Annotated in this window: 119 protein-coding genes, 1 pseudogene and 2 riboswitches (2 of these 122 only partly in view); of the genes and pseudogenes, 30 read left to right on the forward strand and 90 right to left on the reverse strand. The window is 42.3% G+C overall.

Annotated elements, in window-relative coordinates; genetic code table 11:
• A protein-coding gene (locus tag MKY54_RS16505) for a serine hydrolase (RefSeq protein ID WP_339187149.1) crosses the window boundary here: on the forward strand, positions 1 to 49 show its 3' end. The gene continues 1,430 nt to the left of window position 1, outside the view; the window shows 49 of its 1,479 coding nt (coding positions 1,431-1,479); the start codon falls outside the window, past its left edge; it ends in the stop codon at positions 47 to 49.
• A gap of 209 nt (positions 50 to 258) precedes the next feature.
• Here MKY54_RS16505 and MKY54_RS16510 read toward each other — a convergent pair whose 3' ends face one another.
• From MKY54_RS16510 to MKY54_RS16525, 4 genes are all read right to left on the reverse strand, one after another.
• Complete coding sequence (locus tag MKY54_RS16510; RefSeq protein ID WP_339187151.1) at positions 259 to 609, reverse strand: DUF2178 domain-containing protein; 351 nt, start codon at positions 607 to 609, stop codon at positions 259 to 261.
• Positions 599 to 838 carry a helix-turn-helix transcriptional regulator gene (locus MKY54_RS16515; RefSeq protein ID WP_036677000.1) on the reverse strand — a complete coding sequence of 80 codons (240 nt, stop codon included), beginning with the start codon at positions 836 to 838 and terminating at the stop codon, positions 599 to 601. Before MKY54_RS16515 ends, MKY54_RS16510 begins: the two co-directional genes overlap by 11 nt.
• A 292-nt stretch (positions 839 to 1,130) precedes the next feature.
• Positions 1,131 to 1,700 (reverse strand): MFS transporter, encoded by a 570-nt coding sequence (locus MKY54_RS16520; protein WP_339187154.1) that lies wholly within the window; start codon positions 1,698 to 1,700, stop codon positions 1,131 to 1,133.
• 134 nt (positions 1,701 to 1,834) lie between these two features.
• A complete protein-coding gene (locus MKY54_RS16525) occupies positions 1,835 to 2,758 on the reverse strand; it encodes a 2-dehydropantoate 2-reductase N-terminal domain-containing protein (RefSeq protein ID WP_339187157.1) in 924 nt (307 codons plus the stop codon).
• A 148-nt stretch (positions 2,759 to 2,906) separates the two neighbouring features.
• Between MKY54_RS16525 and MKY54_RS16530 the strand changes: the two genes are divergently transcribed.
• From MKY54_RS16530 to MKY54_RS16560, 7 genes and pseudogenes are all read left to right on the forward strand, one after another.
• Positions 2,907 to 3,458, forward strand: a complete 552-nt coding sequence (locus MKY54_RS16530; RefSeq protein WP_339187159.1) for a TetR/AcrR family transcriptional regulator — start codon at positions 2,907 to 2,909, stop codon at positions 3,456 to 3,458.
• A 408-nt stretch (positions 3,459 to 3,866) separates the two neighbouring features.
• The gene (locus MKY54_RS16535) at positions 3,867 to 4,100 is read left to right on the forward strand and encodes a transcriptional regulator (protein ID WP_076106729.1); all 234 of its coding nucleotides are present in this window, start codon (positions 3,867 to 3,869) and stop codon (positions 4,098 to 4,100) included.
• Positions 4,101 to 4,372: 272 nt separating this feature from the next.
• Complete coding sequence (locus tag MKY54_RS16540) at positions 4,373 to 5,872, forward strand: dienelactone hydrolase (protein ID WP_339187162.1); 1,500 nt, start codon at positions 4,373 to 4,375, stop codon at positions 5,870 to 5,872.
• Positions 5,873 to 6,396: 524 nt separating this feature from the next.
• Positions 6,397 to 6,975: a TetR/AcrR family transcriptional regulator gene (locus MKY54_RS16545; RefSeq protein WP_076133021.1), complete on the forward strand. Its 579-nt coding sequence runs from the start codon at positions 6,397 to 6,399 to the stop codon at positions 6,973 to 6,975.
• Positions 6,976 to 7,136: 161 nt separating this feature from the next.
• Positions 7,137 to 7,835, forward strand: coding sequence for an SDR family oxidoreductase (locus MKY54_RS16550; RefSeq protein ID WP_339187165.1), 699 nt, complete (start codon positions 7,137 to 7,139; stop codon positions 7,833 to 7,835).
• Between the two features lie 43 nt (positions 7,836 to 7,878).
• Complete coding sequence (locus MKY54_RS16555; RefSeq protein WP_076184865.1) at positions 7,879 to 8,961, forward strand: alkene reductase; 1,083 nt, start codon at positions 7,879 to 7,881, stop codon at positions 8,959 to 8,961.
• Between the two features lie 80 nt (positions 8,962 to 9,041).
• Positions 9,042 to 9,345: pseudogene (locus tag MKY54_RS16560) on the forward strand (alcohol dehydrogenase catalytic domain-containing protein); the annotation flags it as partial.
• A 582-nt stretch (positions 9,346 to 9,927) separates the two neighbouring features.
• On the opposite strand, the gene MKY54_RS16565 reads toward MKY54_RS16560, so the two are convergent.
• The 12 genes from MKY54_RS16565 to MKY54_RS16620 all read right to left on the reverse strand — a co-directional run bounded on the left by MKY54_RS16565 (position 9,928) and on the right by MKY54_RS16620 (position 20,618).
• Positions 9,928 to 10,461 carry a putative immunity protein gene (locus MKY54_RS16565; RefSeq protein ID WP_081387607.1) on the reverse strand — a complete coding sequence of 178 codons (534 nt, stop codon included), beginning with the start codon at positions 10,459 to 10,461 and terminating at the stop codon, positions 9,928 to 9,930.
• Between the two features lie 15 nt (positions 10,462 to 10,476).
• The gene (gene asnB / locus MKY54_RS16570) at positions 10,477 to 12,354 is read right to left on the reverse strand and encodes an asparagine synthase (glutamine-hydrolyzing) (RefSeq protein WP_339191214.1); all 1,878 of its coding nucleotides are present in this window, start codon (positions 12,352 to 12,354) and stop codon (positions 10,477 to 10,479) included.
• A gap of 147 nt (positions 12,355 to 12,501) precedes the next feature.
• Entirely contained in the window at positions 12,502 to 13,440 is a 939-nt protein-coding gene (locus MKY54_RS16575) for an alpha/beta hydrolase (protein ID WP_076218049.1), read from the reverse strand.
• Positions 13,441 to 13,718: 278 nt separating this feature from the next.
• Positions 13,719 to 13,931 (reverse strand): DUF896 domain-containing protein, encoded by a 213-nt coding sequence (locus MKY54_RS16580; RefSeq protein ID WP_036676956.1) that lies wholly within the window; start codon positions 13,929 to 13,931, stop codon positions 13,719 to 13,721.
• A 62-nt stretch (positions 13,932 to 13,993) separates the two neighbouring features.
• On the reverse strand, positions 13,994 to 14,410 hold the full coding sequence (locus MKY54_RS16585; protein WP_248548678.1) for a MarR family transcriptional regulator: 417 nt from the start codon (positions 14,408 to 14,410) through the stop codon (positions 13,994 to 13,996).
• Positions 14,411 to 14,598: 188 nt separating this feature from the next.
• Positions 14,599 to 15,693, reverse strand: coding sequence for a HAMP domain-containing sensor histidine kinase (locus tag MKY54_RS16590; RefSeq protein ID WP_036676951.1), 1,095 nt, complete (start codon positions 15,691 to 15,693; stop codon positions 14,599 to 14,601).
• Positions 15,694 to 15,774: 81 nt separating this feature from the next.
• Positions 15,775 to 16,413 carry an ABC-2 transporter permease gene (locus tag MKY54_RS16595; RefSeq protein ID WP_339187168.1) on the reverse strand — a complete coding sequence of 213 codons (639 nt, stop codon included), beginning with the start codon at positions 16,411 to 16,413 and terminating at the stop codon, positions 15,775 to 15,777.
• Positions 16,414 to 16,430: 17 nt separating this feature from the next.
• Entirely contained in the window at positions 16,431 to 17,066 is a 636-nt protein-coding gene (locus MKY54_RS16600) for an ABC-2 transporter permease (RefSeq protein WP_076280407.1), read from the reverse strand.
• A complete protein-coding gene (locus MKY54_RS16605; protein WP_076126629.1) occupies positions 17,059 to 17,928 on the reverse strand; it encodes an ABC transporter ATP-binding protein in 870 nt (289 codons plus the stop codon). The genes MKY54_RS16600 and MKY54_RS16605 overlap by 8 nt, the downstream gene beginning before the upstream one ends.
• Positions 17,925 to 18,305, reverse strand: a complete 381-nt coding sequence (locus MKY54_RS16610) for a GntR family transcriptional regulator (RefSeq protein WP_076126630.1) — start codon at positions 18,303 to 18,305, stop codon at positions 17,925 to 17,927. Before MKY54_RS16610 ends, MKY54_RS16605 begins: the two co-directional genes overlap by 4 nt.
• Positions 18,306 to 18,461: 156 nt before the next feature.
• Entirely contained in the window at positions 18,462 to 19,139 is a 678-nt protein-coding gene (locus MKY54_RS16615) for a succinylglutamate desuccinylase/aspartoacylase family protein (RefSeq protein ID WP_339187171.1), read from the reverse strand.
• 180 nt (positions 19,140 to 19,319) lie between these two features.
• The gene (locus MKY54_RS16620) at positions 19,320 to 20,618 is read right to left on the reverse strand and encodes an alpha-glucosidase/alpha-galactosidase (RefSeq protein ID WP_076132990.1); all 1,299 of its coding nucleotides are present in this window, start codon (positions 20,616 to 20,618) and stop codon (positions 19,320 to 19,322) included.
• A 257-nt stretch (positions 20,619 to 20,875) separates the two neighbouring features.
• On the opposite strand from MKY54_RS16620, the gene MKY54_RS16625 reads away from it, so the two are divergent.
• The gene (locus tag MKY54_RS16625) at positions 20,876 to 21,739 is read left to right on the forward strand and encodes an AraC family transcriptional regulator (RefSeq protein WP_076126635.1); all 864 of its coding nucleotides are present in this window, start codon (positions 20,876 to 20,878) and stop codon (positions 21,737 to 21,739) included.
• 10 nt (positions 21,740 to 21,749) lie between these two features.
• Here the strand turns inward: MKY54_RS16625 and MKY54_RS16630 are convergent, their stop codons facing one another.
• Entirely contained in the window at positions 21,750 to 22,274 is a 525-nt protein-coding gene (locus tag MKY54_RS16630) for a GrpB family protein (RefSeq protein ID WP_339191215.1), read from the reverse strand.
• Positions 22,275 to 22,319: 45 nt separating this feature from the next.
• Entirely contained in the window at positions 22,320 to 23,540 is a 1,221-nt protein-coding gene (locus tag MKY54_RS16635; RefSeq protein WP_339187174.1) for an MFS transporter, read from the reverse strand.
• A gap of 281 nt (positions 23,541 to 23,821) precedes the next feature.
• Here MKY54_RS16635 and MKY54_RS16640 point away from each other — a divergent pair, with 281 nt between their 5' ends.
• Together MKY54_RS16640 and MKY54_RS16645 are read left to right on the forward strand one after the other, a co-directional pair.
• Entirely contained in the window at positions 23,822 to 24,508 is a 687-nt protein-coding gene (locus MKY54_RS16640; protein WP_175620034.1) for a GNAT family N-acetyltransferase, read from the forward strand.
• Positions 24,509 to 24,532: 24 nt separating this feature from the next.
• Positions 24,533 to 24,841 (forward strand): DUF4190 domain-containing protein, encoded by a 309-nt coding sequence (locus tag MKY54_RS16645; RefSeq protein WP_076218054.1) that lies wholly within the window; start codon positions 24,533 to 24,535, stop codon positions 24,839 to 24,841.
• A 77-nt stretch (positions 24,842 to 24,918) separates the two neighbouring features.
• On the opposite strand, the gene MKY54_RS16650 is transcribed toward MKY54_RS16645, so the two are convergent.
• The 8 genes from MKY54_RS16650 to MKY54_RS16685 form a co-directional block, all read right to left on the reverse strand.
• Positions 24,919 to 26,109, reverse strand: a complete 1,191-nt coding sequence (locus tag MKY54_RS16650) for a Ger(x)C family spore germination protein (protein ID WP_339187177.1) — start codon at positions 26,107 to 26,109, stop codon at positions 24,919 to 24,921.
• Positions 26,102 to 27,205, reverse strand: coding sequence for a GerAB/ArcD/ProY family transporter (locus tag MKY54_RS16655; protein WP_076307885.1), 1,104 nt, complete (start codon positions 27,203 to 27,205; stop codon positions 26,102 to 26,104). The genes MKY54_RS16650 and MKY54_RS16655 overlap by 8 nt, the downstream gene beginning before the upstream one ends.
• 37 nt (positions 27,206 to 27,242) lie before the next feature.
• Positions 27,243 to 28,913, reverse strand: a complete 1,671-nt coding sequence (locus tag MKY54_RS16660; RefSeq protein ID WP_076307896.1) for a spore germination protein — start codon at positions 28,911 to 28,913, stop codon at positions 27,243 to 27,245.
• Between the two features lie 172 nt (positions 28,914 to 29,085).
• Positions 29,086 to 31,284 (reverse strand): DEAD/DEAH box helicase, encoded by a 2,199-nt coding sequence (locus MKY54_RS16665; protein ID WP_076307886.1) that lies wholly within the window; start codon positions 31,282 to 31,284, stop codon positions 29,086 to 29,088.
• Positions 31,281 to 32,600 carry an ATP-binding protein gene (locus tag MKY54_RS16670; RefSeq protein WP_339187180.1) on the reverse strand — a complete coding sequence of 440 codons (1,320 nt, stop codon included), beginning with the start codon at positions 32,598 to 32,600 and terminating at the stop codon, positions 31,281 to 31,283. The genes MKY54_RS16665 and MKY54_RS16670 overlap by 4 nt, the downstream gene beginning before the upstream one ends.
• A 15-nt stretch (positions 32,601 to 32,615) precedes the next feature.
• Positions 32,616 to 34,172, reverse strand: a complete 1,557-nt coding sequence (locus MKY54_RS16675) for a TerB N-terminal domain-containing protein (RefSeq protein ID WP_339187183.1) — start codon at positions 34,170 to 34,172, stop codon at positions 32,616 to 32,618.
• Between the two features lie 184 nt (positions 34,173 to 34,356).
• On the reverse strand, positions 34,357 to 35,568 hold the full coding sequence (locus tag MKY54_RS16680) for an MFS transporter (protein WP_094900681.1): 1,212 nt from the start codon (positions 35,566 to 35,568) through the stop codon (positions 34,357 to 34,359).
• 81 nt (positions 35,569 to 35,649) lie between these two features.
• Positions 35,650 to 36,417, reverse strand: coding sequence for a DUF1836 domain-containing protein (locus tag MKY54_RS16685; RefSeq protein ID WP_036676915.1), 768 nt, complete (start codon positions 36,415 to 36,417; stop codon positions 35,650 to 35,652).
• Positions 36,418 to 36,531: 114 nt separating this feature from the next.
• Between MKY54_RS16685 and MKY54_RS16690 the strand changes: the two genes are divergently transcribed.
• A complete protein-coding gene (locus MKY54_RS16690) occupies positions 36,532 to 37,842 on the forward strand; it encodes a hemolysin family protein (RefSeq protein ID WP_076126650.1) in 1,311 nt (436 codons plus the stop codon).
• A 50-nt stretch (positions 37,843 to 37,892) separates the two neighbouring features.
• Here the strand turns inward: MKY54_RS16690 and MKY54_RS16695 are convergent, their stop codons facing one another.
• Genes MKY54_RS16695 through MKY54_RS16705 form a run of 3 tightly spaced genes read right to left on the reverse strand, consistent with a single transcriptional unit; the run spans position 37,893 to position 39,258 of the window.
• Complete coding sequence (locus tag MKY54_RS16695; RefSeq protein WP_076126651.1) at positions 37,893 to 38,426, reverse strand: GNAT family N-acetyltransferase; 534 nt, start codon at positions 38,424 to 38,426, stop codon at positions 37,893 to 37,895.
• 24 nt (positions 38,427 to 38,450) lie between these two features.
• Positions 38,451 to 38,879 (reverse strand): GNAT family N-acetyltransferase, encoded by a 429-nt coding sequence (locus MKY54_RS16700; protein ID WP_076184843.1) that lies wholly within the window; start codon positions 38,877 to 38,879, stop codon positions 38,451 to 38,453.
• 25 nt (positions 38,880 to 38,904) lie between these two features.
• Positions 38,905 to 39,258 carry a VOC family protein gene (locus tag MKY54_RS16705; RefSeq protein WP_036677380.1) on the reverse strand — a complete coding sequence of 118 codons (354 nt, stop codon included), beginning with the start codon at positions 39,256 to 39,258 and terminating at the stop codon, positions 38,905 to 38,907.
• 191 nt (positions 39,259 to 39,449) lie between these two features.
• Between MKY54_RS16705 and MKY54_RS16710 the strand changes: the two genes are divergently transcribed.
• Positions 39,450 to 40,766 carry a TrkH family potassium uptake protein gene (locus MKY54_RS16710; protein ID WP_076126802.1) on the forward strand — a complete coding sequence of 439 codons (1,317 nt, stop codon included), beginning with the start codon at positions 39,450 to 39,452 and terminating at the stop codon, positions 40,764 to 40,766.
• 52 nt (positions 40,767 to 40,818) lie between these two features.
• Here the strand turns inward: MKY54_RS16710 and MKY54_RS16715 are convergent, their stop codons facing one another.
• Positions 40,819 to 41,097 (reverse strand): hypothetical protein, encoded by a 279-nt coding sequence (locus tag MKY54_RS16715; protein ID WP_076126655.1) that lies wholly within the window; start codon positions 41,095 to 41,097, stop codon positions 40,819 to 40,821.
• Between the two features lie 178 nt (positions 41,098 to 41,275).
• On the opposite strand from MKY54_RS16715, the gene MKY54_RS16720 reads away from it, so the two are divergent.
• The 3 genes from MKY54_RS16720 (at position 41,276) to MKY54_RS16730 (ending at position 44,192) form a co-directional block, all read left to right on the forward strand.
• Positions 41,276 to 42,508, forward strand: a complete 1,233-nt coding sequence (locus tag MKY54_RS16720) for an aminopeptidase (protein ID WP_038571402.1) — start codon at positions 41,276 to 41,278, stop codon at positions 42,506 to 42,508.
• Between the two features lie 44 nt (positions 42,509 to 42,552).
• Positions 42,553 to 43,782, forward strand: a complete 1,230-nt coding sequence (locus tag MKY54_RS16725) for an aminopeptidase (protein ID WP_076126659.1) — start codon at positions 42,553 to 42,555, stop codon at positions 43,780 to 43,782.
• A gap of 227 nt (positions 43,783 to 44,009) precedes the next feature.
• Entirely contained in the window at positions 44,010 to 44,192 is a 183-nt protein-coding gene (locus MKY54_RS16730; RefSeq protein WP_076126661.1) for a hypothetical protein, read from the forward strand.
• A gap of 73 nt (positions 44,193 to 44,265) precedes the next feature.
• Here the strand turns inward: MKY54_RS16730 and MKY54_RS16735 are convergent, their stop codons facing one another.
• From MKY54_RS16735 to MKY54_RS16780, 10 genes are all read right to left on the reverse strand, one after another.
• Positions 44,266 to 44,958: a hypothetical protein gene (locus MKY54_RS16735; protein ID WP_076190238.1), complete on the reverse strand. Its 693-nt coding sequence runs from the start codon at positions 44,956 to 44,958 to the stop codon at positions 44,266 to 44,268.
• A gap of 25 nt (positions 44,959 to 44,983) precedes the next feature.
• Positions 44,984 to 45,556 carry a TetR/AcrR family transcriptional regulator gene (locus MKY54_RS16740; protein ID WP_076218060.1) on the reverse strand — a complete coding sequence of 191 codons (573 nt, stop codon included), beginning with the start codon at positions 45,554 to 45,556 and terminating at the stop codon, positions 44,984 to 44,986.
• Positions 45,557 to 46,273: an MBL fold metallo-hydrolase gene (locus tag MKY54_RS16745; protein ID WP_076277593.1), complete on the reverse strand. Its 717-nt coding sequence runs from the start codon at positions 46,271 to 46,273 to the stop codon at positions 45,557 to 45,559.
• A gap of 90 nt (positions 46,274 to 46,363) precedes the next feature.
• Entirely contained in the window at positions 46,364 to 46,822 is a 459-nt protein-coding gene (locus MKY54_RS16750; RefSeq protein ID WP_076280399.1) for a DUF6773 family protein, read from the reverse strand.
• A 2-nt stretch (positions 46,823 to 46,824) separates the two neighbouring features.
• The gene (locus MKY54_RS16755; RefSeq protein ID WP_036676881.1) at positions 46,825 to 47,028 is read right to left on the reverse strand and encodes a helix-turn-helix transcriptional regulator; all 204 of its coding nucleotides are present in this window, start codon (positions 47,026 to 47,028) and stop codon (positions 46,825 to 46,827) included.
• 1,265 nt (positions 47,029 to 48,293) lie between these two features.
• Entirely contained in the window at positions 48,294 to 48,896 is a 603-nt protein-coding gene (locus MKY54_RS16760; RefSeq protein WP_076099095.1) for a nitroreductase, read from the reverse strand.
• A gap of 223 nt (positions 48,897 to 49,119) precedes the next feature.
• Entirely contained in the window at positions 49,120 to 49,896 is a 777-nt protein-coding gene (pstB, locus tag MKY54_RS16765) for a phosphate ABC transporter ATP-binding protein PstB (RefSeq protein ID WP_036687516.1), read from the reverse strand.
• A 38-nt stretch (positions 49,897 to 49,934) separates the two neighbouring features.
• Positions 49,935 to 50,831, reverse strand: a complete 897-nt coding sequence (gene pstA, locus MKY54_RS16770; protein WP_036687518.1) for a phosphate ABC transporter permease PstA — start codon at positions 50,829 to 50,831, stop codon at positions 49,935 to 49,937.
• Positions 50,828 to 51,730: a phosphate ABC transporter permease subunit PstC gene (pstC, locus tag MKY54_RS16775; RefSeq protein ID WP_036687519.1), complete on the reverse strand. Its 903-nt coding sequence runs from the start codon at positions 51,728 to 51,730 to the stop codon at positions 50,828 to 50,830. Before pstC ends, pstA begins: the two co-directional genes overlap by 4 nt.
• Positions 51,731 to 51,820: 90 nt before the next feature.
• On the reverse strand, positions 51,821 to 52,756 hold the full coding sequence (locus MKY54_RS16780) for a phosphate ABC transporter substrate-binding protein PstS family protein (RefSeq protein WP_076126671.1): 936 nt from the start codon (positions 52,754 to 52,756) through the stop codon (positions 51,821 to 51,823).
• Positions 52,757 to 53,084: 328 nt separating this feature from the next.
• On the opposite strand from MKY54_RS16780, the gene MKY54_RS16785 reads away from it, so the two are divergent.
• Complete coding sequence (locus tag MKY54_RS16785) at positions 53,085 to 53,975, forward strand: LysR family transcriptional regulator (RefSeq protein WP_339187189.1); 891 nt, start codon at positions 53,085 to 53,087, stop codon at positions 53,973 to 53,975.
• Positions 53,976 to 54,029: 54 nt separating this feature from the next.
• Here the strand turns inward: MKY54_RS16785 and MKY54_RS16790 are convergent, their stop codons facing one another.
• From MKY54_RS16790 to queF, 15 genes are all read right to left on the reverse strand, one after another.
• On the reverse strand, positions 54,030 to 55,019 hold the full coding sequence (locus tag MKY54_RS16790; RefSeq protein ID WP_076217760.1) for a substrate-binding domain-containing protein: 990 nt from the start codon (positions 55,017 to 55,019) through the stop codon (positions 54,030 to 54,032).
• Complete coding sequence (locus tag MKY54_RS16795; protein WP_339187192.1) at positions 55,016 to 56,800, reverse strand: sensor histidine kinase; 1,785 nt, start codon at positions 56,798 to 56,800, stop codon at positions 55,016 to 55,018. The genes MKY54_RS16790 and MKY54_RS16795 overlap by 4 nt, the downstream gene beginning before the upstream one ends.
• On the reverse strand, positions 56,797 to 58,407 hold the full coding sequence (locus MKY54_RS16800; RefSeq protein WP_339187194.1) for a response regulator: 1,611 nt from the start codon (positions 58,405 to 58,407) through the stop codon (positions 56,797 to 56,799). Before MKY54_RS16800 ends, MKY54_RS16795 begins: the two co-directional genes overlap by 4 nt.
• Before the next feature lie 80 nt (positions 58,408 to 58,487).
• Entirely contained in the window at positions 58,488 to 59,468 is a 981-nt protein-coding gene (locus MKY54_RS16805) for an ABC transporter substrate-binding protein (RefSeq protein WP_076277598.1), read from the reverse strand.
• Between the two features lie 60 nt (positions 59,469 to 59,528).
• The gene (locus tag MKY54_RS16810; RefSeq protein ID WP_036687770.1) at positions 59,529 to 60,482 is read right to left on the reverse strand and encodes an ABC transporter permease; all 954 of its coding nucleotides are present in this window, start codon (positions 60,480 to 60,482) and stop codon (positions 59,529 to 59,531) included.
• Positions 60,483 to 60,553: 71 nt separating this feature from the next.
• A complete protein-coding gene (locus tag MKY54_RS16815; protein WP_339187196.1) occupies positions 60,554 to 62,053 on the reverse strand; it encodes a sugar ABC transporter ATP-binding protein in 1,500 nt (499 codons plus the stop codon).
• A 225-nt stretch (positions 62,054 to 62,278) separates the two neighbouring features.
• Positions 62,279 to 63,124: a class I SAM-dependent methyltransferase gene (locus MKY54_RS16820; RefSeq protein WP_339187199.1), complete on the reverse strand. Its 846-nt coding sequence runs from the start codon at positions 63,122 to 63,124 to the stop codon at positions 62,279 to 62,281.
• 32 nt (positions 63,125 to 63,156) lie between these two features.
• Positions 63,157 to 64,071, reverse strand: coding sequence for a DMT family transporter (locus MKY54_RS16825; RefSeq protein ID WP_175618917.1), 915 nt, complete (start codon positions 64,069 to 64,071; stop codon positions 63,157 to 63,159).
• A gap of 142 nt (positions 64,072 to 64,213) precedes the next feature.
• Positions 64,214 to 65,350, reverse strand: coding sequence for a zinc-dependent alcohol dehydrogenase (locus MKY54_RS16830; RefSeq protein WP_076274581.1), 1,137 nt, complete (start codon positions 65,348 to 65,350; stop codon positions 64,214 to 64,216).
• Positions 65,351 to 65,431: 81 nt separating this feature from the next.
• Positions 65,432 to 66,250: a VanW family protein gene (locus MKY54_RS16835; protein WP_076184375.1), complete on the reverse strand. Its 819-nt coding sequence runs from the start codon at positions 66,248 to 66,250 to the stop codon at positions 65,432 to 65,434.
• On the reverse strand, positions 66,251 to 66,772 hold the full coding sequence (locus MKY54_RS16840; RefSeq protein WP_076190233.1) for a cysteine hydrolase family protein: 522 nt from the start codon (positions 66,770 to 66,772) through the stop codon (positions 66,251 to 66,253). It abuts the gene before it with no gap.
• A 135-nt stretch (positions 66,773 to 66,907) separates the two neighbouring features.
• A complete protein-coding gene (queE, locus tag MKY54_RS16845; protein WP_339187202.1) occupies positions 66,908 to 67,630 on the reverse strand; it encodes a 7-carboxy-7-deazaguanine synthase QueE in 723 nt (240 codons plus the stop codon).
• Positions 67,623 to 68,105 carry a 6-carboxytetrahydropterin synthase gene (locus MKY54_RS16850; protein WP_036687544.1) on the reverse strand — a complete coding sequence of 161 codons (483 nt, stop codon included), beginning with the start codon at positions 68,103 to 68,105 and terminating at the stop codon, positions 67,623 to 67,625. Before MKY54_RS16850 ends, queE begins: the two co-directional genes overlap by 8 nt.
• On the reverse strand, positions 68,105 to 68,767 hold the full coding sequence (gene queC / locus MKY54_RS16855; RefSeq protein ID WP_339187204.1) for a 7-cyano-7-deazaguanine synthase QueC: 663 nt from the start codon (positions 68,765 to 68,767) through the stop codon (positions 68,105 to 68,107). The genes MKY54_RS16850 and queC overlap by 1 nt, the downstream gene beginning before the upstream one ends.
• A gap of 29 nt (positions 68,768 to 68,796) precedes the next feature.
• Positions 68,797 to 69,270: a preQ(1) synthase gene (gene queF, locus MKY54_RS16860; protein ID WP_036687775.1), complete on the reverse strand. Its 474-nt coding sequence runs from the start codon at positions 69,268 to 69,270 to the stop codon at positions 68,797 to 68,799.
• 163 nt (positions 69,271 to 69,433) lie between these two features.
• Positions 69,434 to 69,477, reverse strand: a riboswitch (PreQ1 riboswitch).
• A gap of 312 nt (positions 69,478 to 69,789) precedes the next feature.
• Here queF and MKY54_RS16865 point away from each other — a divergent pair.
• The gene (locus MKY54_RS16865) at positions 69,790 to 70,125 is read left to right on the forward strand and encodes a hypothetical protein (RefSeq protein ID WP_339187206.1); all 336 of its coding nucleotides are present in this window, start codon (positions 69,790 to 69,792) and stop codon (positions 70,123 to 70,125) included.
• A 64-nt stretch (positions 70,126 to 70,189) separates the two neighbouring features.
• Here MKY54_RS16865 and murB read toward each other — a convergent pair whose 3' ends face one another.
• The 15 genes from murB to MKY54_RS16940 all read right to left on the reverse strand — a co-directional run bounded on the left by murB (position 70,190) and on the right by MKY54_RS16940 (position 86,410).
• Positions 70,190 to 71,101, reverse strand: coding sequence for a UDP-N-acetylmuramate dehydrogenase (gene murB / locus MKY54_RS16870; protein ID WP_076106777.1), 912 nt, complete (start codon positions 71,099 to 71,101; stop codon positions 70,190 to 70,192).
• Between the two features lie 150 nt (positions 71,102 to 71,251).
• Positions 71,252 to 72,052, reverse strand: a complete 801-nt coding sequence (locus tag MKY54_RS16875; RefSeq protein ID WP_036687549.1) for an ABC transporter ATP-binding protein — start codon at positions 72,050 to 72,052, stop codon at positions 71,252 to 71,254.
• A gap of 55 nt (positions 72,053 to 72,107) precedes the next feature.
• Complete coding sequence (locus tag MKY54_RS16880; RefSeq protein ID WP_076126695.1) at positions 72,108 to 73,142, reverse strand: iron ABC transporter permease; 1,035 nt, start codon at positions 73,140 to 73,142, stop codon at positions 72,108 to 72,110.
• Complete coding sequence (locus MKY54_RS16885) at positions 73,142 to 74,197, reverse strand: iron ABC transporter permease (RefSeq protein WP_076217749.1); 1,056 nt, start codon at positions 74,195 to 74,197, stop codon at positions 73,142 to 73,144. Before MKY54_RS16885 ends, MKY54_RS16880 begins: the two co-directional genes overlap by 1 nt.
• A 220-nt stretch (positions 74,198 to 74,417) precedes the next feature.
• Positions 74,418 to 75,425: an iron-hydroxamate ABC transporter substrate-binding protein gene (locus MKY54_RS16890; RefSeq protein ID WP_339187210.1), complete on the reverse strand. Its 1,008-nt coding sequence runs from the start codon at positions 75,423 to 75,425 to the stop codon at positions 74,418 to 74,420.
• Positions 75,426 to 75,628: 203 nt separating this feature from the next.
• Positions 75,629 to 77,446, reverse strand: a complete 1,818-nt coding sequence (locus MKY54_RS16895; protein WP_076126699.1) for an APC family permease — start codon at positions 77,444 to 77,446, stop codon at positions 75,629 to 75,631.
• Positions 77,447 to 77,570: 124 nt separating this feature from the next.
• Positions 77,571 to 77,730, reverse strand: a riboswitch (cyclic di-AMP (ydaO/yuaA leader).
• A 194-nt stretch (positions 77,731 to 77,924) separates the two neighbouring features.
• Positions 77,925 to 78,389 (reverse strand): disulfide oxidoreductase, encoded by a 465-nt coding sequence (locus MKY54_RS16900; RefSeq protein ID WP_339187213.1) that lies wholly within the window; start codon positions 78,387 to 78,389, stop codon positions 77,925 to 77,927.
• The gene (locus MKY54_RS16905) at positions 78,386 to 79,102 is read right to left on the reverse strand and encodes a DsbA family protein (protein ID WP_076126808.1); all 717 of its coding nucleotides are present in this window, start codon (positions 79,100 to 79,102) and stop codon (positions 78,386 to 78,388) included. Before MKY54_RS16905 ends, MKY54_RS16900 begins: the two co-directional genes overlap by 4 nt.
• Before the next feature lie 197 nt (positions 79,103 to 79,299).
• On the reverse strand, positions 79,300 to 80,616 hold the full coding sequence (locus MKY54_RS16910) for a hemolysin family protein (RefSeq protein ID WP_036687555.1): 1,317 nt from the start codon (positions 80,614 to 80,616) through the stop codon (positions 79,300 to 79,302).
• A 314-nt stretch (positions 80,617 to 80,930) separates the two neighbouring features.
• A complete protein-coding gene (gene gerQ, locus MKY54_RS16915) occupies positions 80,931 to 81,395 on the reverse strand; it encodes a spore coat protein GerQ (RefSeq protein WP_036687556.1) in 465 nt (154 codons plus the stop codon).
• A 144-nt stretch (positions 81,396 to 81,539) separates the two neighbouring features.
• Positions 81,540 to 81,971 (reverse strand): cell wall hydrolase, encoded by a 432-nt coding sequence (locus MKY54_RS16920; RefSeq protein WP_076126705.1) that lies wholly within the window; start codon positions 81,969 to 81,971, stop codon positions 81,540 to 81,542.
• A gap of 749 nt (positions 81,972 to 82,720) precedes the next feature.
• On the reverse strand, positions 82,721 to 83,113 hold the full coding sequence (locus MKY54_RS16925) for a DUF2500 domain-containing protein (RefSeq protein WP_076190442.1): 393 nt from the start codon (positions 83,111 to 83,113) through the stop codon (positions 82,721 to 82,723).
• Between the two features lie 194 nt (positions 83,114 to 83,307).
• Positions 83,308 to 83,484, reverse strand: coding sequence for a hypothetical protein (locus tag MKY54_RS16930; protein ID WP_169744776.1), 177 nt, complete (start codon positions 83,482 to 83,484; stop codon positions 83,308 to 83,310).
• Positions 83,485 to 83,707: 223 nt separating this feature from the next.
• A complete protein-coding gene (locus MKY54_RS16935; RefSeq protein WP_081387523.1) occupies positions 83,708 to 84,997 on the reverse strand; it encodes a hypothetical protein in 1,290 nt (429 codons plus the stop codon).
• A gap of 30 nt (positions 84,998 to 85,027) precedes the next feature.
• Positions 85,028 to 86,410 (reverse strand): amino acid permease, encoded by a 1,383-nt coding sequence (locus tag MKY54_RS16940; RefSeq protein WP_076302576.1) that lies wholly within the window; start codon positions 86,408 to 86,410, stop codon positions 85,028 to 85,030.
• Between the two features lie 172 nt (positions 86,411 to 86,582).
• On the opposite strand from MKY54_RS16940, the gene MKY54_RS16945 reads away from it, so the two are divergent.
• Positions 86,583 to 87,506, forward strand: coding sequence for an L-lactate dehydrogenase (locus tag MKY54_RS16945; protein WP_036687562.1), 924 nt, complete (start codon positions 86,583 to 86,585; stop codon positions 87,504 to 87,506).
• Between the two features lie 191 nt (positions 87,507 to 87,697).
• Here the strand turns inward: MKY54_RS16945 and MKY54_RS16950 are convergent, their stop codons facing one another.
• The 3 genes from MKY54_RS16950 to MKY54_RS16960 form a co-directional block, all read right to left on the reverse strand.
• On the reverse strand, positions 87,698 to 88,669 hold the full coding sequence (locus MKY54_RS16950) for a glycosyl hydrolase family 53 (protein WP_339187217.1): 972 nt from the start codon (positions 88,667 to 88,669) through the stop codon (positions 87,698 to 87,700).
• Between the two features lie 112 nt (positions 88,670 to 88,781).
• Positions 88,782 to 89,687, reverse strand: coding sequence for a tyrosine-type recombinase/integrase (locus tag MKY54_RS16955; RefSeq protein ID WP_076106781.1), 906 nt, complete (start codon positions 89,685 to 89,687; stop codon positions 88,782 to 88,784).
• A gap of 28 nt (positions 89,688 to 89,715) precedes the next feature.
• Positions 89,716 to 90,618, reverse strand: a complete 903-nt coding sequence (locus tag MKY54_RS16960; RefSeq protein WP_339187220.1) for a LysR family transcriptional regulator — start codon at positions 90,616 to 90,618, stop codon at positions 89,716 to 89,718.
• Positions 90,619 to 90,746: 128 nt separating this feature from the next.
• Between MKY54_RS16960 and MKY54_RS16965 the strand changes: the two genes are divergently transcribed.
• From MKY54_RS16965 to MKY54_RS16975, 3 genes are all read left to right on the forward strand, one after another.
• Positions 90,747 to 92,069, forward strand: a complete 1,323-nt coding sequence (locus MKY54_RS16965) for an amino acid permease (RefSeq protein WP_076184385.1) — start codon at positions 90,747 to 90,749, stop codon at positions 92,067 to 92,069.
• Positions 92,070 to 92,267: 198 nt separating this feature from the next.
• Entirely contained in the window at positions 92,268 to 93,224 is a 957-nt protein-coding gene (locus MKY54_RS16970; protein WP_076308313.1) for an alpha/beta hydrolase, read from the forward strand.
• A gap of 189 nt (positions 93,225 to 93,413) precedes the next feature.
• On the forward strand, positions 93,414 to 94,727 hold the full coding sequence (locus tag MKY54_RS16975; RefSeq protein ID WP_339187225.1) for a PQQ-binding-like beta-propeller repeat protein: 1,314 nt from the start codon (positions 93,414 to 93,416) through the stop codon (positions 94,725 to 94,727).
• A 6-nt stretch (positions 94,728 to 94,733) separates the two neighbouring features.
• On the opposite strand, the gene MKY54_RS16980 is transcribed toward MKY54_RS16975, so the two are convergent.
• The 5 genes from MKY54_RS16980 to MKY54_RS17000 are packed head-to-tail and all read right to left on the reverse strand — an operon-like array spanning position 94,734 to position 96,397.
• Positions 94,734 to 95,117 (reverse strand): spore germination protein GerPE, encoded by a 384-nt coding sequence (locus MKY54_RS16980; RefSeq protein WP_076308315.1) that lies wholly within the window; start codon positions 95,115 to 95,117, stop codon positions 94,734 to 94,736.
• Between the two features lie 3 nt (positions 95,118 to 95,120).
• Positions 95,121 to 95,297 (reverse strand): spore gernimation protein GerPD, encoded by a 177-nt coding sequence (locus tag MKY54_RS16985; protein WP_143765011.1) that lies wholly within the window; start codon positions 95,295 to 95,297, stop codon positions 95,121 to 95,123.
• A complete protein-coding gene (gene gerPC / locus MKY54_RS16990) occupies positions 95,275 to 95,889 on the reverse strand; it encodes a spore germination protein GerPC (RefSeq protein WP_076126719.1) in 615 nt (204 codons plus the stop codon). The genes MKY54_RS16985 and gerPC overlap by 23 nt, the downstream gene beginning before the upstream one ends.
• A gap of 42 nt (positions 95,890 to 95,931) precedes the next feature.
• Positions 95,932 to 96,159 (reverse strand): spore germination protein GerPB, encoded by a 228-nt coding sequence (locus MKY54_RS16995; protein WP_076308316.1) that lies wholly within the window; start codon positions 96,157 to 96,159, stop codon positions 95,932 to 95,934.
• A gap of 13 nt (positions 96,160 to 96,172) precedes the next feature.
• The gene (locus MKY54_RS17000; protein ID WP_036687577.1) at positions 96,173 to 96,397 is read right to left on the reverse strand and encodes a spore germination protein; all 225 of its coding nucleotides are present in this window, start codon (positions 96,395 to 96,397) and stop codon (positions 96,173 to 96,175) included.
• A gap of 114 nt (positions 96,398 to 96,511) precedes the next feature.
• On the opposite strand from MKY54_RS17000, the gene MKY54_RS17005 reads away from it, so the two are divergent.
• Positions 96,512 to 96,970 carry an Hsp20/alpha crystallin family protein gene (locus MKY54_RS17005; protein ID WP_076126722.1) on the forward strand — a complete coding sequence of 153 codons (459 nt, stop codon included), beginning with the start codon at positions 96,512 to 96,514 and terminating at the stop codon, positions 96,968 to 96,970.
• Between the two features lie 220 nt (positions 96,971 to 97,190).
• Positions 97,191 to 97,358 carry a hypothetical protein gene (locus tag MKY54_RS17010; RefSeq protein WP_169744777.1) on the forward strand — a complete coding sequence of 56 codons (168 nt, stop codon included), beginning with the start codon at positions 97,191 to 97,193 and terminating at the stop codon, positions 97,356 to 97,358.
• 121 nt (positions 97,359 to 97,479) lie between these two features.
• Here the strand turns inward: MKY54_RS17010 and MKY54_RS17015 are convergent, their stop codons facing one another.
• The gene (locus tag MKY54_RS17015; RefSeq protein WP_339191217.1) at positions 97,480 to 98,352 is read right to left on the reverse strand and encodes a GNAT family N-acetyltransferase; all 873 of its coding nucleotides are present in this window, start codon (positions 98,350 to 98,352) and stop codon (positions 97,480 to 97,482) included.
• 186 nt (positions 98,353 to 98,538) lie between these two features.
• Between MKY54_RS17015 and MKY54_RS17020 the strand changes: the two genes are divergently transcribed.
• Complete coding sequence (locus tag MKY54_RS17020) at positions 98,539 to 98,931, forward strand: hypothetical protein (protein WP_339187231.1); 393 nt, start codon at positions 98,539 to 98,541, stop codon at positions 98,929 to 98,931.
• 112 nt (positions 98,932 to 99,043) lie between these two features.
• On the opposite strand, the gene MKY54_RS17025 is transcribed toward MKY54_RS17020, so the two are convergent.
• The gene (locus MKY54_RS17025) at positions 99,044 to 99,724 is read right to left on the reverse strand and encodes an SDR family NAD(P)-dependent oxidoreductase (protein ID WP_076306019.1); all 681 of its coding nucleotides are present in this window, start codon (positions 99,722 to 99,724) and stop codon (positions 99,044 to 99,046) included.
• A 153-nt stretch (positions 99,725 to 99,877) separates the two neighbouring features.
• Between MKY54_RS17025 and MKY54_RS17030 the strand changes: the two genes are divergently transcribed.
• Positions 99,878 to 100,438, forward strand: a complete 561-nt coding sequence (locus MKY54_RS17030) for a TetR/AcrR family transcriptional regulator (RefSeq protein WP_339168062.1) — start codon at positions 99,878 to 99,880, stop codon at positions 100,436 to 100,438.
• A 128-nt stretch (positions 100,439 to 100,566) separates the two neighbouring features.
• Here MKY54_RS17030 and MKY54_RS17035 read toward each other — a convergent pair whose 3' ends face one another.
• The 3 genes from MKY54_RS17035 to MKY54_RS17045 form a co-directional block, all read right to left on the reverse strand.
• Positions 100,567 to 100,980, reverse strand: coding sequence for a VOC family protein (locus MKY54_RS17035; RefSeq protein ID WP_076126726.1), 414 nt, complete (start codon positions 100,978 to 100,980; stop codon positions 100,567 to 100,569).
• A gap of 34 nt (positions 100,981 to 101,014) precedes the next feature.
• Entirely contained in the window at positions 101,015 to 101,938 is a 924-nt protein-coding gene (locus tag MKY54_RS17040) for a ketopantoate reductase family protein (RefSeq protein ID WP_339187236.1), read from the reverse strand.
• Positions 101,939 to 102,193: 255 nt separating this feature from the next.
• Entirely contained in the window at positions 102,194 to 103,966 is a 1,773-nt protein-coding gene (locus tag MKY54_RS17045; protein WP_248548704.1) for an ABC transporter substrate-binding protein, read from the reverse strand.
• A gap of 143 nt (positions 103,967 to 104,109) precedes the next feature.
• On the opposite strand from MKY54_RS17045, the gene MKY54_RS17050 reads away from it, so the two are divergent.
• On the forward strand, positions 104,110 to 105,354 hold the full coding sequence (locus MKY54_RS17050; RefSeq protein WP_076126732.1) for an MFS transporter: 1,245 nt from the start codon (positions 104,110 to 104,112) through the stop codon (positions 105,352 to 105,354).
• Positions 105,355 to 105,517: 163 nt separating this feature from the next.
• On the opposite strand, the gene MKY54_RS17055 is transcribed toward MKY54_RS17050, so the two are convergent.
• Positions 105,518 to 106,474 (reverse strand): WYL domain-containing protein, encoded by a 957-nt coding sequence (locus MKY54_RS17055; RefSeq protein WP_339187239.1) that lies wholly within the window; start codon positions 106,472 to 106,474, stop codon positions 105,518 to 105,520.
• Positions 106,475 to 106,585: 111 nt separating this feature from the next.
• Here MKY54_RS17055 and MKY54_RS17060 point away from each other — a divergent pair, with 111 nt between their 5' ends.
• Complete coding sequence (locus tag MKY54_RS17060; RefSeq protein WP_076279340.1) at positions 106,586 to 107,521, forward strand: Gfo/Idh/MocA family oxidoreductase; 936 nt, start codon at positions 106,586 to 106,588, stop codon at positions 107,519 to 107,521.
• Between the two features lie 355 nt (positions 107,522 to 107,876).
• Here the strand turns inward: MKY54_RS17060 and MKY54_RS17065 are convergent, their stop codons facing one another.
• The 4 genes from MKY54_RS17065 to MKY54_RS17080 form a co-directional block, all read right to left on the reverse strand.
• Positions 107,877 to 108,347 (reverse strand): DUF3889 domain-containing protein, encoded by a 471-nt coding sequence (locus MKY54_RS17065; RefSeq protein ID WP_256715986.1) that lies wholly within the window; start codon positions 108,345 to 108,347, stop codon positions 107,877 to 107,879.
• Positions 108,348 to 108,544: 197 nt separating this feature from the next.
• Positions 108,545 to 109,171, reverse strand: a complete 627-nt coding sequence (locus MKY54_RS17070) for a type 1 glutamine amidotransferase family protein (RefSeq protein ID WP_339168073.1) — start codon at positions 109,169 to 109,171, stop codon at positions 108,545 to 108,547.
• A 109-nt stretch (positions 109,172 to 109,280) separates the two neighbouring features.
• Positions 109,281 to 110,243: a YafY family protein gene (locus tag MKY54_RS17075; protein ID WP_076302585.1), complete on the reverse strand. Its 963-nt coding sequence runs from the start codon at positions 110,241 to 110,243 to the stop codon at positions 109,281 to 109,283.
• A 538-nt stretch (positions 110,244 to 110,781) separates the two neighbouring features.
• Positions 110,782 to 111,594, reverse strand: coding sequence for a hypothetical protein (locus MKY54_RS17080; protein WP_076302586.1), 813 nt, complete (start codon positions 111,592 to 111,594; stop codon positions 110,782 to 110,784).
• Positions 111,595 to 112,013: 419 nt separating this feature from the next.
• On the opposite strand from MKY54_RS17080, the gene MKY54_RS17085 reads away from it, so the two are divergent.
• Together MKY54_RS17085 and map are read left to right on the forward strand one after the other, a co-directional pair.
• A complete protein-coding gene (locus MKY54_RS17085; protein ID WP_339187243.1) occupies positions 112,014 to 112,718 on the forward strand; it encodes a TetR/AcrR family transcriptional regulator in 705 nt (234 codons plus the stop codon).
• Between the two features lie 7 nt (positions 112,719 to 112,725).
• Positions 112,726 to 113,472 (forward strand): type I methionyl aminopeptidase, encoded by a 747-nt coding sequence (gene map, locus MKY54_RS17090; RefSeq protein ID WP_076302587.1) that lies wholly within the window; start codon positions 112,726 to 112,728, stop codon positions 113,470 to 113,472.
• Positions 113,473 to 113,665: 193 nt separating this feature from the next.
• Here the strand turns inward: map and MKY54_RS17095 are convergent, their stop codons facing one another.
• The gene (locus tag MKY54_RS17095; protein ID WP_339187246.1) at positions 113,666 to 114,520 is read right to left on the reverse strand and encodes a GNAT family N-acetyltransferase; all 855 of its coding nucleotides are present in this window, start codon (positions 114,518 to 114,520) and stop codon (positions 113,666 to 113,668) included.
• 288 nt (positions 114,521 to 114,808) lie between these two features.
• On the reverse strand, positions 114,809 to 115,343 hold the 3' portion of the coding sequence (locus MKY54_RS17100) for a class I SAM-dependent methyltransferase (protein ID WP_081392544.1). It continues 206 nt past the right edge of the window; 535 of the gene's 741 nt are visible here — the last part of the coding sequence; its start codon lies beyond the right edge, outside the window; it ends in the stop codon at positions 114,809 to 114,811.

A 115,343-nucleotide genomic window follows, 5' to 3' on the forward strand; every position in this document is an offset into this window, starting at 1 on the left:
TAATAGTCTCATAAGAGGCGGGGCAGAGCGCGGTTTTTTTGATTTATAAATACATGTTCTTGTCGCGATCAAAGGACAAGAACATGTAACCATTGCCGCTAGAAGCAGAGGGGGGAAGGAACATAAAAGGATATTTTTGATTTTAGCAATTTATTTTACAACCCGATTGCACCTATTGAACTTCCATACCACTTAGTTAGCATATTTATCAACATTGTCTAATCCCCATCCTTAGCTGGTCCTCGCTCTGACCCTTCCTTACGACAAATCCTTTTTATACTGGATGGCCATGTAAATTCCACCAGCTAAAAACGCTAGCGTATATTTGAACAAGAAAAAGATGTTCCACATATACTCTTTAGGAAAAATCATGTCACATAGAATAATTGTCAACAGCATAAAGTAACTGCTTTTCAAAAAGATTTTATTTGTCCGTTCATCGTCTTGCCCAATCTTCTTATAAAATACATAGGTAAAAATCGCACTACCCATGAGCAGTAAAAAACCTACTCCAATGAGAATATTCCAATTTCCCGTAGATTGCTCAGCCCAGGACTTTAAAGGGTGAAAAATTGCGTTATGGATATCAGAAATAGACTTAATTTTCATTTTGATCATTTCCTTTCAAATAAGTAAAAACATCGTTTACATCAACATTAAAAAAATCGGCAATTCGAAAAGCCAATAGCAGAGTCGGCACATAATTTCCTTTTTCCATTACGAAAATGGTTTGTTTGGAAACCCCGACTTTCTCTGCTAATTCTTGCTGAGACATTCTGGCAAGTACACGATATTCATAAACCTTATTGGATATCGAATCACCGAAATCTTTCTTCATGACCATCACCTCTTGAATCAAATTATAAACTGATTTTTAACAAATGTAAAGTATACTTATACTTCGTTACATAATCCATTTATTTTTACCTGGACTACTTTTATTTAACAAAAGCCAGAATGCAGAAAAAACCTGACGAAATTCATGATTCCGCCTGGTTCACATATCGATCTAATGTAATTTATGGTTTTTGGTGGTGCATTTTATGATTTTCAGTGGTGCAAATCGATGAATGATTGCCACGATCGTGCAAGAACAATTCACAGTCAATAGCAGACGGATGGCAATCGGATTACTTAACGGATCTGGGATGGACGAAATCCATGCCTTTTAGCACACCAGGCAACAAACAGAGCAAGAAGGTATTGATAGGCAGCACGATATCCACACCTTGCTTCCCCGCAGCCTGAGCAAGTGCTGTCTGCAACAATGTTGCCGCACCACCGAATGTCAGCCCCCACAGCGCAACAGAAATGAAGATAATAGTACCATGCTCACTCCAAAGTCCTAGTACAAGAGATATCAGAGCAAATCCGGTAAGACTGATGAGAACCAACGGACGCAACCAACGATCAATGAAAATCCCAATCACCCAGATTCCCACCAGTGCCATAATTCCAAAACCAAGCAGAACCTGTCCGAGATAGGGTTCAAGCCCCATATCATCCAGGAAAGGAGAGATATAGGTATACAAAATATTATGAGCCAGCATCCAGGCAAGAACCACAACCAAGATAGGAATCACCCCAGGTGTGAGTAAAACTTTGAATACTGAAATGCGTTTATCAGCCGACTGTCCCGGATAATAAAGCAGCGACAGTCCAAGACTTGATAAATAAAGTCTTGGACTGCCGCTGTTCAATTATCATTTCCCGGTAGTTTATTCAAGGATGCTACGAAAAAACTATATATTTAGATTTTCATATTCAGATTAATGCCTGATTGAAGGATTTAATGAAAATAAATTAAAAAATACCATACTATTTTAACAAAAAATTACGGAACATGTATTTCCGATTTGATATCATGTTGACTTAAAAATTTCATTAAATCATTACTCAGCTGTACAATCTCATTGTTAGCATTATTCGCATAATCCGGCAACATCATATCCCTAACCATCTTAGTTCGTAGCCATGTCATAAAGAAGAGATCCAAAAATAAGTTTGGAAATTTAAGCACCATTTTAAGTATTGGAGGATCAATTAAAACGCCCGCTTTTTGTATTTCCCTAAGATACGCTTTTAAAGTGACTGTTATTTTGCGTGCCGTCTTTCTGGTTCTGGCTGTTTTTTTGTCAATAATCTTATTCTCAGAATGCAAAAAACTCAACATGGCAATATCTGATACGGAATGTGTGATTAGATACGCTTGCATATCTTTTTTAATAACGTAGGGAAGCTTTGCTGTTTTAAATAGTTTTGCGAGGTTTTCTATGCGTTCTGTCGCTACACCATTAATTTCTCCAAATGCAGTTGCCGCTATAAACTTTGGTAGAAATCGCGCATGTAATACTCCATCTTTAATCTGTCCGCCGAAGCCGGGAAAAGCTGGTATAAGTCTATCCCCTACGATATCCAGCCACGAAGAAAATCCAATTGAATTACTAATCATCGTAACTATATTTTTGCTTTGATTATCTTTTAGCGCTAACAATGCTGATTCGGACCGATCATAACGAACAGTAACGAAAATAAAATCGTATACATCGTCATTTTCGAGCGTATCCATGACATTCACTTGTATCGATCTAACTGTACCTTTTTCTATATACTGCAGGCCATTTTCTCTTAATGATGTATATCTATTCGAATGTGCAAACAGGCTAACGTCAAACCCTGCTTCAATAAGCTTAATTGCGTACATGCTCCCGATGACACCTGCACCAAAAATTAAAATTCTATCTTGTTTTGCTGACATATAAACCACCCCAACTTATTAATATTCCCTTTGGATTATCCGACAACGTGTTGTATGATGTGATTATAAATCTTCATTATTCCTTGATCAACCATCAGTTTTTTATGATTTGTCGGATGGTATTCTTATTCACCAGTAGGAGGGAAACATGAAAAAGCAACCCCAAATAACGGAGAAAACAAAACAAAAGTTTGTAGAAGTTTTTTGTGAGTTATATAGCCAAAAGCCGATTGAGAAAATTTCGATTCAGGAAATTTCGAATAAGTCAGGATATAACCGCAGCACCTTTTATCAATACTTTACTGACATTTACGAATTGTTAGACTCTGTTGAAAATGACCTATTGAATGAAATGAAAAAAGAATTGGCAAATAAAGAGCTATCGTTGGATACGGTTCAAGACACGCTCTATTGTCTGGATAAAAAAGAACATCTCCTGGTTCTTAATGCCCTTTTGGGTGATTATGGAAGTGTCCGTTTTTTAAAACGCTTAAAAAAAGAAATCGCTTTGAATCAATTAGAATTAAACGTTCCGCAAAACCAATCACTAACGCCATACTTCATTGAGTTTTACCTGACAACTGCTCTTTCTTTGTTTCGTCTTTGGCTCCAGCGTCAAAAGGATTTATCGTCAGAAGAATTTTTCAAGTTAGTGGAGAACCTATATTCAAGAGGGTTTACGCCCTATATTAAAGAATGAGTCTGTCATTCAAACCAAATCCATATGTTCTATAACAATAAAAAAGCGCGCATAAGCTTGTTTACACAATATACTCCATAAAAACTGACCTAACTTACTCTTAAGGTGGACGATGTTATAGACCACGAGATGGGGCGTTATTGCTTATATATGCACGGAGTGAGAGATATGAACATCATTAATCAATATAGCAATGAGGATTTAGCAGATTTTCTACACAGTGCTATTATGCATCATTAATCTCAATTGTGAACAGGAAAATTGGGCTGAAAATAGGAAAACCTCAGATTGAACTAACAGGAAACATGGGGAACTTCATCGTTATAGGACCCTTTATGAAGTATATTCATGCTGGCAATGGACAACGCTTAAGGTTAAGTATTATCTTATGCGGGAGGTCATCACTTCTTGAAATTTGAACTAGGACGTTGCTTACTGAATGAACGATTGATGGAATCCGGGAAGTCAGCGGAATGGCTGGCAAAAGACTTGCTTTTTAAACCGGAACGAGTTTACGACTTTATTGAAAACAAAAGAGTGATGCCACTCAAAATTGCCATATCGATCGCCGATTCCATCGGTTGTGATGTTCGTGCCTTGTATGAATTAATTCCGAATGATAATGAAGTAAAGGGAGATTAATGGAATAAGTGGTAGGTTGCATTAAGACTACGAATGTGATCCATTAAGCTAAGATAATGGGAAACGATAACTCTATCAAAATAAGAAGGCAGCCGGTCAAAAGATCGGCTGCCTTTTTATTAAGCTAATAAGCAGTTTACAGAAACGAAACTGATACATTTTGGATTCAGAAACCGTCTTTATACTGAAGCAGCAAAAGGAGGGGGGTTAGGCTAGCTAGGCAGGAATGATTGGAACAAATGAAAATGAATTTTTTTTAAAGGAGACTTGAGATGAGATTGTTTGAATTATTGCTATATTTGTCAAACATCAGTTTATTTGTATTAACAGTTGTATTAAAAAAAGGTCAGCGTATTATTCCAGTATTCGTTGCAAGCGGGATCGCCGCAGTTTTGCTGGTCATTCATTGGACGGTAGAAGGATACAGAGTGCAGCTGTTTTTCCCATATTGCATAACGGTCTTTTTTTTAGCCATTTCAGGTTATAGTTATTTTAAAAAAACCAGTTTTCAAAAAATCCCTCGATTCCTGTTGGGTTCAGCTTATACCGCTATAGCGATCATGCTGGTCGGAACAGCTGTTCTCATGTATGCTTTTCCTGTATTTAAACTCCCTGAACTGACAGGGGAATTTAAGGTAGGAACGCAAACGTTTCATTTTGTGGATACCAATAGAGAAGAGATTTTTGATAAAGCAAGAGAGGGTAAAAGAGAATTGATGGTTCAGGTATGGTATCCGACTCAAGCTGGTAGTGGCAAGCGAACTGCTTTTATTCCCGATACGCGGATTTTAAGTTATATGGCCGCAAACTATGGTCTTCCCGGGTTTACTTTTCAACACCTGAAGTACGTATCCAGTTATGCATATTCGGAGGCGGAAATCTCTACGGCACAGACTTCATACCCACTGATCCTTGGGAATCCCGGCAACGGCTCTTCTAGATTCCTCCACACTTCGCAAGCCGAATATCTCGCGAGTCACGGATATATCGTGGCAATGATCGACCACACCTACAACACATTTGCAACCGAGTTTCCGGACGGTCGAATCACGACCAGCACAACCAACGACTTATTCTCGCCTGACCATAATTATCGGACGGAAAGCAGAAATCGCGACAAGTTAGGGAAAGTTTTAACCGAAGATGTGGTGTTTGTGCTGGACCAATTCGAGCTTATCCAATCGGGGCAGATTCCAAGTCATCTAAAAGGCTGGATTGATCTCGACCATGTCGGGGTGTTCGGTCATTCTATCGGCGGAGCAACGGCTTATGACGCTTCTTACGATCCGCGAATCGCGGTTGGCATAGATCTGGATGGAGGGCTTTATCGTCTGCGTGAAAGAGAGAGACTGCGAAAGCCGTTTTTGTTCCTCAACTCGGAAAGCTATTTCGAAAAATTAAAAATGGTGATGGATAACCGGGTCTACACGGATGCAGAAATTAACCGTATGGGCTCAACCATAGAGTGGGAGGATCAAGTAACGGAAGATAAAAAGTTGGAGCTTGAACGGATGCGCAAAGCGGTCGACGAAGGGGGACAAGTCCTCTATATCGAAAATACGGAGCATTTGAATTTTACCGACGTACAGTTCATTTCTCCGATTTTCAAAATGCTGGGCATTACAGGAAAGATTGAGCCCGATAGAGCGGACTCTGTTACCAATACCTATATGCTGAATTTCTTCGATATGTATCTGAAAAATCAAGACGGAATCTTAATGAAAGGACCAGATAGCCGCTTTCCGGAGGTGAAGTTCGTAACCTCGCTATAAATTACGGAGCAGGTTAATAAGATTGCAGTTATTTTTGACTGAAGCAACATCATTACGCTTATGGGGAACGATCAATCCATACACGATCGCAGCCGTCTAGATGATCGGCTGTCTTTTTATTAAGCTAACGGCCACCCGTTAACTTTACCCTTTTAAGTACCGTAGCCGAAGTAGACAATCTTCTTGTCCACCGACATGTATATAACGAACTGTCCAAAGACACAAAAGTGCCAACATAAGCTACTCGACAAAAGCTTGTTAAATCAGGCTTTTCTTTTTTTTATGTAGGTACATTTGTGTCAAAAAAATGCACAAATGTATCTACATTGTGGTTTATTGACTTAAAGTTACCTACATAGTCGCGCTATGATGGGGAAGGGATCCGTTCGGAGGTAAGTCACCACAGACCAGTCGGAAGGAGTGAAGAAGAAAGCTAAGAGAGCACATCGTCAACAGTGATTAGAAAATCTATTCTTTACCGATCGTTCTTAATATGTTACATTTACTATTAGGGAGGGAATCGAATGGCAAGAAGCAAAGAATTCGAAGAGAACGAAGTATTAGATAAGGCGATGAAGCTTTTTTGGGAACAGGGTTACGAGAAGACATCTTTGACAGATCTTGTAGAGCATATGGGAGTTCATCGAAGAAGTTTATATGACACATTTGGCGACAAGCATACGCTGTTTTTGAAAGCCATGGACCGTTTTCGCGATAAAGTGAATGCTGAGCTTTCAAGAGAAGTTAAACGTTCCAAGACTGCAACTGAGGCACTTCAGCTTATCTTTAGTTTCATAATAAATGGTGAAGAAGATTCGCCCTCAGGCTGTTTGATGGTGAATTCAGCGGTGGAATTAGCAATGCGCGATGCCAATGTGGATTTGAAGTCCATTGAATCGTTCACATTATCAGAGAAGCTGCTCAAAGATATTATTCTGTGGGGCCAGCAGGATGAAGAATTTAGCTTGGATTTCAATGCCGACGATCTAGCGGAACATCTGCATTCTGTTTTTGTGGGATTAAGGGTAATGACTAGGACCTCAGTGCCTAAAGAAAAATTACATCGAATAGCCGATTTATCAATTAAACTTTTATATAAGTAATTATTATTTAAATATAATTGCTTATGCATATTCTAGAATGATTGTTCTCATAACTGAGTCTTGTCTCGTTTAAAGATCTCTTTAAACGATCCTTCTTATATGTTTTTTAGAATGATCATTCCCATATAGTGAATAAACGATGAATAAAAGGAGTAACAAAAATGATAATTTCTGAACAAGTAGCATTTGTCACTGGAGCAAATCGAGGTTTTGGCCGCCATCTCACGCTGGAGCTTTTATCCAGAGGGGCTAAGGTTTATGGTGGTGCAAGAAATCCGGAAACCATTAACATTCCAGGCGTTATACCAGTAAAGCTTGATATTACCAACACTCAAGAAGTTGAAGCAGCTGTTATCCTCGCTAAGGACGTGACGCTTTTAATCAACAATGCAGGCTCAGCTACTGGCGCCACTTTGCTGGACGATGAGGTAGAAAAAATACATTTGGAGTTTGATACGCATTTCTTCGGTACGCTGTCCATGGTTCGTGCTTTTGCACCAATAATTGAAAAAAATGGGGGAGGATCTATTTTAAATGTTCTTTCCGCATTATCTTGGTTTAGTTCAGGAACTGTAGGTGCTTATTCAGCTGCAAAGGCTGCAGAGTGGGCATTGACGAACGATTTACGTTTAAATCTATATCCTCATAATATAAGAGTATCAGGATTACATGTGAGCTTTATGGATACAGACATGACAACCAGCTTAGAAGTCCCCAAAGCAAGCCCTGCAGATATCGCAAAAATAGCTATTAATGGCATAGAATCTGGCAGCTTTGAAATTATTGCTGATGATAACAGCCGAATGATACAAGGTGGACTTGCAGGTGGCGTTCCTGCACTGTACCCTCATCTTTCTTAATAACAATTTCATTTCTAATTTAATTCATAAAGGGGAATAATAAATGAACAAATTGTGGAGTAATACGAAAATTGGAAATATGGAATTACCTCATCGTTTAGCAATGGCACCTATGACACGTAGTAGAGCACAGAAGGACGGCACACCTGGAGAACTAAGCTCTCTTTACTATGCTCAGAGAGCATCAATGGGATTAATTATTAGTGAAGGTACACAACCATCTGATGATGGTCAAGGTTATTTAAATTCACCTGGCATCTATACTGAAAAGCAAATAGAAGGTTGGAAAAAGGTTACGGATGCGTTGCATGAAGCAGGTGGCTTTATGTATATACAATTAATGCATGTGGGCCGTATATCGCACCCCGACAATACTCCGCATCATCGACAAGCAGTTGCACCTTCTGCGATCGCACCTGGTGTAGAAATGTTTACTGCTAAAGGCATGCAGGAAATACCCGTCCCACGAGAGCTAAGTGAAGAAGATATTCAAAATACTATTGCAGACTTCCGAAGAGCAGCTGCAGCAGCTATTAAAGCAGGTGCTGATGGGGTTGAAATTCATGGAGCCAACGGTTATCTAATTAATCAATTTATTAGTGAAAATTCTAATAAACGAATCGATAAATACGGTGGATCTGTGGAGAACCGTGCTCGGTTTGCAATTGAAGTAACAAGAGCAGTCGTTGAAGAAATTGGAGCAGAAAGAACCGGTTTCCGTATTTCACCAGGAACACCTCTTGGTGGGATTGTTGAAGGCGCACAAGGACCAGAGGTTTATCGCCATCTTGTAAAAGAATTAGCTAATTATAATTTAGCATACCTCCATGTGATGCATTTAGGGAATGAAATACTGCTCCATGAAATTCGTTCAATTTGGACAAATCCATTATTGGTCAATCGAGTAGGGCGGGCACTTGAAGATATTAGTGTAGATATTGATAGTGGTACTGCTGATGTCGTACCAGTCGGTATCTGGTCTTTAGCTAATCCGGATTTTGTGGAACGACTAAAAAAAGGAACACCTTTAAATGAAGTTGATCCTAAAACATTATACTCTGGTAACGGAAGCTCAGGTTATACAGACTACCCTAGAATGGAAGAATTAAAAACTCAACATCAATAAGAATATGTGGAATCACAACTGGCGTACAACTGAAAATTGTACGCCATAAAATTTTCAAATGGAGAGGAAGCTGGCAGAACATGAGAGCTGCTCAAATACAATACTCAAAAGAAATTCATTTGGAAATAAACAATGTTAAGATACCGGAAATCGATAATCGTGAGGTACTCATTAATTTTAAATGGCAGTATCCGAATGATTACTGATTATGATTTCCCATTAACATTAGGTAATGAACTATCTGGTGTTATAGAAGCATGTGGTAAAGATGTTGTTAATTTTCAGGTTGGTAACCGAGTTTATACGAGGTTGCCGGTGAATAAAATAGGAGTTTTCGCTGAATATGTGGCGGTCAAAGATGAAGCTATATTTAAAATGCCTAAATATCGGATTAACTCGAACTTGTATCTCGAATATAAATTGACTGAATTAGAACAACATAAAAAATCCGTAGGCTATTACCTAATAGATATAGTATTTTTAATTGAAGAATTTTTTTGAAGATAGATTTTTTGTTATCATTATAGGGAGGATGACATCTATATTTATGTAGGCAACTTTGTGTCATTGTACACTTAAAAGAATCAGTTCAGATAAGGGATAATATCAAACCTTAGACATATGTACAAAATACGGGTTTTGTGAGGAAGTAGTGTATAAATTAAAGGAACCAACCAATTTGATCCAAATTATTGCCAATTTACTGTCTATTAATGATTATCTAATCAATGTTCAAACCTGTTCAAAATAGCTGCCCTTTCCTAAGCAATTGATTCTTATTTAGTAATCGTATTATCTAAAACGAGTATTAAGCTTTAAAGCTCATCAAGTCTCGCATAAAACTTTAAGTACTAATAATGTTTTATTGTTTGCATTAGATTACATAACTCTCGATTATATAAAAAGTTAACTTTTCCCATTATTTAACTTTTAGAATCATCCTCATACATGTTCATCTTTAAACCTTCAATTACAAAGTAACTCTTCAGCTATCCTTAATTGTCTTTCCCGTTCTTTAGTAGCTGCCTCTGCAACTGAAGAATGATCTGATATGTAATTCACCAGTTTTACTGCATAGTCACTGCAAACCATAGCGTGTCCTCGCATATGTCCAGTTGCAATGGCTTGTGCAAAAGAACGGGCAGCATACTTACTAGCCTCGGTTGTGGACTCTTTGGCTAATTCATTGACAATAAATCCAACTTTTCTTAAGTCAAAGGCTCTAATCTCACCAGTTATACGCTTTTCTAGCGTTTCTATACCTAAATCAATCCGCGGGTCATTTACAAGCTGCTGGACCAGATGATCCAGGTGCTCAACTGCTACTTTCAAAGCCCATTTGGCCAGAAACTTCTGCGGCAGCTCTTCAAGCGTTTCTTCAAGCCGATTTCTTAATTCATGGTTATCTACAATCTTTATCTTTGGACTAGTATAAGTAAACATGTTAGTTTCTCTTAATTGCTGTTCATGTTTATTCCATGCATATTCCTCAATATTCAACGAATCACTCCCCCATTACAACACGGCACTATTTAATTGCTTCAGATCTTCTTTTATAAAAAGAGTGTACCATACTGAAAAAATGTAAATTATCCATATTCTACGCGAATAGTCGCCTTTATTACTCCGATGCTGGGCAAACATCTCTTCGATGATATTCATATTGAATATTTCTTCAATGCCACTATAGCGTATTTGTTCAAACATTATATCTGAAATTGGAGTTTTGAGCCAATCACGAATGGGCACGGGAAATCCTAGTTTCGGGCGATTCACAATAGCTTCCGGAACGATTCCTTCCATAGCTTTACGCAAAGCAAGTTTTGTTGTTTTTTGCCCAATCCGATTGGACACAGGTATTTTACTAGCCGTTTCAAAAACCTCTTTATCTAAAAACGGGACTCTTAATTCTAATGAATGTGCCATGGACAGCTTATCTGCTTTTGATAAAATGTCTCCAGGTAACCAAAAATTCAGATCAATAAACTGCATTCTTGTCGTAGGGTCTAGGTGAGCTGTCTTATCATAAAAAGGCTTAACGATATCCATGGGATGTAAAAAGCTATTCTGAGCGTGTACCGATTCGTGAAGCAAGTTCATTTTACCGCTTTTGTTAAAAATATTAGCATTACCGAAAAAACGCTCTTCTAAAGGTGTCAGACCCCGAAGTAAATAATTTTTGCCATAAAAATGATAGGGATATACAGATAATGATTTTCGTAACGAATCCTTTATGAAGTTAGGCATCCAGGTTATCGGTCTTAATGCATTTGGCTCTCTATAGATTCTATACCCTCCGAATAATTCGTCAGCGCCTTCCCCTGATAGGACAACCGTTACATGTTCTTTGGCAAGCTGGTTTAGATGATAGAGTGCAATAGCGGAAGGGTCTGCAACAGGCTCATCTAGATGCCAGACCGTTTTCGGGATACTTTCAAAAAAGTCTTTTTGCGATAAAATGTGAAAATAATGATCTGTCCCCAGTTTGGCTGCCGTTTGATTTGCAATGATTGTTTCATTGTTCAGCCCTTCAAATCCAATCGAAAAGGTTTTTGTTGATTCTTCTGCTCTCATCATTGCAGCTATTGCGGTGGAGTCAATTCCACTGGATAAAAAACATCCTCTATCCACATCACTTTGTAAATGAAGATTTACAGACTCTTTCAATTTCCACTGAATTTCTTCGGCATAGTCTGCTAAAGATCGTTCTACCGGTTGAAAATGGGGTTCCCAATATTTCTCGATCTTCATTTCACCATCCGAGTTAACAAATAATCGCTCCGCAGGTCCTAATTTATGAATGTGTTCAAACATCGTATCAGGATGCGGGACATACTGAAAAGTTAAGTAGCTGAATAAACTTTGATATTGAAGCTTTCTGGGTACCCCTTGCACTGCAAGTATGCTTTTAATTTCCGAAGCAAATAAAAGATTATTTTCGTCTTTGTAATAATAAAAAGGTTTGATCCCGAAATGATCTCTAGCAGCAAAAAGAGATTGTTCCTTAAGATCCCAAATCGCAAAACTAAACATTCCACGTAAATGATGGACACAGTCCTTGCCGTATTCCTCAAATAAATGCACAATGACCTCTGTATCTGATTGCGTCTGAAAGTGATGTCCTTTTAGCTTTAACTGATCTCGTAGTGTTTTATAATTATAGATTTCACCATTAAAAACAATCCAAAGGGTACGATCTTCATTCGTCATCGGTTGATTACCATCACGTAAATCAATTACAGACAATCTGCGAAAACCAAGTCCAATGTGAGAATCGAGCCATACTCCCTCATGATTGGGGCCTCGGTGATTCATAACCCCTGTCATTTGTTTTAAGGTTTCTTCCTGTGGTGGCTGTCCATTATATTTTAATATTCCTGCTATTCCGCACATACTATGGTAGTCCTTCCTATAATAAAGATTAGGATATAGAGTGCCCATAATTGCTTTGATAAATTTATCATTTTTTTCTAAAGGATTCACTTATTTGAAAATACAAAAAAAGAAAAGCCTGTATTAGCAGGCTTTTCTCATCCATTCTTACTTTATCTCTCCCATAAAGCTTCTAAAGTTCTCGACAATGTCTTTAGATCGGGTATGGTGCAAATAATGCTCCCCATCAAGCAACATCAATTTCCCGTGTAAGGAGTCTTTAATCTGTTCTTTATGCAGGGATTCCCAGCCTGGAACATCCGTATTTTCTTTCACTAGGAAGAAAATAACAGGAAGATCTTTAGGGAAATTTAATGTTTCCGTGGCTTTGAAATTACTTTTAAAATGCTCTGCTTCGCTGATGATATTTGGATTCATCATGTTTTTAAGTGAAATCATTCTATTTTGTTCTTTAGTTTCCTCATCATCACTTGGTGTAACGATTTGGGCTGGATTAAGCTTTACCAGCAATCTCATAAATCCTGAGTTTTTAAGCAGCTTATAGGTTCCTGATGGAAATTCTTCATCGTTGCCCCCTTGTGTGGGTACGCTGCTGTCTATGCCTACGAATGCACTAACCTCGTTTTCGTATTTGTTCACATAGTCCAGTCCGTAAATTCCCGCTATAGAATGTCCCATCAGAATATAACGATCTATCTTTAATTCTTGTAAAGCTTCATGAAGCTCACTCACGATATTGTCGACCGTTCGTTCTTTTGTGGTGACATCGCTTAGTCCATAACCAAACGGCTCAACTACTACAACTTTATAGAAAGGAGTCAGTTCATCTACAAGTGGTTTGAAATCAATTACGGGTGATGCGGTTCCAAACCCTGGGAGTAACACGACTGTTTCCTTGCCTTGCCCTTGTATGGTAACATTCATCTTTTTCCCGTCGACAGGTACAAGCTGACCATAGGGTTCTATTTTTCCTTTCTCCACTTTATTGCTGATCACATTGACTGTAAAAACGATGACCAGAAAAAGTGCTATGAGTATGACTATAGCGACTATTACTTTAAGTAAAATTAATAATGTTTTTTTCATACTTTCATTTCCTTCCTTGGTGTTTCTTTTAGTTTCTCCAACTTCTGCACCCCTTCATGTTATCCCTTATCTTTTGTCTATTTCATTCTAACAATCCAGTCTTAGATCCTGTGTAACGCAAGTTTAATTGATTCTTAACTTTCAACAGCTCCTAATGATAACGAATTAAGCTTCTGTTAAGATTTATATAACAAAAAACACCTCTAGATATCCGTCGATCAGCCATAGGCTAATCTAACGTTATCTAAAGGTGTAGTTTCCACTTATTAGTTCATTGATTATTTACGCGCTGCACGAAGCTTCTCAGGGGTTACGTCATTTCCATCCGGATCTAAAATTGTCACTCCAGAAAGACTGTTACGAACTTGTCCACGAATTTCACGTAGATAGTCTTCACGCAATGCGATCTGTTCAACCCATTCGCCTTGTGTCAAGCCTACTTCACGTTCTTTCTTAGCTAATTCATTGATGCGAGTCAAACTTGTAATCATCTATGTTCCTCTTTTCTTAGTTTTAATTAGCTTACTAACGGTTATGGCGATTAGTTCCAGATTCAAGCTAAATTATCGGCCATTTGTTTCATAAGTCTTCTTAATAATAAACGTTCTTCAGGTATAATTCCGGCTAGTAATTTATCCAGCTGTTTGTTCCAGATCTGTTCCACAGGTTCGCAGAGATTACGTCCGGCTGGGGTTAGATACACTCGGCTAACTCTGCCATCTTCAGAATCTCTTTTTCGAACAACAAACCCATGATTTTCAAGAGATTTCACCATATTTGTTATGGTTGGAGGCTCACAATTCAAGCGTTCACTTAGCTGTATTTGTGTCATTCCATCTGTTCTCCATAACCGGCATAATAACTGTTCTTGACCCACATGAAGATTAAGTTCTCTAAGCAGTTCTGCATAATCTCTACGCATTTCCGCTGATATTCTATCCAGTAGTTCCCTTATCTCATCTTCTATCACAGATATTTCCTCCGTACTGCCTTACAAATTACTTAGCAAGCTAATAATATCACGATTTATTAAAAATTTCAAATAAATGTCCGTAACATTCATCCTGTTTGCTGACCAAACCATTAAAAAAGGAGTAAAACCACAAGATCACATAGATCTCGGTTTTACTCCTGCTTAGTCGACACTTGACTTCGTTCTCAATTATTTTGTGGAAGCCGTACTTCAAACATCGTCCGCACTACACTGCTTTGTGCAGAAACTGTTCCAGCATGTTGTTCCACAATGTTTTTAGTGATAAATAAGCCCAGTCCCGTACTCCCTGTGGGATGCGTTCGCGCTCGATCCCCGGTGTAGAACATATCAAAAATACGCGGGAGCTCTTCCGGATCAATACAATCTCCATAGTTAATGATCTCAATAACGACTTCATTTTCCTCTAAATACCCATGAATATCAATAAATTGACCGTCGCTTCCATATCGCGCTGCGTTGGTGAGGAGATTCTCAAATACACGCGCCAGCAGCTCACCGTCACCCTCTATCTTCAGAGGTTGGGTTACATCCAAGCGGGAAGTAAGACCATTTTTCTCAAAAACGGGATATAACTCTTCATTTAACTGCAAAAGAAGCTCACTCAGGTCGATCGAGGTTTTTTCAAGCGTAAGCTTACCATAGTTCATTCTTGTGATTTCAAATAGCTCATCAATTAATTTTTCCAAACGTTGAGATTTAGTATAAGCGATCGTTGTATAATGTCTGGTCTGTTCTGGCGTTAATTCATTGTCCTTCAGGATAAAATCCAAATAACCTATAACGGAGGTAAGTGGTGTACGCAGATCATGTGCCAGATTTAATACAAGTTGATCTTTACTGCTCTCCGCAAAGTCGCCCCGCTCGATAGCTTCCTGTAGATGATCAATAGCCAGATTGATATCATGGCCAATAAGGCCGAACTCATCTTTAGAAGGGATATCCACCCGCTCCGAGAAATCACCCGACGCCAGCTGATGGATCCCTTTCGAGATTTCCTTGAAATAATTTGCATATGGTTTAGTAAATATAAAAAAGAATAAGATGGCCAAAGGAATGAAGATAATCAAAAACGCATTAACATCACCGATATCCCGCATCAAGTAACGAACTTTAGTCAATGGATTTTCTAATAAGACCTCTGATCGATAATATCTCTGCAGAATTTTATAGATTGAAAAGGTAATTCCACCGGATACAAGCATACTGGCCATCAGCAGCATAATCATTTTTGTGCGAAAGCTATAGATCATTTTAGGCATTGGTTGTATACCCTTCCCCTACTATTTATCTTTGTAGTGACAATGGTATATGAATTCATTCAAAATCTCAAATCCTTCGAATCAAAGATCTTTCCGCAAAAAAATCCGCAGAGAAATGATATATGAACAGCTAAGCAAGAATACATAAGCCAGCCCTAGGATTATAAAGGGAATGACTGTACCTTTCACTCCAAAACTCAGCCATCTGTTCACATCAGGTATCCACTGGATCAAAAAGCTAAACACGTTCGGTCCAAACATTACAATCATCATAAAAACAAGATTAACCACTTGCGCTCCCTTTGCCCCTAACCAGTAATGAATCGGTAAATAAAGCATCGCAAGGAGAGGGAAAATGGATAACGTAATACCAACCTCTTGCCAAAAATGAGGGGTTACGGCTTTACCTGTTACAATAATCAGGAGATAAGTAAAGGACGTGGCTGCCAGCCCAACAAGCGCATACGGAAGGATCGAAAAATATTTGGCACGGACAAGCTCTTGTCTCCTTACAGGGAGATTAACGAGAAACCGTTGCGTCATCTGCTGAGTATCCATTGAGCAGGAGCTTATCAATAACAGCATGGGTGGCATTACCGTAAATAAACTGAAGCTATGATAGTTCGAGTAAGCTATCCAAATAAAAAAAGGGATTAGCAGCATCAGAAATTTACGCAGAAGAATGAAGTCTTTTTGAATTAAAAAAAATGATTTATACACTTTACGTCCTCCTTAGCTTATAACTCTTCCTTGCTAAACAATCGTAGTGAAATCCTATAAGAGCAGTACAATATGGAGAGATAAACAATCCCTATCAAACCAATCGACAACAGATGATCCTGCAGCTTTATGTCGGTAATTGTTAAGAAAAAGGATGAATTTGAAAGTGAAGATCCAGTGTTCAGGGTGGTAATCGTTATTACTACATTAAAAAGGATATTGAAGTAATAGTTTTTGGAACCAAGCCAATAATGAATCGGCAGATAAATAGACGCAGCCAAAGGAATCATAAGTAACGTTAAAGATACCCCTATCCAATAAAACGGGCTAATGGAATATCCAAATGAAAAGGAAATTAGTAACAAAGCTAAAGAGCAAACCAAACCGATGAAACAATAAGGAATAAGTGATAAGTATTTAGCCAAGATAATCTCTTGCCGTCTTACTGGTAACCCTATCACAAACTTTGTGTTGTTATTCTGTGCATCCATAGAACAGGAGTATACGAGCAACAGTAAAGATTGAAAAGTAGCAAACATGCTGGAGTTATCCAGTTGAACATATGCGATGAACAAGATACTCAAGAGAAATATAGGGATAAAATTCCGCAGGAGAATAAAATCTTTTCGAATCAGCAACAAGAGATTAAACATACAAAGCGTTTCCCTTTACCGTAAAATACATGATTTCTTCCAGAGTAGGCGTTTCGCATATGGCATGACCTCTAAAGAAGTGTTCCCCCTCAGAGCGATTGTTCAGAAGACCCTCGAAACCAACTTCCGTCTCTCTAAGCCCGATGAACCATTTTCGTACATCCCGATCAAGCAACTCTTTATTGCCTTTTACCAGCATATATTTGTTGGCTAGAGATTCTTTCATTTCATTAAATACTAGGTGCCCTTCGTTCACAAAAACAATATAGTCCGCGATCCGGTCCAAATCAGTCGTATTATGCGTTGAAAAAAGAATAGACTTCTTCTCATCCTGGATATGCTCACTAAGCAAATCAAGCAACTCTCTTCGGAATATAGGATCAAGTCCTGCAGTAGGTTCATCCATAATAAGCAGATCTGCACCATGTGATAAGGCAATGGCGAGCGAATACTTCATTTTCATTCCTTTGGAGAGCTCCTTAATCTTTTTCCGCGGGGAAAGCTTGAACATCTCTATGTATTTCCTATACGTTTCTTGATCCCAACGACTATAAAAAGGAGCAATAATCTTACTCATCTGATCGATGGTTAATTGATCGTAAAAGTAATTTTCATCGGAGACATAGCCAATCCGATCCTTATTCTCTGCTTCATGGATAGACATCTCTTGGTCAAAAATCTTGACGCTGCCATGATCAGGAAACACCATCCCCATCATCATTTTTATTAATGTTGTTTTCCCTGCCCCATTCGGTCCAATTAGCCCCGTGATATACCCTTCTTTAATACCGAACGTAAGTTCGCATAGGCTAAAATGGCCATATTTTTTAGATATTTGGTCCAATTGAATGACTTCTTTCATTCTGTCTCCTCCTCATAAAGCAATTTCAACATCTCACTAAACTCAGCAAAATTAATCCCCAGCATTTTACTCTCGTCGATAATCTCCTTCATTTTGTTCTCCATAATCCGTAGCCGTTGTTCCCGAATAAACTCCTGATCTGCACCAGAAACAAAGGAACCTTTCCCCACAATTGAATTGATAAGCCCTTCTCTCTCCAGTTCTTCATAGGCTCGTTTCGTTGTAATTACGCTAATCTGCAGCTCTTTGGCTAATAGCCGGATAGAAGGTAATGGGGTGCCAGACACTAACTCTCCTTGCAGAATCATCTGGCGGATCTGGCTGACAATCTGTGCATAGATGGGTTCACCGGAAGTGTTGGATATCAATATGTTCATGTAATCGTGCCCTCACTCCTAGTTTATGTGTTATCAATGTATATATGTAATATATACACTATACCCATTGTTGTCAATTACCTTTCTTGTATCGGCAAAAAAGCTGATTCCTAGGATCTAAGAACCAGCTTACACAGTTATCAGATATTTTCTCTATCACAATAATCCCGCACTTTTTAAAAAACGGCTAACAATATCTATCTGATAGCGAATCCGTAGCTCACGATCAAGGCTCCAGCAGGTTTCCACAGTAAATGCTTTAGCCCCTAATATACGGGTAACGGTTGCCCTTGAGGAGCCGGGGCGCTCCCGTAAACGGATATTAAAATGATAAGCGGTTTTGGGAATCGTTCGATTAATGCCTTTGATGACACGTTTTGCTGTACCTGTTCCTCGGCTTCCCGGAGTGACGATGATCGACTGGCCAAGTCGCTTCGGATTTTTTTGTGACAACCCATTTGCTTCATGAAGATCCAGAAACCAGGTGGGACGATATCTTAGTACTAGCTGTAGCAAAGCTGAAGCTAATGGATGTTTTGCCGCTGTTTTGCTAGAACGTGGAAAGGTGCGATTTAAATCGGGTACACCTCTGATCCGTTTGCGGTAAGCTTTTTGATTCATTAGAGGTACTACAATGATCGTGCCCCGGTGTATATACAACCTTCTCTGGTTAAAATGTTCTACAATGATCTGTGCGGCACGAATACTTCCTGTCTCATTCCCATGTATCCCCGACACCACCATAAAGACAGGACCAGGAAGCTCACCTCTAATCACATAATAAGGAGTAGCATAAGCTGTGGACGATGCTAAGGTATAGCTTTCAACGATCATAAAGGATCACCTCCACATTTAGATAATCCATATATGTGTATTCCGATGTCCCCCAGTTGTCCTAGACAGATAAGCAAGAAGAAACGACGTGGTCTTTTTTAAAGATAGCATTCGGTTTTCGTAGAAATACAATCAAAAAAAGCCTGATTTCTCAGGCTTCCTTAGTCCTAACTAGTTAATTTATTTATACGCCGGGAGCCAGTCTCCATGGGCTGTGATCAGCTCGTCGCACATATTTGTAATGTCATCCATCGACAATTCAGCTGCTGTATGTGGATCGAGCATTGCGGCGTGATAGATATGCTCTTTCTTATGGGTAATCGCTGCTTCGATCGTTAACAACTGTGTATTAATGTTTGTACGATTCAGTGCGGCGCACTGTGGAGGCAGATCTCCCACGTAGGTCGGAGTTACTCCGCTTCTATCTACTAAACAAGGGACCTCTACACATGCTTCTTTTGGCAAATTAGTGATAAGACCTGTATTCATAACATTGCCACCTATTTTGAAAGGCACATTAGTTTCGATAGCTTCCATAATATAAGACGCATATTCATGCGAACGTTCATGTTTAAGTTCTTTGTTATTAACCAATTCTTCACGCATTTGTTGCCAACGTTCAATTTGATCTACACAGCGGCGTGGATACTCGTCGAGTGGAATTTGAAACCGTTCGATAAGCTCTGGGTAATTACGTTTGATAAAATAAGGATGATACTCTGCGTTATGTTCCGAAGATTCCGTAATGTAGTAACCGAATTTAAGCATCATTTCATAACGGACCATGTCTCCGTGATGTTCTTGTTGCTTCTCAGCGGCACGGCGTTTAATTTCCGGATACAAATCCTCGCCGTCTTTAGTAACCTCCAATAACCAAGCCATATGGTTAATCCCAGCGATCTTAGCCTGAACACCTGTCTGATCCATACCCAGATGCTCGAACAAGCCCGGAATACAATGCTGCACACTATGACATAATCCCACCGTCTTTACACCGCCATAGGTATTCATCACATTGGTCAGAACTGCCATAGGATTCGTATAGTTCATAAAGAGTGCGTCCGGACAAACCTCCCGTACATCCGCAGCAAAGTCCAGCATCACTGGAATAGTACGCAGGTTACGGAAAATCCCACCTATGCCAACTGTGTCCGCAATCGTTTGCCGCAAGCCATATTTCTTCGGAATTTCAAAATCTGTGATGGTGCAAGGATCGTAACCTCCCACTTGGATTGCATTAATAACATATTTAGCTCCACGCAAAGCTTCTTTACGATCCGTATAGGATTTCACAACACAAGTGCTGCCGCTGCTCTCTTTTATATTATTTAGCATATTCTCGGAATCTTTCAGGCGTTGTAGATCAATATCATACAGGGCAAGTTCAAACCCTTGCAGGGCTGGCGTTCTCATACAATCTCCCAACACGTTTTTGGCAAATACGGTGCTACCCGCTCCGATAAATGTAATTTTAGACATGTGAAATATTCCTCCTTATAGGTGAGGTGAACGGTGTTAACATCGCAGTTTTATGGAATAGAGTAAACTATAATTCCCTTATAAACACTAGGATGTCAGATCATAACCGTCTGCTCTCTTCACTAATCACTATAAATGAGAGCGGTCCCAATGAGTATGGAGAAATACAAGAGATATATGGACGTTTGTTGCATTTGTATATTCAATCCTATAATCTAAATGTATTATAAAAGCAATCTTGGGGAGGTTCTAAGTAAATGGCTTCAGAGCATTATCATTTTACAGCAGGGTTTAATCTGGCTCCCGATGATCATGACCTATCTGTATTATTCAGCGGAGAAGGCAAGCCCGTTCCTGGCCATAAAATGGGCCCCTCTGTTCATGATTACTATCTCATTCACACAGTAATTGACGGTGAAGGTGTTTTTCAAAGTGGCAGTAATTCGCAGGGATGTAGTAAGGGGGATACCTTTGTTATTTTTCCGGGGGCGTTATTTAGCTATCAGGCAGACATGGATCGTCCGTGGACATATGTATGGGTGGCCTTACAAGGGGAAGCGGTTGAACAGCTACTACACGAAGTGGGAATTACAAGGGACAAGCCAATAATCCACTTAGATAACCTAATAGAGATACATAAAGTATATGAACATATTCGTTTATCCTTTCAGCAATCTGCTTATCCTCGACTGGAGAGCTTAGAAGCTTCGGGTTGGCTGCGGCTGCTAGTGCACAAATTCGGTGTTGCGAACATAAGTTCGCTTCCCTCTCAATCGATAGAATTACCGGATGTTATCGACCGTCAGATCGATCAAGCGATCCGTTGGATTTCTCTACAGTTTCATCAACAGATCAGTATCGACCATATGGCATCGTCTCTAGGCTATCATAGGGCGCACCTCTCTAAAGTCTTTAAACAAAAGATCGGCATGTCTCCCAAACAATATTTATTAAAGGTTCGTATGGATAAAGCAAAAAAACTGCTAGGAGGCACGCTGACCATCGACCAGATCTCTTCCTCGGTCGGTTTCAATGACGCGTTATACTTCTCCAAGCAGTTCCGTAAGTGGAGCGGCATGTCTCCCAGTGAATTTCGAAATCATCTTCGAACGGGCAAGTGATTGATGTATCTTACGTTTCTTTCATGGCTTTAGATAAAATTGAGCTAACAAACGTTGTCTTTCCTTCACAATAAGCATCAATGTCATAACGATGTTGTTCTGCCAAGCGTTGTTTGACCTCTGCATACGCTTGACGCGCTGCTGTATTCGATCGCAGATAGTCTCTGAAAGCGATATGCTCCAAGTAGCCTTTTCCATCCTTAGGACATACATACAGATGATATTTCATAAATCCATCATCCTGAAGTCTTTGAAACGCTTCTCTTCCCTCTATTCCCAAGTTCCCTTGGTGTTCATATCCATGCTGTTGTAAACGTTCTATGATTTGTGGGAGTACATCGTAGCTGTCCATCACAAGATCAAGGTCGATGATAGGTTTAGCAGATAGCCCTTCAATCGAAGTACTGCCCACATGCTCGATAGAAATAATAAGATCTCCGACATAAGATAAGAGCTGTTCTTTTAATCTATTGAATTCTGCCTTCCACTCTGGGTTATACGGGACAACCTCTATAACTTTCGTCTTCTCAGCGATGATCAAACACCTCCCGGGTATAATAAAAGGTACTGTAATACGTTTCTAGCTAGTCTCTGGTATATCCTCTTTCTCGATCACTCTATAGACGATACATATGCATAAAGCGGCTACAACTAGCGTTCCCCCCATTAAGCAGACACCACTCCAGCCCCAATGCTGCCATGCAAAACTTCCCAGCGTGGATCCAATCGCTCCCCCTGTAAAAGTGCTGACCATAAAAACAGTATTAATACGACTGCGAGCCGCTGGTTCAAGTGCATATATGCGTGTTTGGTTACTGACCTGTGATCCCTGTACCCCAAGATCCAGAATTATAACTCCTGCAATCAAACTCCAGATCGTAAATCCGGCTAAACCAAAAAATCCGTAAGCAATTAATGTAATTAACAGTAGGATTCCTACAATCTTTTTGGGAGCAATTCTGTCTGCTAACCTCCCGATAAATGGAGCACCAGCAGCACCTGCTACACCAATAAGACCAAACAATCCTGTAATAGAGCTACTGTAGTGATAAGGTTCTCCTTCCAGAAAGAAAGCTAGAGAAGTCCAGAACACACTAAAGCCGCCAAACATGCAAGCCCCAATTAAAGATGACTCACGAAGCGTCGAATATCTGCGAATCAGTTGTCCCATTGATTTCAGCAGATCGGAGTACGAGGAATTATTGTCTGGTTTCGTTGCCGGGATTAGCCGATAAAGAATAAGGGATAACAATAACATGACTACTGCGGCAATCCAGTACATCGCTCTCCAGCCGAACATATCCCCTATAATTCCGGATATTGTTCTTGCTAGCAAAATACCAAAAAACAATCCGCTCATTACTGTGCCTATAACCTTCCCCCGCTCCTCCGGTAAAGCTAACTCAGCCGAGAGAGGAATGATGACCTGCGGCACCACCGTAGTTATGCCGATAGCAAAGCTGGCGATATACATCCAAGTGAGGTTTTGTGCGGTAGCGAAACCAATTAGTGACAGTGATACAGCAATAAGAAGTCCTGATATCAGTGTTCTGCGTTCACGAATGTCACCTAGTGGAACAAAAAATAACATTCCCAGCGCGTAGCCGATTTGAGTAAGCATCGATACATATCCCACTGCGTTAGAGGAAGCATTAAATGTGCGTCCTATCTCAGCTAGGAGCGGCTGATTATAATACATATTTGCCACGCTTAGTCCTGATGCAATGGCTAGAATTAGGATGAATTGCTTAGATAGACCTTCTCCTACACGAACAGCAGCGCCTGTGATAGATTGTGTCATGAAATTATGTGCCTCCGTTCACGTATGCTGCTTCAAACAGCGAGCTTTATTTTCCCTAATATATTATAACAGTCAATGTCAACCTTCCTTCTTCAATAGATTAATGATTAGTAAAGGGAAAAATATAAATATCTGCATAAGTACTATTTATAGTAAAATATATAAATCTGAGCTAGGAGTGGATGGACGTGCACCAGAACGAACGAATCATAAACAAATTACAAACGAATCCCTTAAAGAATGTAAGCTTGTTAAAAATGTTAAACTCCTTCCACGAAGTCATGGAAACACATCTAGTTGAGCATGGTGATCAGTGGGGTATTGTATTACTTCTTCCAGCCACAGCATACGCATATGATCATAGGGTATATCCTCAAGCGGATTACATCGTATTTTTGGATTACAGCTGCCCCGATATATTTCCAGCTTTACTACCACTGCTCCCAGCACAGGCGAAGCTTGTTTTTAAACTACAGGATGTGAAGTACCAAGAGGCACTGTCTGCGCATTTTTCTTTAGAAAAAACTCGGGGGTTTTTCTCTTACAGCACAACTGAGGGGTTAAGGTATAGTAAGGACAAAGAGGTGTCAATCAATCATTCATTTGACGACAGACTACTTCCACTTTGGGCTGCTAACCATTACAATAAGGAAGAAATTGAGGAATATTTCCAAAAAGGAGCGTTTTCCGTTTCAATCTTTCAGGGCGACAATCCGGTTAGTACCTGCCTAGCGTTCCGAAATGAAGAGCAGATTTGGGAAATCGGCGCTGTTCATACTTTAGAAGCATTTCAAAGATACGGATACGCGAAAATGGTAGTTCGCACAGCCATACAAGAAACGTTAGAACGAGGCTTTATTCCACGCTATCACGTCCTTGAAAGAAATCAAGCGTCCATTCGTCTAGCTGAATCTATTGGGCTTGTCCCTTGTGTGCAGCTAGAGCACTGGATTAACTACATTCAATAACAATTTCTATTGGAGGTGATTTTAATGAGCTATCCAACAAACGACAATTTGAACTATTATCAGCCTCCACCCCCTCCGGCACCGACGAATGGTAAATCAATCGCTGGTTTTGTCTTGGGAATCCTCTCTATTGTTGTGCCTTATATTGGTTTTCTGTTAGGTATTATTGCGATTATTCTATCCGCCTTATCGCTGAAGGAAATCCGTAATCGTTATGAACAAGGCAAAGGCCTAGCGATTGCAGGCCTGGTATGTGGAATTGTGGGCACGCTGATGTACGCAATTATTATATTATTCGTCGTTGTGTTTGTTTTTGCAGCTTCTACTTACTAACCACGAAAAGGATCTCAATAGCCATCATCGGCTGCTGAGATCCTTTTTGTGTTAACACGTTTATCCAAGTGAACTCTTCATTCAGTCGTGGAACCAAAATCGGTGATTTTAAGCTTTACATCAAAGGTCAATGGCATCCGAATAAATTCCTCGTCCCAATGATCCTTGATCTTTTTCCAAACCTGCGGTTTTTCTATGCTGAACCAATTTCCGAACCCTGCTATATCCACTTTGTAGGTAGAATGCATTTTGTGAATAAGAGCATTGATTTTTTCGGTTAATTTTTCCTCGAATATCTTCTCCAATTCTTTGAAATAGGCAACTTCTGCGGAATGCTCATTATCATCCCAATTCTCAATAAGACGTCCATCAGACTCAATGGCTACATGAATAGAGAACTTCTCATCCGCAGTCTCCTTCAGCGTAATTTTGCTCTTAACTGATTTAATTTCATAAGTAATCGCTTCATTCAACTGATTATAGGCTTTAATGCTCCCACCTTTTATGTCCCCTTTGATCCAGGCAATACTCTCCACATCCTGTTGATCAATATTGCCAATCCACTGTCCTGTGTCTCCCTTGATAATACCTGCTCCGGAAAATTCCACCTCACCTTGTGCCTCCACAACGTTCTGTAAAACAAAGCTTTGCCTGGAGTACATAAGTGCATCTAGATTAGACAACGTTATGCCCTTCATAACTTTACTGGTTCTGAAGTGGTTATGAATCATGTCTGCCAGACGAAAAGAAGGAATCTCCTCCGAGGTTGTTTTAAGTGTGTCGGATGCAGGCCCTTGGCTAAGAAATATAAGACAGCTAGGGCGGATATCATTATCTCGCAGTAAAAAGTCCATTAGCCGTCTGATCTTCTCCTGTTGCACCAGTTTCTCAGATATGACAACAACCTTGAGGTGATGACCTATAATCGGACGGTTCTTACGTATTGAGATTTGGCGGAATATCTCAAGCAGAGAATCCCCTGTCTCAGAAATATTGTGATAATGAGTTTGTGGTGTTGCGCCATCTTTGCCAGAGTTTCCGAGTATTTTTTCAGGCACAATTTGTACCGTAGCCGTCAATTTATTTTTCTTTGAATAGCTTCCTCCAAGTTCCTCGAATTCCCGTTCGACTCCTTTCGGCTCCCCCTTGTCAAGCGCCAATCCCGTATAAACACTCAAGTCTTCAATCTCCTTACTGCTCCAGCAGCCAGACTGCGTAAGCAGAATCACGAATACCAATAGTAAGCGAATAACCCGCAGTCTAAACATTCTGCTTGAGTCCTTTCTTCCTAATGATTAATACAATCGACAATAACAGTGGCAGCAATATAAAGATTAGCAAACCCATATAGCCAATCGCATCACCAAGACTGAAGACATCATTAATGCGTTGAGGGATCATCGTACAGATGAAGATGATGGGCATTAAAGCGAACATAACCGGATGGATCTTTAGGTGGAATACCTGGGAGATGCCAAGTGATGCATTAAAGAAAAAGCTGCAAAAATTACAGAACATCTGCATCAGCCAAATGACGAGCAACGGAAATTCAAATCGTTCAAAAAAGAACCCTGATATTTCAAAGCTCCGTACCAAATCTATCGTAGGCCAGGTGCTTGTGATTACAGAATTGATAGATAGACCGCCGATAACCATCACAACAGTAACCAAATATAATACAAATGGTATACTTAAACCAACCAACATTCCCTTGACCGCTTGCTGCGGATGCTCCATAAAGGCAGTCATTGTCATCACAACCTCACAACCGGTAAAAATCAGGATGCTCGACTTCATGCCTCGGATCACCGGCATCATGCCTTCACTCAGAAAAGGACGCAAATGCTGGATATCAAATATTCTGGTACTTAAGATATAACAAATAATCAGAATAAAAATACTGATCGGAAATACAATCTGAAACACGCGGGCCATGGAATTAATCCCGCCATACACCAAATAAGTGCCCACCCAGATGAACGGCATCACAATCGCCCAGATCGGTGTCCCTTCCAGAAGAAAAAACAACGTTACTTCCGCCAAAACGCGGATTTCGAAACCCGCAATCACAATAAAGTAAAGAATCAATATTGTACTCATTACACTGCCTGGAAGATTCCCAACAATTCTTTTAGAATACTGAAAGACAGTCTTCCCTGGAAATTGCTGGCTAAGCTTCACCATAACCAATATGACCAAAGATACGACGATACCTCCCAGCACTACTGAAATCCAGGCATCGGGAGTCTGCACAGCCTTAACAACATTTCTGGGCAAAGTCAAAATTCCCGCACCTAGCATTGAATTGGTCAAGATTATAGAAGCCTGCGAGGTTGTGATCTTGTCATCAGTTCGTTTAAACACTGTGGTCTCCCCTCTGCTTCTGCTAAGAATACATTCTCTAGGACCTGCGCTTTTTCTTCTGGGTCTTCAGCATCTCCGGTCTTCGCTTCATGATCGATAACGGTGCACGAACGAACAAATCCTTCCAGTCACTTAACCGGAAAGGGGAAATAGGGGTGACGTAAGGAACTCCAAAGCTTGAAAGCCGAGTCAGATGACTGCAAATAAGCAGGAAGAAAAGGATGGTTCCGAACATGCCCAGGACCGCCGCAAATAACATGCCTGCGAATCGTAAGATCCGGAGAGTAATTCCCGCACTGTACATCGGTATGGAAAACGAAGAGATCGCTGTCACGGCTACAACAATTACCAGAAACGGACTCACAATACCAGCCTGTACCGCGGCATCTCCAATGATCAGACCTCCGACAATCCCCATTGCCGGACCTATGGGCTTCGGCAGCCGGATCCCAGCTTCACGCAAGATTTCAATGGAAATTTCCAGAATCAACACTTCAATTAATGCAGGAAAGGGTACACCTTGGCGTGTTTCGATAATGGAGATCGCCAGTTGTGTAGGAATCAGCCCCGGATGAAAAGAGATAAAGGAAATATACAGCGCCGGAGCCAACAGAGCCAGAAATGATGCGCAAAACCGGAGTATCCGCAAAAGTGTACCCGGAATCCAGCGCTCATAATAATCCTCAGGAGACTGCAAAAGCATACTGAACGTCACTGGAACAACGAGTGCAAACGGTGTGCCATCCAGCAAAATAGCGACTCTTCCCTCTAACAAGGAAGCAATTACCCGATCGGGTCTTTCCGTATTCTGTGTCTGCTGAAACGGGCTTAAATAATCATCCTCGATCAACTGTTCCACATAGCCGGATTCCAGAATAAAGTCCATATCAATTTTGGAGATACGTTCCTTCACTTCCTGGAGCAAATCAGGATTCACAATGTTTTTCATATAAGCGATAACCAGGTTCTTCTTGATTTCGCTGCCTACTTCAACCATTTTCATTTCCAGATTCTTATTAAGCCCTTGGCGCCGCAGCATAGAGGTATTCTCACTAAGCACCTCGGTAAAGCCAATCCGAGGCCCACGCAGTAAAGCCTCCGAGGTCGGCTCAGTAATCGAGCGCACGGATCCATGCGGAGAACCCACCAACAACATCTCACGCATGCCTTCGACAATCAGCGCAGTGTATCCGAATAGGACAAACTCCTGCAGTTGGTCCAAATCCTTGGCTTCACTAAGCTGAGCTAAGGGGAGCATATTCTGTTTCAAGTAATTGTATATTCCTTCTGAAGCCTGCGTTTCGCCGGCATACATCAGATTCTGCAGCACCTGCTGATTGATTAGCTCCTCGTGCTGCATCCCCTCTACATAGACCAATGTGGCACGTGCCTGTATACCTTTAACTGAGAATTCACGAAAATGTACATCACTGTTCTCCCCCAATGCCGTTTTTATCGCTGTCAGATCGGCATCATAGTCCTGGGTAAAAGCAGTAGACACAGGAGGCTGCGGATTTACTTCCCGATTGTCATTCTTCTTCAGTTCCGCATCCTGTGATTTGGCCTCTGTTTCCTTAGAGCGTCCGCTTCCAACATAAAAATACAAATGCCTGTAAAGATAAAAAATCCCTACGGGAAAGAGCAGCGTAATCGCCGCCTGCATAAAAATTGTCCAGTCCGGAATATAAGAGACTATTTTAGGCCACATCGCAATCATCCTCTATAGGAATCTGTTAGTACTATTCTCCTTCCACCCTATTCTTATGCAACATTTGAAACTTAAGGAAAGTTCATATATCAGCATTGGTCCGGACATAACAAAACGCCCGCATAAGCGGACGTCTGCAATTTAGAGTATTTTCAATGGGTACTGCTTAAGGTTAATTAGGTTGCTGCCACTGCTTTAAAACTTCAATCAGACCCGGAACATCTAATCCATCCAAGGAAAAAGCTTTGCGCAGCAGCTCATGCGGGATGAACTCATCGTATTTTCCGAGATAGGGTGCTTCATCTGGGGATAACAATGATAATGGATCTGTGGCAGCCATACTTTCGGCAATGATCTCTGCTTCCAGCGTTTCTGCATCTGTTTTACCAGCAACGACCATATAATAAGGTTCCATGGGAACGATAGAACGCAGTCCCAGAGGGCTCTTCAGATTGTTCTTCAGAAGGCGCTCCAGCGTGCGGAATTGCCGACTGCCCGCCCAGGGCAGAATGAACATGGAATCTCCACCTGCCGGCATAACGGACCGCACAAGCATTCCGCTTTCCTTCGCTAAACGACGGGCTCGTTCGAGCCGCGCAGCCGCACTCGGAGCTAAATACGGATACAATGAAGTGGCTCCTAAGATTTCACGGATTTTGGTCATGATGCGTGTATGTACATCCCCACCCGCACCAAGCCACAACGTATCTACTTTGCCGCGTGAGGTTTTCACATAAACGGCTTTATGGCGATTATCCACCTCTTCTACCTTCCAAAGCTTACCTGCCAGAGTAAAACAGTAGCCTGGTGGTGGAACCGTTGTGATCGATCCAATTTCCTCAGTTCCGTTATAGACCACATGCTCTTCATCATCTTTGAAGACCGCGTAGAAGCGGAAGTTATTCACGATCTTCTCTCCCGCCATCCCGATGATCAAGCTGCCTTCGTCCATCTTCTCAATTTGTCCCATGCCTAACAAATAGGTCATGAAAATATCATAATCAGTAGGATCTATGGTTTTAAACGAAGGCAAACTCAGAACCGCTTCTTTTAAATCATCCGGTTCGGCCTCACCCATACTTTTCAAAATGCTCATCGTCTGATGGTACAGCAGTCCAACTGGCAGCTGACGCACGACCAGGGGCTCCACCCATTTCTCGCGCACATATAGCTCAATAACCGCTATCGCTCGAAGCAGTGTCCACGGCATCCGCGCCGGAAGCTGAGCTTCCTCGTCCTCTTCCTCGGGCGTGACAAAGATCATCTCGGATGCAGCGTCTCCACGCCTGCCCGAGCGGCCTAACCGCTGCACAAAGCTTGCGCAGCTATAGGGAGCGCCGACCTGTAGCACTCGCTCCAGCTCGCCCAGATCAATGCCCAGCTCCAGCGTCAACGTCGCTGCGGCAACAGCCGGTCCGGTGCCTTGCCGCAGCGCGGCTTCCGTCTCTTCACGCAGCATCGCGGAGATGCTGCCATGGTGAACGTGAAATACATCCCGTTCACCACGCTTCGCGGCCGTCCTCCGCATCTCTAGGGTCGCCGTCTCCGCATCTGAGCGGCTGTTGGTGAAGATCAACGCCTTCTTCAGATGCGTATGATCATAAATAAAATCGTAATAAGACTGCTTCGCACGTTCTAAATGCTCCGCCTGCACCTCATCCCGTGCATCCGGGAAAGAGAAATGCTCCACACTTAAACGGAGCTTACGCCCGCCTTGTGGAGCGGACACTTCAACGCTCTCCCGTGTGCCCGCCGCCAGCCACTCTGTGACAGAAGCGTAGTCACTCAGCGTAGCTGATAGACCGATTCTGCGAGGATGACATCCCGCCATTCGTGAGATTCTCGCCAGCTGGCTTAACACCTGGATCCCCCGGTCAGCTCCCATAAAGGCATGCACCTCGTCAATGACAATAAAACGTAGATCATGGAACAACGCTGGAATAGCATTCGGGCGGTTCATTAATAATCCCTCAAGCGATTCCGGGGTGATTTGCAGCACGCCTGAAGGATTCTGCACCAGTTTTGTTTTATCGGCTTGAGGTACATCTCCATGCCAGTGCCACACCGGAATATTGCCTTCACGAAGCAAATCATTCAAACGTGTAAATTGATCGTTGATCAAAGCTTTCAGAGGGGCGATATACAAAATGCCAACCGAACCGGAAGGACGTTCATACAGCTCAGTAAGCGCTGGGAAAAATGCTGCCTCTGTCTTACCTGAAGCGGTACCTGAGGCAATCAGCAGATGATGCGGGGTATCAAAAAGCACCCGGCAGGCATCCACCTGTGCCTCACGCAAAGTCTCCCAGCGGTTCTTATAAATAAACTCTTTAATGAAGGGAGCCAGCCTATAGAACGGATTATCACTCATAATTCAAACTCCGCCAGGAATCCATCCAGTTCATTTTGCTCAGTCTCAGCTGGCTTAGCCGTTTTTTCGCCCACTAGCTGTTCAAAAGTAATCTCCGGATGATGGTGGAGCGTATGCAGCAGATCCATGAAATCACGAACTACCTCCCGTGGAGTCAAGAGTTCTTCAGCCCCTAATCTTCCAACCGCTTCCTCCATAAAATGAACCAATTGTTCCTGTGATAAACGCGCTTCATAACCATAATGTAGGGCGTGAATCTCTTTAAGCTTTTGCAGCAGTACCAGAATTTCCTCGTGTGATAACATGTCCAGTGCAATGATAGGTCCAGTATAATTGTTCAGACCCGCCGCCCCGTACCGGCCAGCAACCAATCGCGATCGCAGTGCCTCATAACTAAATAATCCACGCCGTCCATCTTCCACAAATTGCGGTGTTCCCCCTATAAAAATCCCAAGGTTCTCTGCCTTCCCCTGCATCGTATCATTGAACATGGTAAGCAGCTTTTCATAGTTGCTCTGGCGGGAAATACTGTTCGTAATTTTATAGAGATTGACACCTTCATCAATAAACAGCAGCAGACCTTTATAGCCTATAGCCGCAGTAAATTCCGCCCAAAGCTTCATATAGTCATACCAATTATCATCATCAATAATTACGCCAACTCCAAGCGCTTTGCGGGCTTCTGTCCGAGTTGCAAATTCTCCTCGCAACCAGCGAAGCGAATCCTGTTTCTGGTCATCATCGGCCAGCTTGTGTGCATTCCAATAAGAGGCGAGTACTTTGGCAAAATCAAAACCATGTACCAAACCACGCATTTCAGAGGCTACAGCGTAAATTCGCTTCTCTACTTCTTCACCAAGCTGAGGGTGATCAGGCCCATATTCCTTCTCCTGCATCACGGACTGCTGTAGCGTAATAATCCATTTCTGCAGGATGATCTCCAACGCTCCACCATCTGGACGTGTGCGGGTCGATAAATGGCTCATTAGCTCCCGGTAAGTCGCTAGGCCTTGTCCTTTAGTTCCTACTAACCTACGCTCAGGGGACAGGTCAGCATCTGCTACTACAAAATCCCGATCCATCGCGTAATTACGGATCATCTGAAGCAGAAAGCTTTTGCCGCTGCCGAATTTGCCTGTAATCAGCTTAAAAGCTGCCCCACCCTCTGCAATGTTCTCCATATCTCTTAATATGGCTTCAATCTCCGGCCGACGGCCAACGGCTATGTGCTCTAGTCCGATACGCGGAACAACACCTGCCGTCAACGAATTGACTAGCGCAGTTGTCATTCGTTTAGGTATTTTTAATTCACTCATCCAAAGTTCACCTCATTAAATATTGCGCAGCATAGAGATATATTCCTCAACAATGTCTTCCCCCTCAATGATCAGATCACCAAGAATGTCCATTGCGATCTCATTAATCTCATCAATTAGAAGCTCTGACATCGTGCCATTAGCAGCAGCCAGCTTCAGTAAAGCTTGACTTCCATCCTCATCCAAAAGAGCAAGCAGTGCTTCCCGTTGTAGTGGACTTAAAGCATTGGCAAACTGTTCTGCCTCCGATCCTATGCTAACCGCTTGAGCTTCTTCAATCACCTCTACAGGCAACAATTCTTCCTTACTATCTTGTATTGGATCGATTTCACCGATAGTTGCTTCGAGCTCGCTAGCCTCGTAATCTTGCTCGTCCATATTCTCAACCGTAAGCATTGTCCGTACAATTTCAGAATCACTTTGCAGGCGTTCTAGCTTCTCAGGATCTATGACGACTGTCGGCCCTTTGTCTTCCTGCGTCTCTTTAAGGTACTCACGCTTTAGAAAACGAGTGATCAAATCGTCCATATCGGCCTCTACATTAATACCTTTAAGTCGTCCGCGGTAGCCCATCAGTTCCCGGAGTTTATTCTCAGTCAGACGAAATAGCCTTGTAATCAGACTGCGAAGTGGTGGAGATTTACTAATACGTACAACCGGTATAAGAACAGAATAGCCATATAATGAAATATCATATACGGCACTTCGGAATAAATAACGCTCCCGCATCACCGCTGGTCCAGGCGGAAACATTTCAACTAGATTGGAGCCGTGTTTCCGGGTGACATAAGCATTAATTAACGCCACGACCTGCGGAATGTATTGTTCAAGAGCCTCATTGCCTTCTCCGATGTAGAACTTGGATTTACTAATATCATAGTCCGACATTGCCGTTAATACTGCGAAGGTTAGCTGCTCAGGAGCAGTCGTCAGTCCTCTCATTAATTCAAGCTCCGCCAGATCCCCAGCAAGACCACGTGAACGAGCCACAATGATAGAAAGCGGGACATCCAAATGATGTACAAAAGAGAAGTCCGCGATCCAGCCGCCAAGATATTGATCCAAACGTTTATAACTTTCCCGGTAAGCTTCCCAGATCAGATTTAGCTGCCTATAGCCATCATTAGGGTCAGTCCACCCCACGCCATTAATAAGCTCATATACATGCAGAAAAATATAAGAAAGATCTGTTTTCAGATATCTGCCTTGTCTAACTTCATTCCGCCAATAAAAATACCATCTGCTTTGCGTGCCTGTCATATGGCCATATGTAGGCCAGTAACTCTTAAAAGGAACAAAAAGCGCTGAGTCCTCAGTTCTTTCAACTAATTCCTTCGCTCTTGTTACGAACTGCCCTTCGGTGGTAGTCACAGGCTCCGGCGTTTCCATCTCTGTATCCCAAAGCTGCAGCTGTAATGAAGGTTCAGGGGTTGAATTTGTTTTGCCATTATTCTTAGAAGATGACTTAGGCAGCGCAGGTTCAGGGGAATTTCGCGGCGGAATCGGTACATTTTGTTCCGTACTTTCCCAGACTAATTCTGTGAAATGCGGTTGCTTCCTATCATTACTCATGTGCGATCGCTCCGTCCTTATAAATAAGGATTAATGTAAAAAAACGGTCCTGTTCACAACTGTGAAGGAACCGTTTTGTTCTTACGTGAATAGTGGTCATCCATAAGGACGACAACATCGTTTCTTCTTGATATTTTAGCATTGTTGATAGATTAACATCAAGTATGTAATGCAGAATCACACTTTAGAGAAGCTCGGTTCCCTTTGTTTCTTTGCCAAGAAACAATACCGCTAATGCACCGATAATAATCGTTACAAAAAATAGCATAAAGATCGAGCCAATCGCCATAGATTTACCTACTAGAACCCCTACCAGCAATGGTGCGATAATGCCCCCAATCCGGCCAAAGGAAGTTGCTAAACCAGCGCCTGTGGAACGAATAGCCGTTGGGTACAGCTCTGGCGTATAAGCATACATGCCACCCCAAGCGCCAAGATTGAAGAAGGATAAACAAATTCCGGCAGCCATCAGCATGCCTTCAGTAGTCGCATTTCCGAACCATGCAGCGCTAACCGCAGTGAACAGCATATAGATGACTAGGACAAATTTGCGTCCGAACTTTTCAATAAAGTAAGCGGCAGTAAAATATCCAGGCAACTGAGCGAGCGTCATAATAAGCACATACTCGAAACTTTTGACCAAGCTGAAGCCTTTAAGTACCATAACTGTAGGCAGCCATAGAAACATGCCATAATACGAGAACACCACCGTAAACCATAAAATCCACAACATAATTGTAGAACGGCGATATTCTGGCGACCATACGGTAGCGATTCGTTTCTTTAAGGAAACGGGTGCCTTTTTAATCTCAGCAAATTTCGGTGAATCATCAATCGCCCGTCTTAGATATAAAGCGTAGAGTGCAGGTACAGCCCCAATTCCGAAAGCTATACGCCAGCCATAATCAGGGATAATGAAGAACGCGATTAATGCCGAAGCAATCCAACCGACTGCCCAAAAGCTCTCCAAAAGCACAACCGCACGGCCTCTCTCCTGAGCAGGCATGCTCTCTGAGACCAAGGTAGAAGCGACAGGCAGCTCTCCGCCAAGACCAAACCCAGCAATAAAACGAAGCACACAGAGGATCGCAAAGCCTGTTGCAAATGCAGATAATCCGCTTGCCGCCGAGAAAATAAGGAGTGTCCACAGCAATACCGGTTTACGGCCAAAGCGGTCTGCTAATATCCCTGCCGCTGCAGCACCTACTGCCATACCGACGGAATTAATACTAGTCAATATACCGATCTGCTCCGGTCCCAGATTCCAATCCTTAGCTAAAGCTGCTACAACAAAAGAAATCATTCCGACGTCCATCGCATCGAACATCCAGCTCAAGCCAGCGCTGAAGAGTAATTTCCTTTGTTTCGGATTCCGCAGCAGTGTCATTTGATTCACTTCGAAGCCCCCTTATTTCAACCTGTTAACCAATAAACTTACTTTTGATTGTTTCACTTATACATTTTAAAATTGAAGTGCTCAAAAATCAAGAAATAAAGCAGCATTAAAGTATTGCCTAGCCAGCGATTGAAAATAACAGGTCTGCACAGAAATTGTGGCGATAAGCAGCATATTACGAACGGATTCTCTCTGCGCTCTCGACAAATGTGTCAGCCGGTTAATTACACGATCAATAGAGCTTTTTAACGAGGTATCTTCTTTCCAAGAGAACTCCTTGTGCAACACTTGATCTACTTTACATTGCGTCTGAATCGATGGATTGCTTTTGATCTCCTCAAAAAGCCCTGCATAGGCGTAATACAGCTTGGCCGGTTCAATTAGATCATCATCATCGCGATCCGGCTTTAGGAACATTAGCTGGAACAGTTGGCGGATACTTTCAAAGTTAAGAGCAGATTTGAGATCATCGATAATAAACAAAAGCGCCGCCTGATTAACCGAATATTTCTTTCCTTCTTTAGGCGAACCGAGATATTCCTTGAAGTCGCGCTTGACCCAATTTTGCATAGCTGTGACGGTCAATGTGGAATACTCTATAAGATGGCCCAATGAAGCAATTTCACCAAGTGAAAAGCCTTTTACATGGCCGCCTTTAATGATCTTTTGTAATATGGGTGGAACATTGGTTGATAAAAAAGCGGGCAACGAAGTCCCCTTTTGTAATTCTTCACGGTGAAACTTTGCCCATGCCTCTTGGAGGATATTCAGCGGTTTCCGGTCTGACAATCCGGTCAATGAGAGCAGTAGACTGGACATCTCCACACGAGTCAATGCAAATGATTCCATATCTGTTTCCCTCCACCATTTGATATTTTACTGAAAAGTTCGTAGAATAGTTCATAAGAACTCATAATAATGAGTATAACCTATTTTAGGAACGAAAGGGATGGTAAAGATTATATGGGTATAGGACTTAGTTTGACGTTGGTGGTTATTTTGATTATTTTAACCGCTTTTTTTGTAGCAACAGAATTTGCATTGGTGAGACTTAGAGGTAGCCAGATCAGTCAAATGGTGCTTGACGGAAAGAAGAATGCCTTGGCAGTACAGAAGGTATCCGCTAATCTCGATGGCTATTTATCCGCTTGTCAGCTCGGGATTACCATCACTGCGCTGGGTATTGGTGCACTGGCAGAGCCTGCATTCGAACAGTTATTGCTTCCTATTTTCGACTGGGCCAATATCAGTTCTAGTGTGAGTCACCCTCTTGCGTTTTTACTCGCATTCATCATTGCAACATTCTTGCACGTCGTTGTCGGAGAACTTGCTCCGAAGACGGCAGCTATAAACATTCCGGAAAAAATCGGTCAAATTACTTCACCGCTGATTATTTGGTTCTACAGAATTTTGTACCCTCTCATTTGGTTCATGAACGGTTCCGCTAATATGCTTGTTCGTCTTTTTGGGATGAAACCAGCTAGTGAGCATGGAGACGCGCATAGTGAAGATGAGATTCGTTTGATCCTGTCCGAGAGTTACGAAAGCGGGAAAATCAATAAAGCCGAATATGGCTATGTTAACCGAATCTTTACTTTTGATGAGATGCTCGCCAAAGAAATCATGGTTCCGCGAACCGATATGGTATGTCTTTTCACCAATCATTCGTTGAAAGAAAATTTCGAAATTATCCGCAAGGAGCAATATACTCGTTTCCCTGTGGCACAAGGCAGCAAGGATAATATTATCGGAATGATCAACACGAAACAGCTCTATTTGCAGTATGATAACAATCCTGATTTTGATTTTCATAGCTTAATTCAACCCGTACTGACAGTATCTGAGGTGACACCGGTCAAGAATCTTCTAACTCGTATGCAGTTGGAGCGTGTGCATATTGCCTTGCTGCTTGATGAATATGGTGGAACATCCGGTCTCATCACGATTGAAGATATTTTGGAAGAAATCGTTGGTGAAATCCGTGACGAGTTTGACGGTGATGAACGCAGAGAAGTCGAAAAAATAAGCGATACTAACTATCTGTTCGACGGTAAGGTATCTCTGTTAGAGGTCAAGGATCTTACAGGGCTTGATTTCGAAGATGAAGAAGTGACCACAGTTGGAGGCTGGGTATACAGTCATATCGCAGATCCAGCCATTGGCAAAAGTATTGTTCGTGACCATGTAACATTGACCATCCGCGAGATGAACAGATACCGTGTCCGCAAGGTTGAAGTTGTTATCGAACAATCAAGCAACACTGAATCATCATAAATCACGAAATCATAACCTTTATTCATAAAAAAAAGGATAGGGTCATCAGATTAAATCTGACACTCTATCCTTTTTTCTTTTTGGAGAATTTTGCTCATATAATACTCATCCACCCACTCACCATCGACAATAAGAGATTTCCGCTTCGTCCCTTCGATTTCAAACCCGCTCTTGGTATACAGCCCCAAAGCAGCTTGATTATGGGTCATGACGGATAACTCAAGACGAACAATCCCATTGTTCATAGCCCAGATGTCCATCTCACGGAACAGGCCAGCCCCAATCCCATTCCCCTGATATTGTTTCTGAATCCCAATCACTATGTACGCGCTATGTCTATTGCGTCTAACACTTCCACCTCTAACAGACAAGTAACCTGCCAAATGATCGTCAACCTCTGCCCCTATAAGAATTGAAGTTTCTGCTGCCAGAAAGCTTTCGAGCATTTCTTTGACCTGACAAAGACTAGCTTGTCTTTCATCCGGTTCCAATAACATAAATTTGGACTCTTGGTCTAACTGATGCTGAAGTCGAAGCAATTCACCTGCATCCTCCGGCACCAGTTCTCTAAGTGTAACCATCATATCATCACTTCCAATCGTAAATAACTATAAGTACTTCTTGAATACCTTACTGGAGCTGCTATCATAACCAAGAATTTCGTAGAAACGATGCGCTTCTTCTCTCTTTGCAGCACTTGATAACATAATCTTAAGGGCTCCCTTGGAGATTGCTACATTCTCGGCATGTCTCATTAGCATTGCGCCATACCCTTTTCCTCGTACTTTTTCAGCCACAATGACTCTTTCTATGACAGCAAAGGGCCTATCGTCACACAAAGCATCCATACAAAAATGAAGATGTAACGACCCGACAATTGTTTCTTGTTCTTCGCACACATATAGAAAACTCTCCGGATGATCTGCTATCTGCTTCAGCCGCTCAGGAGATACATGAATAGCTGGATGCTCAGGCAGCAAAATCCGATAAAGTTCTTCAATGAAGGTAGCGTCTTCGGGCACTGCTTCTCTTATCATTCGTCTACTCCCTTCTATACAACGATTAACAACGACAGACCATGATCACATTTCCATCGGGATCTTTAAAATTAAACCAATGATCATGCTCAATATCCGTGAGAATCTCTCCTCCGTTGGCCTTTACATAATCATAAGCAGCATCAATATCCTCGGTGTTAAGATGAAACGAAGGGATGTTTAGAACAGATTCAGCGGTGTAAATCTTACTGTCCAAAACGATGCCCGGTCCCTGCATAGGGACTACATATAAATGACCGAATAATACCTCTCCATCTAATGGGAGTCCAAGCAATTGGCAATACCATTGTTTTGATTTCTCAATATCCTTTACCGGAATAAAAACAGCACCAATCTGATTCAGAATCGGACTTATCATCATTAAGAAAGCCTCCTCTTTTAAGTTGACGGATAGGGTGTTATTCTAGAATAATTCGATAAAATATGTCAATTACCTCCCTCCATTTAGGGAAGGGCTGGTAAGTTGTGTTATAATTCTGTGAGCATTACTCCAATATCACGTACGTCAGGAGAATTACATTGGCTAACCTGAACTTCGGTGGTTTTAAAATGACCCCGCCCAAAGTTTTATCACTAGGATTCTTAATCCTTATCACTGCCGGGACTTTTCTGCTTAGTCTCCCGGTCTCCTCAACATCCGGACAAATATCCTTTATCGATGCCTTGTTTATGGCGACTTCAGCCACTTGTGTAACAGGCCTTGCGGTCATTGATACGGGAACTCAGCTAACTACCTTCGGACAAGTTGTTCTACTCATTTTATTTCAAATCGGAGGATTAGGCTTTGTAACGATGGCTACTTTGATTACCTTGGTCCTTAATAAACGGATATCCTTGAAAGAGCGAATCCTTTTGCAAGAATCCATGAACCAAAATTCGATGCAGGGAATTGTACTCTTAATCCGTAGAGTCCTGATCTATTCTCTTGTTATTCAGCTGTCGGGGGCCGTGTTGTTTGCTGGAAGGTTTATGATGGATATGCCCTTTGGGAAAGCAGCATATTATGGGATTTTCCACAGTATATCTATCTTTAATAATGCAGGCTTTGATCTCTTCGGTGATATTCATGGGCCGTTTAGCGGACTTACTCGTTTTGTAAATGATCCCATTGTTAACTTTACCTCAATGAGTCTCATATTTCTTGGAGGGATTGGTTTTATCGTTCTGTCTGATCTTATGGACTTTCCTAAACGCAGAAGACTCACTCTTCATTCAAAGGTTGTTCTTTGGACTTCTCTTATATTGATTGTTATTGGTGCGGGGCTGTTTTTTTTACTGGAGTTTAATTCTTCGCTGAAGCCCTTGAGTGCAAGCGGAAAGTTTTGGGCGACCTTTTTACAAGCGGTAACTCCGCGATCTGGTGGTGTCACCACCATTGAAGTTCCACTTTTACGGCAATCCACGCAATTTCTAATGATTCTATTGATGTTTATCGGAGCTGCACCTGGGTCGACGGGTGGAGGTATCAAGATCACTACATTCGCCGTACTGGTTACTGCAGTAGCTGCGCGATTACGGGGGAAAGAAGATATTGTAATGTTCCGCCACCGGATCGCTAAAGAAAATGTATATAGAGCCCTTACTATCACATTAATGTCTCTTATGCTGCTTGTCATCGCTACGATGTTATTATCCTTAACCGAGAGCGCTGAATTTCTAACTGTACTTTTTGAAGCTGTATCTGCTTTTGGAACCTCAGGCTTATCTATGGGCCTTACTCCGGAACTGACTACGGCAGGAAAGGTTCTAGTGATTATCCTGATGTTTATGGGCCGGACCGGACCACTTACACTTGCTTATGCTTTGAAACCAAAAGGTAGTAAAGAACTGTACCGTTACCCAGAAGGTAAGATAACGATTGGATAATCATGATATGGCCAGCGGCTACCATAATGCCGCTGGCGTCATATCAATAATATTATTGTTCTTCCACGATTTCTTGTTGATCAAGTGCAGCATCCAGCAACTGGTTGTACACATCATCGTTATTCTCCAGCAATGCATCCGTTTCTAAGAACTGTTCCTCGCTCCCAGGCTCACCCGCAAAGCTTAGACTGTAATCCCATTCCGTTCCTCTTGTACTGAAGAAAGTAATTTCATATGGAGCCTTATGATTTTCGAGAGTGAATACAGTCCTCCCTACATAACTTTTATCTTCTTTACGGCTCATTTCAGCACTTACGATCTCTAAATTCATCCACTTATCTTCCTTCCTATCATCAAATCAGCTACCCTTTCAGTATATCATTGAAATGAATGTAATTCCTTCTCTTTGCACTGTAAATTCCACGTAATTGACTTTTTTCATCCGGCGGTTAATAATTTAGTACAATGCTTGTAAAGTACTAAACTATTAGTAAATGGAGGAAATTACAATGACTGATTTTCAGGCTAAGCTTAGTAAATATGCAGATTTAGCTGTACAAATAGGTGTTAATGTTCAACCCGGGCAAATTCTAGTGGTGAATGCACCGATTCTTGCCGCTGATTTCGTACGTCTAATTACCGCTAAGGCATATGCTATCGGAGCAAGTTTAGTTAAGGTGAACTGGAGTGATGCAAGCATTACACGCCAACAGTTTGAACACGCTGCACCAGAGGTATTCACTCAGCCTCCTACTTGGTACGCAGGTGAAATGACTGAATTCGCCGAAAAAGGTGCGGCTATCCTTAACGTGATCGCTGAAGATCCTGATGCACTTAAAGGTATTGATCCAGTACGTATCTCCAATTTTCAAAAAGTACGAGGAGCTGCCCTCACCAAATATCGTGAAATGCAAATGTCCGACAAAGTGAGCTGGAGTATTGTAGCTGTTCCTTGTCAAGCTTGGGCGGATAAAGTATTCCCTGAGGTTCCAGCCGAAGAACGTGTAGATAAACTCTGGGAAGCCATTTTCCACACCGTGCGTCTTGACCGTGAAGATCCAGTAGCTGCATGGCAGGAGCATCTTGACACCTTGGAGCAAAAAGCGAATGTACTCAATGCAAAAAAATATAAAAAGCTGCATTACATAGCACCTGGCACTGACCTTAGCATCGAGCTTCCTGAAGGCCATATCTGGGCACAAGGAGACAGCATTAATGCAAAAGGTCATTCTTTTGTAGCCAATATGCCTACCGAAGAAGTCTTCACTGCACCACTAAAGACTGGTGTTAATGGCACTGTAAGAAGCACTAAGCCACTTAGTCATGGCGGCAACATCATCGATGGCTTCTCTATTAGCTTTGAGAACGGCCGTATTGTAAGTGTTACTGCTGAGCAAGGTCAAGAAGCGCTAGAGCACCTCATTAGCATGGATGAAGGAGCGAAATACTTAGGGGAGGTTGCCTTGGTTCCTCATAAATCCCCTATTTCTGAATCCAACATTCTTTATTACAACACATTGTTTGACGAAAATGCTTCTAATCACCTTGCTATAGGTATGGCTTATGCCTTCTGTTTAGAAGGCGGTAAAGACATGAATCCAGAGCAGTTAATTGAGCATGGTCTCAACAATAGTGTAACCCATGTGGATTTCATGATCGGGTCAGCTGAGATGAACATTTACGGGATAACTGCTGATGGAACTGAAGAACCTGTCTTCCTGAATGGAAACTGGGCGTTCTAATTTAAGCACACAAGAGATACAGGATATTGGGAGGAATAGAAACTATGTTGGATTTCAAGCAAAAGCTGGAGAATTACGCATTGCTGGCCGTGAAGATTGGCGTTAATATTCAACCGGGTCAGACACTCGTTGTGAATGCAGATATTGTATCCGCAGAGCTTGTGCGACTTGTGGTTCGTAAAGCCTATGAAGCCGGCGCGAGACTTGTAAAGGTAAATTATAGTGATGAAGTTGTATTACGTACACGTTATGATCTTGCTCCATCCGATTCCTTCCTGGAGCCGCCGCAGTGGCAAGCCGATGAATTAGAGGATCTTGCTAAAAAGGGAGCCGCATTTCTAACCATTATCTCCGCTGACCCAGATCTTTTAAAAGGCGTTGAACCTGGAAGAATTGCCGATAATCAACGTATCTCTGGGCAGACCCTAGCACCTTATCGTGAGTACTTAATGGGGAATCATGCGAGCTGGAGCGGCCTTGCCTTCCCATCAGCCTCTTGGGCAGCAAAAGTGTTCCCTGACGCTCCATCAGAGCAGCAGGTTGAACTATTATGGGACGCCATCTTTAAAGCCACACGTGCGGATCAGGAAGATCCTATTGAAGCATGGAGCCGCCATTTAGATGGACTCAAAACTCGTTGCGCTTCCTTGAATGAAAGTAAGTTTCGCAAGCTGCACTATACAGCACCTGGTACAGATTTAACTATTGAGTTGCCGGAAGGACACATCTGGTGTCAGGCTGGAGCTGTGAACGGTAAGGGCGTCCCTTTCTTAGCCAATATTCCTACGGAAGAAGTGTTTACTGCCCCTCTGAAGTCTGGTATTAATGGTAAAGTGAGCAGCACTAAGCCACTTAGCTACGGCGGCAATCTAATCAATAACTTCACGCTGACCTTTGAGAACGGTAAAGTGATTGATTTTACTGCTGAAGAAGGCGCAGAAACTTTGGCATCACTAATCGCACTGGATGAAGGCTCTTCCTATCTTGGTGAAGTTGCTTTGGTGCCTTTCCACTCTCCGATTTCTGAGAGCGGTATTCTTTATTACACTACATTGTATGATGAGAATGCCTCCTGTCATTTGGCTTTAGGTGCAGCTTATGCCTTCACAATTCAAGAAGGAATTACGATGACTAAAGAACAGCTGTTGGAAAAAGGAATGAATCAAAGCCATACCCATGTTGACTTTATGATGGGCTCACCTGAAATGAATATTGACGGAATTAACGATGATGGAACAACAGTACCTATCTTCCGTAATGGGGATTGGGCTTAAGGTATAAACAACACCCGTTAGATCCTAGATAGAACCAACTTCAAACAACCCGCTTAGCTCTCTAATTAGAGAGTAAGCGGGTTGTTTTTGTTTTAACAGCAACATTTCAGGTGGTAAAATGCCCAAATTTGAATAAAAGTTCAATATTTGTTCACACTATTGTTGATTTCCGTTCACAAATATGTCACAATACAGTTAAGGATTGAATTTCCAAGGAGGGGATTATCATGTTGAGAGACCCAGTATCCAAAGAAGTTGACAGCCTCGAAGAAGAACAGCTAGAAATTCAACCACCGGTAGATTCAAGAATTGTTGCATCTAATGCTATTAAATACACTGCCTATGTTATGCTGCTTTTTGGATTCTTGTATTTCCTGATTGCTTACTTGGCGCCTATGTTGGAACCTTAATGTGATGGATAAAATTTTATTGGAAAACGCTTACGGTTAATCACTCTCTATGGAGCAGTGATTAACCGTTTTATTAATTCCATGAGAATGCTTTGTTTGTCCAAGCTATTGCTGTTGGCGACCATACCCCGTTCATCTTCGTTTGTATCCAAGCTCTGGCCTCTTCTCTATCCCCTTCAAAAGCGGATAGACCGTTATCTGACATCCAGTGACTGACCGTCTCGAACGAGGTGCTGCTCCAGCCATTTACTTCACCTTCATCATTCAGGCGTTGCTTGATGCCTGAGATCACCATATCTAACGATCCTTGAAGCTCAGTAACCGCGTTATCGAAGGCTGTTTTCTTTTCTTTTGCCTTCATATCAGCCTCTGCCCGAAGTTTACGTGTATCAATGCCTTCATGTTCACGAACAATCTGCAGTAAGGTCACAGCTTCTTTACTAGCCAACCCATCCTTATACCGCTCTTCAATAGATTTGGTACTGCCTACTGCTGCTACAAATGCCGGAAACCACTCCCTTGAGACCAAAATAGCCTTTTTTTTAATAAACTTTCCGTATCCTGCAAGACCCTCACCTGGAAACTGCGCACGCCATGACCACGGATCTAAATCTGTTCCAGTATGCCAATTCTCGGGCTTAGTTAAGCCGTTTAAAGACGGGTGCCCGGGAATCAGCGCAGCAAGCGGTAAAATCCCCAATTTCGCAATAATCTCTGCTGTTTCCCCATAAGTGGTGACACTACCTTGTTCGTATTCCTGACCCATTTGTTCATCATCTCCTAGATCTAATTTAATCTGATTTCATATTTCCAATTCCGGTTATAAAAGTGCTAATCAAGCGGGTTAGACTCTCGTTAGTATCGAGCGCCATACCAAATCCACCCTTTTGATCCAATGAGGCGAATCCATGTAGAATACTCCGTAATCCCCTTACGGCATGAAGTTCTCCTTCTTCACCTAATTGATAACTCTTCATCACCTGAATTATAAACTGCAAAATATGCTCACCAGCCGCTTCAAGCTCCGTGTTCTCCTGTTCAGGCGCTCGTAGTGTAGTCTCATACAAACCTGGTCTACTTCTAGCAAAATCCACATATGCTCGGCCCATCGCGTGTACAGCAGCATCTCCATTTAATCCCTCAGCTGCGTTCGACATGCATGTAAATAATAACTCTAAACCGTAAATGGCGAGCCCGGTCCGCAAATCCTGCAGGCCATTTATATGGTTATATAGTGACGGGGAACGAACACCTAGTTTAGCTGCTAGTGCAGCCAAGGTAACAGCTTCTATACCTTCAGCATCGGCAATTTCTGCTGCTCTAATCACTAGCGTGTGACGATCTAATCCTGCTCTAGGTGACATTTAATTACTCCTATCCTGAATCATTTGTGCCTTACGTATGGCTTTCTCCATCTCTTGCTTCGGCGCTTTAAGTAAGTTGCCGTGACCCACAGCAAGTAAAGCTGGAGATAACTCTAGAAGCTTAATCGCACTATTCAGAGCTTGAGCTTTATTCCATGTAGCCATTGCTGGAAAAGGAAACAGGGGGATGATGGTTCCAGCCACCGCAGTTCCCCGGAAGGTCTGAAGAGCATCCCCCACGATTACAGCACCGCTGCGTGAATCAAGGAAAGACATAGAGCCGGGGGTATGTCCTGGAGTGTGAATCGCTGATAATGAGCCAATGGTATCCCCTTCGTGGAGAAGGACATCTGGCTTGGTAGCTATCTTCTTCGGCACGCCTCCCTTAATAGGGGTTTGAGGTTCTCCTTCCCGAAGTGAACGATCTCCACGTAGTAATGCCGAATCTCGCTCAGAGATGTACACCTGAGCCTCTGGACGTTGCTTTTTCAGTCCATCCAGTGCCCCAATATGATCATCATGCGCATGCGTTAAGATTATGCGTGTAAGCTTCTTATTTAGCTTCGCTTCAGTCTCCATAATTCCTTTTAGACTAAATGGCATAGCCGCATCTATTAAAGTCAATCCATCATTTTCCTCAATAATGTAACAATTCACTGGAAAAAAATTGGGCATCCAAGTCAACTGCAATAAATGACCTTCACGTGTTACTCTCATCCTTACCCCTCCGATAAACTAATGGTATTAGCTTAAATATAAACTAATGACATTAGTTTTTCAAGAGGTAGTTATCTTTAATATTAATATTTAATTCTCAATGTTCTTGTCAGCATTTTTGTTGGATTTATTAATTATGTACCACATCGCCCAAGTGACCCCTATGAAAAAAACAACCGACCCCACGAGAGTACTCGATATATTTTTTCTAATATCCGCTTCTCTAAAATCAAGCAAAAATGTTAGCGTGGCCCAAATAATCGTGCTGATAACTCCCGATATTAAATGAATCTTCTTAAACCGTTTGAGTTCTCCTTCCTTACTTGGCAGCAGGTATATCCCATCTTTGACACAACGAACGGTAACATACAAACAACCTAACAGCATAATCACAAAAGTATCTATCCAATATTTGATGTCCCACTCCAGGATAAATACTTTTACCAAAAGGCTGATCATAAATCCAACTAACACAATCAACAATCCGTGCGTACTAAACTTCTGAATTTCTGTGATAATTCGTTCGTCTTTAATTTTTGGCCCTTTCACAACTAATCCTCCCAAAAAATATCGTTTAATGACGTATCCAACGCCTTGCAGATGGCTATGCACAGCTTAATCGTCGGGTTATAGTTACCAGCTTCAATCAGGCCGATCGTCTGCCGTGTAACCCCTACAACTTCCGCTAACTGTTCTTGGGAAAGATTCTTTTGGATCCTAGCCAGCTTTAACTTGATGTTTTTGTTCTCTCCCACACCATAACCCCCCTTTAATGTTTGTGATGCATTCCATTTTCCACCATTGTAATCTATATCGGTCATTATGTACATTATATATTGCATTTAATTGGTGGGACAACGTTTTACTTTAGGATCGACGTGTCATATTAGGATCGACGTTTCTTATTAAGATCAACGTTTCATATTAGGATCCAGACTTCATTTTCCATTCCCTGTCCGTCAGGAAATACTTTTCTCCCCACCGTTGGATCAAATGGTGAAGAGTGATTGTAACTGAGTACATAGCCAGTCAGCTGCGATGCCTAACTCGCCGCCTTTGCTAGTATGTAAGCACACTTTTGCCAATGGTTCGGACTCAGATGACCTTATTTCTCCAATTCGCACTTTTTAGGCGAGCTATCGGACCCAATTGCAGCTATTTACTCATAACCAAACAGATTCTGCGCCTCTACAAGGTAATAAGAGCTATGCGGTCCGATACATCTGCAAAATGACTCAAAAAGCTCAAATAGCTGCTATACAGTCCGTAACATTTTGAGGGTCTTTAGTTAGTTTGGGTAGTTTAGGTTAGTTTGGAGTTAGTTCACTTATTCGCCGTTGCATCGGACTGAGGAGTCCTTATTTCGTAGATTTGCAGCTAATTGACGTGCTATCGGACCCAGTTGCAGCTATTTACTCATAACCACACCAATTCTGCACAGTTACATGGTAATAAGAGCTATGCGGTCCGATAGATCGGCAAAATGACTCAAAAAGCTCAAATAGCTGCAATACAGTCCGTAACATACTGAGGGTCTTTAGTTAGTTTGGGTAGTTTGGAGTTAGTTCACATATTCGCCGTTGCATCGGACTGAGGAGTCCTTATTTCGTAGATTTGCAGCTAATTGACGTGCTATCGGACCCAGTTGCAGCTATTTACTCATAACCACACCAATTCTGCACAGTTACATGGTAATAAGAGCTATGCGGTCCGATAGATCGGCAAAATGACTCAAAAAGCTCAAATAGCTGCAATACAGTCCGATACGGAGATCAGTAGGAAGCCCGCAGGAGGTCAGTAGGAGATCATTAGGAAGTAAGTAGAAGGTTGAGCCACATCAGCAGAGGAACCAGCAACGAAACGTGATCAGCACCCAGTAGCCCTCCCCCCCACCCGACTACGGCTAGTCAAAGCAACAAAAAAAGCATCCCTAAGGATACTTTTGATCTTTCGATGCTTATGATCTTTCGATCTTTTTGATCTTTCGCCGCTTTTAATATACGAATGCCTTCGACTTTCCTTATTCCACTACGCCATTCTCTGGATAGAAGTCTACGATCTTCAGCAGCTCCGAAGCGTCTGTGCGTGGACGGCTGTCAGGTACAGTCTCCGGATATCCGGCATGAATCATGGCTACAATTTTTTCGCCGGGCTTCACACCAATTTTAGTGCGGAATTCAGGGTTGTTGATGTATGGATCAGTCTTCCAAATTGTCCCTACACCTTGCTCCCAAGCTGCGAGCTGGAAGTTCTGTACAAGTGCGGACGCTGCTGCAAAATCCTCGTCCCACTCTCTCTGCCGAGGATCTTCAGGCATCACTACGATTACTGTTAATGGAATATTCGAGATATATTCTTTACGTTTAGCAGCCACTTCTGGATCAGCTATAGCACGTTTTACAAAAGCAAATGCAGATTCAGCTAGGAATTTCGAACCTTCCCCTTGAAAGGCAATAAATCTCCACGGCTCACGCACACCATGATTCGGTGCCCATACCGCTACATTTAATAATTCCTCTAAAAGGCCTTGTGGAAGTGGATCTTTTTTAAAAAGCTTAATCGAGCGTCGTTCTTTTATTATTTCGGCCACACTATTCTGTTGAGTCTGTTGAGATTGCGTCATAAGATCCACTCCCTAATATATTAATAATGATAATCATTATCACAAATGATACAGCATCTTTCTACCTTTTGCAAATAACAGGTAACCATTCGAATCACAGTTAATTTCATATAAAAACAACCGATATACTTCGCAGAAACTTTCGGATGTTATTGTTTCTCTGCATATTAACTTTTGAATTCACAAAAAAAACACCGTTCCTGAAGGAACGATGTTCACAGCTTCAGCCGAATCGGCCCATGATATATTCTTGCGTCATTTGATTCTCTGGATTAGTAAAGACTTTATCCGTCTTATCATATTCGACAAGGGAGCCTAGATAAAAGTATGCGGTATAATCAGAGATCCGAGCTGCCTGCTGCATATTATGTGTCACAATAACGATGCGAAGCTCTTCTTTTAACTCCTTGATTAGCTCCTCTACTTTACCTGTGGAGACCGGGTCTAGAGCTGATGCTGGTTCGTCCAAGAGCAGAATTTGCGGGTTAACCGACAACGCTCTAGCAATACAAAGACGCTGCTGTTGTCCACCGGAAAGTGCAAGCGCTGAATCTTTTAAACGATCCTTTACCTCATCCCACAATGCTGCTTTGCGAAGACTGCTCTCAACAATCTCATCAAGAGCCTTTTTACCTTTAATGCCATGATACTTAGGTCCAAAAGCGATGTTATCGTAAATCGATTTATAGAACGGATTTGGCTTTTGCCATACCATCCCGATCTTCTGACGCAGCTTAATCACATCCGTACCCGGAGCATTAATATCCACTCCATCAATCCAGATGCTTCCTTTTGTTTTTGAGCCAGAAATTTCGTCATTCATCCGGTTCAAAGAACGAAGAAAAGTTGATTTACCGCAGCCGGAGGGGCCGATCAGTGCAGTAACCGTATTTTCAGCAAATGGAAGGCTTATCCCCTTTACTGCCTCATATGTTCCGTAAAAAATACTCAGGTCTTCGGTTTGAAAAGATTCACGCACTGCTGTTGCCGACGTTCCCATCGATTACTCCTCCTACATCTCTACTTTAATTTGTATGATTAGTTCATTCTTTTTGAAGCTGTAAGCTTACGATAAATAAATCTTCCGAAATAACGTGCTGCCAGATTGAAGATTAACACCATAATTACAAGCACCGCCGAAGCTCCCGCAGCAATTTGTGCAGCGTCTGGAGCTAGACCTTCACTGTTGACCTTCCAAATGTGGACAGCCAGCGTTTCCGCTGGACGGAAGGGATTCAGTGGTGAATTCGCACTAAGTGGATTCCAGTTGGTGAAATCCAATCTTGGACTACTCATCCCTGCTGTGAACATCAACGCAGCTGCTTCCCCAAAGACACGGCCAGCGGACAAGATAGTACCTGTAATAATTGTAGGTAATGCTACCGGAAACAACACCGAGGTAACAATTTTCCACTTGGACAATCCTAGTGCAAAACCAGCCTCTTTTTGTTGTTTTGGAACACTACGGAAAGCTTGCTCTGTAATCCGCACCATCAGCGGTAGATTAAAGACCGTCAATGCCAGCGCACCGGAGATTAAGGAGAAGCCCAGATTGAAATAGTTAACAATCAGCAATAGACCAAACAAGCCGACTACGATGGAAGGGAAAGATGACAACACTTCAACAATCAAGCGAATAAAGCCGGTAATCTTACCGGGACGAGCATATTCCGCCATATAAATACCGGCACCCAGTCCAAGCGGAACTGTAATAATAAGTGTCAGTACTAACAGGAATAAGGAGTTAAATAGCTGCGGTCCGATCCCTCCACCTGCTCGAATTTTTTGCGGTGCGGAGAAAAGAAAATCCCAACTGATATGGCTTAAGCCTCTAAAGAGGATATATCCCAAAAGTCCAAGTAGAATGGCAACGATGAGCATCGCGAAAAATACAATAAGACTGGTGGCAATTTTATTTACGGTTCTCGGCTTCAAATTTTATTTCTCCTTTCAAGCATTCTCACAAAGAAGACAAATACGAAAGTCATCAGCATGAGAACCAGTGCCATACTCCACAGTGCATTATTGTGAGGTGAGCCCATGGTCGTGTTCCCCATACCGAGTGTGATCACACTGGTCAAGGTAGAAGCTGACTCAAAGAGTGATTTTGGTACGAATGGCGCGTTCCCGATAACCATTTGTACAGCGAGTGCTTCACCGAAAGCACGAGCCATTCCCAATACAATCCCTGTCATTATGGCAGGAAAGGTTGTTGGAATAATCACCCGCGAAATCGTCTGCCACCGGGTGGCACCAAGCGCATAGGAAGATTCTTTTAAGTTTTGCGGCAATGAAGCCAGCGCGTCTGCAGCCACGCTTGTAATCGTCGGAAGAATCATTACCGAGAGCACAAGCGCGCCTGCAGCTACCCCGATGCCTTGGCCCGGCAGGTTGTTGCGTAGAAACGGTACAATTACACTTAATCCGATGAAACCATATACTACCGAAGGAATCCCTGCCAAAAGCTCAATAACAGGTTGAAGTAATTTTTTGCCCCACCCTGGAACAATCTCAGTCATAAATAACGCAGCGCATAAGCTAAGTGGACTAGCAATCAATGCGGCAAGCAAAGTAACCAGGAAGGAACCCGAGATAAATGGAAAAGCTCCGAAGGAAGGCGTATCCGCTTCAGGCGACCACTTTGTACCGAAGAGAAATTCAGAAACTGTAGCATTGCCACTTGTGAAGGTTGAAATTCCTTTAGACGCTACAAAATATACCATCGATACAATGATTGTTATCAACAGTAATACACAGAAGGACATATAAGTACGTCCAACAAAATCTTCAATATGATGTTTTTCGAATCGTGAGTTCTTTAGTTTCACCCTCAATTGCTCCCTCTTTCTAAAGTGAAAAGAGAGGCAGATGTATCCGCCTCTAATCACTTGAGATTCTAATCAATAACATTGCCTAGAATTAAATTACTTAGCGGTAACAGTTCCTGCAACGTCGCGAACAACTTGCATTTTAACAGCTGGGATGTATCCAAGTTCAACAACTTCACCTGTTTGCACTTCGTCAGTTAAGAAAAAGTCCAGGAATGCTTTTACTGTTGCATTAGGTTCACCATTTGTGTACATATGCTCGTAAGCCCATACTGGGTATTTACCAGAAACAACATTGTCAACAGATGCTTCTACACCGTCAAGACTAAGTGTTTTAATGGAATCATCCAGGTAAGAAAGAGCAAGGTATCCGATTGCCCCTGGAGTTTCACCGATCATTTTCTTAACCGTACCGGAGGAATCTTCTTGAATCGAACCTGGGATATCTTCTGTTTTGGTTCCAAGTGCAAAGCTTTCAAAGGTTGCACGAGTACCGGAGCTGCCTGGACGGTTGATGATTTGGATTTTTTGATCCGCTCCGCCGACTTCAGACCAGTTAGTGATTTTACCAGTGAAAATGTCCACCAGTTGTTGTTTAGTCAAGCTATCCACACCAGCATCAGGATGAGATACTGCTGCGATCGCTACTACTGCTACTTGATGATCTACGAGTGCTGCTGCTTTTTCCGCATCTGCATCTTTTAATTTTTCTTCTGCGAATACGTCAGAGTTTCCGATATCTACTTGTTTCTCAGCTACTTGAGTAAGACCAGTACCACTGCCACCGCCTTGAACTTGAATGTCCACGCCAGTGTTTTTATCCATGAAATTCTCTGCTACCAGCTCAACCAAGGGTTGTAATGCTGTTGAACCTGAAGCCAGAATCGAACCACTTATTTCAGCGCCGCCGCTTCCTTCGTTAGTTGCTGCAGCGTTTCCTCCTGTGTTGTTAGCCCCGCCGTTACCGCAAGCCGATAGTGCCAGTACGCTTGTTAAAGCCAAAGTCATGATCCATGATTTTTTGAATTGCATTGTTTTGTCTCCTCCTAAATGGTTTGTTAGCATGGCTCCCTGATCAGTTCATACCAAACTGGCTTCGAAAGCTTTAACATGGTGTTGTGGAGCTTGGCCCCCATATGCATGGTTACTGTAAAAGTTCATCAAACGCATATGTTATATGTTGTCCGGGACTTCTTGGCCCCTCTGACTCTTCTTATTCTAGAGCTCGTTCGTTAGAGAAACTTCTTATCTTTGTAAAGCGAACGAAAAAAATACCAATATAAAGTGTATATCTGTATAGATATAATCTATAATGGAGATATAATTTATAATCCAACTTAGTATTATGTGGAGGAAAGTCATGAATATTATGAAATTGAACATCGTAGTTCTAATTGAAAAATATAAAAAAGTAACCGATGTAGCCGCAGAATTAGGCCTTAAACAGCCAACTGTTTCTTTTCATATGAAGAATCTGGAGGCTGAGCTCGGAACCCCTCTATTTCTTTACCGAAGCGGAAGAGTGCTGCTTACGGATGCTGGACGAGCCCTTTATCAATACGCCCTCAAAATCGTCTCTCTCACAGCAGAAGCTGAGCGCACAGTTAAACAATTTTCTTCCCCCTCAAAAGGAATATTAGAGCTGGAAGCCAGTTTTATTCCTGCAACTTATATTTTACCTAATGTGTTAATCCAATTCATGAAACTCTATCCGGGGATTAATAACTCTTTGACTGTTCAAAGCGATGCTTTGTTACGTGAGCGTCTCCGTAGTCGGGATATTCAGATGGCCATTTTACATACTGCGGATTGGCAGGACGAATCTTTTGATTTTCAGCTTATTGTCCGTGATGAACCTGTCCTAATTTTTGCACCTGGTCATCCATTTGAAGGCCTAGAGAAATTAACACCTGAACAAATTGCCAATGAGCCGTGGATTCAGCATGAGCAAGGATCTTGTTTACGAGGGTATGCCGATCAATGGGCACAATTCAATCAAATCCGTTTATGGAACCGATCCGAGTTGAATTCTCCAGAAGTGATTAAGCAGTTAGTTAGCGGGAGTGATTGTGTTGGTATATGTTCTAAAGCGGCGGTTAAAGCTGAGATTGAGCTAGGCAAGCTTAGCTATGCTAACCTGCCAGGGATTCTGCCTGAAAGCGGCGGGTTTGTGCTCGGCTGGCGTAAAGATCATATTTTAACGCCGTTGCAGCAATCCTTTGTTGATATAGTAACGACTCTTAATCTTTAAAAAAGCAAGGTAGCTTCTAAAGCCGCAAACGGTTTTAGAAGCTACCTTGTTCATTTATTCTATAAAAGGAAACATTAATTTCTCATTTTCACTTAAATACATATTCTCCTTCGTGATGATCACGGAGCCTGTATCTATTATCCGTTCCACTTTCTCACCCTCAACAGCTTCAATCGCCGTCTTCACAGCTAAGTACCCCATATTAAAAGGCTTCTGCATAACCGTGCCAAGCAAGATCCCTTTTTCGAGGAGCTTCACCTCATTGCTAGAATTGTCGAACCCAAATAATTTCACTTTGTCTTGAAATCCCATATCCATAATCGCCTGCCCAGCACCTAGTGTAGAAGGTTCATTAAGACCTATTATCCCTTTTAGATTTGGCTCGTCCTTTAGTAAATCAACAGTTAACTGGTACGCTTTTCGCACGGAACCATCACTGAATAATGTAGGCTGCACATCATGAACTCCATTCTCTAAAAGGGCATCACGAGCCCCTCTTTCCCTCTCAATTGCGGTGGCAGAGCCTTGTACAAAGTTAACGATAGCGACTTTATCCTCCGGATCAATATATTTTCTTAACTCCTGCCCTGCCTTACGTCCTGCTTCATAATTGTCTGTAGCAATAAAGCTCTCTGATACACCACCGCTTAAGCCCGAATCTACAGTAATAAGCGTAATGCCAACTGATTTGATCTTTTCTGCGATTGGAATGAGGCGATAATAATCTGTAGCTGATAAAATAATGGCGTCAGGCTTCTCCTTAATTGCTTGCTCCAGCAGTTCTATCTGTTGATCTACATCAAGCTCTGTATCCGTTCCAACCGTGCGAACCTCTGCGCCGAACTCCTTAGCCGCTGTTGCCACACCTTGTTTCATCACTTCCCAGAATTCAATACTGCTATCGATAGTCTTGGGCACATAAATAATGGTCCTAACCTTTGCGTCAAGCTCATTTGTAAACATACGATAGGCTAATGAACCCAAAGTAACAATGAAGAGCAGCAGCAGAGTATACAGGCCAATTTTTGACCGTAAAGCGCTCATTGACTCTCCTCCTCATAAATCACAGGTATTCGTAAAGTGGCCGTCGTTCCTTCCTCCATCTCGCTTGCAAAAGACAAACCGTATTTCACACCGAAATACAGCTGGATACGATGGTTCACATTCGCGACACCTACACCGCTGCCAGTCTTGAAATCTGATTTTTGCAGCAGTACCTTACCCATTTGCTCTTCATCCATCCCAATACCGTCATCAATGACCTGTACGATAATATCGTTCTGTTCTTGTCTTGCTCGGATCAGAATGTGCCCTTGCTCAGGATTATGTTTTATGCCGTGATAGATCGCATTTTCAACCAAAGGCTGAAGTACCATTTTTAAAATGCTGCAGGTTAGGATATCTTCTTGTACCTCTATGGAATAAGTGAATTTATTACGATAACGCATGTTCTGAATCGTTAAATAGTGCCGAATATGCTCTAATTCTTTGGCCAGCGGAATCAATTCCTCACCCTCACCAATTGTTGAACGAAGCAGCTTGGATAGAGATGAAGTCATCTCAACCACTTCCTCCATCTTTCCTGTCTCTGCCATCCAAATAATCGAATCAAGTGTATTGTACAAAAAGTGAGGTTTAATCTGCGCTTGCAGTGCCTTCAGTTCACTCACACGTTTCATCTCTTGCTCCAGAACGATCTGTCCCATTAACTCTTTAATCTTCATAATCATAAGATTAAACGTACGAGCAAGCTTGCCGATTTCATTCGTGCTCTCAATCTCCACGCGTATGTCGAACTCTCCACGTTCCGCTTTTTTCATATTCAGCTCCAAATTCTTCAGCGGTTTGGTCAGTGCGTAAGAGAGAAATATCGATATAGCCATAGCAAAAATCAAGCTAATTGCTCCCCATAAGGCGGCGGTTCCTTGCATACGTTGCTTGTTCGCGACCAAATCATCCGGATAAGTGACTCCAACTATTTTCCAGCCAAAGCTGGTAGTGTCCACAGTGTACAGTTTCTGATCATTCCCCGTATTAACCGTAACAGATCCACTCTTGATCCCAAGGACCGTCTCTAATTGTTCGAACTTGAGCTGGGAGTAGATCAACTGCTGTTGTGGATGATAGACAAGGCTACCTGCGGGATCGACGATAAAAACATAACCTCGTTTTCCCAGTTCGATTTGTTTACATAGATTATTAATTACACTGTAATTGAGATCTACGAGCAGTACACCTTGTTGATCCGCTTCCGTCATAGCATTCGCATTCGAGAGTTTTCGGCTGATCGAGACTACCCACCGGTATTCATCTTGAAAGATGTGCTGCACATGAGAGGAAGAAACTGCAACGTCTAATTGATTCATAGCTTTTTGATACCAATCTTGAGCTATTAGTTCAGGAAGCGGTTTCAAAACAGCATGCTGTCGATCCGAAACGGTCATGCCATCTGAGCCTGCATATAATATAGAGGAAATATCCGAGCGGGACTGAACGACTGACCGGAGATAATGACTGGCAAGCAGTTTATTCTTAAGCGCCTCTTCTTCATCTAATTTCGAGCCTTTTATATATTTCTCTAGATCACTGCTAGTTAACACCAGAGCAGCTATGCTCTCCATATTACCAATGTAATTCTCGATATTTAGTTTTACTTGTTCTATTAATTGTGAAGTATAGGCTACAGAATTGCCCTTGACCGCGGCTGAGGACAGGCGATAGGAAGTATAACTCAGGACAATAGTTGTGCAGAGGATAAGAAGTGAAAAGGAGATTGCAATATTAGTATGAATACTTCGGCTGCGGAAAAAGCGCTGTGATCTCATAGAGAGAGATTCTCCTTCTGCCGGTGTCGATATTCCTTCGGTGTGCTTCCTACATTACGTTTGAAAATAACACTAAAATACTGTGGATCAGCATAACCAACTCTGGCAGCGATATCATATGTCTTCAACTGTGTGACCGTAAGGAGTTCTTTTGCTTTTTCCAAACGGAGTCGAGTCAGATACTCTATAAATGTTTCACCGGTGTGCTGTTTAAAAGTTGCACTGAAATAACTGATGCTCATAAAAATATGGCTGCACAGCTCATTGAGTGAAAAGCTGTCATTACAATAATTCTCGCGAATATAAGCTTCTGCGGCTTGCATCTGAGAAGTCCGAACCGTTGTTCTCTGTTCCGATAGTTTAAGTATCAGCTCATGGCAAGTCCTCTCCAGATAATGCCTTGCTTCATCTAAAGTCTTAAGCGCAGCAACCTCTGCAAACATATTATGCGAAACAACTACTGTATTTGGGAAGCCGATGTCGACTACATAGTTCATCAAAGAAACCAGCAGCTGATAGATGCTGCTACGGCAGCCTTCTATAGAGGAGGTATTACTTTTAAGCTCCTGAAACCACTTCAACAGAATTTCCGATACAGCAGAAGCTTTACCTGTCTTTAAAGCGGATATAAATTGCTTTTCCCATGAGGTGAAATGCGCCTGATCCAATCCCTTCCCAAACTCAAGATCCTGTATGGAGATAACTTTATCTATGCCTAAAAGGTAACGATATTCTATGGAGGAGATCGCTTCTTGGAAGGATTGTGGAATTTGTTGCAAAGTATTATATTTTCTACCGATGCCTATGGTGGATGACAGCTTCAAATATTTATTTAAGCTACCCTGGACTTGCTCTGCAAGATGCTGCGTTGCTACTTCTACCGTCTCTGAATTGCCGGATAATATCGCAGCGATTTTTCCATCTCTCGTCTGGAATACCACTCCGTCTTGCTCTTTCTCCAGCTGCTCTTGAACAATGTTAAAGGCGCCGAAACACAGTAGCTCTGCATCAAAAGCTAGGTCCTGGCTTCGTTTCTCCAGTTCTATATCTATAACGAGCGCAAGGTACACTTGACCCTGCAACGGAATATGAAAATAACTCAATTTATTCTCGATTTCTTCGCTTTTCATTCGAGTAGTTACCAGCTGCTCCAAGAATCGTTCCCGCAGCAATGGAAGACTCTGATTAAGTTGCATACGAAGCTTAACTAAATTCGCTTTTTGTAGATGATCTTCATCTAAATCCTGCTTCATCTTACTTAGAAATTCAGCAAACTCACGTGCATTAATCGGTTTTAATAAGTACTCAGTCACCTTCAGTGTTATGGCCTGCTTCGCATATTCGAAGTCTTCATATCCAGTGACGATAATGACCTTCATATCCCGGTACCTATCCATCACAGCTCTGGCCAATCCTAGTCCATCCATAAAAGGCATACAAATATCAGTAATAATTACGTCAGGACGATGCTGCTCGATTGCTTCCAGTGCATCTCTGCCATTATCGAAATCACCAACCAGCTCAAACCCATATTTACTCCATGTAATCTTCTGTTTGATCCCTTCACGAACCTCATCTTCATCATCAACCAGAATTATTTTATACATCCAACACCTCCACAACTTTGAACTTATCAGCATAAGCATAATAGAGGCCGCCTGCGTGAGGCAACCTCTATTATTAAACTCTATTCGTATAGTAGAGGTTTGATCTCATCGGAATCCATATTGTTTTTATCATACCAGTGGAACCCCGTGTCGATGTTCTTTTCAACCGCTTCCCCTTTAATCGCTTGCACAGCTGCCTTCACAGCTTGATAGCCAATACCAATGGGGTCTTGTGTAACAGCACCAGCCACAACACCACTGCGGATAGCATCCATCAACTGCTTGCCAGAATCAAAGCCGACGACTACGATCTTACCATTCATTTGCAATTCATTAACTGCATTAGCCACACCTACAGCAGAGCCTTCATTAGAGCCATAGATTCCTTTCAGATCCGGATTTGCCTGCATCATCGCTTTCGCAAGGTCTGTGGACTTTAACTGATCTCCACCCCCATATTGCGGCTCTAACACTTGAATATCCGGATATTTTGCTTTCATTTGTTCCAAGAAGCCATCGCGACGCTGTTGCCCTGTGCTGCTCGTTTGGTCATGTATGACAAGACCCACTTTACCTTTCTTGCCAATCAGTTCAGCCATTTTATCTGCGGCCAAAGCAGCTGCTGCTTTATTGTTAGTCGCTGCTGTTGCTACAGGGATATCACTGTCTACACCAGAGTCAAAGCCGATGACCGGAATCTTATTTTCCTTTGCCTTTTCTAGATAAGGAATCGCAGCTTTGCTGTCCAGTGCGGCTAGCGCAATTGCTGCTGGCTTCTTGTCGAGAGCGGTTTGCAGCATCTCAATTTGTTTATCCACCTGACTCTCATTTTCTGGACCTTCGAAGGTAATCTCAACATCAAATTCCTTAGCAGCTTTCTCCGCTCCTTGCTTCACCGCTTGCCAGAATTGATGCTGGAACCCTTTTGATATGACTGGAATGTATGGTTTGTCTGAACCGGATGCACTCTTGTTACTATCATTGTTGTTACATGCACTCAGCAATGTAGTGACTAATAATAGACAGGCAAGCATGATAAACCCTCTACGACGCAGTTTCATTTGAATCTTCCCCCTCGTCATTTGCTTTGTATATCACTCCGGATGGAGATCATACCAAGTTTATTGCTTACGGCGGCGTAGAATATCAGCGTAAACCGCAATGATGATTACAACACCGACAATGACCGTCCGCCATTCCTGAGCCACGGACATAATCTGTAAGCCATTCGTCAGCACACTCATAATCAGTGCGCCAATAATCGTGCCTAGAATAGAACCTACACCTCCACTTAAGGAAGTCCCGCCAATGACCACTGCCGCAATAGCCTCTAGTTCATAACCGGTGCCCAGTGATGGCTGTGCTGAATTCAGACGTGATGCCATCAGGATACCTGCGATTCCACTAAAAATCCCTGTAATGGAATAGATAATAATCTTCCATTTGACTGTGTTCACACCTGATAAGCGAGTAGCTTCTTCATTACTGCCAAGCGCGAAGTTGTAACGCCCAATAATCGTCTTAGACAAGATTATGCTTGCGATCATACCGAGTAATAAGAAGATAACGATGGTGTTGGGTATACCGGGGATCATTTTACCCATGGCGATCTTGGCGAAGATCGGATCATCGTTGAAATATATAGGTTTGGCTCCGGTGATGACAAGCGACAAGCCTTTGGTGACCATCATAATCGCCAGAGTGGCGATGAAGGGTGGAATGTTCATCTTCGCCACCATCAAACCGCTGATGAAGCCGCACAATGCTCCAGCCAGAATCCCACCTACAATGCCTAACGGGACGGGCAGACCCCAGAAGGTAATAATGACTCCAACCATAACAGATGAGAATGTCATTACAGTACCCAGAGCAAGGTCGATGCCGCCCGTAATAATAACAAAGGTAGCTCCAAGCGCTAATACTCCGATTACAGCTGTAGAAACTAGAATTCCGACAAGATTTGAGAATTGAAAAAAGTTGCTGGAGGATAAAGAGAATACGATGACCAATATAATCAGACTGGCAAATGCCAATAATTTTTGTTTGAATCCGGATTGCCCTCCCGTTTGCTTCATACCCGCTGGCTGACTAATCTCTTTATCCGCGATCTTCATAGTCCTGACACCTCCGGTTAACTCTTGAACAGTTATGAACGTTTCGTCGCATATTTCATAATCGCCTCCTGCGATGCTTCTTCTGCGGGGAGTTCTCCTGTTATACGCCCTTCACACATAATGATAATCCGGTGGCTCATTCTTAGAATCTCAGGAAGATCTGAAGAAATGATAATGATCGCCTTCCCTTGACTCGCAAGCTGATCCAGCAGCTTATAAATTTCACTTTTCGCGCCTACATCAATACCTCGTGTAGGCTCATCGAAGATGAGTACATCACAGTCTCTAGTCAACCACTTGCCGATGACCACTTTCTGCTGATTACCTCCGGACAGAAACTTAACCTTTTGATCTACACTTGGAGTTTTGGTGGCTAGCGCTTCAACATGCTGCTCCGCTGAGCTTCGCATCTCCCGCTCCTTCATCCAGCCAAATGAATTACGGAATTTATAAAAGGAGGCAATCGCATTATTCATGCTGATATCCATATCCACAAGCAATCCGAAACGTTTGCGGTCTTCGGACAAATACCCAATACCATGCTGTACCGCTTGATGTGGCTGACGTATCCGAACCGATTTTCCATGGAGCATAATTTCACCCTCATCGATGGGATCGGCACCAAATACGGCACGTACAACCTCGGTACGTCCAGCTCCCATTAAACCAGCGAAGCCCAAAATCTCACCTTTATACAGATGAAAGCTAATATCCTTGAACGCATGCCCTCTAGAAAGCTTCCGAACTTCTAAGACAACTTGCTGAGTCTGTTTCGCAATCGTTGGTTTCGACGTTTGATATAATTCACGTCCAACCATCATGCTGATGATCTGATCAATCGTTATTGAATCGGTACGAACGGTATCTACATAACAACCATCACGCATAACTGTAATGCGGTCTGTAATTCGCTTCAATTCATCCATGCGGTGAGAGATATAAATAATTCCCACACCTTTATCTCGTAGCTGCTCAATCATTCGAAATAACTCGTTAATTTCTGTATCTGTTAACGCGGCGGTTGGTTCATCCATGATCAATACCTCGGCTTGGAAAGACAAAGCTTTAGCGATTTCAACCATTTGCTGATTAGCAACGGTCAGGTCTGATACCAAAACTCTGGGATCCAGCTTCAGATTCATTTGATCAAACAGTACCTGAACTTTTCGGTTCATCTCCACATCATCAACGAACCATTTCAGAGCTTTACGCGGCTCTCGTCCAATGTAAATGTTCTGGGCGACCGTAAGATGAGGCATTAAATTCAATTCCTGATGGATGATACTAATTCCAAGCTCCTGTGCTTCACGGGTATTAACAATCTCCACTTCATTTCCCTTGTACCACATTTGACCAGCATCCTTGGAATAGACACCTGTCGCAATCTTCATAAGGGTAGACTTGCCAGCGCCATTTTCTCCTACTAACGCATGAACTTCCCCACGCTTCAGCTCAAATTGACATTCATTCAAAGCATGAACACCTGGGAAAAACTTGTTGATTCCCTCCATACGAAGCAACACTTCGTTCATTTTGATATCCACCTCAAATTCTTTGAGAATGCCTTAACCCTTAAAGTAATCGCTTTCAATCCGGAATGTAAAATCATTGTATTCCCTATAAGTTGCCATTGTAATGGAATAATCTCCGTAAAAAAGTTTAAAATTTTATGTTTTACATACAAAAAAAGCTGAACCGAGAGCACCTCAGTTCAGCACAAATGTTATACCCTAAAAATCACATGTCAGCGAACCCTCCTAAAGGCTTGCGCCATTTCCAGCCACCAATGTGAAGGTCTTAGGAATTCCCTTATCATACACGTCGGAAGATAGATTAGGTTCTTCTACTAATTGGCGGATCACTAGTCCGCTATTAGCTGCTGCGGTTACAATTTCTCCGAGTGTCCAGCGGCGCCAATACACAACACTATGCTCTTGTTCACCTGCTGGTTTACCTGTGGAAGGCAAATACTTGGAATAGGATACCTTCTTCTCTTCCAATGAAGAGTCAAAATAATCTCCGTTTACTTTGTGTTTGCGTACCTTCGCAGTAGATCCCTTCGAGGAAATAAGCTTGGTCGTTACCGGATGAAAATCGCGGAGTACAAATACGCCTCCAGGAGATAGCAATCGGCGAGCCGCTTCCATGAATAGTGTAAGGTTGGTAAAGTAATGAACAATTCCTAACTCTGCAAAGACGATGTCATATGAACCATCAAGGACGTCTTCTGGCAGCTTAAGAATATCTGAGACGATATAGGTTAGTGGTACCCCTGCTTCTTGGGCAAGATCAGCCGCATATCGCGCATTGGCTTCCGAGAAGTCAGCAACCGTTACTTCCGCACCTAGTAATGAGAGTGCCACGGCCTTCATCCCGTTTGAGCCCATTAAATTCATCATTTTCTTACTCTTCACCTCTCCAAAAAAAGAAAGGAGCGGGTGAAGCTTTGCACTTGGTTCCTTTATTAATTTTGCAGCTGCTTCTGACGGTGTACCAAACCGAGTTACCCAAGCGGTATAAGTATCTTCGTTCCAAAGCTCTTCGCTTGTTGGCACAGCGTTTTTTTCTGCCTGATTATTTGAATATTGATTCTGCTCTTCCATCCATTGCTACCCCTTTATGTGTAAAATATCTGTTATGAAGCATTCTGAATGGCATCAGCCATCCGGATAGTTTTCCTTCTTCCCGCGTACAAATATACTGCGAGGCCAATCATAACGAGCAGCCCACCTGCCCATTGTAAGGTTGTTAGCTGCTCACCCAAGAGTAAATACGCTAAGATACTGGCACCCACTGGTTCTCCTAAAATGTTCATTGAAACCGTAGTCGCGGATACATATTGTAGTAACCAATTAAACAAAATATGGCCAAACACCGTTGGCACCACTGCTAACAATACAAAGATTCCCCATTCCTTGGCCGGATAATTAAAAAAGGAAATCCCCATGAACAGATTGTATACGGCAAACACGCCAGCGGCTGATAAGAAGACAATCAAGCTATATAAGTAAGAGGGCATGCGCACCACTAGCTTTTGACCGATCAGCATATGTACAGCTACCGCGACAGTACCTCCGACCGATAATAGATCACCTTTTAGATTATCCGCAGAGATGCCGATATCACCCCAGCCGATAAACACGACACCGCCAATCGCAATGCCAAGCCCTAGAATAGCGGACAGAGCTGTCTTTTCCTTATACAAAAAATAAACACCCAGCATAATAAATACAGGCTCCAGCGCCATGATCATTGTTGAACTAGCTACCGAAGTATACTTCAATGATCCCATCCATAGCAAAAAGTGCAGCGCAAGCATTGCGCCTGAGAGGATGAGCATTAGCCAGTCTTTTTTACGAAGAGCAAAAGCAGCTCCACTATAGGGTCTTGCAAAAGGTAGCATCAGCAGTGAGGTAAATAATAATCTGTACATGCCTTGTATAGATGCAGGTGCATCAGACCATTTAATAAAAATGGCGGAAAAGGAGATGGCCACAATCCCTATCAACATTAATAGTGGAATCGGAAGTGGCGGTTTTTTAAGTTTCACATGTTACGCGTCCTTTCAATATCTTAAGTCACTTATGTTAATTTAACGCAGACCGTGAAAAAATGCATCTATTTTCATAAGATTTCACTAAAAAAAGCACAAGCAATGTCATTTCTGACGAAAGCTCATGCTTCTTAAAAGGCTACGGCTTCAGAACAACCTTGATGCAATCCTCTTTTTTCTCACTAAAAACGTCATAGCCATGCTCCGCTTTACTAATTGGCAGGCGATGCGTAATGATATCTGTAGGATCAAATTTATTTTCTTTAATCATCTTATACAGCAACGGCATATAGTGAATCACCGGCGCTTGTCCCATTTTTAAAGTAATGTTGCGTTCAAATAGATGACCCAAAGGGAACATATTGTAATTAAGCCCATAAACTCCCACAAGCTGAATAGTTCCGAATTTACGTACGATATCCGAGGCCATTCTAAATGCACTGAGTGAGCCTCCCTGTAGCTTCAGAGTGGTTTCCACTTTCTCCAAAGCAGATATTTTGGCATCTAAACCTACACAGTCAATAACTACATCTGCGCCCCCATGTGTTATCTCCTTCAAATGAGCTTCAATATCCTTAATCTCTTCAAAGTTGTAAATTTCGACATTATTGGTCAGCTTCGCATGCTGCAGACGATAGCCAATATGATCAACCGCAATGACTCTTGAGGCACCTTTGATCCAGGCAAACTTCTGAGTAAGCAGTCCAACAGGACCGCAGCCGAGAACAATGACTGTATCCCCTGGCTTCACTCCGCCGCTTTCTACTCCCCACCAAGCAGTAGGCACAATATCAGATATGAAAAGAATTTTCTCATCTTCCATTTCTGCATCCTCCGGAACTACAAAAGGGCCAAAGTTACCATAAGGTACCCGTAGCAATTCAGCTTGTCCGCCTGCAAAACCGCCATAAGTATCGGAATAACCAAGATAACCGCCTGTGTCCTTGGCGTCATTAGCATTGTCGCATTGGCTCTCCATCTCATGCTGGCAGAAAAAACACTGCCCACAGGCGACATTAAAGGGGATGATGACTCGGTCACCTTTTTTGACTTTAGTTACGTCAGGACCCACTTCCTCAACAATCCCCATCGGCTCATGACCAATAACATAATCATCATGCATACCTGGTATTTCCCCGTTATAAATGTGCAGATCCGAGCCACAAATCGCCGTAGTGGTAATCCGAACAAGGATGTCATCTTTTTTCTCAAGCGTCGGATCAGCTACTTCTTTAACTTTCACTTTTTTCTTCCCTTGGTAGGTTAGTGCTTTCATGCTGTTAATCCGCTCCTTTGGAGATGGTCTAGAGATATAATTTTCATGCCTTTCTATGTTATATCCCTAAGCCCTACCCTCTTATCCATGAAGAAGCGGAGAATACATCATTAGTGCGTAATTATCAGTTACAGCTTCATCTCCAATTAGATCTCCAGAGCGTGTATATACTTTTCGACTGATCTTGTTACTGCGTATATATCCGCCCCAAGGCTCTAGACTAATCCTATGATCACTTTCGTATACTTCATAATCATAAAACGCCTGCTCATTGCATCTCCACTCCCCGTGTAAATGGCTATCGTCCAGCCAGAGCTTTAGTTGATACGTTTGAGCGGTGTTATTTTTTAATTGAAGATCCAAATAGTTATAAGAACAGGTCGCCCCGCTTCCAAAAGGTTGTGTACGTTGTTCATCTGGAAATACATCATAACTGTGACGATGCCGTTCCATAACGGTAAGTGGCGTATGCAGTGCCATCCAATAGATCAGATTAGACAACTGGCATAAGCCTCCTCCAACCCCGGAATGAAAACCACCATAATGCAGCACCATACCCTCCAGATACCCTTTTCGCTTAGTGGGCTTACCAATACTTCTCCAGTAGGAAAAAGTCTCCCCCGGCTGCACAACAAGTCCATCCAGCTTCGCAATTGCCAGCCGTAAGTTAGTTATTTTATTGTATTGAAGCACCATATCTACATTCCGAAGACTTCTTAATAACGGGGTAGCATGAGTCATAGCTGCATAAGTTAAAGTTTCATCCGTACGCTGCTTCGCTATTTTGCTTCGTCCAGTGCACCATTTCAAATATCTTTTCCAAATAAAATATCGTTTGCCAGCAAACAATCTAAGGCGAGAACGCTGAATAGGCTTCATGGCAGCCTGGGGTGTATTCATCTAGAACTGAACCTCGCTTTCAGCTCGTAACTGGGCGAATCTACCTCCAATTATCGCATTATGATGCTTAACGATCTCCCTACTACTCAGAACCCCATTATCAAAGGTGCTATGAGCGTCTGAGACCAGTACACTTTTATATCCCATGCTGTATGCGCGTCTTATCGTCGTATCCAGACAGAATTCACTTTGCATCCCACAGATCACCAGATTCGTAATCCCGAGCTTCTGGAGTTCATCTTGCAGTTCCGTTCGGTGAAAAGCATCCCAAGTAGGCTTCTCAACGATAACTTCGCCTTCCTGCGGTGTGATGCGGTGACTGATCTGCCAAGTGGGTGTACCTTTTGTGTACTCCTCATCTTCGGTATGTTGAATATACACAATAGGAGTACCTGCTAATCGAGCTTTTTGCTGAAGGGAGACAATCCTGTCCATCACACCCTCTTCATCGTACAGCTTTAGATCATAGGAGAACATGGCTTCTTGAACATCGATAATTAATAATGCTGTTGATTGTTCCAAATGAATAACCTCCAAGAGCTTTTTTTAAAATCATACCAGAAACTGGGACAGACTATCTACCTACTAGAAGTTACAACTGTTAAAAATAAAAACCGAGTATCTGTAAGCAGATACCCGGACGATTTCATCAAACATTTATTTGCCACGCTTATTATGCCAGATCAATGCATGCAGCTGTGGAAGTACACGAACCTTGTTCATACCCGAATCCGCGATTACTTTATTAAACAACCACTCCAGCCTTCCCAGAAGTCGAGCAGAAATGTTGCCCTCTTCCGTGACATCATCATTACCAGGCTGCAGAAAGAGCTGCACATTCGGATATCGCTGGTGAACGTTTTTCGCATAATCAAAATCATTATCATCAAACACTACGACCTTCAAGCTATGCGTAGAACGACCCAGTTTCTCCATCTTACTCATGATGTTATCTAGCATTTCCCAATTCGTTGTCATTCCTGAGCTTGGAGGTTTAGGACTGATTGTCAGCACATCCACGTCATTGAACCAATCCTGCCATTTACTCCCCTGAGTTTCTATCGCTGCTTTTATTCCACGCTCATGAAGCAGGTTGATGAAGGTACCCATTCCTTCACCAATCAAGGCAGGATTACCGCCTGAAATCGTAACACAGTCGAAATTATCTCCAGCTAACGCCAATAATTCATTTATGATTTCTTCTGCTTCCATCATGCGAACCTTATTCTTAGCCGTACCATCCCAAGTAAAAGCGGAGTCACACCAGCCGCAGCGATAATCGCAGCCATAGGTGCGGACAAACATCGTCTTCACTCCAATTACCGCACCTTCGCCTTGAATAGTTGGACCGAACATTTCAATTACAGGAATCTTACTCACAATCACAGCCTCCATACAAACGGTAGGATGGCCCTTCATCCGGAACATCTTCAGCCAGCACCTCTGCCCAAGAGGTTGGAGTCTCCCATAGCTTTACCGAGTACAAAGGCAACCCTGCTTGCTTAAGCTTGTAGGCAATATATGAAGACATATTCTCTACTGTGGTGCGGAAAGACAACAAGGCTACTTTGGAGCCCGTATTCGTTAACGTCTCTAACACAGGTTCATTTCCCATGGCAAGAAAAGCGTGATCTAAACGATCTACAAGGCTTTGTTGTACTGTCATTTTGATATCGCTGAAATCAATGACGAAACCTTCATCCGAGTGGCCTTCCGCGGCCATAGGTTTGCCCTTAAGCACTACTTCGAGCTTATAAGTATGTCCGTGCAGATTGCTGCATTTCCCTTTGTGTCCCACTAACTGGTGTGCCGCATCGAACGTAAATATTTTGCAGACTGAAACCTCGTTAAGCATTAAGAACCGGCCTCCATTCTCTCCGCCTCATATTGCTCAAGACCACGCTGACGCAATAGACAGGCTGGACAAGTACCGCAGCCACTGCCAATAATACCGTTGTAACAGGTCAGTGTGTGTTCGCGAACATAATCAAAATACCCCAGTGCATCGGCCATTTTCCACGTTTCTTTTTTATCCAGCCACATTAGGGGAGTGTGGATCGCAAACTCATAGTCCATAGATAAGTTCAGCGTAACATTCAATGATTTCACAAAAACATCACGGCAGTCCGGATAACCGCTAAAGTCCGTTTGGCAAACCCCAGTGACGATATGGGAGTACCCCAGTTGTTTAGCTAATATTGCGGCAAAAGATAAAAACAACAAATTCCGTCCATCGACGAAAGTACTTGGAAGCTCATCTCCTTCACCAGCCAGAATATCTATATCCTGACGGGTAAGTGCATTGGGTGCCAGCTGATTGAGCAGCCCCAGATCAAGAATATGCTGTTTTACATTAAACTTAGCTGCTATCTCTGTTGCAACTTCGATTTCAGCCGCATGACGTTGACTATAGTTGAAGGTAACTACCTGCACTTCCTCATACTGCTGCAATGCCCAAACCAGGCAAGTGGTGCTATCTTGTCCGCCGCTGAATACGACGAGTGCTTTTTTGTTCATATGAATCTCTCCTTATCACAAGTTGGAATTTAGCGGTTGTCCACTTTTTCTGGATAGAGGTCGTGATTGATTAAGCGGTGTTCCGCCATCGCCTCATACTTCGTACCCGGTCTTCCATAGTTGCAATAAGGATCAATTGAAATGCCTCCGCGCGGAGTGAACTTGCCCCATACCTCAATGTAACGCGGATCCATCAGTGAGATCAGATCATTCATAATAATGTTGACACAGTCCTCATGGAAATCACCATGGTTGCGGAAGCTAAACAGATACAGCTTTAATGATTTGGATTCCACCATTTTTTGTTCAGGAATATACGAAATATACAGCGTGGCAAAATCCGGCTGACCCGTTACAGGACACAAGCTAGTGAACTCAGGGCAGTTGAATTTAACAAAATAATCACGCCCGGGATGTTTGTTATCAAACACCTCCAGAATGTCTGGATCATAACCAAACTTGTACTGTGTTCCCTGATTACCAAGCAAAGTAACTTCTTGCATTTCCTCTTTCAATCTTCCTTCTGACACGACAAAAAACCCCTCTCTTTTCCTTCGGCCTTGGCCGGTAATGGAAAGAAGAACGAGATTTCGAAAACTTGGCTCCACTAAGAAGAAACGGAAGCAACGTCCGGATAAAGGACAGCAACCGCTTGTACTGTTTAATATATTCTTAGTTTTTTATAGAGGGAGTTCGCGAACCTCTCCTGCACAACTTTAGCGCAGACTTCTTCTTAAAGCATATTGCGTCTTGAACTATACCATGGGTAGCCCGCTCCTGACAAGTTCTACTCTTTACTGTTACCTTATATAGATCAGCAAATAACTCCAGATTAACGTGGATAGACCTGCGTATGTAGAGATTAGGAAGCTCAAAAACCACGGCAATTTGATCGCGGATTTCTTTTTAATTACATGAACTATTCATACAGTTAATTAAGATGTGGCAAAAAAAAGGATTCAAATCCTAAGAAAAGGGTAACTTATTCATAATAATCTTCGAGCTAAGGGTGGGAGCATTTTATGGAACAAAGTATACAGCAGCTTATGGATTGGCTTAACAATCATTTAAATGAAACAATCGCTATTGAAAAGAAAGAACTTCGTGATCTGGATAAAGTTCATTTCAATTTAGAGGCCGTAGATTTCCGCAGTGCAGACGACGTAATTGATGAATATCTTGGAAGTGCACTGATATTAAGAGGTTTCGGCAGCACACTTAACGCCGATGGTGAACTGGTATCCCTGCCACAATCCACTTATGATTTAGCTGTTGAAGGTCTTCAAATCGTAGACTTAGCCGACCGCAAGGCAGAAATAACTACGGACAGAGCTAATTACATCCTTTCAGTAGATTAAACGAACATGATTATGATAAGCAAAAAGAGCCCACAGCGATCTGCGGGCTCTTTTTGCTTATCATTTATTCTTCTCCAATGATCTCCACTTCAGTTTCCAGCTCTACACCGAATTTATCCTTCACAGTCGCTCTTACATGGTGGATTAGCCCGATGTAATCACTGGCTGTTGCATTATCTGCATTCACAATAAATCCCGCATGCTTCTTGGATACCTCAGCACCGCCGATTCTTGTACCCTGTAAGCCGCTCTCTTGAATTAACTGACCTGCAAAACGGCCTGGAGGCCGCTTAAACACACTCCCACAGGATGGATACTCAAGCGGTTGCTTCGATTCACGTAAATAAGTTAGTTCATCCATTTTTGCCTTGATCGTTAAAACATCACCGGAAGTCATAGCAAATTTGGCCTCAAGTACAATATACTCACCGCTTGCGAATACACTTTTTCTGTATCCCCATTGCAGCTCATCTCCTTGCAGAGTTACCAATTGCCCGTTCTTATTTATAGCTAGTGCACTATGCAGGACATCTTTGATCTCACCGCCATAAGCACCTGCGTTCATATAGAGCGCTCCACCAACTGTTCCTGGAATGCCACAGGCGAACTCAAGACCCGTAAGCTCCTTATCAAGCGCATATCTGGAAACATCAATTATTTTGGCACCACATTGCGCATATAAGAGATTGTCGCGAATTCCCATTTCGGTCAGTCCTGCCGTTTGCAGAACGATTCCACGTACACCTCCATCACGGATAATCACATTGGAGCCATTCCCAAGTACCGTAAGGGTTATCCCATTTTGTTCTGCATATGTAACGATCTTTTGAATTTCATCATAAGTAGCTGGTGCAGCCAAAATATCAGCTTTGCCGCCCATTTTAGTGTACACGTGATCTTTTAAATTCTCATGACTTTTCACTATTCCTGCAGTCATTAGCTGCTCTAGATCATCTTGAATTTTGTCAATATTCATGTTTTCATGCTCCTTTAACCATGTATAAATGATGGTCCTTGATCTATTTTAAAGAGTTATTATGAAATTGTAGGCAACCACAACTGTAACAACGAACAGGCTCCCTTGTCAATGACGGGAGCCTGTTCGTTGTATGTTTTTAGATGATAATTACACAGCTTTATAGGCAGCAAGCTCGTAAGGAAGACACAGTGGCACACCCGTACGTGGATCCGGAACGATATCCGCTTCAATTCCAAACACTTCCCGCAATACATCTGGTGTCATAACCTCAGTAGGTGAGCCTTCGCTAACCACAGTACCGGACTTAATCGCTACCATATGCTGCGCATAACGAGTAGCATGATTCAAATCATGCACGACCATGATAATGGTACGGCCTTCTTCCTCATTCAGCTTTTGCAAAAGTTGAAGAACTTCGAGCTGATGCGCCATATCTAGGAACGTTGTAGGCTCGTCAAGGAATAAAATATCTGTTTCTTGAGCCAACGCCATAGCGATCCAAGCGCGTTGACGTTGTCCACCAGAGAGACGGTCAATAGGGCGATCATGAAAAGATTCCATGCCCGTAACAGAGATGGCGTTGGAGATGATGTTGCGATCCTCTGCGGTCATCGTGCCAAATCCTTTTTGATGAGGGAAACGACCATAGCTGACCAGCTCAGATACCGTCAGACCGTCAGGAGCCGTTGGGTTCTGCGGTAGAATCGCTAGCTGACGAGCAACCTCTTTAGTTGAAAAGTTATGGATCGATTTGCCGTCCAGCATTACGGTGCCACTCTTCGGCTTCATAATCCGGGCCATCGTTTTGAGGATTGTAGATTTACCGGAGCCGTTAGCGCCCACTAGTGCGGTGATTTTCCCCGTAGGGATAGACAAGTTCAATCCCTTAACTATAGTAGCCTCAGCATACCCAATACTTAATTCTTCTGTATTCAAACGTTCTGACATGATCTACAACTCCCTTAAAAGTTTTATGGAGCTATGCTCCTAAGTATGAACTAATTTACGCTTTCGACTTGGCGAGTAAATATAAAAAGTAAGGTGCGCCAATAATCGCAACCACAATGCCAGTAGGAACTTCGGCAGGTTGCAATACCCATCTACCAATGGTATCAGCGGTAATCATAAGAAGCGCCCCTGTCAAAGCACTAGCAGGTAATAACACCTGATGACGGGGTCCCACCAGCCTGCGAGCCAGGTGTGGTGCTATCAGGCCGACGAAGCCAATACCTCCACTTACCGCGACGCAGGAGCCGGCAAGCGCTACGGCTGTTACCAGAAGGAGAATACGTTCCTTCTCCACACGCATTCCTAGACCTAATGAAGTATGGTCCCCTAGATTCAATACATTTAGAACCCGGGCTTTATAGAAGGCGAACGGTAACAGAATCGCGATCCAAGGCAGCAAAGCAAGGACGAATCTCCAATCCCCACCCCATATTTTCCCGGCGATCCAAGTAGCTACAAATTGATAATTATTAGGATCAAGCCTAAGTGCCAATACAAGCTGGCAAGCATTGATTCCTGCAGCGACCGCAATCCCGATAAGGATCAGCCTTGTAGGAGACAGACCATCTGCCTTCCGGTAGGCAAGAATATAGATTAAAGCTGCGGTCAGGCCAGCCCCACCAAGCGCTAGGAGAGGCAAGACAAATACCGGAGCTGCTGTTGTAGCCGGAAAAAACGAGATAAAAATGATTACCGCAAAACCTGCACCAGCACTTATGCCCAGCGTAGCCGGTTCAGCGAGTGCATTACGTGCGAGACTTTGTAGAATACAGCCCGATACTGCAAAGCCCGCTCCAACTAACAATGAAATTACGATGCGGGGTAATCTGAAATCAAATAAAATAAGCTTTTGCTGATGTGTTCCATCACCCATGAGTGTATGTAATACCTCTAGTGGGGATAGACGCATAAACCCTGTATTCATACTGACTATAAACACAACGACGATCAGTATAGCAAGGAGTGATAACACCGTTAGGGCGCGTGTGCGGCGTTCTTTTTCATCTGGAGTAAGGGTTAATTTGGGCATTACAGCTCCCCCTTCCGCTTACTCGCTAAATAAATAAAGAACGGTACGCCGATGATGGCAATTAAAGCTCCTAGCGGTGTCTCATACGGTGCATTTATCATTCTTGCGGCAATATCTGCAAAGATAATCAATAAGCTCCCTAGAACTGCGGAGCAAGGGATAATCCAGCGGTAGTCCACTCCAACGAAATAACGAGTAACATGTGGAATAATTAGTCCTATAAAAGCAATCGGGCCAACCGTTGAAACCGCACTTCCAGCTAAGATAACCACAACAATCATACATGCCAATTGAACTAACCTTGTCCGCTGCCCCAGACCAACCGCTACTTCTCTTCCTAAGCTGAGCAATGTGACGGATCGTGATAACATCATTGCTGCAATTAAGGCTACGGCCACCCAAGGGAATATAATCTTGATCTGAGTCCAGCTAGCTCCACCCATCCCACCAGCTAACCAGAAGGCTATGTCCTGAGATAAGTTGAAAAGAATAGCTACTCCCTGACTAATAGCAACCAATAAAGCACTAACAGCCGAACCTGCTAATGTCAATCGCAAGGGGGTCAGGCCATTAAAAGAAAGCGAACCGATTCCGAATACGATAAAAGAGGCCACAGCGGCACCGATAAAGCAATACAACATTAGTGAAGTGAATGAGAGTGAGGGTGCAAAAGCAAATACTATGGCCAGCGCTACCCCTGCTCCTGCATTCAAGCCTAACAGCCCTGAATCCGCAAGCGGGTTTCTTGTCATCCCCTGCATGATAGCCCCTGCTACTGCGAAGCAAGCACCGACTAAGGCGCCAGCAATAGCACGTGGAAATCGCAGTTCTCTAATTACCTGATGTTTTTGTAAATCTGGATTGAAATGAAATATAGCTTCCCATACCGTAGCTAACTTGATATCTGCTGCACCTACTGAGACCGAAAGTGCCAATCCGAAGGCAATGGCAGCAAGTCCAAAAATAAGAATACCAATGGCAGCTGCCGGTCGGGTATGTAGAGCTTTTTTGGGTTCATTTTTAATACGATTTGCGAAATCTGAGGGTGAAACCATGAGCCGTCTCCTTATTCAATAGTTACAATGGTTTATATGATAACAACAATCATTCTCATTATCGCAAAAATATTTATGTTGTACAATTGCAGGATCGATTTTTCCGTACTATGGGATTGGTTTATAAAAAAATGGTGCAGATCTTTGTATCCCGAGATACTTGATCTGCACGCTCTTCCCCACCGAAATGATCAGTCTCATTCATGGTGAATTACGACTTTTATTTCACAAGACTTTTTAGCACATCGTCAATGATTTTTCTGCCAGCGTTCGCACCACTGTAAAGCCAGCTGCTTGTTGAGCTCATTTCATGCACATTTCCAGCTTTTACAGCTGGGATGCCCTTCCAGATTGCACTATCTAGGATCTCCGAACCCTCAGTCTTATCACTATTTACAAGGAAAATATGATCTGCGGTCAGCTCAGAAAGCTTCTCTAGTGAGATCGGATTCCAAGTTGCTCTTGTTCCTACTGGGATCTCTGTTACTAAGTTAGGCAGCGTTACGCCAAGGTCTGTATATAATACAGCTCCACTGCTGCGGGTTTCGTCTACAATATAGAAGTTTTTTTGCACCAACCATAAAATAGCCGCGGACTCTTGTCCAATAGCTCCTGCAAGCTGTTCTTTCGCAGCCGCTGCTTTAACATCATAATCTTTAATGGCTTTTTCTGCTTCAGGGGTTTTGTTCAAAATCTCACCCATCTTGAGCAACGATTTGCGCCAATCTTGATTTAGTTCATCCCCAATTACATAAGTGGGTGCAATCTTATTCAACTGATCGTAAATCCCGTTCTGAACAGAAGACTCCGATGGGATGATAATAAGATCCGGAGCAAAGCTGATTACAGCCTCTAACGGAAGGTCGTAACTAATTGTAGGAACATCCTTCAATTCAGTGGCCAGATAATCCTGAACGCCGTTTGTAACTGACCATTGAGCTACTGGAGTTACACCCAGAGTTACCAAAGAGTCTTCCAAATATGAACCCAGAACGCGCTGTGGATTAGCCGGAATCGTTACTTTATGACCCATTGCATCTGTTAACGTCTTAGGTGCAGCAGGTGCCTCTGTAGATTCTGCTGTAGGCGCTGTTGTAGGCGCTGTTCCTGCATTTGATGAGCTTTCAGCATTATTATTACCACAAGCGGAAAGTATTAGCGTCATCACTATTAGTCCGCTCATCGTCACTTTCATGCTTCCTGATCTTTTTCTGTTAAGCCAAAACATTAAAAACCCTCCTATATGTAACTGCTTTGATATTCAAAGGTGACCTTTACCTCTGCTTCACTTTTAAATGATATTGATTCTCATTCTCTGTGTCAACATATAAATTTCAAATTCTGTGGATTTGCAACAATTTCCTTCATATAAAATACAAAAGAGGTTATATTCCGAACGTTCCGGATATAACCTCATCTTTAATCTTCTACTTATTTATTTAAATGATACGGGACAGTCGCTACTACAACGTCCTTTTGATTCATTAGATACGAGCGGATTAAAAAGCTGGTCTGATTATGAAGCACGGCTTGCCACCAATGTTTGGTAATAAACTGTGGAATCAAAATCGTGATGTGATCCGTCGCAGCGGTCTTCCACTCTACCGTATCGATAAACTTCACTAACGGACGAATGATACTACGATATCTGGAACGAAGAACAATCAGGCGTACACCTGGATTCCATTCCTCCCACCGTTGCTCCATCTTATGAATGTCTTCTTCATCAAAGCCTACATACACAGCAACAACATTATCTGTTAGAGACTTCGCATAGCTGATGGAATGTAATACAGCACGTGTAACCCCTGCAACAGGAACAACTACAGTACTTCCTTTAATTACAGGTTTATCAGTAGCCGGACATATACGCAGTTGATCCGCAGTATTCAAATAATGCTTATGAATACGGTGGAACACGAACATTACAGCAGGTAAGAAAATGAATGCCATCCATACGCTCGAGAATTTAGTAATGATAAATATAAGCGTAATCGTCAATGTAGTCAGCATACCGATGGTATTTACTACAAATCTTTTCACCCATCCAGCGGGTCTTGTTTTGATCCAATGCACCATCATCCCCAGTTGGGATAAGGTAAAAGGAATGAACACGCCTACCGCATATAGTGGAATCAAACCTTCCGTATTCCCATGGAATGCAGTCACAAGTATGATAGACATAACTCCTAGAAAAATAATGCCGTTTGAGAAGCCCAGGCGGTCACCACGGACCATAAATGCATGTGGCAGATATTTATCTTTTGCAAACATAAAGGCGAGCAGCGGAAACGCTGAATATGCTGTATTAGCTGCCAAGAACAAAATCACTGCTGTAATCCCTTGAATGAAAAAGTACAATCCGCCACGGCCAAAGGTCGATTCAGCGATCTGAGAGACAACCGTAGCCTTTTCATCTGGCACAATACCATACCAATATGCCAGCACAGTGATTCCGGTAAACATAAAGCCAAGGATAAGTCCCATGATCATTAGCGTCTTGGCTGCATTTTTCTCAGCCGGTGCCTTAAAGTTTGGGATCGCATTAGATACGGCCTCAACCCCCGTTAGGGCTGAACAACCAGAGCTAAACGCTTTTAATAGTAGAAACAAACTTACATTAGATACGGCGCTGCCTATTTCAGGAACATTCGCATGCGCGCCACCCATTGCATATTTAACGATACCGGAGATAATCAGAACAACAATCGAAACCACAAACAAATACACTGGAATTGCGATAAATGAAGCCGATTCAGTCACTCCGCGAAGATTAATGATTGTTAATAAAACGATAACAGATACAGCGATGAGAACAGTATGATTATGAAGACTTGGAAAAGCCGATGTGATCGCATCCGTCCCTGCCGAGGCACTAACCGCTACGGTAAGAATGTAATCCACCAATAATGAACCCCCAGCGAGCAGCCCTGTCGGAATACCAAGATTACTCTTGGCTACGATATAAGCTCCGCCTCCTTGCGGATAAGCAAAAATCGTCTGCCGATAGGATAAAATCAGGATGGCCAGCAGGCCCAATACGGCTAATGCAATTGGCAGGGAATACCAGATGGCAGTAAACCCGGCAGCCACCAGTACAATCAGAATTTGTTCCGTTCCGTAGGCTACAGACGAGAGCGCATCAGAAGACAGGACAGCCAGTGCTTTAACCTTGGATAACTTTTCATGATCGAGTTCATTCGACTTCATCGGACGGCCGATCAATAGTCGTTTTACCTTGCTTACCATGGTGGATACAGTTCCTTTCTTTGGGAGCTGAAACGGAATTTCCGTGCGCTGTTTTCATCGGTGGATTTCATAAATGCAGACACAAAAATAAGCATACGGAAATGATCCGCATGCTTATGCATGGTCATTTTCCCACCTTGCTTACGAGGTTAGCTGGCGGATTCGGGCTGTGGTTATAGCCCTACGGTAGAGGTCTGTTCGACCCGGTTCCGATTCACCCCATTGGCATGAATGCCAAGTTTGGTTCCCCCGTTTTTCCTAAGAAAATTCAGCGCATATTCAACTTCTCACAAGGTCTAATATTAGTCTACAAAGTGCCTACAGTAAAGCGTTGAAAAAAATGAAAAAAGAATGAAAAAACATCCAATAAGCTCAAATATAGCGTCTTATTGGATGCTCTCTTTCATTATCTTCAATTATCCCTCTAGCCCGTGATTTTAATACCTTTTCAGCTTTTTTGTACCTTCCAAAGTGAAAACTAAAATCCTAAGCTCTCCTCTGCATCTACGTCAATCATTTCTTCTTCCTTACGTCCATACCAAAGAAGGAGACTAATTAGAGCAAAAGCGATTAAAGCTAACAAAGGAATCGTAATAAATCCGAAGTAGTTCAAATAATCTTTATTACAAGGAACACCAATTGTACAAGGTAGAACTTTACTTAATGCTGGAATCTTCTGTTCCGCATAATGATAGATTGAGATACTGCCACCAATCAAACTTAATGGAAGCACATAAGGAATGACGCGCTTATCTCCACGGAAAGTGGCAATTCCCAACAAAAATAACTGCGGATACATAAAAATCCGCTGAAACCAGCAAAGCTTACAAGGTTCATACTTCAAGACTTCACTTAAATACAAGCTACCAGCTACAGCAACCAAAGAGACGAACCAGGCCAGATAGAGGCAGTTACGCTTGCAAAAAGATAGGAATTTTGTCACTTTGCCTCCACTGCTTTTGCGGCGGTGTTAATTTCAGATGTAATCGCTTCAATATCGAAAGGTTCAGCCGTTTTCACTCCATTAATGTAGAGCGAAGGCGTAGTTGTCACGCCTGCGTCAGTTGCCAACTGAATGTCTTTCTTCAGCTCATCTGCATAAGTTTTCTCTTGGATGTCTTTACGCAACAGATCGTAATCGATCGCTAATTTCTCTTTTTCAGCAAGGCTTACCAAGAAATCCTCAGTGGCCCATTCCACGCTCTCATCCCCTTGCTGCGCATACACAGCATCATAGAACTTCCAGAATTCATCCTTATTCTGATGGTATACAGACAATGCAGCTAGTGAAGCTGTCTCAGAGTCAGGACCAACGAAAGCCATATTTACAAAGTAAAGAGCTGCTTTTCCCTCGTTGACAAAATCTTGAACAATTTTCGGTTTCATGGAGCCAGCAAACTGGGAACAAGCTGGACATTTGAAATCACCAAATTCAACAAGCTTAACAGGTGCATCCTCATTACCAATCCTAGGTAGCTCACTGTAATTGAATTCTACCGGTTCTCCTGTAGAGACATTCTTTGCTGCATCTTTCGAAGCTAACATAAACAATCCAACAAAAATGATAACTACTACAGCTATTGAACTAATAACTAAAATTCTCGTTTTCTGCTTCTGTTGCTCCTGTTCTACCCGTCGTTTCTCTTGTTTGCTCAACTGGGGAACATTTGGACTTTTTTTAGGTTTACTCAAGGAGAATTCCTTTCTGTCCTCTAGGGACTAATGTAGTTTTTATCATATACATTTAAAATTATATAATTATTAATCTCTTTTTGGCAAACAGTATGGTCAAAAAAAACAGCGTGACTCCAAAAGGAGAAACGCTGCTCTTATTTTGAAAATATAAAATTCCATCAAGCTCCAGCTTCTTCATTCAATAACTGTAACCGCAATAGCTTAATTCGAGAAATTCGCTTATTCTCAGTCTCTTCTACAATAAATAGATGATCATCAAATTCTACGGATTGCCCTTTTTGAGGTGGATTAACCTCCAATTTAGAATACAGCCAGCCGCCTATCGTATCGTAATCCTCAGTCTCCATATGAAGACCTAAAAGATCATTAATCTCTTCAATAAGCATCAAACCGTCAATGGAGTGTTCATCCTCGCCAAGCTTCTCAACACCGGGACGTTCCTCATCAAATTCATCCTGAATTTCTCCAACAATTTCCTCCATGATATCTTCCAGTGTCACCATTCCTGAAGTACCCCCATACTCATCGATCAATATGGCGATTTGTGTCTTCGCACGCTGCATAACTTTCAGCAAAGCACTAATCTGAATGGATTCCGGCACGGTCAATATTGGACGAATTAATTTCTGATAACTTTGTGGACGATCCTTAATTAAGTCCTTTATATGGATGAAGCCTAAAATATGATCCTTATCACCGTCACAGACGGGATAACGTGTCCTCATGCCATCATAGGCAATCTCAAGGTTCTCCTCAGCAGAAACATGATTATTCAGACAGATCATCTCTGTCCGCGGAATCATGATCTCCCGAGCCATGGTATCCACAAATTCAAAAATATTGTCAACTAACGCCATTTCAGTATTATCGATAAAGCCGCTTTTGTTACTTTCCTGCATGATAATACGAATTTCTTCTTCCGTATGCGCCGTTCCCAGCTCTGAAGCCGGGGCTAATCGGAAAATTTGCAGTAAACCACGCGCCAGCCCATTAACGATCCATATCACTGGATACATGATTTTGTAAAATACATTCATCGGTCCTGCTGTTAGTAAAAGGACAGATTCAGCCTTGTTAACAGCAATGGTCTTAGGTGCAAGCTCACCTAATACGATATGCAAGATAGTAATGAACATAAGAGCAATAACCAAAGATACAACATTAACAGCAGTTTCTCCTAAACCTATGCTTCCTAATAAAGGCCCGATAAGATTAGCTATAGCTGGTTGACCCAGCCACCCTAATGCAAGCGAAGCCAATGTAATGCCGAGCTGACAGGCTGAGAGATAGCCATCCAGGTTGCTGACAATGCTTTTTGCATTAAAAGCTTTTTTACTACCTTCTTCAATCAGGGTATCAATTCTACCACTTCGTACTTTCACCATTGCATATTCGACTGAAACAAAAAATCCGTTTAACAATACCAACAAAATAATAAGACCAACATGTAATATACCGGGTAAAGGGTCGCTCAATTTATACTCCTATCCACCATTTTCCGTACATGGATGGATAGGCCCACCTCCTTCGTTTTTTCAGAGTATTGGCAAAATGCTTGCCGTTTGTTCCTTTCAGTATCAATTTCCCAATGGTTTCATCTCCAGTCTAGAATCACGTTTTTGAATATATACTTTATTATATTAATATATTGGGGCAAACCGCAAGCATGCGTGTCCTTTTGAAAAAAAATGGGCGATGATTATCAAGATTATTCCATAAATTCATCACAAATAAAAAGAACTCCTAACCGTTTGGCGTTGGAGTTCTTCTCATCGAAGATAGGTTAAATTTAGCGACAATTTCTCATCGTTGGAGGATTGCCAATTACACCTGGGTATTGGTAAGTAAGGGGCTCATCGAAGGTAGCATAATCAAAATAAATCATAAGTAAGACGGTGCGTTGGCCAGTCGCAGGGTCACTGATAATAATGTGGTCACGGCCTGCCGCTTCCAGCACACCCTTGTAAACTTTGGCATTCCAGTCTTTATTGTTCTCATAAGTAAAATAAAACGTACCTACTTTTCCTAAATTCAGGCGGAAAATATTCTCAATGTAGGATTGTTCGAACGTTTGTGGTGGATTCTGAACTACTACTCCCCCTGGAGTCATTGGACTACCACTGCTTACTTGGGGTGGCATGCTGCCCATGCCTTGCATTCCTGATGACATCGGCATTCCGGAAGACATTGGCATACCTGAAGAAGAGACACTACCGATGGTATAAGTTACGGGGCGGTAAGGTTGAACGATCATTTACTGAAACCTCCTAAATGTTTATCAGAGCATGAGCTCCTTTGGACACTAATGAAACTTACATTTGGACACAATTGAAATCACACTAACTTTCTGTGAGAATTACTCATTTTATTGAGTAATTCTCTTTGCACAGTTACCATGCTAATTGCCGATAAATACAGTCGGGCAATCTTCTCCGGTCGGAGTAAAGAAGCAATGGGCTTTAAAGCGGCCTGTGTTTTGTTGGTTATACCAGGTTGCAGGACAATCACCTGCGGGTCTGAAGAACCACAAAGCATTGGTAGCTGGCCAGGTTCTTTCACCAGCAATTACACGTTTGGCTAGACGGATATCTGCTTCTCTGGCTCGCTGGTAGAAGTATCCCTTCTGCGGCGCTTCGAAACCTCCAGGACTTTGATAGACCATATCATTCACATTCCGAATGTTATTAAAGTCCAAGCAATTGCCAAGAATCCGGTTGACGCCAACATTGCCGACCATGAGCATGCCGAGATCTCCATCTTCCTCAGCTTCCGCTCTCATCAACCGCGCCAGCACCTTCACATCTTCCGAGTTCGTTTTGATGACGGCCACGCTGTCTCCTCCTTGGGGTCACTTCTTGTAGCAACCTCGTTCTTAACTGCATGCTGTATAGTATGTGCATTCGCCTAAGAGGTGACAGTTCCCGCCTATTTTTTAGAGTAGGGATCTTTCCTTTTAACTACTCAGCAAATCCCCATTATCTACACTCTAAGCTGCGTATGTCCAATTACATTTGCGCTGCAGCGTCTGAGTCGGGGTCGGTGGCAGCATCAGAGTCGACGTCGGGGTCAGCGTAAGTGCCAGCATCAGAGTCGACATCAGTGTTAGAGTCGAATCGGTGCTGGAATCGGTGTCTGTGTTAGTCACAATGTCCACGTTAGATCAATTTCCTTGTTAGCAACTGCGTCAACGTCAGCACCCGCTCAGAAGGCGCTATCGGACACAGCTGACCTTATTCGCGATATTAATCCACTTTTCGGATTCTAACGGACCCCAAAGCCCCTATTGGCCCGCAAAGCACCGATTATAAGCCTCTTTCTAATGAATAGCTGCATTGGAGTCCGAAACTAGGCTCAAAAGACTGTGAATTTGCAAATAACGTCATCTGGGTCCGCAAGGTGAGAGGGTAATGAAGATCTGACACTTAATAGATGATCGCACCTACAGTGAGCTTTGAGAACTACGAGGTCAGTGAGCTTTGAGAGCTACAGGATCAATGAGCTTGAATGGTACATAACCAAAACGCAAAACAGCGATCCACCATGAGCATGAGGATCGCTGTTTTGATTTAATACATATGACTACTCCGCAGTTGAGTATTGTGCCTGTCGTTGGAATCCATGATATCTGGTTCCTTGATAAGTAAGCATTCCTCTATCGCCTTCCGCACTCAAGCCATATTCATGGCCATCTACTTTAAATTCCATGCGACTACCGCCCTCCAGCTCGTACGTTAAATAGTAAGTTGTACTAGTACGAGTTGAGCCATTCTCTTCCTGAAGCTGCTGCTGTCGTACTTCAGTCCGTTTGCTAACGATATGCGCAGGGATTGTTAGTATGGGGGAGCCATTGTTCCTGCCCCATTGAAGCAAGCCCCTGCCTGCTGATATAGCAAGAATACCAATCATAACAACGATAAAGATCGGCATCACCGTTCCGGCAAAATCAAACATCCATGAAAGATCCGGGCCCATTCCCATGACAGTTTCCCCCTTCTTCCTCTTGTTATTCAGCCTAATTGCTGCGTTCTGGGTACTTCTGTACATGTATATGCCTCATCTAGTCCAGAAAGCATTAAATAAGTGAGACTAGATGCAAAAAAGACCACTTCGTTTTCTTAGAAATCAAGAATTCGAGTGGTCTCTATACAGAGTTTTCAGTTATTAAATTAAGCATGAACTAGGTCTAGCAATTTCTTAGTTTCGTCTGTCTGATCATCTAACATTCCATTTTCAGCCCAGCAAGCTCTGCATTGTTCTTCAGTTTCACAAAGATGAGCGTCATCACAGTTGTAGCAAAGTTGCAAAAGGTTTCTTGTCATATAATCTGTTTCGAATGTTTTCATTGTAATCTCTCCTATTCGATGTCTGAGTTTGTGAAAATTTGAACTTGTTTTCTATGTGTTAAATATATCACAGGATTCTTTAAATGTCATGTGATTTTTTTCACATTTATAAAGAAAATTTTAAATAAGTTTTTTCCTTATATTCAATCATTCACAAACAACAATAAACCCCCACTCTGCTAACAACAAAAGAACCTACCATCAGGCAGGTTCTTATTCCTTATTACATTACGCGCCAGCTGATACCACCATTCGTAGTCTGTAACAGTATCGAGCGCTTGTCCTCTTTTTTCTCAATCAAAAGCCACCCCACCTCAGTGGAAAAAAACTGTAGCTTTACAATCTCCGGATATTCCAAAAGCTTAGATCGCAGTACACTGCTCTCTTTAAGAGGTAACCAGGTCGCTCCTTGATCAATCGTATGGTAAAGGGTGTCGCCGAGTATGGTCCAACCGATCTGTGAATTCAAAAAAGTCGGAGCAATTAGACGATTAACACCAGCTTGTGCGTTCAATCCAAAGGAAGCGAATTTCCAATTAGCACCGCCGTTAGCTGTAAAATATCCATGGTAAGTGATCGTTTTTTCTTTATCCTTTTGACAGCCAACAGACATCCAACCAGTAGACTTACTAGCATCGAAGAACTCCGGTTTGCCAGTAATTACTCGGTCACAATCTTCTAAACGTTCGTTAACTAGAAAAGCTGGCCCGAGGCTCCAGCTCTTACCGCCATCTTTTGTCATAAAGATTTTGGGAAGAGCACCTGTCTGTAGTGTCACAAATCCATGTGTACTATTGCGAAAAATCATTCCAGTGGTGACCCCGGCAAACGGTATCGAATCATTTGGGAAATTCGGATTGTATTGCTCATTCTGCATCACTTCTTCCCAAGTGGCCCCACCGTCTGTCGTTGAAAAAAGTGCCTTGTTCTCTTTATTGGAAGAAGCGTTCCATGAGGTCATCAGCCAACCCTTTCTGGGTGAGTTGAAATATACAGAGGATACTGTATTCACATCTCCTAAAGATGAGATTTTCCAGCTTTGGCCACCATCTGTGGTTCGCAGCACAATCGTTTCTGTCGAGCCAAAAGCACTTCTTATAATCCAACCATGAGATGGATCCGTGAAGAAAATCCCCTTCCCATACACAGGATTGGAGAGGAACTGCACATTTGGTGCTGGTGAAATATTAGCCCAAGTTGCTCCGTTATCCCGGGTCAAGTACAACCGGAGTTCGTTTTTGGTAACCCCCCAGGCCAGACCCTCACTTTCACTAAGCAGCTGAAAATCTGTAAGACGAGTCTGAATTTGATATTTCGGAGCGCTATCATTGTCAATATGATTGGCGTCTGGAGTAATCAGGGTTATCGTCTGTCCTTCTTCAGGTGCCTCTGTCGGCTGGGGCTGCTGAGTAGGTTCAGGGGGAGGAGATGAACAAGCCGTGACCACCCACGCTAACAAAATCAGCATCAATATTAATCTTATTCCCTTCAATCCAGCAATCTTAGATGCCAATAACCTCTCTCCTCTCGGATGGATTGAATCTTATTTATGATTCAAATTACTATTACGATAGCCATATAGTGCATAGATTAGAAGTCCAACAACTGTCCAAATTAGAAAACCAATCCAAGTCTCACTTCCTAGATTATACATCAAAATACCACAAGTTGCCGCACTTAACAGCGGAATGAAAGGTACCCAAGGAACTCTGAACCCTCTTTTTAAATCCGGATGAATATATCTAAGCGCGATTACCCCTAAAGACACTACAAAAAAGGCAAACAATGTTCCTATGCTTGTCAGATTTGCCAACCGGTCCAGTGGGATGAAACCCGTTAACACAGCTATTAAGATACCTACCATCCATGTGCTTCGTACAGGTACCTGTGTTTTAGCATTAATCTTAGATAAACTTATGGGCAGTAGGCCATCACGTGAGATGGCAAATAACAGCCGAGTTTGACCGAATAACATCACGAGCAGTACCGTAGTCATTCCCGCAATGGCTCCAACAGAGATCAGACCGGCAATCATATCCTGATTTACAAAGCGAAGCGCATAAGATACAGGATCACTAACATTGAGATCAGTATATGGAACAATACCCGTTAATACGAGTGAGACAAGAACGTACAAGACAGTACAGATAGCAAGGGATGAAATAATTCCAATCGGCAAATCGCGTTGGGGTCTTTTCACCTCTTCAGCAGCGGTTGCTAGCGCATCAAAACCTATGTAGGCAAAAAACACTGTGGCCGCGCCATTGATCACGCCATGGTACCCAAAAGGGAGAAACGGAGTCCAGTTCTCTGGCTTCACATAGAAAAATCCTGTTACGATAAATAGAAGCACCACTGCTATTTTGATAAAAACCATGATTGCGTTAAAGCGTGCCGTTTCTTTGGTTCCCCGAGTCAGTAAATAGGAAATTAACAAAATGATGATTACTGCAGGCAGATTTATTATTGTACCCGCTTGTGCATTATAAGCCCCCGATAGTGCGGTTGGGAGATGTATCCCAAAGCCCTCTAATAACCCCTGAAAATACCCTGACCAGCCACTGCTTACAGCCGCTGCGGCAACTCCGTATTCCAAGACAAGATCCCAGCCTAAGATCCAAGCTAATAGTTCTCCAAAGGCTACATAACTATAAGCATAAGCACTCCCGGAAACAGGAATGGTCGAAGCAAATTCCGAATAACATAATGCCGAGAGCACACAGGCAAACGCCGCTAGTAAAAAAGAAATTATAAGACCAGGACCTGCATGTTCTGCTGCGGCAACTCCTGTCATTACAAAAATACCTGTGCCGATAATGGCTCCTACCCCAAGCATTGTTAGATCCAGGGCACCCAACGTCTTGTTTAACTGCGTCCCTTCAGAACTTGTGGGTATGTGTAGAGCCTTTTTACGAAATAAATCCATCCTTACATTCTCTCCTGTCTAGTCTTGCTAAGATAATGAAATAAAAATCACATTTTAGTATGGCCTTAATTAGGGTAATGCATTAAATAAGATCAGCTTGAAAACACTACCGTTAACGATTATGATGGACAAGATTGAAACCAAAAATTTGAAATATTAAGGAGATGGAGACATGGCCCCCCCAAAACCCAATCGGGTCGTAGTTATCGGTACTGGAGCAGTTGGTACAACTACAGCCTATACATTATTGTTACGTAGACGTATGCCCGAACTCGTACTTATTGACGTTAATCATCAGAAAGCACTTGGCGAAGCACTGGATATGAATCACGGCATGCCTTTTGTCGGCGGTGTGAAGTTATGGGCTGGTACTTATGAAGACTGCCGTGAAGCAGATATCATTATAGTCACTGCCGGTGCATCACAAAAACCGGGAGAAACCCGGATAGATCTGCTTCGTAAAAATATTTCGATTTTTAAAGATATCATTGAAAAAATAACAAAGTATAACCAACATGCCATTCTACTTATTGCAACTAACCCTGTAGATATTCTGTCTTACGCGACTTTGAAAATAAGTGGGTTTGACCGCAGACGTGTAATTGGTTCTGGTACGGTACTTGATAGTGCTCGTTTTCGTTATTTGATCGGTCTTCACAAAGAAATCGATCCTCGCAGTATTCACGGACAGATCATCGGTGAACATGGAGATTCAGAGCTTCCGGTTTGGAGTCTTGCGAATGTAGCTGGGATTGATCTTGGTTTTGACGAAGCAGAACGCGAAGAAATCTTCCAAGATACCAAGAATGCAGCCTATGAAATTATTGATGCCAAAGGCTCAACCTCTTATGCAATAGCTCTTGCACTGGACCGAATTGTAGTCTCCATTCTTCATAATGAAGGCGCCGTGTTGAATGTTTCTACTTTATTAAATAACTATAACGGGGTTTCGGATGTCTATCTCGGTGCACCTTGCGTAGTAGATCGCTCGGGTGTTCGACAGGTACTGGACCTCCCACTCAATGAAACCGAACAGGCTTTATTCCAGAAATCCGCTGAGAAGCTAAAAGCAGAAATAGCTAAGCTAGAATTGTAAGCGAATATGGCTGGAAACAGCCCTTTTTGACTACAAAAGACACAAGAAACCGTCCTTTTTATATGTGGAGCGTTGCCTCCACTATGAAAAGGACGGTTTTTAATATAACACGAATTAACTTAGCCTGCCAATGACAAAAAGATCCTTTAGCAGGCCAGGCTCACCTGAAATTCCGGATCTTTTTTATCAATTTATTTAGTGATAGGTTGCTTGTAATATTCTTTGAGAACTTGTTCGGCTTTTTTGCCATAAATATCAAAACCACGGTCAATGGAAGCCTCTTCCAAGGCATATAATTTCGTGCTCCAGTCCCACCAGAAGTAACCGGCAAACCAAGGTTCATTCCAGAATGCTTCCAGCGCTGACCGATAGAAGTTGGCTTGTTCATCTTCTGAATACGGTAAGTCTGTATATGTAAAGTCCCATGGCATGGTGGCACATCCATGCGCACTTCGGCATCCAATCTCGATGAATACGAGAGGCTTGCCAAATCGCTCAGACAGTGACTTAAGCCGCGGTTTCTGCCGCTCCCAACCAGCCAGCATATTCTCATAAGAATCTCCCGGCACGGAAGCTACCGGATAATAAGCGCTGGTTCCGATAAAATCCACCTCATCCAGCCACTCGATTCCTTCTTCTTTGCCATGATTAGCATTATAAATGATCGGCCCTGTATAAAGATTGGTGACCTCTTGAATTAATTGTCTCCATTCCGTAGTTCTAGACTCTGTGCCTACCATTTCGCAGCCGATACAGAACATCTCACATTCAAGCTCTTCCGCCAACTCTGCATAGTGTTTAATGAAATTTGTATAAGAACGGAACCATGCTGCCCAATAAATCTCTCCCTCTTCCGGAAATCCAATCCTAGCTCTCCAAATGCCATCCCTCGAATTCACAACCGGTTTAAGACAAACTTTAAGACCAAGCTGTTTTGCCAGTTGTACCGCATGTGCGAGATCACGATCTGTCACCGTGTAACCGTAATCATAATGAATTTCTGTTGAATGCACTGTGTCTTGCCATGTCCAAAAAGATAAGGCGATCCATTCGCTTCCTGTCTCCGCCAGCTTTCTCATCGAATCTTCTGCATATTCTGTACGGTATTCGCCTCGTTTTGATCCCCAGCCATAAGTCATCCCTTTTAGAAATACATCCTTCACGATTAGGACCTCCTATAAAAAACTCTTAATAACTGTTAGAATAAATCAATACCGTTATAATAACAAGTTATTTTTTGTTATCAATTTTCTGAGGAGGTTTCTTTCTTTTCTATCACAGCTGGATTTGCAATTTAGACATAGCCTCTTCCTTCTCACGACTGGTAATATGTGTGTATACGGTTGTAGTCTGGATCGAGGAGTGACCAAGCAGTTCCTGTACAGTGCGCAGATCTGCCCCTTTTCTCAGCAGCATGGTTGCAAAGGAATGTCGGAGCTTATGACTTGAATACGGACGTCGCTGTGCTGCTGGCACATCCCTTTGGAAACGATCAAAGGTATCTGCTGCAATTTGCTGAATGCCGCGGATCGACAACCTGCGTCCTTTTTGTGAAATGAACATCGCTTCCTCTTTACTGCGCCAAGGATCTAACCTTTCTGCTAACGCAGAGTCCAGAAAAGGCACTACATCCTCGGGAACCGGCACATTACGCCATTTACGCCCCTTCCCAAACACACGGAGAGAATGTCTTTCTACATTATAATCACTCAAATTCAGTGTGTGGACTTCCCCCACCCGAAGCCCCATATAGGACATCAACAAAAAAACTGCTAAATTGCGCTTTTTGTATTTACCATCTATAGAAGATAAAAACCGACCCAGATCACTTTCATCTAAGTAGACCGGCTCACGATTGATCTCCGTTTTGGATTTCTTAATCCCGGCTGCCGGGTTGTTCTGAAGTAATTCCAGCTCGATCAATGCCTTGAAAAAACAGTTAATCGCAGCATGCTTCCGGTTACGGGTCGCATCACTCACTCCACGTTCGCGGACAGAGGTCAAAAAAGAAATGACATGCAGCTTCTTCACCGTCTCAAGCTTTTTACCATTCAGGCTGTCTAAAAATTGTTTCACATCTACTAAATAGGATTTTTGCGTATAGGGAGTGTACCCGGCATCCTTCATCCAGATGAGAAAGGCCTCCAGCCCTTCTTCGTAGTCTTCACACCACTCATTCATGCCTTAGAGCCTCCTTGTTAACGTTGATCTATATTAGACTTCTCCATTGCTCAGCATGTTTTTGTATCGCAAGTAAGAACTCCGTCAGTACGGGCGATTTCCATTTCTTATGATGATAGGCGATCTGCGTCGCCACACGCTGTGATTCATCATTCCAATTCAACCTGGCAAGTTTGCCTTCGGCGAGTTCATTTTTTACAGTAATTAATGGAAGAAAGGCAATGCCAAGATCAGCCATCACACATTGCTTTATCGCCTCGATGCTCCAAAACTCTAACGTGGGGTCAGGAAAAACACCGTAACTGTTCAAATGCCGTTCAAATAAAGTCCGGTAGGAACAGCCCGTTTCGGTATGAAGTATGGTCACTCCTTTTAAATGAAGGGGTTCTACCTCAGCAAGGTTTAATAAGGGATGATCTGTCGCTGCGATCAGCGTCATCGGCTCATGTACTAATGTTTCTATATTTAAATCTTTATCTTCCGTCTCAGGTTGCAACAAGAACGCTAAATCCAGTTCACCCGAACGGACAAAATCTGATAGTTCCCAGCAAGCTCCAGGCTTCAGAAGAATTTGCACCTTCGGATATTTAGCGCGAAACTCCATAATAATACCTGGTAAGCGAAAAGCAGCGAGAGATTCAGGAGCCCCAATCCGTAAAGAACCCGTAAGCTCACTATCCGAACGTAACGCGTCCTCTGCTAAAGTGTGCATTCTGGATATTTCTTGAGCGAACGGGAGCAACCGACGCCCTGCGTCGGTTAGGATAATCTTTTTACTGATCCGATCAAATAATGGCTGACCAATTTCAGACTCTAGTGCTTGGATTTGTGCAGTAATACTGGATTGTGCATAATCAAGCTTCTGTGCTGCTCTAGTAAAACTGCCCGTCTCCACTACCACTAAAAAGGTAAAAAGATGACGTGACTCCATGAATTTCCCCCTAAATGAAAATGAACCATCGGAATATCGAATGGATACTATTCAAAAATTCTGTTTTTCCAATGGATCTATTATCTGCTACTCTAGAACAAAAGACAAGGAAAGCAGGATAAAAAAACATGAAGGAATCCGGTTCAAACACTTTACAAAAAAACATTGGCATGCCTCAGGCTATTGCCCTTTACATCGGGGCTGTGTTGGGTTCTGGGGTCTTAATTGTTCCTGGTTTAGCTGCAGAAATGGCGGGTCCCGCTTCATTACTGGCGTGGGGATTTATGTCGTTGCTGATTTTGCCGATGGCCTTATCAATGGGTCTGCTCTCTGCTAAATTCCCTAACGCTGGAGGCGTGTCCCATTTTGTAACGCTTGCTTTTGGTCCAAAAGCTGGCTCACTGGTAGGATGGTTTTTTCTGATGTCCGTTCCGATTGGCGCACCTGTTGCTGCACTGACTGGAGCTGGTTATATGACCGCCGCTATGGGCTGGGACGAATCTGCAAGAATTACTATTGCCGCTATTATGTTGGTCATTGGCCTGATTACGAACTGGATTGGTATGCAGGTAGCTGGAAAGGTACAAATAGCGGTAGTTATAGCGATTGTTGCTGTGCTGGTCTTCTCCTTTGCTACTGCACTGCCCCGTATGGAAGTCGAACACTTCACTCCCTTTATCCCACATGGGTGGATGAGCATTGGCCAGGCTGCTGCAATCTTATTCTGGTGTTTTATTGGCTGGGAGGCTGTCTCACACCTATCTGAGGAGTTCAAGGACCCACAGCGTGCCGCCGTTAAAGGAGTAACTATCGCCGCTATTATAGTAGGGATTCTATATTTTCTCTCCGCACTAGCAACTGTTGGTACACAAAGCTACCTCAAAGGTGGATCAAGCACTTCACTCGTCTGGATTATTAGTCAGCCTCTTGGGCGCTGGGGAGGATTTATTGCTGGACTTACCGGTCTGTTCATCTGTACAGCCACAATTATTGCCTATGCAGGAGCTGCCTCACGTGTGGCTTATGCTTTATCCCGCCAAGGCTCTGCGCCGAAATGGATGGGTAAAATATCCAAACAGTATCATACCCCTATCGGTGGCATAGCTTTTCTTCTGCTCTGTTTTGTATCGGTGATGACGCTGTATGGCAGCGGGTCCCTCTCCATCACCACTCTGATCCAGTTTCCGAATGCTACTTTTATCCTGACTTATATCGGAGGTTGTGCTGCAGGAATACGTCTGCTCAAAGGAAGTCGCTTAGGTGTGACGATAAGCTGGATTTCTTTTTTAGCAACAGCTGCTGTGTTTCCTTTTACGGGCTGGGCGATAGGCTATCCGCTACTCATTACTTTGGTATTCGTTTGGATTATCCGTAATAAGCGTAAACAGAGGATACGTGTCACTGAAGAGATTGGTCCTGAAATGCATAAGGAACAACAAAAGGTGTTGTAAGGCTCTAACTGCGTTTGAACTTCTCCTTAAGGAATAGTTGTACTGGTGTCCGAAACCGTGCTCAATAGGCGATAAATGTGCAAATAGCGTCAAATCTCTAACTACTCCTAAATTGGCATTCGTTTCAGCAGCTGCTTAGATGGTTATGGAATGAAGAGGGTATACTAGACTATGACCAGTCAAAGGAGACGATAAATCATGCCAAACAAAACTAAGATCATTCTTGAGCCAGCTGCTCAAAAATTTGCCGATGATAATGCGAAACCTCCCTTTCTACCTGACCTTGGGCCAGAAAAAGGCCGTGAAACGGTAGATAGCGTACAATCCAGTGAGATATATAAACCTGAAGTTGATATTGAAGATCTAATGGTGCCAGGTGGACCTAACGGTGATGTTTCCATAAGAATCGTTCGTCCCCCAAGCTCCTCATCAGCGTCGCTGCCTGTTATCCTGTACATTCATGGCGCAGGCTGGGTGTTTGGGAATGCTCATACCCATGATCGCCTGATCCGTGAACTAGCTGTCGGAGCGGAGGCCGCAATTGTTTTCCCAAATTACAGCCTCTCCCCAGAAGCTAAATATCCTACAGCTATTGAAGAAATCTATGCAGTACTCCAGTGGACAGCTGAAAAAGGAAGCGAGCACGGATTAGATACTAGCAAGCTTTCTATAGCCGGAGACAGTGTTGGTGGGAATATGGCCGCTGCTATTACTCTAATGGCTAAAGAACGGAGTGGGCCGAAGATAGCGAAACAACTATTATTCTATCCGGTAACGGATGCCTCGTTTGATACTGAATCCTATCATGAGTTCGCCGAAGGCTATTTCTTGCAGCGGGACGGCATGAAATGGTTCTGGGATCAATATACTACTGACCCTAAGGAACGTAATCAAATCACGGCCTCCCCTCTTCGTGCTAGCCTAGAACAGCTGCGGGATTTACCAGATGCACTGGTCATTACTGGTGAAGCAGATGTGCTACGGGATGAGGGTGAAGCTTATGCCGCCAAATTGCGGGAAGCTGGCGTGAATGTTACGGCTGTCCGCTTCCAAGGCATCATTCATGATTTTGTCATGCTGAATCCTTTAGCCGAGACTCATGCTAAAAAAGGAGCTATCAAGTTAGCGACAACATGGCTTCGTGAAGGTTTCTAAACAAATCAACTATTGACATATTCCTTTACTAGGCGAATTGGTTCCCACAAGAATTCTTGTGCGAAACTGATTCGCCTTTTATTGTTAACATAATATTTATTATGTTAACAAGTGTATTTTTACAATTGAGAAACAAATATCCATTCCCTGCGTCAATATATTATAAATGATGTATAAGGAGCTAAAATCGTGAAATATGTACCGTTTATCCTAAAGACCGTTATATCTTCCTCCTTGCTCGTATCTGGAGCTGGTATATATTTGTCTAGTGCTCAAGCAGCAGTAACAACCTCTGCCTCCTCTTCAACAACCGTCGACTCTATCACCACAATTAAACCCTTATGGCACGACAAGGCAGATGGTCAAGGAATTTATAGCCAACTGGCTCCTATTGCAAATGGATTATTCTATTATTCATCAGGCGGGACACTAAAGGCCGCCGATCTCACTACAGGCAAAGTTAAATGGTCCTACAAAAACGGAACAAATCCTGAGATTATAACGAATAACTCGGTTTTCTTTATCACTTATGAGGGTTATCTTGTAAAAGTTAATGCTCAAACGGGGAAATTGCTTTGGAAGGTTAAGGCTGCCAAAGATCCGATTGAGATCGATGCTTTCGCGGAGTTAGTTAACGGAGTGTTGTACTTCCGGAACGAGCATGGTGGAATTGCAGCTTATCATCCGGTCACTGGTAAAAAGATCTGGGAGAATAAAGACATCCCTATGTATGTAGGAAGTATCGACGGCCTTTATAACGGGGTATTGGTAGTATCCAGTACCGTTGATAATAGACGCACACAGTTTTTCGGTCTCGATCCGGCTACAGGCAAGAAGTTATGGAGAATTCAGGGATTATATAGCTTTGTTGCTTACCGGGATGGTGAATTATTACTCCGCGAACAAGCCAATGCTGCAAATGATGCCTCTAACGAGCCTCTTAAAGGCTATCAGTTGACCTTGATACATGTAGATGTTAAAACTGGAAAAGCGAAGACCAAAAAGAACTACAAACCGCTCGAAGATGTCAGTAGACTCGGTAATTATTTTACATCACTTCAAGGCTCGTATCTATATACAGTCGATGGAGGTTTAGACCAATGGGGTGGTCATCCACTATACCGCTTTACCTTAGGTCAAGAAACAGCGAGTGAACCCAAAAGTTATGAGGAGTACGGAAATTGGGTGGCTGGTCCAGTAAATAACATGGCTTTTTTCCAAAAGGATGCACAGATTACTGGCGTTCAAATGAACGATAATCGCATTATAAGCTTCAACGGTCCGGACAGTCCCGCGCTTAGCGTTCAATTTCTGGGTAAGGGGATTTACGCTGGCTATGAGAATGGCTACTTCTATATCATAAATGCAGAAACAGGCAAAGCGCTTGGCAAAGTAAAGACCGGAGCACAACAATACGGCACACTATTTAGTGCGAATGGTATACTCTACATCCAGACGGAGCACGATATATTCGCGATTTCCCTGCCAAAAGAATTAAAATAGTTGTTGTTACTCCTCATCTTTTGCAGCCACTTCTCGTTTAAACTCACTGGTTCGACTCTCCAGATGAACTGACCCGCTGTTTCCAATCTGGAAGGTCGTGCCAGACCCAATCGACAGAATTTTTATATATTGTATATTAATCATTGATTCTGCGGAATCCTTTAATATCACAAATTCATCCGCTTCATTCCCTTGGTTTGTCCATACAGGGATAGGAATATCTATGAGTGTAGTTTCTTTCGTGTGATTATTAATCTCCTTTATGTTAAAAAGATAATTCTCCTTGCTTCCCAGGAATTTAGATTGAACCCGGTCTACAGATCCACATATAAAAATAGAACTATCGGACAGATTGTTGATATAAACATCTTGTATGCGTGAGGTATGCATAAGTTAACTGCCTTTTTTGACTTGATCTGGCGCGCTCTGAGTATATTCTATTACGCTGTCAGACGCTGAGGAGCAATGAATGGATTGAGTATCCCCTACTAAAAATACTGATGAACCCGAGATCGAAACGACTTTCACTGCATTGACACTAATATCTCTATTGATCACCGTTATCTTCATTCGTCTCCCGCCTTCCGGTTATATTTATTTCCAAATGCCGCTCTACTGCCATAACGATATCTCGTTTGATTTGCTCTACAATAGAAGCGCATTCCTCATCAGTGTATCCACGCCCTTCTTCTGTGGCAGGGAGTTGGTTTACATACTCGTTAATCCGTCCATCCATTTGATTCAGCAGATCCTGAGTCACCATTTGGATATATTGCTCATCAATGCTTAAATTCTTCTCTTTTTCTAAACGTGAAAATTGCGAGGGAACCTCTTCTTGCACATACTTCAAAATCTGTGGGCGAATCTGATCCGATAAGGCAGTTGTACCATCCTCCCGCTCCCCAATAGGTTTACCGTTGATCATCGCTTCATCCAGATTGTTTCCCTCATTCGGTGTAATGCCTATATTTAAAGTGCCTTCCAGCTTTTCGATTTTTAATTGTTCAAAATGATAATTGATAGGTCCTATACTTGCAGATTTATTGTTCTTTATGCTGTCTACATCGCCTTGCAAATCGCGAAGTTGCTTCTCTAACTGTTGAATCTTCTCCGCTTGCAATCTTAGTGTATTAAAAACCTGCTGAGCGTAATACGGATGCATACAACCCCCTCCTATGGTTTATTGTATGCGGGGACAAAGAGCCTAATTCAGATGTGCATATAGTTCCGCCGCTGGCGGTAAGGATACAAGGGGTGAACCCATTTTTTTCGCTGGAGTTGTTGGAGCCGATGATGGAGCTCCAGAGGTCTCATAATTATGAGACAAAGTATTGATTCGTCCCGATGTACCAATCTGAAGTACCGAGGAATTAGAGATAGTGCCGATTTTTAGATTATAGATCGATATGCATTGATATACCGTAATGTTCATTTAAACCCCACCCTTAAGGAGGTGATACTTGATCCACCACATCTGAATCCATCGTATTTGTACTGCTGGCCGCATTATTCGTTATATTCGTACCTATGGAGTCACCTATGGAGAAGGAGTTGGCACCGGCATAAATTTTAGAGTTGCTGCTCAGGATAACGGATGCCGTATTTCCTACTAAGACTGTGGAGCTGGGGCCTACGCTATTGATTTTAATATTGCCGATGATTGAAACCACCAAACCACTCCTCCTTTCGGAATGATAAGCTATTCTATGTAGATATTCGCCCAGATGTCACTGAATAAGTCAAACGCCCATACAATGGATAAAAACCGTAGGAGGCGCAGAGCTATGAGTCCCAATAAGACGAACCCTTTAGATTGGATGAATGAAGATCCCTTTTTTAAGAAAAAGTTATCCTTGAAAGCTCTTGAAGAGCAGTGGAAGTTGGATCCTAACCAAATTGACGGGTATGTCGAAAAAGTAATCCGTGAAGCAACTGCAGCGACCTCCTCTTCATTTATGAACGAAACCACAAGTTTAAGTTTTGAGCATATCGACACTCATAATCACCTGATTACCAAAATTCGTATTCCGAACGGAATTCACCCCGAAAGTATATGGGCACAAATCAATCGCACACAAATTAAATTAACAGGTTTAGGAAAAGATCATAGCGAGATTATTCAGTTGCCAGTTCCCGTCATTCCAGATCAGAGCAGAGGCACTTATAAACAAGGTTCCCTGCAATTCAGAATGCCTAAAATGTCAGCGGGAAGATTCAAAGATATCGACATCCGATATTTATAAAATATTCCTTTAAAATCCACCTGTTTTACTCGTCCAAGTGCCCCACCCCCCTAAAAAAAATGTCTTAAAATCAAAACAGCGTATAATTTAAGTTATACGCTGTTTTTTGAGGGTGATTTTTAGCCCTTTTTCTTCCGATTTTCTATTCTTTTCGCTCTTCGAACTTTAAGTTCCTCTTGGTCATAAGATGGAGTATTAAGAGTAAAGGTGGGGGCAAATCATGTCTAAAAACAAACGCGGCAAAGCACTTTGGCGCATTCCATCCCGGGCCAGAGGAACATGTCCGATCTGTGGAAGCACACGTATTAAGCTGTTGTACTTCGGGAAAGGCATTTCAGGTGAAAAGCTTAACGTATGTAAAAAATGTGATGGGAAGCAAAAGGCATGAAAGCATTTAGCAGATAATTCACAGAACGGGTTACCAAATAAAGTGCGACCTTAACCTCGAACCTAAGCTCGACAAAAAAGCTATCGCACTTTGCTTGGTAATCCTTCACTTACAAAAACTTTTATAGTTCAATCCGATAGCGTCTTTCCTCATTCGTTAGAATGAAACCGACAGATTCATATAGCTGTAATGCAGAATCATTTTCCGTAAGCACCATCAGACATGCCTCTTCCAGTCCGTGGGTTCTAAAATAGCTCAATGCTTGAAAAAGCATGTACTTAGCAATTCCGGATCTTCTCCATGGCTCAAGTACAAATACATTTTCGATGTAGCCACCCTTCTCTTCCTGCCAGACCATTAAGCTACCCGCAACCTTCTCCCCTTCTCGAACAACAAGTGATGTCCAGAGCGGATTTTGTTTAAATTCAGCTAACCGTTCTTTCCCTAGCGGAGTTTCCGGCCAAATCTCAGCTTCTAATTCCAAATAATGCTCGTCTTCTTCAGGCGTCTCCATATTCCAGGTTGCGAATTCAAGTTCCTTAGCCAGAGTGGGTTCAGACAAGCCATCACTTAGATTGTGTTTCATCTTAAATAAGCTATTATAATGAGAGAAGCCCTTCACTTTTTCGAAAAATTGAGTATTCAAGACTTCTGCCGAATCGTTCCCTACACATAGAGTGGTTTTGTAATCCTTTGATAACGTTTCTTTTAATTCGAGTGCTCTTAATAAGAGTGACTGATAAACTTTTTCTAATAAATCATAATCGGCTTCACGTTCTGGTATTGTTTTTAAGTTCAGGTAGATCGAATGTCTGCTATCCTTGGAACGGCCGGGTGGCACAATATTGATGATGCTCACTTGACCTTTGGCCACCATTTTACCGTCCTCGAAAGCGCAATATACATTTTCCCAATTTTCCTCAGTGCCAACCCACCAAAAAACAACATTCCCCTTTGAAGATACTGAGTTATAAAGTTCACCAAGTAATGGCATGTCACCTTGTTCAAAATGACGGATAATAGTCAATACAAAACCCCTTTTCAAATCATTAATATGGAATATATTTATAATAACATGCAAGTCCACGCTTGATTTGGTAATGAATTTTTATAACTAACTTCTCCTTGTTGTAACATTTTTTAAGTAACCCCTGTCTTACTTATATAGGGGGACTGAAGAATGAGAAAACGATTTTTTATAGGGATTACGATATTTCTGATTACTTGTGGAGTTGCTCTTGGTGTAGGGACGATATCAAATCTTCTGAGTCCGTTTAAAAGCTTCTCAGTCATCGTAGATAATCAATCTGATGTTGATATTAGCTCTATCGAAGTAGGATTAATTGGTGCGGATTCAAAGAAATTGTATACAAGTCCAATAAAAGCAGGACAAAAGAAAAAATTCAAACCAAAATTGAGTTTAAATGGTGAAGGTGCTATATATCTTCGATATACCAACTCTAACGGACAGTCTAAAGAACAAACCGTGTGCGGTTATACCGAATATTTATCAGGTCATTCCAAAGTCACGATTACTAATGAACGCACAACCGTTGTTCAGCAATGTAATTAAATCCATTCACATCTGACCTTCAATCCTGCTTCACTCTGATGAGAGATATGTCTTCTAATAGGATAAAAAGCCGCCATTAAGGCGACTTGCTAATCAAATAAGATTTAGTTTTTTAATTTGGAAGATGGGTCGGATCCAATCCTAGAGGGAATACTTCCTCAAAGTTATCTTGCTTTTCATATAAGCTATACCAAGTCTCTGCAATAACATCAGGATCACCAGCTGTTCCTGCTTGTATCATTGTCCCTATGGAAAGATGGCCGACAAATACTCCTTTATCTATTAACTCATTGTGTAACGCAGTAGCATAATTTCGTATACCAGACATAACAATGCCGCCATTTCCTACAAAAGGCAAAGGGAACATAGCAGAAATACCAGTGGTAAAAAGAATGGCTCCTGATCCTCTATGGATCATATCGGGTAATACTTCATTAACCGAAAGAACGGCGGGCAGCAAGTAACTGTTTATTTGTTCCAACACACTTTGAGGTGTAGTTTCCAGCACATGAGTGAATTTATCCCACCCTGCATACGGACTGAACTCTAGTACATCGATTGAACCAAACTCTTTTATTATCGCTTGAAAGACTTGTTTTAGAGCAGCTAAATCTGTCACATCCGCTACAAAAGATTGTGCTTCAATATTAAGTTTCTTAAGTTCACTAATGATCATTGATAATTTCTCGGGATTGCGTGAAATGACAGCCACCCTAAATCCATTAACTCCGAATTTTTTAGCTAGAGACAATCCTAACCCAGGCCCTGCACCCACGATAACAATATTTCTCATTTTTGATGAACTCCTTTTCTATGATATATTAAAGTAACAGCTGTTGCTTTAATTGCTAATATACAGCTACTAATTTAATGTATCAATCAACAATCAACCTGCAAATGTTGCTATAGCAACAAGATTGCTAAATTGTTGGGTAGGAGTGAAGTAATGGCTACTAAAGTAAACAATATTCGGCTGACACAGACTAAACAGTCTTTAATTGACTCCTTTTTACGGTTAGTTTCCCTGAAGGATTTTGAGAAAATAACAATCGTCGATATAACAAAGGGAGCTAAAGTTAATCGAGCCACGTTCTATGCACACTTTAATGATAAATATGAATTATTGGATTATATTATGGGTGATTCGGCATCCGCTGCTATTGTAAAACATACTGAAGGTGAAATTAAATTCGATCAAGAAGGCATCACTCAACTCGTATTATCGGTATTCGATTTCTATCAGCAACCAAACATACAATGCCGCAGCAGTTATATAGGGATGGTTGTCCCTCAATTGAAAGAGAAGATTATAAATGAGCTGAAGGTTCACTTATCTAACGCTTTAGGAGATATCTACCCAGATCACGGGAAAAGCTTTTATGTACCGATCATCGCACAAATGATCCATGAAGGTGTCTATCAATGGGTGACAGGGAATAATACTATAAATCAACAAGAAGTCGCCGAGAGAATTTCTTCATTAGTCATAAGCGGGCTGCAATCGTAATTTAAAATCAGAAGATTCCTCAGACCTTTCCGCTGCCTGAACACTAAGGGGCCGAGTACGTCATTTTACAGACGAACTCGGCCCCTTGTGATACAGAATATTATCTGACCGTGCAACACATCAATCGATTACACATTCCCCGAAAGATTTAATTGCCATGACACACCAAATTGATCCGCTACCCAGCCAAATTTCGAACTGAATGGATATTCGCCTAGTGGCATGAGCACCTGTCCACCCTGGGATAATGCAGCATAGACGCGGTCAATTTCGGCTTCACTTTCACAATTCACATATAAGGATACCGCTGGAGTAAAGGTGAATCCATGCTTCACGTAGCTATCTATACACATAAAGACTTGTCCATGTAATGAAAAAGTAGCCTGCATGACACTCCCTTCAGGGCCTGCTTCATTTGTCCCATAACGTTTAATACTGATGATTTCGGAGTGATCAAATAAAGAAGTATAGAAATTCATAGCTTCTTCAGCCTTTCCTTCGAACATTAGAAATGTCATTATCTTTTGATTCAGTTCCTTCATAATCGTCCAGCTCCTTAAAGTAATTTTATACAGATCATCTCATATCATTAACGCTTTCGTATACTTTCAAACGGGCATATACGGTTTCGAGAATAGGATACACAACTTGACCAGATACAGCCATCGCCAAAAGTGCACCATGCAGATGCTCAGCTTCCACTGGCAGATGTTTTAGCATATCCCTATGCATAGAGGAAGTAAATTCGGGTAGTACCGAATCCATCTTTTGCATCGTGGCAGTCACCATATCTGCTCCAACAGGCATACCTGCACTTTGCGCTATACTCACGATCTCATTCAGAAGCTGTTCATAAATAGTACGCGCTGTAGATGAGGCTAAAATGGGTCCAACCGAGCTATCCATTAAAGTTGTAATCCCGCTTAAACTAGCTACGAATATATATTTCTGCCACACTTCGTGCTGAATATCAGAGCTTAGTATCACAGTGAATCCTGCTTTATCCAAATGACTGAGAAGTTTCTGCGTTCGTTCTGACTCCCCACCCGCCCATTCACCAAACACAATACTATGAAAAGAACTACTTTGTATGATAGCTCCATTAGAACCTAACGTTGTCTCGATATAACAAAGACCACCCAGTACCTTTTCTGCTCCAAAATGCTGCTGCAAAATACCAAAATGTTTATACCCATTAAGGAGCGGGAGAATCATAGTCTGTTCACCGACGAAAGGGGTAAGATCCATCATCACCTGAGGCAAATGATAGGCCTTCACTGCAATAATAATACAGTCAAAATGCGCTGCCTTCTCCCCATATGTAATCGTCCTAACGGGAGTCTGAAAGTCACCATGCACACTTTTTATTGCCAGACCCTCATCTTCTAACTGCTTTTGTTTAGTAGAACGGACTAGAAAAGTTACATCTTCCCCTTTTTGAACCAGACGTCCTCCAAAATAACCACCAATAGCTCCTGCACCCACGAATAGAAAACGCATGTAAGTCTCCCCTTTTTTCACCTAATTTTTAACAAATAAAAAGACCGCTTAGCTTATCCGCTAAACAGGTCCGAATGGCAAAAAAAGAGTCAAGTATCGACCGTTCTTTTGTCTCGGTCCATACGGATCTGAGCAAAATCCAACGAGTTCACCTCCATGGCTACAAATAAATTACTATTCATAAATCTGATCCATCTAGAGCGCCATTCGATTCTATCGATACAGCCTCCCTGGAAAGTATAACAAAAGAAAACCTTAAAGCCTAGTTTTAATCCATAACTTAGAGATGTCCAGAAACCCGAAGGAACCGGTGTGCAGACCAAACAGGCTTTGATTTAGCTGAGCTTTTTTATTCATATGACAGCCATGTAGCACCCAGTAATTGTCTCGAAGAATCTCCTCTGCTTGATTCAGTAGTTTCACCCGTTCATCCTTTGGAGATTCTGTGAAAGGACCTAATACCTTCGAAAACAATGAAATCTGGTCCTTTCTAAGCAAAGAGAATAAATAATTAGATTTATTATTAAAGTAGTTAATCATTCCCCATTGCCAATCATCTTCTAAAACCTCTTCAGCAAGCTGGATCTCGGCTGTTGTCTGTATATGATCTGCCTTAAATTCATTGAAAAAATATAACTCAATTTGCAAACCTACGGAGGCAGCGCGTGTTTGGAGCCATAACGCTTCTTCTCGTTCTTCTTTTTTATCCTTAGTTGCTAAAGTAATGACTTCTCCCTGATACCCATTTTCCGCTAAAAGCGCTCGGGCATGTTCCAAAGTTGGATCTAGAAGCTCTCTCTTACTGCTCTCCCATGGCAAAAAGCTATCTGCTGGAGTGATACGATTGCCACCCAATTCTTTTATTAAAGCCGTTCGACTGTAAAGGATACGGATGACTTGGCGAAACCATAGCTGCTGATGAATTCCCTCTCTATGAAAATTAAACAGAATATATCTACAGCCTAAGGCCGGGTAATCTATACTGTGATTGCTGATGATATCAGGTAAAAGTTCCCCATGTTCAGGATCTGGCAGCTGGTATTGGCGTTCATTAGAAGCCTCTTTTGGCAAATACCAAATCTCAACACGATCCAGAAGCGGCCGAATTCCGAAATAAAAATCAAAAGCTGCGAGCACCAAAACATCCTCATTCAGATCCAATAAACGGTAGGGACCTGTACCGCTTACTTCACTAGTGATGTCTATATCGTAAGGGAGAATGGACATGTGAATACAACTGAACAGATGCAGAAAAAAGAGATTTGGACGTGACAACACAAACCGGATTCGATGATCTCCTTCAACCTCTACTCGTTCGATATCCTTATAAAGGCTAACCGCAGGGCTGTTCAAGTCGATAAGCCGTTGTAGCGTCTCTTTTACATCTCTCGAGGTCATGATTCTTCCGTGATGAAAGCGCACCCCCTTACGGAGGTAAAAAATATAACTTGTATGGCCCTCATTAGCTTCCCACATATGGGCCAAACCAGGAAGAAAGGTATCGGTCGTTGCGTCATAAGTAACTAGTGTGCTATAGATCTGACCCAGCAAATAGGATTCAAAAGCGGTGTATACATAAGCAGGGTCCAGTACTTCCATATGCCGGTTACGGGTAATCCGCAGGACGTCCAGCCCTGAGGTTGACTCTGCTTCACTACGGAAACCCATCTGTTTATTTAACATCGTTAACAATCGTTCCTTTAAGGGACCGGTCACCTGATCGCTGCTCATCAATTCGATAGCTTCTTTTATCTTGCCTTTACTAACTAACTCCTGAAAGCTATCCTCGAATACCTCATCAATACTTTTTAAAAAAGTAAGTTGAGAGATATGCCCCCTGCCTCTCCCCGGCTGCCATTGAATATATTCCTGCTCTTCCAGTTTCCGCAGCACGAATTTAACATTACGTGGAGTGCAAATCAGGATCGAAGCCAATAAATCTATCGTCACAGGAACAGGTTCATTCACTTTGAACGAACTAGTAACGCCTGCTGCTAAACATAAAAAATGATTACTTATCTGGTCCAAATGGTTCACTCCTTTAAAGGTGAAATGGTCAATGTAATTCTTACACTTTTCCTTCCCCCTTTTATCATTATAATTATACATAAATCAACAAGGAATATGCAGCAACAATATTAGAGCAATAAGACTAGGAGATCGTAATCATTATGAATCAGCATCTAAGGCACATTCACCCACTAGCCTGGACAATTATCATCGGCACCATGTTCGGACGTCTGGTGACCTCGATGAGCATCCCGTTCTTATCCATCTATCTAACCCAAGTTCTCGGAGCTTCCCCGACACAAACAGGGATTACGGTCGCGGTTAGCTCGCTGGCAGGCGTATTGGCCAGTTTTTATGGCGGTTATATTTCTGATATTGTTGGCCGCAAAATCGTCATGTTAATCTCGGTATTTGGCTGGGCAGCCGTCTTCTTCGGATTCTCAGTGGCTCAACATCTATGGGTATTTTTCCTGGTGAACACCTTGAACGGCTTATGTCGATCTGTATTCGAGCCTACTTCACGGGCACTTTTGTCCGATATTACACCACCCGAGAGTAAGCTGCTTGTCTTTAATCTTAGATATGCAGCAATTAATCTTGGTGTAGTATTTGGTCCAATCATTGGGCTACAGCTTGGCTCTGCGGAATCAACTTTTCCTTTTCTAATCGCAGGAATCGTATATGTTGCATATGGAATTGTATTATTCATGCAATTTAAGGCACATCGTTCAAGCATGCCCGCCCGTACACAAGCTCAAGCACCACGTTTACTCGAAGCTTTGACAATCACCGGTAAAGATCGTGTGTTCCTACCTGTACTCCTGGGTACCATCTTTTGTGTATTAGGATACGGTCACTTCGGCTCAACAATGGCTCAATATTTAGCGATGAATACGCATTTCACCAATGGTGGGCAATTATTCTCCTATATGTTGTCACTGAATGCTATAACAGTGTTAGTAGTGCAGTACCCCATTGTACGAACGGCAAGTAAATTCCCGCCGATTGTCCCTTTAATCCTTGGGAATATCTGCGTTGCACTTAGTCTTCTCTTAGTGGGGCTTGCTGGTGGTGTGGCTCTATTAATGATCAGTGTAGTTCTGTTCACTATAGGGGAAGTCTTACTCTTTACGATGATGGATATGTTGATCGATCGGATTGCCAAACCTGAAATGAAAGGGACGTACTTTGGTACGATTGGCTTTAATAATTTAGGGAGTGTTATGGCACCTATCTTCGGCGGGGTGTTGTTAGACCATTATGGCGCTCAGAATGGCCTTGCGATCTTCGTACCGTTGGCTTTAACAACAGCTTTTGGTCTTCCTTTTCTTCTCGTAGCGCACAAAAGACTTGTTGCCAGAGAGAAATTAACACTTGGTGTTGAAACTAGAGCAATAAAAGGATAACTTATCTAATTAAATATGTCATTTACTGGATCATACTCACCTTAGTTAACATAATCATTATTATGTTAACTAACTATATGAATTAATTCATTTATCAGAAAATCGGGACCGTATCTTTGCAGAATATGCAATAGCTACGGTCTCTTTTACATAGAAAAAACGGTTAATCATATATTCCCTGCAGAAAACTCAACTGACCTTTCACATATTGCCTTAGCTCTAAGGGCTCAATGATTTCGGAATGTCCTATTATGCTCCAGATATTAGCACATGCACTTTCATAACCAAACATATTCACCTTTAAAATGAATGCATCCCCTTCTTCCCTCATTTCCATGACCTCTAGCTGAGATAAAGAAGACCTTGTTCTCTTATCGGCTCTAATCACAACAGGATAGACCTCTTCCTCTTTACAAGCTTGCTTAAAAACCTGTCCCTGCCGCTTCCAGTGCTCTTCTAATGAAAAATCCATAGGTATAGAGTACTCTTCTTCCACAAGCTGCGTAGAGGCAATTCGCTCACATTTAAATGTGCGGATGTGCTTAGCTTCTTCACAGTAGGCTATAAGATACCATTCCTCTTTTTTCACCACAAGACCATAGGGCTGTAATTTCCTGCATGATATTTCTCCGCTAACCTTTTGGTACGCAATCTGTAGTTTCTGAGATCGCCAAACAGCTGTCCGAATAGATTCCAGACAGGGAATTTCTATTCGTTCTGTCCACCAAGGTGTGTCATCGAAATAAAAGCGTTTTTGCGCTTTCTGAATGTCAGGTTGGTAGGATGCGGGCAATGTTTTTTCTAATTTCAACAGCGTCGTTTTCAGCTTAAGACCCGATTCAGAATGGCCCCCAGAATAGATGCCCATACCTGTTAAATATAGATTGATTACATCTTCACCATGTAACTGCTTCAGGTTAACTGTGTATCCCTCCATTAAGGAGATGCCACCATTGGGCCCCGACATAGACAACAAAGGAATTCCAGCTTCAGCTAGCACATCAATATCTCTATAGATTGAACGTACAGAGGTCTCCAAGGCTTGAGCTAGTTCATTAGCCTTCATTTTCCCTCTCGATTCCACTAATAATAAAATAGCAATCAAACGATGCAAGCGCATGAGAACCTCCGAGCTTTTCTTTTTTATCTAGTATACTTCAAAATTCTTGCCATGATGTTGTCAACAATAACAGGTTATGATTAGTTCATTACATAAAGGGAGCTGAAACATATGAAAATTGCCGTATTAGGAACAGGGTTCGGAGCTTATCATGCAGAATTATTGACGAAAAATGAGCGTGTAGACAAAGTTATTGTTTATGGTAGAAATGAAGCTAAGCTGCAAAATTTAAAACAAACGTTAGGCGTTGAGATTACCACAAATATAGAGGATATCATGCTTGATACCACGATTGATGTGATCGATATCTGTCTGCCCGTGACTTTACATAGACAGTATGCCGTTGAGGCGCTTAAGCATGGAAAACATGTATTCTGTGAAACCCCCGTATGCTTTACCATTGAAGATGCCCTTGCGATGAAGGAAGCAGAACAATTGTATGGCAGACGAATTCTCGTGAACCAATTTATTAAATTTGATCCTGCGTACAAATATTTATACGAAACCACTTCTAATGAGAAATATGGAAAGCTTTTAGCCTTCACCTTAAAAAGAGAAACGTCTCCTCTCTGGGGGGATCTCGGACTTCATTCTATCTCCACAAATCTGATGATTCACGAACTTGATTTTGTAACGTGGCTGCTTGGATCGTTAGAAGAATACTTTGTGTGGGGAACCGATGGTGGACGAAGTGAACAAGCTTTAGTGCGTACCCATTTTCAGAAAACGAATGTCTCCGCAGAGATCGTTGTATCCTCACAAATGCCAACTGGTTATCCTTTTTCCGTAGGGTATGAGGCTTATTTTGAACAAGGAAAGCTAGTCTATCAAGAAAGTGACGACATGAACGGCACGGTTGAAGGATCATTAATTGAATATACCTCTGCAGGTAAACAGCAACTTTTGTTAGAACAAGCTAATCCTTTTGAAAAGAGTATTACGCATGCTCTCCAATGCTTAGAGGAGGGTTCTACATCAATAATCGAGTTAGACTATGCCTTACAAGCTATGGAATTAGCAATAAAAATAGAAAAAAAGCTTGTTTAAACATAAGGGTTGGTGTAGATATCCTTTTTCATGGTTTTTGTTTGTATGGGCGTAGAATTTGTAGAATTAGTGGATAGTAGCTAGGGAGAGGAATAGGTTTTGAGTTTTCTATTGTGAATTTTTCATATGTTGAAATTGTAGAATAAAGTAGTAAATTCAGTCCTTTTTGGTACGCTATGCTTAGTTTTTGTTCATAAAAAGCTGTTATTTCACAGCATTTTGGAGGGATTTCATCCTTGGGATTAAGATAGTTCAATTAGAGGATAAGTTAGCTGAACAGGCTGCCTATGATCTCGGCAGCCTGTTGTCATTGTGCTATCGTGCCCCATTAGCGTAATCGCGAGATTTATTAAATCTAACGATTAGTTTCGGAAAACTGAATCGATTGGATTGTATCAGTTAGCGGGTCAAATTGGATCGATACAAAAACTCCAAACTCGTTACCTGCTTTGCTTCTAATCCATAGTTTGAATTTCTCTTCAGACTTTTTAGGTGTTAGTTCAGTACGACCAATGTGCTTATAATCAATTATGACTGCATTGTATCGTTTTTGTGTTTCCTCTACTGCAATTTTGCCCCATTTTGCGTATTCAGGCGCAGCCTCTACTGTAACAGTGGAAAAAATAAGTATCGCCAAAAATGATATCAGTATTTTTTTCATAATAACCGCCCATCTGGAGAAGTTTTCAGTAATATCTCCCACTTTATCCAAATGTATTCTTAGACAACTTAACGCCAGCGTGCAGTCTACAACTTTATTTTTCAATTTATCAAGATCTAGATTTAGGAAAGTCAGATATAATAAAGGGTTCCACATATTAGTCATGACTAATATGTGGAACCCTTTATGCTTAACTATCGTACTCCGTTAGGATTTCTGTGGAACGAATATTTTAAATCGCATTGTTACTCATACGGCATCTTGTCCTTACCCATATATAACACACTGTTATATATGGGGTAATAGATGTAAAGTCGTTGGGTGTTCCATTCTTGTATATTTACCTGATACTCCCATATCTTTTATTGTATTGAATTCATCAACTCATAGTAATATTTAGAATCACTAGTCTTATTAAGGCTATACCAGGCGTCTAATGTTTTTGGAGAAAACACATCCAAAGCTTTCAAGATGTGTGCAGAAAATTCCAACGGAGCTATTCCAGATGCGGTGATCAGTTTTCCATCAGTTACAGCAGACTCCATTTTGTAATACTTTTCTCCTGTATAAGTGGGACAGATCATTTTAAGGTATTCCAGATCATTGCTTGTATGCCCACGTGAATTCAGCAATCCTGTCTGGGCAAGTCCCATTGTAGCACCACAAATCGCTGCAACCCATATACCTTCCCTTAAACACCTTTCAGCGATTTTTAAGAGGGGGTGGTGAATGGTTTCTGTCCATGTATCTCCACCGGGTAAAATCAATAGATCGGATCTTTCAATACTGCAATCATCCAATTTGATGTCAGGCAATATTTTCAATCCGCCCATTGTAGTTACTGGAGTCTTATCAATTCCCACGGTAACTATTTTTGATGGGGCCAGCCCCTTTTTATAATATCTTCCCGAGTTCAGTTCGGCAGTTAAGTAACCTATTTCCCAGTCTGCCATTGTGTCAAACACATAAAGATATACCGTATTATTCATTTGTAAGTTCTCCCTATTTTACAATTCATCAAGTGATACCAACCTTCGGTAATCAATGATTATCATCATTATAAAATGACTTCACTGACATCCGCTGTCAGTAAAGTTTTTAAAGTTGATAATATTCCATTAACTCCGACACAACACCAACAAGTTTTTCCTTCAAACTCTGTGGTTCGATTACTTGAATGGATTTCCCGTAGGATAAGAGAAAATTAGGAACATAGGTATGAATTGATTTTTCCTCAAGTAAAAAGATTGCTTGATTTGATGTACGTTCTTTCAGATGATGCCCCAAAAACCAATGCAGGCATAAGTCATCCAACGCCTCTGACCTACCTTCGATAATTAAAGCAATTAACCCGTCCTTGCCGACTAAATCAGGTAATAGATTTCGCAAAAAAAATTCCCGAGCCAAAAAATCTTCGGAACGTTTAAATATGTTTTGAGTCCGCTTGATTTGTAAAATCCGTTCTACCCGAAAGCTGCGGATCTCATTTCTCAGGTGGCAAAATGCAACAATATACCATTTATTGTTCCAGTACACCATTCCATAGGGATCTATCACCCTAGTCTTGGGTTGATCATCACGGCGTGTGTGATAATCAATTTCTACAGAGAATTCGTTTGCTACAGCTTGCTCCAATTCCGCCAATACTGGCTGAATAGAAGGGTCTCCCCTACGGTTTATAACTTCAAATCCGGCTAAATGATGGCTGAGAACACTTTCCTGTTCCTGATTCGAATACATTTTCAATTTGGATGTCGCATTACCTAAAGCCTCACTCAAAGGGTATCCGGCTTCTTCTGCAAAAAGAGCAGCATGAAGAAGTGCTTTTTTTTCTTCAATATCAAATAGCAGAGGTGCTCTGATAAAATTATTCAGTAAGCTATACCCGCCATTATGACCAGTGTCGGATATTATAGGCACTCCACTGGCACTTAGCGCATCAATATACCGATAGACTGTCCTTATATTTATTTCTAACTTTTCGGATATTTGTTTTGCGGTCATTTTAACACCCGAATTCAGCATCCATAGGATTGCCAGCATATTATCGTTTTTTGGCATCACATATACCTCATCTTTTATTAGGATCGCACTAAATTATTTACTTTGCGAATCGCCTGCATCCCTTTATTCATCAATCTTTCAGCCTTTCAATCCTCACTTAGCAATCTATAAACAACAATCTGCAATTTTTAACATTGCTGCTCTTAGCTCAACCCAACAATCTACTTTACCACAACTTGTGATACAGTTCACCGCGCTGTTTGTAACGGTAAGTTTTTGGGCCATCCTTTGCAGAATGCTCTTTCTTTGATCCGCTAGGTTCCAATTGCCCTAACCGCCGTTCAGGGGACTAAAGAATATACACAGCATATACATCACCTGGAAGAATGGATATTTCCAGTTTCAATAAACTTGAGTGATGCGTATAGCCTTTACCAAGTAGACAGTTAATAACGCCTTTACACAAAAACAAACTTACCATGCGTCTGCTCATGAGCAGTAACGCACGGTAAGTTCCATCAATAATAACTCTTTATTTGGTAATATGTTGTATTTTTATGAAAATATCTTCCTTCTTCATATATTTATGCCTTCATCAGTATTTAAGCTCAATATCCTTCCACATGGTATTCCCATCCTTGTCGAAGCCTGTCATCTCGGTAGCGCTCATCAATTCGCCTGTTTTGACATCAAAGAAAGCGCTCATTCTCAAACTGTCATTCTCACGATTAGGAGAATTCGGCGAGATGCCCATAACTCTTAGCAGCAGACGTGTTTTGGAGGAGTTAGGATCAGTATTATACCCGCTGATAGTAAAATGATACCCCTTGATCCAGTCATCAGCTATAGCAGGATTTCCTGGTTTCATCCCCAGTCTCTCAACAGCTTGTTTAACTGCATCGGAAGAATCGATTTGAATATCAGATATCGCATACTGTCCTTTTACAAGTAAATTCTTATCGTGCCTTTTCACATCAGTCTTAATGGCCATTCCATTATCGATCTTGATATAAATAAAAACATTCCCTTTCTTGCTGCCAAATTCGAGATTCCAAGCATCTCTTGTTCCATCCGAACCATCGGTTCGTTCCTGGGAAACAGAAGTGTCATCCGTGCTTGTTATGTTAATAAGTAATGGCTCTTCTTCCGTCAGCTTCTTCGCCTCTGAGTACCCAAGGCGCAGTGCCTCCATCGCGGTTACGCTCTTCTTTTCATTGGTTACCTTATTCGTTATTGTAGCGGCTGGTTTCTCTGTCTCGTTAATCATCTCACTGGTTGTTGTGGCGGCCTGTTCCTCTGATTTGTTAGAAGAGCCGTCGAAAAGAACATTTTTCATACTGAAGAATAGAACGACCATAATCACAACCAATGTAATTGAGGCAATGCTAACATATTTCTTCTTACGCAAGGCTGCTTCTCCTTAGTTAATGAGTATAAGAAACTTTGGTTACGCCATAATTAACTGCTGAAGTAGTTTACGTACTGTCCACACAATGACGATTAAATTTTCCAATTTTTAACACACCAAAATCATACAATATTGTTTCCTTAAATGCAATTCTTGTCGCATATTTTAAAATAACGGCTACTATTTACATTAGCTCGAAACGAAATTGATCCTAGCTCACTGGTTTCAAGGGTTAAACTTGCCCCTATTTATGATACGATTCACCGAGTCTGATCTTAAACTAAGCTGCCCGTAAGTGAATAAGTTAACAGTCATTCCCTCGAATCCTTTGATAGACATCCGCATAGGAAAACTTAAGTTGTTCTCGCAACTTTTTATTTTCTTCTTCGAGCTTCTTCATCTTTCGTTTTAACGACGCAATGATGGTGTCCTTGTTGTTTTCATCGAACGCCAACAAACAATTGCATTTCTCCGCCTCATGCGTTACACTCTTTACATTGACAAATTTGCAGGTCTATAAAAAGGAGGTTAACGCGCCCATGTGCCCCCGTACCAAAGAACAAAATGAGCTCATACGCATGCAGCGCAGGGAACAAATCCTGGACTTCGCCGCGCGCACCTACTTCCGTACGGGCGGAAGCTTTGATATTCGCGACGTCGCCCGCGAGGCTGGTCTCGGTTATGGCACGGTATACCATTATTACCCCAACCGGCATTTACTAATAGAAGATGTGCTGAGCAGCGGCTTCGAGCGATGTGAGCAAACCCTGACTCAATGGGCGAACATCAGCCGGGACACCCCTGACGACAGGCAGTTGTTACCGTATTGCAAGACGTTACTCCGGTTGTGGCAGTCAGATGCCCGCGCATATCTCGTCTACAAAATGGCAGCGGAACATTTTACAGGCTTGCCAGAGAAAGATCGGCATCCTGCCAAAAGACGATTCACGGAAAGACTGTATGTTCCACTCCAATCGATCATCCAGCGCGAAGACGACAGCGTCGACCTTATGCTTGCCGTGTTGGTCAGCTGCTGCGGTCTGCACTACTATGCGAACACTTCCGAGTTGGACATCGATCGAATTGCCCAGCTCGCGATGCAAGCTATTACAAAGGAGTCCTAATACAAACATGGTTATCTTAAAAAGCAAGTATGAAATCGAAGCCATACGCAAGGCATGCCAGGTTGTGGCCGAATGCCATCGCACAATTGCCCCGCTCATCAAACCGGGCATCACAACGAACGAGATTGAGCGCATATTCGAGGATATTATTTTGAAGCACGGCGCCAAACCATACACGAAGGGTTACAATGGCTATCAATATGCGACCTGTGCCTCCGTCAACGACGTAATTGCACATGGCTTCCCTACAAATAAGCCACTTGAGGAAGGCGATATTGTGACGATCGACACGGTAGCGGAGCTCGACGGCTGGCTCGGCGATTCAGCCTGGAGCTATGCGGTCGGGAAGATCTCACCGACGGCTGAGAAGCTGATGCGCGTCACGAAGGAGTGCCTTGACCTCGGCATCGCGCAGGCACAGCCCGGCAATCGGCTCGGAGACGTGACGAGCGCAATCCAGCGGCATGCCGAATCGAACAACTTCGGTGTCGTGCGCGACCTTCTCGCTCATGGCATCGGTCGTGACCTTCACGAGGAGCCGACCTATATGCATGTCGGCAAGCCCGGCAAAGGCCCCCGCATCAAGGAAGGCATGGTATTCACGATCGAGCCCATGATCACTGAAGGCACCTACAACATGACAATTGATCAGGACGGCTGGACCGCCCGGACGCTGGACCGCAAGCTCGCCGCCCAATACGAGCATACGATCGCCATCACCTCTGAAGGACCACAAATCCTGACCGCGCAATAGAACAATTAGAAGCCGACCAACGAGAGGGTCGACTTCTTTTTTATTTATTGAGCAGAACTTCTTTCTTCATCCGATACATGCGTTCATCCCGTTCTTTTATAGAGCTCAGCCGAAACAGGTTCGCCGACAGCCTCCATTAATTCCTTATTTTACCATCATGTACCATTCGCTTAATTCAATCTCATTATGTTTCTCATTTGTCTTTTGAAGTGTTTGAATAATTGAACCTTTTCAAATAATCACTTATTATACTCTGATCCTGATGCCACCATAACATGGAAAAATCAATTTTTTTTGCAAATCCTAGCTTTTTCGCTAACTGTATCGATCGTTCATTGCCAGCGTCACAACTATAATTCGGCAATAGATTGTGGTTCAAACAATGTTCTATAAATGCCGTACCCGTAAGTGTTGCTAACCCTTTATTCTGGTATTCATCCACGGTTACAATATCGATATCCGCATACCCTCGACCTACAAAATAAGAATTACAAACACTTGCAAATTGATCATCCTTCACTAGGCAGTATCCAAACCCTCTATCTATAAAGTTTTGTGCCGAACTCCATAGCGAGTCATAAGAAGCGTCCATTTCATTTTTGTATTTATCGAACAGAATGCCATCCATACGTTTCATTACAAATTGTTCTGGCGATGAGTTAAGGGTTTTTAGATGTTGGAATTGGGATAGCTCGAACGTAAAAGAAGAACGGTACAATAGTACAGTCTTTCCCGCTAGCCTATCGCCAATTTGAAAAAGCAAATCCGGCGTTGAAACATAAAGATCGTAGTAAATTGAATGATTTTGATCATTTAGCAAAAATTCAACCACATCGTTCATGAAGCTTTCATTGTCGCCACTGCCAGTCAAAAGATACTGTCCATATAAATTGATAATTAGACCGCAAGTAGGATTTTCTCTGCGATCAACAAACACTTTTCCAGACTGATTACGCTCAATTACGGAATATGCAAACACAGGTTCATACGCTAGATTTTTCAGCAGTGGCAGAATGTGAGCGTACTCTCCTTTAGATAACTCTATCATTTCATCTCTCCCTTCTATTTAGTTCCTCTACTTTTCACAAAACCTGATGCTTTATTACAACACAAAATATAGGAATAAATAGGATAAATAAAATAACCACTCTAATTTCATTTTCACCTAAGATTATTGCTGGTTTATCCCACCCTTTAGTTAAGCAAAAAAAATGGCTGCAGAAGCAACCACTATCAATTCCCGTTAGTTAAATGTATTCATTGAATTATCCATCCTTTTCAATTAATACAATTGCGTCACCTTAGATTTTTTCTATCGCAATACATTACGTTTCTCCTAACATTTCCTACAAACACTAATGATAGATGAAGATGACGGAGAAAACGGCGTTTTATCCCAGTCAGCATATTGATGTTCGACGCAAAAGCCGTGACGAGTTAATAAAGAATGTAGCGTATTCGGATCCGTGAACCGACAAGCAATTCGGGAAGTCGTTCGCTTATACCCCCAATCACGCATCGTGACCCAATGCATGATATGCTGGCCAGCATCGTAACATTGGGTGCCTGATACCTTGACGTTATTTCCATCCTTATCAATAAATGCTCCCCATTCTGTCTCCTCTTGATCGGATAAATCCGTTCCCTCCGGATTTCGGGTCTCAAATGCAAAGATTCCATGGGCTTGTAAATGTTTGTGAACGGTCGTGAGCAAATCGCTTTGATCTTTATCACTTAAGAATGCCTGAAATGCATTACCAGTCAAATAAATCATCGAAAATCGCTTGTCCGATTCGAAGGTACGGGCATCACCTTCCATAAAAGTAACAGTCAGCCCTTTCGCCTTCAACCGCGCATATGCAATCATCGCT

The sequence above is a fragment of the Paenibacillus sp. FSL P2-0121 genome, assembly GCF_037975345.1.
Classification (GTDB): domain Bacteria; phylum Bacillota; class Bacilli; order Paenibacillales; family Paenibacillaceae; genus Paenibacillus_AQ; species Paenibacillus_AQ odorifer.

Bases quoted from the DNA above. Each gene is read 5' to 3' on its own strand.
- MKY54_RS16850 (WP_036687544.1), bottom strand. From the start codon at position 68,105: ATGCTTAACGAGGTTTCAGTCTGCAAAATATTTACGTTCGATGCGGCA.
- MKY54_RS16710 (WP_076126802.1), top strand. From the start codon at position 39,450: ATGACCCCGCCCAAAGTTTTATCACTAGGATTCTTAATCCTTATCACT.
- MKY54_RS16985 (WP_143765011.1), bottom strand. From the start codon at position 95,297: ATGAAGATAACGGTGATCAATAGAGATATTAGTGTCAATGCAGTGAAA.
- MKY54_RS16525 (WP_339187157.1), bottom strand. From the start codon at position 2,758: ATGTCAGCAAAACAAGATAGAATTTTAATTTTTGGTGCAGGTGTCATC.
- MKY54_RS16720 (WP_038571402.1), top strand. From the start codon at position 41,276: ATGACTGATTTTCAGGCTAAGCTTAGTAAATATGCAGATTTAGCTGTA.
- MKY54_RS17030 (WP_339168062.1), top strand. From the start codon at position 99,878: ATGGCTACTAAAGTAAACAATATTCGGCTGACACAGACTAAACAGTCT.
- MKY54_RS16705 (WP_036677380.1), bottom strand. From the start codon at position 39,258: ATGATAAGTCCGATTCTGAATCAGATTGGTGCTGTTTTTATTCCGGTA.
- MKY54_RS16635 (WP_339187174.1), bottom strand. From the start codon at position 23,540: ATGACACAATCTATCACAGGCGCTGCTGTTCGTGTAGGAGAAGGTCTA.
- MKY54_RS16515 (WP_036677000.1), bottom strand. From the start codon at position 838: ATGAAGAAAGATTTCGGTGATTCGATATCCAATAAGGTTTATGAATAT.
- MKY54_RS17005 (WP_076126722.1), top strand. From the start codon at position 96,512: ATGAGTCCCAATAAGACGAACCCTTTAGATTGGATGAATGAAGATCCC.
- MKY54_RS16555 (WP_076184865.1), top strand. From the start codon at position 7,879: ATGAACAAATTGTGGAGTAATACGAAAATTGGAAATATGGAATTACCT.
- MKY54_RS16615 (WP_339187171.1), bottom strand. From the start codon at position 19,139: ATGATCGTTGAAAGCTATACCTTAGCATCGTCCACAGCTTATGCTACT.
- MKY54_RS16940 (WP_076302576.1), bottom strand. From the start codon at position 86,410: ATGGATTTATTTCGTAAAAAGGCTCTACACATACCCACAAGTTCTGAA.
- MKY54_RS16810 (WP_036687770.1), bottom strand. From the start codon at position 60,482: ATGAAGCAAACGGGAGGGCAATCCGGATTCAAACAAAAATTATTGGCA.
- queF (WP_036687775.1), bottom strand. From the start codon at position 69,270: ATGCAAGAAGTTACTTTGCTTGGTAATCAGGGAACACAGTACAAGTTT.
- MKY54_RS16880 (WP_076126695.1), bottom strand. From the start codon at position 73,142: ATGCCCAAATTAACCCTTACTCCAGATGAAAAAGAACGCCGCACACGC.
- MKY54_RS16820 (WP_339187199.1), bottom strand. From the start codon at position 63,124: ATGGAAGAGCAGAATCAATATTCAAATAATCAGGCAGAAAAAAACGCT.
- MKY54_RS16890 (WP_339187210.1), bottom strand. From the start codon at position 75,425: ATGTTTTGGCTTAACAGAAAAAGATCAGGAAGCATGAAAGTGACGATG.
- MKY54_RS16700 (WP_076184843.1), bottom strand. From the start codon at position 38,879: ATGATAAGAGAAGCAGTGCCCGAAGACGCTACCTTCATTGAAGAACTT.
- MKY54_RS16695 (WP_076126651.1), bottom strand. From the start codon at position 38,426: ATGATGGTTACACTTAGAGAACTGGTGCCGGAGGATGCAGGTGAATTG.
- MKY54_RS16740 (WP_076218060.1), bottom strand. From the start codon at position 45,556: ATGTCACCTAGAGCAGGATTAGATCGTCACACGCTAGTGATTAGAGCA.
- MKY54_RS16780 (WP_076126671.1), bottom strand. From the start codon at position 52,756: ATGCAATTCAAAAAATCATGGATCATGACTTTGGCTTTAACAAGCGTA.
- MKY54_RS16660 (WP_076307896.1), bottom strand. From the start codon at position 28,913: ATGTGGCCTAAAATAGTCTCTTATATTCCGGACTGGACAATTTTTATG.
- MKY54_RS17095 (WP_339187246.1), bottom strand. From the start codon at position 114,520: ATGATAGAGTTATCTAAAGGAGAGTACGCTCACATTCTGCCACTGCTG.
- MKY54_RS17025 (WP_076306019.1), bottom strand. From the start codon at position 99,724: ATGAGAAATATTGTTATCGTGGGTGCAGGGCCTGGGTTAGGATTGTCT.
- MKY54_RS16540 (WP_339187162.1), top strand. From the start codon at position 4,373: ATGAGATTGTTTGAATTATTGCTATATTTGTCAAACATCAGTTTATTT.
- MKY54_RS16795 (WP_339187192.1), bottom strand. From the start codon at position 56,800: ATGAGATCACAGCGCTTTTTCCGCAGCCGAAGTATTCATACTAATATT.
- MKY54_RS16510 (WP_339187151.1), bottom strand. From the start codon at position 609: ATGAAAATTAAGTCTATTTCTGATATCCATAACGCAATTTTTCACCCT.
- MKY54_RS16925 (WP_076190442.1), bottom strand. From the start codon at position 83,113: ATGGGCCCGGATCTTTCATGGATGTTTGATTTTGCCGGAACGGTGATG.
- MKY54_RS16995 (WP_076308316.1), bottom strand. From the start codon at position 96,159: ATGAACATTACGGTATATCAATGCATATCGATCTATAATCTAAAAATC.
- MKY54_RS16790 (WP_076217760.1), bottom strand. From the start codon at position 55,019: ATGAGCGCTTTACGGTCAAAAATTGGCCTGTATACTCTGCTGCTGCTC.
- asnB (WP_339191214.1), bottom strand. From the start codon at position 12,354: ATGTGCGGAATAGCAGGAATATTAAAATATAATGGACAGCCACCACAG.
- MKY54_RS16730 (WP_076126661.1), top strand. From the start codon at position 44,010: ATGTTGAGAGACCCAGTATCCAAAGAAGTTGACAGCCTCGAAGAAGAA.
- MKY54_RS16945 (WP_036687562.1), top strand. From the start codon at position 86,583: ATGGCCCCCCCAAAACCCAATCGGGTCGTAGTTATCGGTACTGGAGCA.
- MKY54_RS16640 (WP_175620034.1), top strand. From the start codon at position 23,822: ATGGAAACACATCTAGTTGAGCATGGTGATCAGTGGGGTATTGTATTA.
- MKY54_RS16800 (WP_339187194.1), bottom strand. From the start codon at position 58,407: ATGTATAAAATAATTCTGGTTGATGATGAAGATGAGGTTCGTGAAGGG.
- MKY54_RS16625 (WP_076126635.1), top strand. From the start codon at position 20,876: ATGGCTTCAGAGCATTATCATTTTACAGCAGGGTTTAATCTGGCTCCC.
- MKY54_RS16590 (WP_036676951.1), bottom strand. From the start codon at position 15,693: ATGCCTAAAATGATCTATAGCTTTCGCACAAAAATGATTATGCTGCTG.
- MKY54_RS17015 (WP_339191217.1), bottom strand. From the start codon at position 98,352: ATGCCATTACTTGGTGAACTTTATAACTCAGTATCTTCAAAGGGGAAT.
- gerQ (WP_036687556.1), bottom strand. From the start codon at position 81,395: ATGATCGTTCAACCTTACCGCCCCGTAACTTATACCATCGGTAGTGTC.
- MKY54_RS17050 (WP_076126732.1), top strand. From the start codon at position 104,110: ATGAATCAGCATCTAAGGCACATTCACCCACTAGCCTGGACAATTATC.
- MKY54_RS16600 (WP_076280407.1), bottom strand. From the start codon at position 17,066: ATGTTTAATCTCTTGTTGCTGATTCGAAAAGATTTTATTCTCCTGCGG.
- MKY54_RS16530 (WP_339187159.1), top strand. From the start codon at position 2,907: ATGAAAAAGCAACCCCAAATAACGGAGAAAACAAAACAAAAGTTTGTA.
- MKY54_RS16830 (WP_076274581.1), bottom strand. From the start codon at position 65,350: ATGAAAGCACTAACCTACCAAGGGAAGAAAAAAGTGAAAGTTAAAGAA.
- MKY54_RS16970 (WP_076308313.1), top strand. From the start codon at position 92,268: ATGCCAAACAAAACTAAGATCATTCTTGAGCCAGCTGCTCAAAAATTT.
- MKY54_RS16670 (WP_339187180.1), bottom strand. From the start codon at position 32,600: ATGAGTGAATTAAAAATACCTAAACGAATGACAACTGCGCTAGTCAAT.
- gerPC (WP_076126719.1), bottom strand. From the start codon at position 95,889: ATGCATCCGTATTACGCTCAGCAGGTTTTTAATACACTAAGATTGCAA.
- MKY54_RS17035 (WP_076126726.1), bottom strand. From the start codon at position 100,980: ATGAAGGAACTGAATCAAAAGATAATGACATTTCTAATGTTCGAAGGA.
- MKY54_RS16805 (WP_076277598.1), bottom strand. From the start codon at position 59,468: ATGAAACTGCGTCGTAGAGGGTTTATCATGCTTGCCTGTCTATTATTA.
- MKY54_RS16965 (WP_076184385.1), top strand. From the start codon at position 90,747: ATGAAGGAATCCGGTTCAAACACTTTACAAAAAAACATTGGCATGCCT.
- MKY54_RS16550 (WP_339187165.1), top strand. From the start codon at position 7,137: ATGATAATTTCTGAACAAGTAGCATTTGTCACTGGAGCAAATCGAGGT.
- queC (WP_339187204.1), bottom strand. From the start codon at position 68,767: ATGAACAAAAAAGCACTCGTCGTATTCAGCGGCGGACAAGATAGCACC.
- MKY54_RS16745 (WP_076277593.1), bottom strand. From the start codon at position 46,273: ATGAGAGTAACACGTGAAGGTCATTTATTGCAGTTGACTTGGATGCCC.
- MKY54_RS16735 (WP_076190238.1), bottom strand. From the start codon at position 44,958: ATGGGTCAGGAATACGAACAAGGTAGTGTCACCACTTATGGGGAAACA.
- MKY54_RS16895 (WP_076126699.1), bottom strand. From the start codon at position 77,446: ATGGTAAGCAAGGTAAAACGACTATTGATCGGCCGTCCGATGAAGTCG.
- MKY54_RS17060 (WP_076279340.1), top strand. From the start codon at position 106,586: ATGAAAATTGCCGTATTAGGAACAGGGTTCGGAGCTTATCATGCAGAA.
- MKY54_RS17055 (WP_339187239.1), bottom strand. From the start codon at position 106,474: ATGCGCTTGCATCGTTTGATTGCTATTTTATTATTAGTGGAATCGAGA.
- MKY54_RS16885 (WP_076217749.1), bottom strand. From the start codon at position 74,197: ATGGTTTCACCCTCAGATTTCGCAAATCGTATTAAAAATGAACCCAAA.
- MKY54_RS16835 (WP_076184375.1), bottom strand. From the start codon at position 66,250: ATGAATACACCCCAGGCTGCCATGAAGCCTATTCAGCGTTCTCGCCTT.
- MKY54_RS16785 (WP_339187189.1), top strand. From the start codon at position 53,085: ATGAATATTATGAAATTGAACATCGTAGTTCTAATTGAAAAATATAAA.
- MKY54_RS16715 (WP_076126655.1), bottom strand. From the start codon at position 41,097: ATGAATTTAGAGATCGTAAGTGCTGAAATGAGCCGTAAAGAAGATAAA.
- MKY54_RS16545 (WP_076133021.1), top strand. From the start codon at position 6,397: ATGGCAAGAAGCAAAGAATTCGAAGAGAACGAAGTATTAGATAAGGCG.
- MKY54_RS17040 (WP_339187236.1), bottom strand. From the start codon at position 101,938: ATGCGTTTTCTATTCGTGGGTGCAGGAGCTATTGGTGGTTATTTTGGA.
- MKY54_RS16690 (WP_076126650.1), top strand. From the start codon at position 36,532: ATGGGTATAGGACTTAGTTTGACGTTGGTGGTTATTTTGATTATTTTA.
- MKY54_RS16760 (WP_076099095.1), bottom strand. From the start codon at position 48,896: ATGACGCAATCTCAACAGACTCAACAGAATAGTGTGGCCGAAATAATA.
- map (WP_076302587.1), top strand. From the start codon at position 112,726: ATGGTTATCTTAAAAAGCAAGTATGAAATCGAAGCCATACGCAAGGCA.
- murB (WP_076106777.1), bottom strand. From the start codon at position 71,101: ATGAATATTGACAAAATTCAAGATGATCTAGAGCAGCTAATGACTGCA.
- MKY54_RS16610 (WP_076126630.1), bottom strand. From the start codon at position 18,305: ATGAACATATTGATATCCAACACTTCCGGTGAACCCATCTATGCACAG.
- MKY54_RS16675 (WP_339187183.1), bottom strand. From the start codon at position 34,172: ATGAGTAATGATAGGAAGCAACCGCATTTCACAGAATTAGTCTGGGAA.
- MKY54_RS16665 (WP_076307886.1), bottom strand. From the start codon at position 31,284: ATGAGTGATAATCCGTTCTATAGGCTGGCTCCCTTCATTAAAGAGTTT.
- MKY54_RS16815 (WP_339187196.1), bottom strand. From the start codon at position 62,053: ATGAACGAAGTGTTGCTTCGTATGGAGGGAATCAACAAGTTTTTCCCA.
- MKY54_RS17070 (WP_339168073.1), bottom strand. From the start codon at position 109,171: ATGAATAATACGGTATATCTTTATGTGTTTGACACAATGGCAGACTGG.
- MKY54_RS17020 (WP_339187231.1), top strand. From the start codon at position 98,539: ATGAGAAAACGATTTTTTATAGGGATTACGATATTTCTGATTACTTGT.
- MKY54_RS16875 (WP_036687549.1), bottom strand. From the start codon at position 72,052: ATGTCAGAACGTTTGAATACAGAAGAATTAAGTATTGGGTATGCTGAG.
- MKY54_RS16865 (WP_339187206.1), top strand. From the start codon at position 69,790: ATGGAACAAAGTATACAGCAGCTTATGGATTGGCTTAACAATCATTTA.
- MKY54_RS16605 (WP_076126629.1), bottom strand. From the start codon at position 17,928: ATGAAAGAAGTCATTCAATTGGACCAAATATCTAAAAAATATGGCCAT.
- MKY54_RS17075 (WP_076302585.1), bottom strand. From the start codon at position 110,243: ATGCCAAAAAACGATAATATGCTGGCAATCCTATGGATGCTGAATTCG.
- MKY54_RS16930 (WP_169744776.1), bottom strand. From the start codon at position 83,484: ATGAAAACATTCGAAACAGATTATATGACAAGAAACCTTTTGCAACTT.
- MKY54_RS16575 (WP_076218049.1), bottom strand. From the start codon at position 13,440: ATGAAAAAAACATTATTAATTTTACTTAAAGTAATAGTCGCTATAGTC.
- MKY54_RS17065 (WP_256715986.1), bottom strand. From the start codon at position 108,347: ATGACTAATATGTGGAACCCTTTATTATATCTGACTTTCCTAAATCTA.
- MKY54_RS16960 (WP_339187220.1), bottom strand. From the start codon at position 90,618: ATGGAGTCACGTCATCTTTTTACCTTTTTAGTGGTAGTGGAGACGGGC.
- MKY54_RS17085 (WP_339187243.1), top strand. From the start codon at position 112,014: ATGATGGTGTCCTTGTTGTTTTCATCGAACGCCAACAAACAATTGCAT.
- MKY54_RS16620 (WP_076132990.1), bottom strand. From the start codon at position 20,618: ATGTCTAAAATTACATTTATCGGAGCGGGTAGCACCGTATTTGCCAAA.
- MKY54_RS16685 (WP_036676915.1), bottom strand. From the start codon at position 36,417: ATGGAATCATTTGCATTGACTCGTGTGGAGATGTCCAGTCTACTGCTC.
- MKY54_RS16580 (WP_036676956.1), bottom strand. From the start codon at position 13,931: ATGATTACAAGTTTGACTCGCATCAATGAATTAGCTAAGAAAGAACGT.
- MKY54_RS17010 (WP_169744777.1), top strand. From the start codon at position 97,191: ATGTCTAAAAACAAACGCGGCAAAGCACTTTGGCGCATTCCATCCCGG.
- MKY54_RS16650 (WP_339187177.1), bottom strand. From the start codon at position 26,109: ATGTTTAGACTGCGGGTTATTCGCTTACTATTGGTATTCGTGATTCTG.
- MKY54_RS16645 (WP_076218054.1), top strand. From the start codon at position 24,533: ATGAGCTATCCAACAAACGACAATTTGAACTATTATCAGCCTCCACCC.
- pstB (WP_036687516.1), bottom strand. From the start codon at position 49,896: ATGGGAACGTCGGCAACAGCAGTGCGTGAATCTTTTCAAACCGAAGAC.
- MKY54_RS16980 (WP_076308315.1), bottom strand. From the start codon at position 95,117: ATGCATACCTCACGCATACAAGATGTTTATATCAACAATCTGTCCGAT.
- MKY54_RS16725 (WP_076126659.1), top strand. From the start codon at position 42,553: ATGTTGGATTTCAAGCAAAAGCTGGAGAATTACGCATTGCTGGCCGTG.
- MKY54_RS16955 (WP_076106781.1), bottom strand. From the start codon at position 89,687: ATGAATGAGTGGTGTGAAGACTACGAAGAAGGGCTGGAGGCCTTTCTC.